This is a genomic window from Streptomyces sp. NPDC005878 (assembly GCF_040629815.1).
Lineage (GTDB): Bacteria > Actinomycetota > Actinomycetes > Streptomycetales > Streptomycetaceae > Streptomyces.
In genome coordinates, this window is the sequence record NZ_JBEXWK010000003.1 from 284,443 (window position 1) to 399,785 (window position 115,343).

General features: G+C 71.5%; 88 protein-coding genes and 1 riboswitch (1 of these 89 running past the window's edge). Of the genes, 54 read left to right on the top strand and 34 right to left on the bottom strand.

The window, feature by feature from the left end; all coding sequences use genetic code 11:
• Positions 1–302: 302 nt before the first annotated feature.
• The 3 genes from ABZ404_RS07600 (at position 303) to ABZ404_RS07610 (ending at position 2,939) form a co-directional block, all read left to right on the top strand.
• Positions 303–956 carry a DUF6230 family protein gene (locus ABZ404_RS07600; protein WP_358835423.1) on the top strand — a complete coding sequence of 218 codons (654 nt, stop codon included), beginning with the start codon at positions 303–305 and terminating at the stop codon, positions 954–956.
• Between the two features lie 95 nt (positions 957–1,051).
• Positions 1,052–1,594, top strand: a complete 543-nt coding sequence (locus tag ABZ404_RS07605; RefSeq protein ID WP_358835424.1) for a DUF6114 domain-containing protein — start codon at positions 1,052–1,054, stop codon at positions 1,592–1,594.
• Positions 1,584–2,939 (top strand): hypothetical protein, encoded by a 1,356-nt coding sequence (locus ABZ404_RS07610; RefSeq protein ID WP_358835430.1) that lies wholly within the window; start codon positions 1,584–1,586, stop codon positions 2,937–2,939. The genes ABZ404_RS07605 and ABZ404_RS07610 overlap by 11 nt, the downstream gene beginning before the upstream one ends.
• A gap of 115 nt (positions 2,940–3,054) precedes the next feature.
• On the opposite strand, the gene ABZ404_RS07615 is transcribed toward ABZ404_RS07610, so the two are convergent.
• The 4 genes from ABZ404_RS07615 to pta form a co-directional block, all read right to left on the bottom strand.
• Positions 3,055–4,281, bottom strand: coding sequence for a D-alanyl-D-alanine carboxypeptidase (locus ABZ404_RS07615; RefSeq protein ID WP_358835425.1), 1,227 nt, complete (start codon positions 4,279–4,281; stop codon positions 3,055–3,057).
• A gap of 214 nt (positions 4,282–4,495) precedes the next feature.
• Positions 4,496–5,926: a pyruvate kinase gene (gene pyk / locus ABZ404_RS07620; protein WP_358835426.1), complete on the bottom strand. Its 1,431-nt coding sequence runs from the start codon at positions 5,924–5,926 to the stop codon at positions 4,496–4,498.
• Positions 5,927–6,026: 100 nt separating this feature from the next.
• Positions 6,027–7,271 (bottom strand): acetate kinase, encoded by a 1,245-nt coding sequence (locus ABZ404_RS07625; RefSeq protein ID WP_358835427.1) that lies wholly within the window; start codon positions 7,269–7,271, stop codon positions 6,027–6,029.
• Positions 7,268–9,361 carry a phosphate acetyltransferase gene (pta, locus tag ABZ404_RS07630; RefSeq protein ID WP_358835428.1) on the bottom strand — a complete coding sequence of 698 codons (2,094 nt, stop codon included), beginning with the start codon at positions 9,359–9,361 and terminating at the stop codon, positions 7,268–7,270. The genes ABZ404_RS07625 and pta overlap by 4 nt, the downstream gene beginning before the upstream one ends.
• Positions 9,362–9,805: 444 nt before the next feature.
• On the opposite strand from pta, the gene ABZ404_RS07635 reads away from it, so the two are divergent.
• Positions 9,806–10,831, top strand: coding sequence for an ATP-dependent 6-phosphofructokinase (locus ABZ404_RS07635; protein ID WP_358835429.1), 1,026 nt, complete (start codon positions 9,806–9,808; stop codon positions 10,829–10,831).
• 686 nt (positions 10,832–11,517) lie between these two features.
• On the opposite strand, the gene ABZ404_RS07640 is transcribed toward ABZ404_RS07635, so the two are convergent.
• The 6 genes from ABZ404_RS07640 to ABZ404_RS07665 all read right to left on the bottom strand — a co-directional run bounded on the left by ABZ404_RS07640 (position 11,518) and on the right by ABZ404_RS07665 (position 18,040).
• Complete coding sequence (locus ABZ404_RS07640) at positions 11,518–12,168, bottom strand: helix-turn-helix transcriptional regulator (protein WP_358837640.1); 651 nt, start codon at positions 12,166–12,168, stop codon at positions 11,518–11,520.
• Between the two features lie 177 nt (positions 12,169–12,345).
• Positions 12,346–13,215, bottom strand: coding sequence for a carbohydrate ABC transporter permease (locus ABZ404_RS07645; RefSeq protein WP_358837638.1), 870 nt, complete (start codon positions 13,213–13,215; stop codon positions 12,346–12,348).
• Positions 13,212–14,054 carry a sugar ABC transporter permease gene (locus tag ABZ404_RS07650; RefSeq protein ID WP_358837639.1) on the bottom strand — a complete coding sequence of 281 codons (843 nt, stop codon included), beginning with the start codon at positions 14,052–14,054 and terminating at the stop codon, positions 13,212–13,214. The genes ABZ404_RS07645 and ABZ404_RS07650 overlap by 4 nt, the downstream gene beginning before the upstream one ends.
• 221 nt (positions 14,055–14,275) lie before the next feature.
• Positions 14,276–15,631, bottom strand: a complete 1,356-nt coding sequence (locus tag ABZ404_RS07655) for an ABC transporter substrate-binding protein (RefSeq protein ID WP_358836049.1) — start codon at positions 15,629–15,631, stop codon at positions 14,276–14,278.
• 115 nt (positions 15,632–15,746) lie between these two features.
• Positions 15,747–16,451, bottom strand: a complete 705-nt coding sequence (locus tag ABZ404_RS07660; protein ID WP_358836048.1) for a response regulator — start codon at positions 16,449–16,451, stop codon at positions 15,747–15,749.
• Complete coding sequence (locus ABZ404_RS07665; protein WP_358836047.1) at positions 16,448–18,040, bottom strand: sensor histidine kinase; 1,593 nt, start codon at positions 18,038–18,040, stop codon at positions 16,448–16,450. Before ABZ404_RS07665 ends, ABZ404_RS07660 begins: the two co-directional genes overlap by 4 nt.
• 171 nt (positions 18,041–18,211) lie before the next feature.
• Between ABZ404_RS07665 and ABZ404_RS07670 the strand changes: the two genes are divergently transcribed.
• The 3 genes from ABZ404_RS07670 to ABZ404_RS07680 all read left to right on the top strand — a co-directional run bounded on the left by ABZ404_RS07670 (position 18,212) and on the right by ABZ404_RS07680 (position 20,864).
• Positions 18,212–19,642 (top strand): cation:dicarboxylase symporter family transporter, encoded by a 1,431-nt coding sequence (locus ABZ404_RS07670; protein WP_358836046.1) that lies wholly within the window; start codon positions 18,212–18,214, stop codon positions 19,640–19,642.
• Positions 19,643–19,713: 71 nt separating this feature from the next.
• Positions 19,714–20,487 carry a DUF2127 domain-containing protein gene (locus tag ABZ404_RS07675; RefSeq protein ID WP_358836045.1) on the top strand — a complete coding sequence of 258 codons (774 nt, stop codon included), beginning with the start codon at positions 19,714–19,716 and terminating at the stop codon, positions 20,485–20,487.
• Positions 20,488–20,498: 11 nt separating this feature from the next.
• The gene (locus ABZ404_RS07680) at positions 20,499–20,864 is read left to right on the top strand and encodes a hypothetical protein (RefSeq protein WP_358836044.1); all 366 of its coding nucleotides are present in this window, start codon (positions 20,499–20,501) and stop codon (positions 20,862–20,864) included.
• Between the two features lie 43 nt (positions 20,865–20,907).
• Here the strand turns inward: ABZ404_RS07680 and ABZ404_RS07685 are convergent, their stop codons facing one another.
• Complete coding sequence (locus tag ABZ404_RS07685; RefSeq protein WP_358836043.1) at positions 20,908–21,783, bottom strand: aldo/keto reductase; 876 nt, start codon at positions 21,781–21,783, stop codon at positions 20,908–20,910.
• Between the two features lies 1 nt (position 21,784).
• Positions 21,785–22,705, bottom strand: a complete 921-nt coding sequence (locus ABZ404_RS07690) for an NAD-dependent epimerase/dehydratase family protein (protein WP_358836042.1) — start codon at positions 22,703–22,705, stop codon at positions 21,785–21,787.
• Positions 22,706–22,749: 44 nt separating this feature from the next.
• Between ABZ404_RS07690 and ABZ404_RS07695 the strand changes: the two genes are divergently transcribed.
• From ABZ404_RS07695 to ABZ404_RS07710, 4 genes are all read left to right on the top strand, one after another.
• The gene (locus ABZ404_RS07695; RefSeq protein ID WP_358836041.1) at positions 22,750–23,265 is read left to right on the top strand and encodes an Lrp/AsnC family transcriptional regulator; all 516 of its coding nucleotides are present in this window, start codon (positions 22,750–22,752) and stop codon (positions 23,263–23,265) included.
• Positions 23,266–23,432: 167 nt separating this feature from the next.
• Positions 23,433–23,864 carry a MerR family transcriptional regulator gene (locus ABZ404_RS07700; protein ID WP_358836040.1) on the top strand — a complete coding sequence of 144 codons (432 nt, stop codon included), beginning with the start codon at positions 23,433–23,435 and terminating at the stop codon, positions 23,862–23,864.
• Positions 23,861–24,196 (top strand): thioredoxin, encoded by a 336-nt coding sequence (gene trxA, locus ABZ404_RS07705; protein ID WP_358836039.1) that lies wholly within the window; start codon positions 23,861–23,863, stop codon positions 24,194–24,196. Before ABZ404_RS07700 ends, trxA begins: the two co-directional genes overlap by 4 nt.
• Positions 24,197–24,360: 164 nt before the next feature.
• Positions 24,361–26,625 (top strand): helicase, encoded by a 2,265-nt coding sequence (locus tag ABZ404_RS07710; protein WP_358990236.1) that lies wholly within the window; start codon positions 24,361–24,363, stop codon positions 26,623–26,625.
• Here the strand turns inward: ABZ404_RS07710 and glgB are convergent.
• The 4 genes from glgB to ABZ404_RS07730 form a co-directional block, all read right to left on the bottom strand.
• Positions 26,582–29,011 carry a 1,4-alpha-glucan branching enzyme gene (gene glgB / locus ABZ404_RS07715; RefSeq protein ID WP_358990239.1) on the bottom strand — a complete coding sequence of 810 codons (2,430 nt, stop codon included), beginning with the start codon at positions 29,009–29,011 and terminating at the stop codon, positions 26,582–26,584. The genes ABZ404_RS07710 and glgB overlap by 44 nt on opposite strands.
• Before the next feature lie 35 nt (positions 29,012–29,046).
• On the bottom strand, positions 29,047–30,384 hold the full coding sequence (locus ABZ404_RS07720) for a maltokinase (protein WP_358833796.1): 1,338 nt from the start codon (positions 30,382–30,384) through the stop codon (positions 29,047–29,049).
• Positions 30,385–30,585: 201 nt separating this feature from the next.
• Positions 30,586–32,295, bottom strand: coding sequence for a maltose alpha-D-glucosyltransferase (gene treS / locus ABZ404_RS07725; RefSeq protein WP_358833795.1), 1,710 nt, complete (start codon positions 32,293–32,295; stop codon positions 30,586–30,588).
• Positions 32,292–34,289 (bottom strand): alpha-1,4-glucan--maltose-1-phosphate maltosyltransferase, encoded by a 1,998-nt coding sequence (locus ABZ404_RS07730; RefSeq protein ID WP_358833794.1) that lies wholly within the window; start codon positions 34,287–34,289, stop codon positions 32,292–32,294. The genes treS and ABZ404_RS07730 overlap by 4 nt, the downstream gene beginning before the upstream one ends.
• A 649-nt stretch (positions 34,290–34,938) precedes the next feature.
• Here ABZ404_RS07730 and glgP point away from each other — a divergent pair.
• The 5 genes from glgP to ABZ404_RS07755 all read left to right on the top strand — a co-directional run bounded on the left by glgP (position 34,939) and on the right by ABZ404_RS07755 (position 50,084).
• Positions 34,939–37,566, top strand: coding sequence for an alpha-glucan family phosphorylase (gene glgP, locus ABZ404_RS07735; RefSeq protein ID WP_358833793.1), 2,628 nt, complete (start codon positions 34,939–34,941; stop codon positions 37,564–37,566).
• A gap of 67 nt (positions 37,567–37,633) precedes the next feature.
• Entirely contained in the window at positions 37,634–37,990 is a 357-nt protein-coding gene (locus ABZ404_RS07740; protein ID WP_358833792.1) for a hypothetical protein, read from the top strand.
• Positions 37,987–38,619 carry a BMP family ABC transporter substrate-binding protein gene (locus ABZ404_RS07745; protein ID WP_358833791.1) on the top strand — a complete coding sequence of 211 codons (633 nt, stop codon included), beginning with the start codon at positions 37,987–37,989 and terminating at the stop codon, positions 38,617–38,619. Before ABZ404_RS07740 ends, ABZ404_RS07745 begins: the two co-directional genes overlap by 4 nt.
• A gap of 251 nt (positions 38,620–38,870) precedes the next feature.
• A complete protein-coding gene (locus tag ABZ404_RS07750) occupies positions 38,871–49,499 on the top strand; it encodes a LamG-like jellyroll fold domain-containing protein (protein WP_358833790.1) in 10,629 nt (3,542 codons plus the stop codon).
• A gap of 9 nt (positions 49,500–49,508) precedes the next feature.
• Positions 49,509–50,084 (top strand): suppressor of fused domain protein, encoded by a 576-nt coding sequence (locus ABZ404_RS07755; protein ID WP_358833789.1) that lies wholly within the window; start codon positions 49,509–49,511, stop codon positions 50,082–50,084.
• Between the two features lie 116 nt (positions 50,085–50,200).
• Here the strand turns inward: ABZ404_RS07755 and ABZ404_RS07760 are convergent, their stop codons facing one another.
• The 4 genes from ABZ404_RS07760 to glgX all read right to left on the bottom strand — a co-directional run bounded on the left by ABZ404_RS07760 (position 50,201) and on the right by glgX (position 59,010).
• The gene (locus ABZ404_RS07760) at positions 50,201–52,240 is read right to left on the bottom strand and encodes a M4 family metallopeptidase (RefSeq protein WP_358833788.1); all 2,040 of its coding nucleotides are present in this window, start codon (positions 52,238–52,240) and stop codon (positions 50,201–50,203) included.
• Positions 52,241–52,685: 445 nt separating this feature from the next.
• Positions 52,686–54,599: an ABC transporter ATP-binding protein gene (locus ABZ404_RS07765; RefSeq protein ID WP_358833787.1), complete on the bottom strand. Its 1,914-nt coding sequence runs from the start codon at positions 54,597–54,599 to the stop codon at positions 52,686–52,688.
• A complete protein-coding gene (locus ABZ404_RS07770) occupies positions 54,596–56,740 on the bottom strand; it encodes an ABC transporter transmembrane domain-containing protein (protein ID WP_358990242.1) in 2,145 nt (714 codons plus the stop codon). Before ABZ404_RS07770 ends, ABZ404_RS07765 begins: the two co-directional genes overlap by 4 nt.
• 83 nt (positions 56,741–56,823) lie before the next feature.
• Positions 56,824–59,010: a glycogen debranching protein GlgX gene (glgX, locus tag ABZ404_RS07775; RefSeq protein ID WP_358836702.1), complete on the bottom strand. Its 2,187-nt coding sequence runs from the start codon at positions 59,008–59,010 to the stop codon at positions 56,824–56,826.
• 215 nt (positions 59,011–59,225) lie between these two features.
• Between glgX and ABZ404_RS07780 the strand changes: the two genes are divergently transcribed.
• The 6 genes from ABZ404_RS07780 (at position 59,226) to ABZ404_RS07805 (ending at position 66,010) form a co-directional block, all read left to right on the top strand.
• The gene (locus ABZ404_RS07780; RefSeq protein WP_358836699.1) at positions 59,226–60,491 is read left to right on the top strand and encodes an Ig-like domain-containing protein; all 1,266 of its coding nucleotides are present in this window, start codon (positions 59,226–59,228) and stop codon (positions 60,489–60,491) included.
• 260 nt (positions 60,492–60,751) lie between these two features.
• Entirely contained in the window at positions 60,752–62,002 is a 1,251-nt protein-coding gene (locus ABZ404_RS07785) for an Ig-like domain-containing protein (RefSeq protein WP_358836698.1), read from the top strand.
• Positions 62,003–62,087: 85 nt separating this feature from the next.
• Positions 62,088–62,855, top strand: coding sequence for an enoyl-CoA hydratase-related protein (locus ABZ404_RS07790; protein ID WP_358836697.1), 768 nt, complete (start codon positions 62,088–62,090; stop codon positions 62,853–62,855).
• Between the two features lie 116 nt (positions 62,856–62,971).
• The gene (locus tag ABZ404_RS07795) at positions 62,972–63,613 is read left to right on the top strand and encodes an ATP-binding protein (RefSeq protein ID WP_358836701.1); all 642 of its coding nucleotides are present in this window, start codon (positions 62,972–62,974) and stop codon (positions 63,611–63,613) included.
• 409 nt (positions 63,614–64,022) lie between these two features.
• Positions 64,023–64,829 (top strand): polysaccharide deacetylase family protein, encoded by an 807-nt coding sequence (locus tag ABZ404_RS07800; RefSeq protein ID WP_358990245.1) that lies wholly within the window; start codon positions 64,023–64,025, stop codon positions 64,827–64,829.
• Positions 64,829–66,010 carry a YncE family protein gene (locus ABZ404_RS07805; RefSeq protein ID WP_358833252.1) on the top strand — a complete coding sequence of 394 codons (1,182 nt, stop codon included), beginning with the start codon at positions 64,829–64,831 and terminating at the stop codon, positions 66,008–66,010. Before ABZ404_RS07800 ends, ABZ404_RS07805 begins: the two co-directional genes overlap by 1 nt.
• Before the next feature lie 63 nt (positions 66,011–66,073).
• Here ABZ404_RS07805 and ABZ404_RS07810 read toward each other — a convergent pair whose 3' ends face one another.
• From ABZ404_RS07810 to ABZ404_RS07820, 3 genes are all read right to left on the bottom strand, one after another.
• Positions 66,074–67,285, bottom strand: a complete 1,212-nt coding sequence (locus ABZ404_RS07810) for a cytochrome P450 (RefSeq protein ID WP_358833251.1) — start codon at positions 67,283–67,285, stop codon at positions 66,074–66,076.
• Entirely contained in the window at positions 67,282–67,998 is a 717-nt protein-coding gene (locus tag ABZ404_RS07815; RefSeq protein ID WP_358833250.1) for a tRNA-dependent cyclodipeptide synthase, read from the bottom strand. The genes ABZ404_RS07810 and ABZ404_RS07815 overlap by 4 nt, the downstream gene beginning before the upstream one ends.
• A gap of 189 nt (positions 67,999–68,187) precedes the next feature.
• A complete protein-coding gene (locus ABZ404_RS07820; RefSeq protein ID WP_358833249.1) occupies positions 68,188–68,826 on the bottom strand; it encodes a GNAT family N-acetyltransferase in 639 nt (212 codons plus the stop codon).
• Positions 68,827–68,959: 133 nt separating this feature from the next.
• On the opposite strand from ABZ404_RS07820, the gene ABZ404_RS07825 reads away from it, so the two are divergent.
• Positions 68,960–69,172, top strand: coding sequence for an EF-hand domain-containing protein (locus tag ABZ404_RS07825; RefSeq protein WP_067164534.1), 213 nt, complete (start codon positions 68,960–68,962; stop codon positions 69,170–69,172).
• Between the two features lie 458 nt (positions 69,173–69,630).
• Positions 69,631–70,158 carry an HIT family protein gene (locus tag ABZ404_RS07830; RefSeq protein ID WP_358833248.1) on the top strand — a complete coding sequence of 176 codons (528 nt, stop codon included), beginning with the start codon at positions 69,631–69,633 and terminating at the stop codon, positions 70,156–70,158.
• Positions 70,159–70,184: 26 nt separating this feature from the next.
• Here ABZ404_RS07830 and ABZ404_RS07835 read toward each other — a convergent pair whose 3' ends face one another.
• The 8 genes from ABZ404_RS07835 to gcvT form a co-directional block, all read right to left on the bottom strand.
• Positions 70,185–70,952 (bottom strand): hypothetical protein, encoded by a 768-nt coding sequence (locus ABZ404_RS07835; RefSeq protein ID WP_358833247.1) that lies wholly within the window; start codon positions 70,950–70,952, stop codon positions 70,185–70,187.
• Between the two features lie 68 nt (positions 70,953–71,020).
• The gene (gene thiL, locus ABZ404_RS07840) at positions 71,021–72,130 is read right to left on the bottom strand and encodes a thiamine-phosphate kinase (RefSeq protein ID WP_358833246.1); all 1,110 of its coding nucleotides are present in this window, start codon (positions 72,128–72,130) and stop codon (positions 71,021–71,023) included.
• Entirely contained in the window at positions 72,127–72,792 is a 666-nt protein-coding gene (locus ABZ404_RS07845) for a (d)CMP kinase (RefSeq protein ID WP_358833245.1), read from the bottom strand. Before ABZ404_RS07845 ends, thiL begins: the two co-directional genes overlap by 4 nt.
• 21 nt (positions 72,793–72,813) lie before the next feature.
• Positions 72,814–73,491 carry an HIT domain-containing protein gene (locus ABZ404_RS07850; RefSeq protein WP_358833244.1) on the bottom strand — a complete coding sequence of 226 codons (678 nt, stop codon included), beginning with the start codon at positions 73,489–73,491 and terminating at the stop codon, positions 72,814–72,816.
• Positions 73,492–73,801: 310 nt separating this feature from the next.
• Positions 73,802–75,172 (bottom strand): L-serine ammonia-lyase, encoded by a 1,371-nt coding sequence (locus ABZ404_RS07855; RefSeq protein WP_358833243.1) that lies wholly within the window; start codon positions 75,170–75,172, stop codon positions 73,802–73,804.
• Positions 75,173–75,333: 161 nt separating this feature from the next.
• The gene (gene glyA, locus ABZ404_RS07860; protein WP_358833242.1) at positions 75,334–76,596 is read right to left on the bottom strand and encodes a serine hydroxymethyltransferase; all 1,263 of its coding nucleotides are present in this window, start codon (positions 76,594–76,596) and stop codon (positions 75,334–75,336) included.
• Between the two features lie 25 nt (positions 76,597–76,621).
• Positions 76,622–76,999, bottom strand: coding sequence for a glycine cleavage system protein GcvH (gene gcvH / locus ABZ404_RS07865; protein WP_358833241.1), 378 nt, complete (start codon positions 76,997–76,999; stop codon positions 76,622–76,624).
• Positions 77,000–77,068: 69 nt separating this feature from the next.
• Positions 77,069–78,181, bottom strand: coding sequence for a glycine cleavage system aminomethyltransferase GcvT (gene gcvT / locus ABZ404_RS07870; RefSeq protein WP_358833240.1), 1,113 nt, complete (start codon positions 78,179–78,181; stop codon positions 77,069–77,071).
• A 143-nt stretch (positions 78,182–78,324) separates the two neighbouring features.
• Positions 78,325–78,447, bottom strand: a riboswitch (glycine riboswitch).
• Between the two features lie 127 nt (positions 78,448–78,574).
• On the opposite strand from gcvT, the gene ABZ404_RS07875 reads away from it, so the two are divergent.
• The 11 genes from ABZ404_RS07875 to ABZ404_RS07925 all read left to right on the top strand — a co-directional run bounded on the left by ABZ404_RS07875 (position 78,575) and on the right by ABZ404_RS07925 (position 91,150).
• Positions 78,575–79,237, top strand: a complete 663-nt coding sequence (locus ABZ404_RS07875) for an AAA family ATPase (RefSeq protein ID WP_358833239.1) — start codon at positions 78,575–78,577, stop codon at positions 79,235–79,237.
• A 76-nt stretch (positions 79,238–79,313) separates the two neighbouring features.
• Positions 79,314–80,081 carry an enhanced serine sensitivity protein SseB gene (locus tag ABZ404_RS07880; protein WP_358833238.1) on the top strand — a complete coding sequence of 256 codons (768 nt, stop codon included), beginning with the start codon at positions 79,314–79,316 and terminating at the stop codon, positions 80,079–80,081.
• A 124-nt stretch (positions 80,082–80,205) separates the two neighbouring features.
• Positions 80,206–81,003, top strand: coding sequence for an enhanced serine sensitivity protein SseB C-terminal domain-containing protein (locus tag ABZ404_RS07885; protein WP_358833237.1), 798 nt, complete (start codon positions 80,206–80,208; stop codon positions 81,001–81,003).
• A gap of 377 nt (positions 81,004–81,380) precedes the next feature.
• Positions 81,381–82,379, top strand: coding sequence for an ABC transporter permease (locus tag ABZ404_RS07890; RefSeq protein WP_358833236.1), 999 nt, complete (start codon positions 81,381–81,383; stop codon positions 82,377–82,379).
• A gap of 65 nt (positions 82,380–82,444) precedes the next feature.
• Positions 82,445–84,202: an ABC transporter substrate-binding protein gene (locus ABZ404_RS07895; protein WP_358833235.1), complete on the top strand. Its 1,758-nt coding sequence runs from the start codon at positions 82,445–82,447 to the stop codon at positions 84,200–84,202.
• Positions 84,203–84,305: 103 nt separating this feature from the next.
• Positions 84,306–85,316, top strand: a complete 1,011-nt coding sequence (locus ABZ404_RS07900) for an ABC transporter permease (RefSeq protein ID WP_358833234.1) — start codon at positions 84,306–84,308, stop codon at positions 85,314–85,316.
• Entirely contained in the window at positions 85,313–86,407 is a 1,095-nt protein-coding gene (locus ABZ404_RS07905; protein WP_358833233.1) for an ABC transporter ATP-binding protein, read from the top strand. The genes ABZ404_RS07900 and ABZ404_RS07905 overlap by 4 nt, the downstream gene beginning before the upstream one ends.
• 50 nt (positions 86,408–86,457) lie before the next feature.
• A complete protein-coding gene (locus tag ABZ404_RS07910) occupies positions 86,458–87,828 on the top strand; it encodes a dipeptide ABC transporter ATP-binding protein (protein ID WP_358833254.1) in 1,371 nt (456 codons plus the stop codon).
• Between the two features lie 96 nt (positions 87,829–87,924).
• On the top strand, positions 87,925–89,331 hold the full coding sequence (locus ABZ404_RS07915; RefSeq protein ID WP_358833232.1) for a M1 family metallopeptidase: 1,407 nt from the start codon (positions 87,925–87,927) through the stop codon (positions 89,329–89,331).
• A gap of 173 nt (positions 89,332–89,504) precedes the next feature.
• Positions 89,505–90,161: a trimeric intracellular cation channel family protein gene (locus ABZ404_RS07920; protein ID WP_358833231.1), complete on the top strand. Its 657-nt coding sequence runs from the start codon at positions 89,505–89,507 to the stop codon at positions 90,159–90,161.
• A 143-nt stretch (positions 90,162–90,304) separates the two neighbouring features.
• Complete coding sequence (locus ABZ404_RS07925; protein WP_358833230.1) at positions 90,305–91,150, top strand: thioesterase family protein; 846 nt, start codon at positions 90,305–90,307, stop codon at positions 91,148–91,150.
• Positions 91,151–91,572: 422 nt separating this feature from the next.
• Here ABZ404_RS07925 and ABZ404_RS07930 read toward each other — a convergent pair whose 3' ends face one another.
• The gene (locus tag ABZ404_RS07930; RefSeq protein WP_358833229.1) at positions 91,573–92,223 is read right to left on the bottom strand and encodes a TetR family transcriptional regulator; all 651 of its coding nucleotides are present in this window, start codon (positions 92,221–92,223) and stop codon (positions 91,573–91,575) included.
• Positions 92,224–92,316: 93 nt separating this feature from the next.
• On the opposite strand from ABZ404_RS07930, the gene ABZ404_RS07935 reads away from it, so the two are divergent.
• The 4 genes from ABZ404_RS07935 (at position 92,317) to mnmA (ending at position 95,177) form a co-directional block, all read left to right on the top strand.
• Entirely contained in the window at positions 92,317–92,475 is a 159-nt protein-coding gene (locus tag ABZ404_RS07935) for a hypothetical protein (protein WP_358833228.1), read from the top strand.
• A 2-nt stretch (positions 92,476–92,477) separates the two neighbouring features.
• Positions 92,478–92,747 carry a DUF4190 domain-containing protein gene (locus ABZ404_RS07940; protein WP_358833227.1) on the top strand — a complete coding sequence of 90 codons (270 nt, stop codon included), beginning with the start codon at positions 92,478–92,480 and terminating at the stop codon, positions 92,745–92,747.
• A 35-nt stretch (positions 92,748–92,782) separates the two neighbouring features.
• A complete protein-coding gene (locus ABZ404_RS07945) occupies positions 92,783–93,952 on the top strand; it encodes a cysteine desulfurase family protein (protein WP_358833226.1) in 1,170 nt (389 codons plus the stop codon).
• Positions 93,953–94,052: 100 nt separating this feature from the next.
• Positions 94,053–95,177 (top strand): tRNA 2-thiouridine(34) synthase MnmA, encoded by a 1,125-nt coding sequence (gene mnmA / locus ABZ404_RS07950; protein ID WP_358833225.1) that lies wholly within the window; start codon positions 94,053–94,055, stop codon positions 95,175–95,177.
• Between the two features lie 66 nt (positions 95,178–95,243).
• On the opposite strand, the gene ABZ404_RS07955 is transcribed toward mnmA, so the two are convergent.
• On the bottom strand, positions 95,244–95,669 hold the full coding sequence (locus ABZ404_RS07955; RefSeq protein WP_358833224.1) for a DUF427 domain-containing protein: 426 nt from the start codon (positions 95,667–95,669) through the stop codon (positions 95,244–95,246).
• A gap of 104 nt (positions 95,670–95,773) precedes the next feature.
• Here ABZ404_RS07955 and ABZ404_RS07960 point away from each other — a divergent pair, with 104 nt between their 5' ends.
• The 13 genes from ABZ404_RS07960 to ABZ404_RS08020 all read left to right on the top strand — a co-directional run bounded on the left by ABZ404_RS07960 (position 95,774) and on the right by ABZ404_RS08020 (position 111,239).
• On the top strand, positions 95,774–96,313 hold the full coding sequence (locus ABZ404_RS07960) for a TIGR00730 family Rossman fold protein (RefSeq protein WP_358833223.1): 540 nt from the start codon (positions 95,774–95,776) through the stop codon (positions 96,311–96,313).
• Positions 96,314–96,329: 16 nt separating this feature from the next.
• Positions 96,330–97,019: an SDR family oxidoreductase gene (locus tag ABZ404_RS07965; protein WP_358833222.1), complete on the top strand. Its 690-nt coding sequence runs from the start codon at positions 96,330–96,332 to the stop codon at positions 97,017–97,019.
• The gene (locus tag ABZ404_RS07970; RefSeq protein ID WP_358990248.1) at positions 97,016–98,044 is read left to right on the top strand and encodes a methionine synthase; all 1,029 of its coding nucleotides are present in this window, start codon (positions 97,016–97,018) and stop codon (positions 98,042–98,044) included. The genes ABZ404_RS07965 and ABZ404_RS07970 overlap by 4 nt, the downstream gene beginning before the upstream one ends.
• A 31-nt stretch (positions 98,045–98,075) precedes the next feature.
• Positions 98,076–100,268 carry an NAD-dependent DNA ligase LigA gene (gene ligA / locus ABZ404_RS07975; protein WP_358837335.1) on the top strand — a complete coding sequence of 731 codons (2,193 nt, stop codon included), beginning with the start codon at positions 98,076–98,078 and terminating at the stop codon, positions 100,266–100,268.
• Between the two features lie 253 nt (positions 100,269–100,521).
• Entirely contained in the window at positions 100,522–102,645 is a 2,124-nt protein-coding gene (locus ABZ404_RS07980; protein WP_358990250.1) for a bifunctional diguanylate cyclase/phosphodiesterase, read from the top strand.
• Positions 102,646–103,303: 658 nt separating this feature from the next.
• Positions 103,304–103,600 carry an Asp-tRNA(Asn)/Glu-tRNA(Gln) amidotransferase subunit GatC gene (gene gatC, locus ABZ404_RS07985; RefSeq protein WP_003966094.1) on the top strand — a complete coding sequence of 99 codons (297 nt, stop codon included), beginning with the start codon at positions 103,304–103,306 and terminating at the stop codon, positions 103,598–103,600.
• Positions 103,601–103,604: 4 nt separating this feature from the next.
• Positions 103,605–105,098 carry an Asp-tRNA(Asn)/Glu-tRNA(Gln) amidotransferase subunit GatA gene (gene gatA, locus ABZ404_RS07990; protein WP_358835177.1) on the top strand — a complete coding sequence of 498 codons (1,494 nt, stop codon included), beginning with the start codon at positions 103,605–103,607 and terminating at the stop codon, positions 105,096–105,098.
• Positions 105,095–105,334, top strand: a complete 240-nt coding sequence (locus tag ABZ404_RS07995) for a hypothetical protein (RefSeq protein WP_344070060.1) — start codon at positions 105,095–105,097, stop codon at positions 105,332–105,334. The genes gatA and ABZ404_RS07995 overlap by 4 nt, the downstream gene beginning before the upstream one ends.
• Positions 105,335–105,350: 16 nt before the next feature.
• Complete coding sequence (gene gatB / locus ABZ404_RS08000) at positions 105,351–106,859, top strand: Asp-tRNA(Asn)/Glu-tRNA(Gln) amidotransferase subunit GatB (RefSeq protein WP_358835178.1); 1,509 nt, start codon at positions 105,351–105,353, stop codon at positions 106,857–106,859.
• Between the two features lie 177 nt (positions 106,860–107,036).
• Entirely contained in the window at positions 107,037–107,549 is a 513-nt protein-coding gene (locus tag ABZ404_RS08005) for a hypothetical protein (RefSeq protein WP_358835179.1), read from the top strand.
• A 195-nt stretch (positions 107,550–107,744) separates the two neighbouring features.
• The gene (locus ABZ404_RS08010; protein ID WP_358835180.1) at positions 107,745–109,958 is read left to right on the top strand and encodes an MMPL family transporter; all 2,214 of its coding nucleotides are present in this window, start codon (positions 107,745–107,747) and stop codon (positions 109,956–109,958) included.
• A gap of 36 nt (positions 109,959–109,994) precedes the next feature.
• A complete protein-coding gene (locus ABZ404_RS08015) occupies positions 109,995–110,552 on the top strand; it encodes a GNAT family protein (RefSeq protein ID WP_358835181.1) in 558 nt (185 codons plus the stop codon).
• 69 nt (positions 110,553–110,621) lie between these two features.
• Positions 110,622–111,239: a hypothetical protein gene (locus tag ABZ404_RS08020; RefSeq protein WP_358835182.1), complete on the top strand. Its 618-nt coding sequence runs from the start codon at positions 110,622–110,624 to the stop codon at positions 111,237–111,239.
• 4 nt (positions 111,240–111,243) lie between these two features.
• Here the strand turns inward: ABZ404_RS08020 and ABZ404_RS08025 are convergent, their stop codons facing one another.
• On the bottom strand, positions 111,244–111,945 hold the full coding sequence (locus tag ABZ404_RS08025; protein ID WP_358835183.1) for an SIMPL domain-containing protein: 702 nt from the start codon (positions 111,943–111,945) through the stop codon (positions 111,244–111,246).
• Between the two features lie 267 nt (positions 111,946–112,212).
• On the opposite strand from ABZ404_RS08025, the gene ABZ404_RS08030 reads away from it, so the two are divergent.
• A complete protein-coding gene (locus ABZ404_RS08030; protein WP_358835184.1) occupies positions 112,213–112,392 on the top strand; it encodes a hypothetical protein in 180 nt (59 codons plus the stop codon).
• 19 nt (positions 112,393–112,411) lie between these two features.
• Positions 112,412–115,343: the 5' portion of an AAA family ATPase gene (locus tag ABZ404_RS08035; protein ID WP_358835185.1), read on the top strand. 176 nt of this gene lie beyond the right edge of the window; only the first 2,932 of its 3,108 coding nucleotides appear in the window; it begins with the start codon at positions 112,412–112,414; its stop codon lies beyond the right edge, outside the window.

Here is a 115,343-nt window from a genome sequence, read left to right on the forward strand (position 1 = left end):
GCACCAGCCCGACAGCCCTGTGGGGCGGGGCGTTTCCTGGGTCCCCACCGAGCCGGCCGGCGGCAGTGGTGCCGGACGTGGACAGGGGGGTCTCCGCTCTACCGGCGGGGCCTGTCCAGCAGGTTGTGCGTGATGCGTCAGGCGCGACCAGTGGTTGTCGCTCGGGGGTGATCGCCGGTGATTCGGACGCGGTACGCGCCTGAGGCTCGGGCGCTCCTTCCCGAGGACGTAGCACTTCTCCCATCCCTGGACAGCCTGCGAGGGTCCGTCCCGGAGATGTACGTCCGAGAAGGAGGAAAGTCATGGAGTCCCAAGTTCGTGGCGGGACCAGATGGAAGCGGTTCGCGCTGGTCATGGTGCCCAGCGTGGCTGCCACGGCGGCGATAGGCATCGGGCTCGCCCAGGGTGCGCTGGCGGCGTCGTTCAGTGTTTCCGGTGTCGACTTCAAGGTCACGGCGGACCGGTTGGAAGGTGACGACCTCCTCCAGTACGGGTCGATCGCCACCGGTACCGACCTCGAAGGCAACAAGGCCGCGCACCCCGTTGTCGTCTCGGGCTTCAGCCACGCCGAGATCTACAACATGTGCCAGTCCGTGGTCACGCCGAAGGTTCCGATCTTCGGCAACATCACGATGACGATCAACGCGGGCGGCGGCAGCGAGCCGGTCAAGGCGGACAACATCTACCTCGATGTGTCCCAGCTCGACACCGACGCCGAGTTCACCAACATCGACATCGGCGTCGCGGCGGGCCAGGGCTCGGCCAACGGCAAGACGAAGATGCAGGAGAACGCGTCGCCGAAGTCGAACGGCTACGGGTTCGCGCAGCGCGCCGAGCACGCGACGCTGAAGAAGGTCGAGCAGCGCGCGTGGGCGACCACGGCGGGCAGCTTCAAGCTGAACGGCCTCAAGCTGCGGCTGTCCACGGGCGCCAACGAGTGCCAGCTCAAGCACTAGGCACCTTCCCCGGTGGCCGCTGAGAAAGCACGGCCTCACGGCCACCGGGACCTCTTCACTTTCACAGCAACAGCGGTACCAGGGAGCTGTTTTCCATGAGCGCCGAGACCACGGGTTCCCGCGACTTCTCCTACTGGCGGCTGCGTTTCCGGGCCTGGCGGGGCAGCCGTCCGTTCTGGGCGGGCCTGTTCACCATGGCCGGTGGCGTGCCCATCGCGTACTTCCCGTACGCCAATCTCCACCTCGGGAACATCACGCTGGCCATGTCCACGACGGCCGGCGCCGGTTCGTTGATCATCGGCGTACTGCTGATCACGCTCGGCCTGACCATCTGGTACCACCAGCAGGTCCGGGTATTCGCGGGCGTCGCGGCCATTCTGCTCGCGCTGATCTCCCTGCCCGTGGCGAACATCGGCGGCTTCCTGATGGGCTTCCTGCTCGCCCTCTTCGGCGGTGCGCTCGCGCTGTCGTGGGTGCCGACGAAGCCGCGCCGGCGTGACCTGCGTGCTCAGGCCGGCAACCCCTCGGGCGACGAGCCGGACGGCAGCACCGTCCCCGGCCCGTACGAGGGAGAGCCCGGAACCGCCGTCACCGAAACGACAGTCGACGCCAATGGCGGGAGGAACAGTGCGGGGTGACGAGACGCAGCTGGACTCGACCGGAGGCGGCGACAAATCCCGTGAGAGAGGCGGGCCGCGTCACGCGGCTCCGAGGAAGTCGCTGCTGACGAAGCTGCACATGCCCGCCGGCAAGGCGATGGCGCTGGCCGCCATGCCGACGGCCATGTTCGTCGGGATGAGCCTCACGCCCAAGCTCGCGATGGCGGACGACAACCCGGACATCCCGTTCGCGCCGGGCCCCTGTGTGACGCGCTCCGACGAGCCGGGCGAGTCGCCGAGCCCGTCGTCGAGCAAGTCGACGAAGCCGGCCCCGGACCCGTCGTCCTCCGCCTCGTCCTCGTCCTCGTCGCCGGACAAGGCGGACACCAAGGACACGGAGAAGGACAAGGCCAAGGAGCCGGCCCCGACGGCCACCCCGTCGGCGGAGAAGGTCCAGCAGAAGACGTCCGCCCCGACGAAGGCACCGGCCACCGAGCCTTCGAAGACGCCCGCGCCCACCAAGTCCACCAACCCGCTGGACCCGCTGGGTCTGGGGGACGTCCTGGGCGGCATCCTGGGCGTACACCCGAGCAAGTCGTCCGCGCCGGTGACCCCGAAGCCGTCGACGACCGCGACCTCCACACCGACGGCGAAGCCGACGACCAAGGCTCCGGCGCCGACGACGACGCCGAGTAAGCCGGCGACGAAGCCCGCCACCAAGCCGGCGACGAAGACCGCGAGCAAGACGGACAGGACGGCCGACGCGATCCGCGAGGCCGCCAAGCAGGCGGGCCAGAAGGTCGAGGACCTGGCGGACGGCGCCAAGGGCCTGGACGCCAAGAAGGACACCAACGTCCCCGACGGCGCCAAGCAGCCCTTCCCGTGCCCGACGGCGGACCCGGAGGCCCTGGCCAACGCCAAGCTGGACGCGGGCGTCCCGCTGCTGCCGGACAAGCCGTGGATCCTCAAGACCACCAAGCTGACCCTGACCGGCCTGAACTACGAGGGCATCGTCGAGGTCAAGACGGGCAGCGGCAAGATCAAGAAGGTTCTGAAGTTCACGGCGACGTACGTCGGCATCGACAACCTGCACCAGCTGGTGTACGGCCCGGAGCTGAACGGCAAGCCGACCACCGCCCACGTCAAGGCGCGCGCGGGCTCCACGTCGGAGATCCGCAACGGCAAGGTGACGATGTACACGGAGGAGCTGAAGGGGAACCTCTTCGGCCTCATCCCGGTCACCTTCAGTCCCGAGACGCCGCCGCCCCTGAACGTCCCGCTCGCCATCTTCACCAACGCGACGGTCCGCCAGGCGGGCCAGTTCGGCGGCACGCTGACGGTCCCGGGCCTGCAGAACTACATCACGGACGGCAGCCCCGAGTAACCCGGGCAGCACGCAGCCGCCAAAGACCCATCCGGGAGCCGCATGTGACCGTGGCCCGCACCGAATCCGGTGCGGGCCGCAGTCGTTTCCCGCCAGGGGCCGAACGCGCCCGCCCCTACCCCCGCCGCCGCGCCCGCACCGGCCGCCGCTTCAGCACCACGTACGCCACCCCGGCCGCCACCGCCGCGCCCGCACCCAGTCCCGTCCAGCCCAGCACGCCCAGGCCGGAGGAGTCCGTGGTCGTCGTGGCCGCCGTGTTCGGCTCGGCGGCGGGCGTGGGCTTCGCCGGGTCCAGGGTGCCGATCGGGGCCGCCTTGCCAACCGCGGTGAAACCCCAGTCCAGCAGCGCCCGCGTCTCCGTGTAGACCTTGTCGCGCTTGTTCTCCTGGGGGTTCATCACCGTCACCAGGATCGTGTGGCCGTCGCGGGTCGCGGCCTCGGCGAGGGTGTTGCCGGCGTGGGACGTGTAGCCGTTCTTGCCGCCGATCAGGCCCGGGTACTTCGGTACGCCGCCGGTGCCGGAGAGCATGCGGTTGGTGTTGGAGATCCCGAACGGCTTGCCCTTGGTGTTCGGGCCGCCCGGGAACTTCGCGTCCGCCGTCGCGCAGTACTCCTTGAAGTCCTTGTTGCGCAGGCCCGAGCGGAGGAACAGCGTCAGGTCGTACGCCGAGGACACCTGGCCCTCCGCGTCGTAGCCGTCGGGGCTGCGGACGTGGGTGTCCTTGGCGCCCAGGGAGTCCGCCTTCGCCTGCATGTCCGACACCGTCTTGGGGACGCCGCCGTTCATCGACGCCAGGACGTGCACGGCGTCGTTGCCCGAGCGCAGGAACACCCCGCGCCACAGGTCGGCGCCCTGGTACGTCTGGCCCGGGACGATGCCGACCGCGCTGCTGCCGCCGCCCATCCCGTTCAGCTCGGCCGGCTCGACCTTGTGGCTCACCGTGCCCGGGACCGCGGGCAGCACCGTGTCCGCGAAGAGCATCTTCAGCGTGGAGGCGGGCGGCAGCGGCCAGTGGGCGTTGCTGGCGGCCAGCACCTGGCCGGTGTCCGCGTCCGAGACCATCCAGGACAGGGCCGAGAGGCCGGCGGGCAGCGCGGGGGCGCCCTCGCCCGTCTGGGGGCCCGGGAGGCCCAACTGCGCGCCGCCGACCGTGGACATGGCCGCGGGGGGCTGCTTGGGGGCTCCCGCGCGCGGCGCTCCGGGGCTCGGCTTCACGGGCGGGGTCGTGCCCGGCTTCACCGGGTGGGCCGCCACGGGGGCGGCGCCGCAGACCACCGCCGCCGCGGTGAGGGCCGCGATGGCCAGCGGGCGGCTGAACTGCACAGTTATCGGGGCACGCATGAACGCGAACGTACCCCACGGAATATGTAGATCCTGTTGCGGGCACTCCGCGACTGGGCAACGGAGCGCGAAGACGCCGCAGTCGGTGTATGCGCGCCGCGGTCGGTGTGTGCGCGAAGGGCGGCGACCCGGACAACTCCGGGGCGCCGCCCTTCGCCACGTACCGGAACCTCGGCGAAGCGCCGTCGGAACCTCGCCGTGCCGTGGCCGGAAATCAGCCCTGGCGGCCGTCGCCCAAGTGGTGGACGCGGACCATGTTGGTGGTGCCGGGGACCCCGGGGGGCGAGCCGGCCGTGATGACCATGGTGTCGCCCTCGTTGTGCCGCTTCAGCTTCAGCAGCTCCGCGTCGACGAGGTCCACCATCGCGTCCGTGTTGTCCACGTGCGGGACGACGAACGACTCGACGCCCCAGCTCAGCGCGAGCTGGTTGCGGGTGCCGGCGTCCGTGGTGAAGGCCAGGATCGGCTGGGCCGCGCGGTAGCGCGAGAGGCGGCGGGCCGTGTCACCCGACTTGGTGAAGGCCACCAGCGCCTTGCCGTCGAGGAAGTCCGCGATCTCGCAGGCCGCGCGGGCGACCGAACCGCCCTGGGTGCGCGGCTTCTTGCCCGGGACCAGGGGCTGGAGGCCCTTGGAGAGCAGCTCCTCCTCGGCGGCCTCGACGATGCGCGACATCGTCTTGACCGTCTCGATCGGGTAGGCGCCGACCGAGGACTCGGCGGAGAGCATGACCGCGTCCGCGCCGTCCAGGATGGCGTTGGCCACGTCGGAGGCCTCGGCGCGGGTCGGGCGCGAGTTGGTGATCATGGATTCCATCATCTGGGTCGCCACGATCACCGGCTTGGCGTTGCGGCGGCACAGCTCGATGAGGCGCTTCTGCACCATCGGGACCCGCTCCAGCGGGTACTCGACGGCGAGGTCGCCACGGGCCACCATCACACCGTCGAACGCCATGACGACGCCCTCCATGTGCTCGACGGCCTGCGGCTTCTCCACCTTGGCGATGACCGGCACGCGGCGGCCGACCTCGTCCATGACCTTGTGGACGTCCTTGACGTCGTCGGCGTCCCGGACGAAGGAGAGGGCGACCAGGTCGCAGCCCATCCTCAGGGCGAAGCGCAGGTCCTCGATGTCCTTCTCGGACAGGGCCGGGACGTTCACCGCCGCGCCGGGCAGGTTGATGCCCTTGTGGTCGGAGATGACACCGCCCTCGATGACGATGGTCTTGACCCGGGGGCCCTCGACCTCGGTCACCTTGAGCTCGACGTTGCCGTCGTTGATCAGGATCGGGTCGCCCTTGGAGACGTCGCCCGGCAGGCCCTTGTAGGTGGTCCCGCAGATCGACTTGTCGCCCGGGACGTCCTCGGTGGTGATGACGAACTCGTCACCGCGCACCAGCTCGACGGGGCCCTCGGCGAAGGTCTCCAGGCGGATCTTCGGGCCCTGGAGGTCGGCGAGCACGCCCACCGCGCGGCCGGTGTCCTCGGCGGCCCTGCGGACACGGTCGTACCGTTCCTGGTGCTCTGCCTGGGACCCGTGGCTGAAGTTGAAGCGGGCCACGTTCATACCGGCCTCGATCAGAGCAGTGAGCTGCTCGTAGGAGTCGACGGCGGGGCCCAGTGTGCAGACGATTTTGGAACGGCGCATGAGGCGATCCTATCGGTTTGTTTCGCTCCGGAATATTCCGTCTGGTGGAATGTACAAATGGGCGGAGGCGCGCTCAGGCGTGGCCTGAAACGGTCCCCGCTCAGACGCCCCTGCCCTCGGCGCCGTCGCCGGACCGGACCAGCGCGTACGTCTGCGTCGCGATCTCCAGCTCCTCGTCCGTGGGTACCACTGCCACGGCCACGCGCGCGTATTCCGGTGAGATGAGCCTCGGCGCGTCGGACCGTACGGCGTTGAGCTCGCCGTCGACCGCGAGCCCCAGCTCCTCCAGACCCAGCACGGCGGCCTCGCGCACCGGCGCCGCGTTCTCGCCCACCCCGGCGGTGAAGGCGACCGCGTCGACCTTGCCGAGCACCGCGTAGTAGGCGCCGATGTACTTCTTCAGCCGGTGGATGTAGATGTCGAAGGCGAGCGCGGCGCGCTGGTCGCCCGCCTCGATCCGGCGGCGGATCTCGCGCATGTCGTTGTCGCCGCAGAGGCCGACCAGACCACTCTTCTTGTTGAGCAGGACGTCGATCTCGTCCGTCGACATTCCGGCGACCCGCTCCAGGTGGAAGGTCACCGCCGGGTCGATGTCGCCCGAGCGGGTGCCCATGACCAGGCCCTCCAGCGGGGTGAGCCCCATCGAGGTGTCCACGCACACCCCGCCGCGCACGGCCGAGGCGGAGGCCCCATTGCCCAGGTGCAGCACGATCACGTTGACCTCGGAGGGGTCCTTGCCGAGCAGCTTCGCGGTCTCGCGCGAGACGTACGCGTGCGAGGTGCCGTGGAAGCCGTAGCGACGGATGCGGTGCGCGTCGGCGGTCTCCACGTCGATGGCGTACCGGGCCGCGTGCTCGGGCATCGTGGTGTGGAAGGCGGTGTCGAAGACGGCCACCTGCGGCAGGTCCGGGCGCAGGTCCTGGGCGGTGCGGATGCCGGTGATGTTCGCCGGGTTGTGCAGCGGCGCGACCGGGACCAGGCGCTCGATCTCGGCCATGACCTCCTCGGTGATCACGGTCGGGGCGCTGAACTTCAGCCCGCCGTGCACCACCCGGTGGCCGATCGCGGCGAGTTCGGGCGAGTCGAGGCCGAGGCCGTCCTTGGCGAGCTCCTCGGAGACCGCCTTCAGGGCGGCCCCGTGATCGGCGATCGGGCCGTTGACCTCGCGCCGGTCGCCGCCGGTCAGCGGGGTGTGCACCAGGCGGGAGGTCTCCTCGCCGATCCGCTCGACCAGGCCCGCCGCGAGTCGCGTGGAGCCGGCCATGTCGAGCAGCTGGTACTTCACCGACGACGAGCCGGAGTTGAGTACGAGGACGCGCGACGGGGTCGGGTCGGTGCTGGTCATGCGGAGGTCTCCTGCCCCTGTTCCTGCGCCTGGGCCTGGATGGCCGTGATGGCGACGGTGTTGACGATGTCCTGGACGAGGGCGCCGCGCGAGAGGTCGTTGACCGGCTTGCGCAGCCCCTGGAGCACCGGGCCGACGGCCACGGCGCCGGCCGAGCGCTGGACGGCCTTGTAGGTGTTGTTGCCGGTGTTGAGGTCCGGGAAGATCAGCACGGTGGCCTGCCCGGCCACCTCCGAGCCCGGCAGCTTGGTCGCGGCCACCGAGGGCTCCACGGCCGCGTCGTACTGGATCGGGCCCTCGATCCGCAGGTCCGGACGGGCCTCGCGGACGAGCTTGGTGGCCTCGCGGACCTTGTCGACGTCGGCGCCCGAACCGGAGGTGCCGGTCGAGTACGAGAGCATCGCGATCCGCGGGTCCACGCCGAAGCGGGCCGCGGTGGCGGCCGCCTGGACCGCGATGTCGGCCAGCTGCTCGGCGTCCGGGTCCGGGTTGACCGCGCAGTCGCCGTACACCAGCACCTTGTCGGCCAGGCACATGAAGAAGACGGACGACACGATGGACGCCTCCGGCTTCGTCTTGATGATCTCGAAGGCCGGGCGGATGGTGGCGGCGGTGGAGTGCACCGAGCCGGAGACCATGCCGTCGGCCAGGCCCTCCTGGACCATCAGGGTGCCGAAGTAGTTGACGTCCGCGACCACGTCGTACGCGAGCTCCACCGTCACGCCCTTGTGCGCGCGCAGCTCGGCGTACCGCTCGGCGAAGCGCCGGCGCAGCTCGGAGGTGTGCGGGTCGACGATCTCGCACCGGGAGACGTCGATGCCGAGGTCGGCGGCCTTCTTGCGGATGGCCTCAACGTCGCCGAGCAGGGTGAGGTCGCAGACGTCGCGGCGCAGCAGGACGTCGGCGGCGCGCAGCACCCGCTCCTCGGTGCCCTCCGGGAGCACCACCCGGCGGCGCTCCGCGCGGGCCTGTTCCAGCAGCTCGTGCTCGAACATCATCGGGGTGACGCGACCGCTGCGGGCCACCGACATCCGGGCCAGCAGGTCGGCGGTGTCGGTGTGCCGCTCGAAGAGGCCGAGCGCGGTCTCCGCCTTGCGCGGGGTGGAGGCGTTCAACTTGCCTTCGAGGGCGAAGAGTTCACCGGCCGTCGGGAAGGACCCGCCGGTGACGGCGACCACCGGGGTGCCGGGCGCGAGGCGGTCGGCGAGCTTGAGGATGGCCTCGCCGGGCCGCTCGTCCAGGGTCAGCAGGACGCCGGCTATCGGCGGCGTCCCGGCGCTGTGCGCGGCCAGCGAGCCCACCACCAGGTCGGCGCGGTCGCCCGGGGTCACGACCAGGCAGCCCGGGGTCAGGGCGTTGAGGAAGTTCGGCAGCATCGCCCCGCCGAAGACGAAGTCCAGCGCGTCCCGGGCGAGCCCGGCGTCGTCGCCGAGCAGGACCGTACCGCCGAGTGCCGAGGTGATCTGGGCGACGGTCGGCGCGGCCAGCGCGGGCTCGTCGGGCAGGACATAGCACGGCACCGGCAGCTGGGCCTTCAGCCCGTCCGCGATGGCCTCGCGGTCGCGCGGGGCCACCCGGTTGACGACCATCGCCAGGACGTCGCAGCCCAGCGCCTCGTACGCGCGGTGGGCGTTGCGCGCCTCGGCCCGCACCGACTCGGCGGGCTGGTCCTTGCCGCCGACCACCGGGATCACGGACGCGCCGAACTCGTTGGCCAGGCGCGCGTTCAGCGACAGTTCGTCCGGGAGCTGGGTGGCGGCGAAGTCGGTGCCGAGGACGAGGACCACCTCGTAGGCGCGGGCGACCTTGTGGAAGCGCTCGACGAGCTGGGAGACCAGCTCGTCGGTGCCGCGCTCGGCCTGGAGCGCGGACGCCTCGTGGTAGTCCATCCCGTACACCGTCGCCTCGTCCTGGGACAGCCGGTAGCGGGCGCGGAGCAGGTCGAAGAGCCGGTCGGGGCCGTCGTGCACGAGGGGACGGAAGACGCCCACCCGGTCCACTTGGCGCGTCAGGAGCTCCATGACTCCCAGCTCGACGACCTGGCGGCCGTCTCCCCGGTCGATCCCGGTCACGTACACGCTGCGCGTCACGCGTGCTCTCCCGTTCTGTCTGCGTCGTCGTACTGGTGGGGCGTCGTACTGGCGGGGCGGGGGCGGTGGGCGGTGCGGTGGGGCCGGGGCTCGTGCCGGGGGCGTCCCCCCAATCCTTGCCCGGCTTTTCCCTGGTACTTCCCCGGTCCTTCCCTGCGTCCTTCCCCCCGTTCCCGGGGGCGAAAAAAATCGGGGCGGTCAGCCTCGCCCTCTTGACAATACCTCTGCGCGTGGTTAAAGCGCCCGCCGGGCGAAGGTGGGGACGAAGGTCCCGCGCGGGCGGGGGAGGAAGGTCCCGGGCCCGGAGGACGGAAGGCCCGCGGGGGCGGGCGTACGGCCGCGCCGGGCGGGCGGGGCCCGTGAGGTGCGTGTGACAATCGGTTCGTCGGCCCGGTTCCTCGCGGCCGGCGGGCACGGCACCACAGAGCAGGAGACTGAGTCACGATGCGCATCGGAGTCCTCACCGCGGGCGGCGACTGCCCCGGCCTGAACGCAGTGATCCGGTCGGTCGTGCACCGGGCCCTGACCGGCCACGGCGACGAGGTCATCGGCTTCGAGGACGGGTTCAAGGGCCTGCTCGACGGCCACTTCCGCCCCCTCGACCTGGACTCCGTCAGCGGCATCCTCGCGCGCGGCGGCACCATCCTCGGCTCGGCCCGCCTGGAGCGCGCCCGGCTGCGCGAGGCCGCCGAGAACTGCGCGGAGCTGGCCCGCCGTTACGGCATCGACGCGCTCATCCCGATCGGCGGCGAGGGCACGCTGACGGCGGCCCGGATGCTCTCCGACGCCGGGATGCCGGTCGTCGGTGTGCCGAAGACCATCGACAACGACATCTCCTCGACCGACCGCACCTTCGGCTTCGACACGGCCGTCATGGTCGCGACCGAGGCGATCGACCGGCTGAAGACCACGGCCGAGTCGCACCAGCGCGTGATGGTCGTCGAGGTCATGGGGCGCCACGCGGGGTGGATCGCCTTGGAGTCCGGTATGGCGGGCGGCGCCCACGGCATCTGTCTGCCGGAGCGGCCCTTCGAGGTGGACGACCTGGTCAAGATGGTCGAGGAGCGGTTCGCGCGCGGCAAGAAGTTCGCGGTGATCTGCGTCGCGGAGGGGGCGCATCCCGCGGAGGGGGCCATGCCGTACGAGAAGGGCGCGATCGACCAGTACGGGCACGAGCGGTTCGCCGGGATCGGGAACCGGCTGGCCATCGAGCTGGAGCGGCGTCTGGGGAAGGAGGCGCGGCCGGTGATCCTCGGGCACGTCCAGCGGGGCGGGGTGCCGACCGCGTACGACCGGGTGCTCGCGACGCGGTTCGGGTGGCATGCGGTGGAGGCGGTGCACCGGGGGGACTTCGGGAACATGACGGCGTTGCGGGGGACGGATGTGGTGATGGCGCCGTTGGCGTCCGCGGTGACGGAGTTGAAGACGGTGCCGGTGGATCGGGTGTTCGAGGCGGAGTCGGTGTTCTGAGCTTGCCCCACCCCGCCCCGTTCCCTTAACCCTCCGGGGGTGGGTGGGGGTGCGCTTCCGGGTCAACCCCCCGGCCCCAGCGTGCGGGGCTGCGCCCCGCCCCCCCGGCGGGGCCTGCGGCCCCTGCACCCCGCTACGGGGCTGCGCCCCGGACCTCTTTTTCGTCTGCGGACCGTGCTGGGTTGCTCGCGCAGTTCCCCGCGCCCCTGAGGGGGACGCCCGCAATCGGAATGCTCACCTCGGCCACATGCTGTAAGGGACGCGGGGAACCGCCGAGCAACCACGACACACCCGCACCCGAAGTCCGACCCCTTCAGGGGCGCGAGGAACGGCGCGAGCAGCCACGACGCACCCGCAGTCGAGGTCCGGCCCCGAAAGGGGCGCGGGGAACGGCGCGAGCAAGCCCCACTCACCCGCAGCCGAAGCCCGGCCCCGAAAGGGGCGCGGGGAACGGCGCGAGCAACCACGACGCACCTGCAGTCGAGGTCCGGCCCCTTCAGGGGCGCGGGGAACTGCGCGACCAGCCACGACGCACCCGCAGTCGAAGTCCGGGCCCTGAAGGGGCGCGGGGAACTGCGCGAGCAAGCCCCACTCACCCGCAGACGAACCCCGGGCCAAAAAGGGGCGCGGGGAACTGCGCGAGTAAGCCCCACTCACCCGCAGACGAACCCCGGGCACAGAACCCCCTACCCCTGGGCCAGCACCCAGAAGTGGTCCACGATGCGGTCCAGGAATTCCCGCCCCGCATCCCCCGCCGTCGACTCCGTCCCCGCCCCGCTCGTTCCCCAGCTCATCGTGGACATCATGCGGCCCTGGTAGTCGGTGTGCAGTTGTTCCAGGACGTCCTGGAGGTGGTGGCGGGGGAGGGGGAGGAGTTTGGAGGCGGGGCGGACGTACGCCTGCCAGCGGGTGGTGACCGCGCTGCGCAGGAGCTCCGCGAGGTCCTCGTGCTGGCCCGTCGCCGTGACGTACTCCCGCAGCGACAGGTTCAGCGCCTGCGTCAGCGCCTCCGACTGGCGCTCGTTGCCGCGCCAGCGGCCCGACTCCTCCATCCGGAGGTACGCCCCGACGTCGAGTCCCACCCGCCTCGCCAGGTCCTCGGGGCTGAGCCCGCGGGCCATGCGGTGTTCGCGGAGCGTGGCGGCCGCGGCCATCAGATCGCCCGGGGAGCACCACAGCACCCCCGCCAGCGCGGTCAGCTCACGCGAGTCGGGGGTGGCGAACCCGCGCTCCCAGGAGGAGACGGTCTCGGGGGAGACCCGCAGCCCGTACTGGGCGTACAGACCGTAGGAGACATGGCCGGGCGCCATGCCCAGCGCCTCGCGCAGACGGCGCATGGCGGGGGCGTTGAACGGCGGGGTGGGGTGCACGCGCACACCGTAGGTGCACAGGGTGACGGCTGACCACGGTGTGTTCACCCAAATCTGTCAGTCCGTAGGAAGGTACGGCTCCACTTATCGGATGCGTCACGACCCGCCCCTCACCCCTTGACCCCCTCGCCCCCTGACCCGCCCTCACCCCTTCACCGCACCGCCCAGCGCGAAACCACCCCCCAGGCGCTGCGCGATCACCACATAGAGGAGGAGCACCGGGGTCGAGTAGAGGATCGAGAAGGCGGCCAGTTCGCCGTAGACCACCGAGCCGTAGTTGCCGAAGAAGGTGAAGAGCGAGACGGAGGCGGGGAGGCGGTCCGGGGAGAGCAGGAGCATGAAGGGGACGAAGAAGTTCCCCCACAGCATGATGAAGGTGTAGATCGTCACCACCGTCACGCCCGGCCCCATCAGCGGCAGCACCACCCGCCACAGCGTCTGCGGCATCGACGCCCCGTCCGTCCAGGCCGCCTCCTCCAGGACCCGGGGCACCCCGTCCATGAAGTTCTTCATCAGCCAGATGGCGAACGGGAGTTGCGCGGTGGCCAGGAACAGGGCCGTGCCGTACACCGTGTCGATCAGGTCGACCTGCACGAACAGCCCGTACACCGGGACCATCACCGCCGTGATCGGCAGACAGGTGGTGAACAGGACCGTCAGGAGGTACGGGCGGGTCAGGCGCGAGCGGTAGCGCGAGAGCGGATAGGCGGCCAGCACGGCGCACACCACGGTCAGGACGGTCGCGCCGCCGCACAGCACGAGGCTGTTGAGCATCGGTGTGAAGGTGATCTCGTCCGTCCACACGGCGGAGAAGTTCTCCAGTGTGGGGGAGCCCGGCACCCGCACCCGCAGGTCCGCGTCCGCGTCCAGCGAGGAGAGCAGCAGCCACAGCAGCGGCAGCGCGAACGCCGCCGCGACCGCCAGCAGCGCCGCGTCGGCGGCCAGCCGCTCCCGGGTCCGGCGGCGCGGGACGCGTCGGGGCGCGGGCCGGCTCGCGCGTCGGGGCACGCTCATACCTCCACCCTCATCAGCCGCAGGTACACCACCGAGAACAGGGCCCCCACCAGGAGCAGCAGCAGCGCCACGGCCGTCCCGTAGCCGATCAGGCTCTTCACGAAGGCCTGGTCGTACATGAACACCGGGAGCGTCTGGCTGCGCCGGCCCGGACCGCCCCGGGTCATCGCCCAGATCAGCCCGAAGACGGACAAGGTCTGGAGGGTGTTGAGCATCAGGTTGGTGCCGATCGAGCGGCGGATCATCGGCAGGGTGATGTGCCAGAGCCGGCGCAGCCCGCTCGCGCCGTCGACCTCGGCCGCCTCGGTGATCTCCTGCGGGATCTCGGAGAGCGCGGCCGAGTAGATCAGCATGGAGAAGGCGGTGCCGCGCCAGACGTTGGCGAAGGAGACGGCCAGGATGGGCAGGCCGTACAGCCAGTTCTGGGTGGGCAGATGGAGCTGGTCGAGGAGGGCGTTGAGGGTGCCCTCGTGGCGGAAGAAGGCGTACAGCAGGAACGCGGCGACGATCTCCGGCAGCACCCAGGCCGCGATCACCAGCGTCCCCGTCAGGGTGCGCACCGGCCGCGAGGCGCGCCGCATCAGGGCGGCGAGCGCGAGGCCGAGGGTGTTCTGCCCGGCGATCGAGGAGATCACGGTGAAGACCAGCGTCAGCCAGACGGCGTTGCGGAAGCCCGGGTCGGCGAACGCCCGCCGGAAGTTGGCGAACCCGACGAAGGCGGTGCCGGAGGCGCCGGTCAGCCGCATGTCGGTGAAGGCGATGTAGACGCAGTAGCCGATGGGTCCGGCGAGGAAGAGCAGCAGGAGGAGGGTGGCGGGGGCGAGGGGAAGCCAGCGCAGCGCCGCCGCACGCCCCGTGCCCTTTCCCCGGCCCCGGCCGCCCGCCCCGGCGCCCCGCGCCCGGTCCGTGCCGTCCGCCCCGGCACCCTGCGCACGGTCCGTGCCGCGCGTCCCGGCGCCCCGTGTCCGACCTCCGCCGCCCGCGCCGGACGTACGCGCTCGCCCCCCACCGCCCGCCCCGGCCCCCCGAGCCCGCCCCCCGCCCGTACGCGCGGCGCCCCTCACCGCTTCGTCACCGCGCCGCCGGTGATCGTGGCCAGTTGTTCGTCGTACGCCCTGGCCGCCTCCGCGGGCGTCGCGTCGCCGGTGGTCACCGCCTCCATCGCCTCGCCGATCGCCGTCGACACCTGGGGATAGACGGGGAGCGCCGGGCGGTAGTGGGTGTACTTGACCAGGCCGGTGAAGAAGGAGATGCCGGGGGTCGAGCGCAGGTACGCCGGGTCGGCCGCCACGTCGTCGCGCACCGCGATCTGGGCGTCCGCCACGGCCCACTTCACGGCGTTCGCGGGCGTCTGCATCGACCGCACGAACTCCCAGGCGAGCGAGGGGTTCTTGGACTTCTTCGGGATCGCCCAGGTCCAGCCGCCGGACAGGGAGACCCGGCCGGGCGCCTGCCCGTCCTTGGTGGGCATCGCCGCCTGCCCCAGCACGCTCGACCACTGCGGCCAGTCCCGGGTGCCCCGGCCGCTCCAGAACTGGCCCAGCCACGAGCCGTCTAGCGCGATCGCGAGCTTGCCCTCGGGCAGCCACTCGGTGGCGACGCGGGTGTTCACATTGGGGTCGAGCGCGTCGGCGACGTTCGGGCCGAGCTTCTCCCCGTACACCGTCCGGACGAAGCCCAGCGCGTCCTGGAAGCCCTGTGAGCCGGTGACCCACTTCTTGGCGGCGGGGTCGTACAGGGGGTTGTCGCCGGTCCCGTACAGCAGCATCTCGAAGCCCTGCATCACCGCCGCCTCGCCGACCGCCTTGCCGGTGAGGACGTTGAGCGGGATGACGCCGGGGACCTTCCTCTTGAGGGTGCGGGCGGCGTCGAGGATGTCCGCCCAGTTCCTCGGCTGCCAGTCCTCGGGCAGCCCCGCCTTCGCGAACAGCCGCTTGTTGAACCACAGGCCCCGGGTGTCGGTGCCGTCCGGGACGCCGTAGGTCCTGCCGTCCTCCGCCCTGGCCGCCGTCTTCGCCGTGGGCACGAAGCGGCTCCAGCCGTCCCAGGAGGCCAGCCGGTCGTCGAGCGGGCTCAGATAGCCGGCCTTGATGTCGGAGTTGATGCGGAAGGTGTCCTCGTAGACCAGGTCCGGCGCGGTCTTGCCCGAGCGCATCATCTGCTGGGCCTTGGTGGCGTAGTCGTTGTCCGGGGCCTGGATGGGGACGAGCTTGACCTTCTTGCCGGGGTGGTCCCGCTCGAACTGCCGCTTCACCGACGCCAGGAAGTCGTCCTTGAAGCGGACGGTGTGGTCGGTGGAGCGGTTGTAGGCGACCTTGACGGTGTCCGAACCGCCGCCGGAGCCACCGCAGGCGGTGAGCGAACCGGCGGCGAGCGCGGTGGCGAGGACCAGCGGGACTACGGCGGTGGGACGCACGGCACGACCTCCTCGGGACACGAGTGGCTGCCCGGTGAACGTAAAGCCGCCCCGGTCCATGGTCAATGGGGCCCGTCGGCCGCCGCCTACGGCTGACGTTCCGTCAAGTACCCTGTCAGCGGCGGGAGTCGAGCCAGCGGTACTGGAGCTCCGGGCGTCCGATCTGCCCGTACTGCGGGGTCCGCTCGGCGCGGCCCGAGGTGACCAGGTGCTCCAGATAGCGCCGCGCGGTGATGCGCGAGATGCCGACCGCCTCGGCGGCCTCGGAGGCGGTGACACCGCTCGCCGAGGACCGCAGGGTGCGGGTCACCGCCTGGAGCGTGGGCGCGCTCAGCCCCTTGGGCAGGGCCGTGGGCTGCGGGACGCGCAGGGTGGACAGGGCCCGGTCGACCTCCTCCTGCCCGGACGCCTCCCCGGCGGTCGCGCGGAACTCGGCGTACCGCACAAGCCGGTCGCGCAGGGTGGCGAAGGTGAAGGGCTTCAGGACGTACTGCACCACCCCCAGCGAGACGCCCTCGCGCACCATCGTCAGATCGCGCGCCGAGGTCACCGCGATGACGTCCGCGCCGTGCCCGGCCGCCCGCAGCGAACGCACCAGCTGGAGGCCGTGCCCGTCCGGCAGATAGAGGTCGAGCAGCAGCAGATCGACCTCGACGCGGTCGAGCACCCGCAGCGCCTCGGCCCGCGAGTGCGCGGTCCCGGCCACCGTGAAGCCGGGCACCCGGCCGACGTAGAGCCGGTGCGCGTCGGCGGCGACGGGGTCGTCCTCGACCACCAGCACTCTGATGGGCTCGCCGGTGGGCCCCTGGGTGGCCGTCACGCCGGCACCGCCTCCCCGCTCAGCGGCAGCCGTACGGTGAACTCGGCGCCCCCGTAGGGCCCCTGGGCCAGCGCCACGCTTCCGCCGTGCCGGGCCACCGTCATCCGCACCAGCGCCAGACCGATGCCGCGCCCCGGGCTCTTGGTGGACCAGCCGCGCTCGAAGACCGCGTCCGCGGCGGCCGGATCGACGCCCCGGCCGCTGTCCGCGACCCGGACCACCAGCTCCTCGTTCTCGGTGGTGAGGGTGACCGCGACCCGGGCGCCCGCGCTGCCCTGGGCCGCGTCGACCGCGTTGTCCACCAGGTTGCCCAGGACCGTGACCAGGTCGCGCGGGGGCAGGGTGGACGGCAGCAGCCCGTCCTCGATGGCGCTGCCCTCGGTGAGCGCCAGCGCCACCCCGTGCTCATGGGCCTGGGCCGCCTTGCCGAGCAGCAGCGCGGCGAGCACCGGTTCGCCCACCGCCGTGACCACCTGGTCGGTGAGGGCCTGGGCGAGCTCCAGCTCGGCCGTGGCGAACTCCACCGCCTCCTGGACGCGGCCCAGCTCGATGAGGGAGACCACCGCGTGCAGCCGGTTCGCGGCCTCGTGCGCCTGCGCCCGCAGCGCCTGGGTGAACCCGCGCTCGGAGTCCAGCTCGCCGGAGAGCGCCTGGAGTTCGGTGTGGTCGCGCAGGGTCACCACGGTGCCCCGCCGGCCGCCGCTGGAGACCGGCCGGGTGTTGACCACGACGATCCGGTCGGCCGTCATGTGGACCTCGTCCGCCCTCGGCTCGCTCGCGAGCAGCGCCCCGGCGAGCCGCGCGGGCAGCCCGAGGTCGGCCACCGACCGGCCCACCGCGTCCTCGCCGAGTCCGAGCAGCTCCCGGCCGCCGTCGTTGATGAGCGCGATCCTGCGCTGCCCGTCCAGCATCAGCAGCCCCTCGCGCACCGCGTGCAGCGCGGCCTGGTGGTAGTCGTGCATCCGGCTCAGCTCGGCCGCGTTCATGCCGTGGGTGTGCCGCCGCAGCCGCGCGTTGATCACATAGGTGCCGAGCCCGCCGAAGGCCAGCACCCCGGAGGCGACCGCGAGCAGCGCCGCCATCTGCTCGCGGACCTGCGCGCTGATCGTGTCGATGGTGATGCCCGCGCTGACCAGGGCGGTGATCCGGCCGTGGTCGCGCACCGGAGCTACGACCCGCACGGACGGCCCGAGCACGCCCATGTGCGTCTCGCTGAACGTCTCGCCGCGCAGCGCGGGCCGGATGTCGCCGAGGTACTTGCGGCCGATCTCCCCCGGCACCGGATGCGTCCAGCGGGTCCCGTCGGGGGCGAGGACCACCACGAAGTCGACCCCGGCGGTGTGCCGCAGGGTCTCGGCGTACGGCTGGAGGGCCGCCGTCGGGTCCTTGGAGCGGACCGCCTCGGCCACCGCGGGCGAGGTGGCCACGGCGGTCGCGATCGCGGTGGTCTGGCGCCGGGCGGTCTCCTCGGCCTGGGTCCGGTCATGGACGTACGAGTAGAGCGCGCAGCCCGCCACGATCGCCGCGACCAGCACCACCTGCATGGCGAAGAGCTGGCCCGCGAGGCTGCGGGGTCGGGGTATGCGCATGCCGGACAGTGTGCACCCGCGCACATCACGGTGAGGACAAGCCGTGTGAACGAAATGCACGCAAGGGTGACCGGCGTCACAGCCTGGGCGATAGTCGCGGAGATCCATCGAGCCACCGGGACACAGACGCCCGTACGCGGGACGCGTACGGAAGCAGGAGGAGGCACCCCCGTGACCCCAGCAGCCGCCCGCCGGGACCGCCCCCAAGGCCGTAAGGGCCGGGGAGGCACCCGTACGCACTATCTGTATCCCGCGGTGATCGCCGCGGTGCTCATCGGCATCACCGTCGGCTTCGCCGCCCCCGGGGTGGCCGTCGAGCTCAAGCCGATCGGCACCGGCTTCGTGAACCTGATCAAGATGATGATCTCGCCGATCATCTTCTGCTCGATCGTGCTCGGGGTGGGATCCGTGCGCAAGGCCGCCAAGGTCGGCGCGGTCGGCGGGCTCGCGCTCGGCTACTTCCTGGTGATGTCGACCGTGGCGCTCGCCATCGGCCTGGTCGTCGGCAACATCCTGGAGCCCGGCTCCGGCCTGCACATCACCGAGGCGACCAGGCACGCGGGCGCCAAGCAGGCGGCCGGCGCCGGCGAGTCGACCGCCGACTTCCTGCTCGGGATCATCCCCAGGACGATGGTCTCCGCCTTCACCGAGGGCCAGGTCCTCCAGACCCTGCTGATCGCCCTGCTCGTGGGCTTCGCGCTCCAGGCGATGGGCTCGGCGGGCGAGCCGGTGCTGCGCGGCGTCGGCCACATCCAGAAGCTGGTCTTCCGCGTCCTGTCGATGGTGATGTGGGTGGCGCCGCTCGGCGCGTTCGGCGCCATCGCGGCGGTGGTCGGCGAGACCGGCACGGACGCGCTGAAGTCGCTGGCCGTCATCATGGTCGGCTTCTACATCACGTGCGCGCTGTTCGTCTTCGTCGTCCTCGGTACGCTGCTGCGCCTGCTGGCCGGGGTGAACATCTTCCGGCTGCTGAAGTACCTGGGACGGGAGTTCCTGCTGATCCTGTCCACCTCCTCCTCCGAGACGGCGCTGCCCCGGCTGATCGCCAAGATGGAGCACCTGGGGGTGAGCCGGGCCGTGGCGGGCATCACCGTGCCCACCGGCTACTCGTTCAACCTGGACGGAACCGCGATCTACCTCACGATGTCCTCGCTCTTCATCGCCAACGCGATGGGCGAGCCGCTGAGCGCCGGACAGCAGATCTCGCTGCTCCTGTTCATGATCGTCGCCTCCAAGGGCGCCGCCGGGGTCACCGGCGCGGGCCTCGCCACCCTGGCCGGCGGCCTTCAGTCGCACCGCCCCGAACTGGTCGACGGCGTCGGCCTGATCGTCGGCATCGACCGCTTCATGAGCGAGGCGCGGGCGCTGACCAACTTCGCGGGCAACGCGGTCGCCACGGTCCTGGTGGGCACCTGGACCAAGGAGATCGACACCGCACGGGTCGAGGAGGTCCTCGCCGGGCGCGCCCCGTTCGACGAGACGACCTTCGAGGCGGGCGACGCCCACGGTCCGGCGGAGCCGCCGAGGGAGCGGGAGGTGGTCCTCACCAAGGAAACCCCTGCTCAGACTCGATCCGAACCGAAGGAACCCGCCACCCCCTGAACGCGTCCGGACGAGTGTCCACTACCGTGCGGGGCGTCCGTCCGGAAGCGGTGACGGGGAGAGCGAGCGGAATGAAGATCGACTGGGACCGGCGCACCTGCGCGCGCAAGGGCCATGTGACGTACGAGCCGAGCGAGGCCGAGCTGCGCGAGCGGCTGCGCGCCGAGACCCGGCTGGGCGAGGCCTGGCGCTGTCTGCGCTGCGGCGACTTCGCCCTCGGCGTCCCGCACGGCGCGGGGCCCGCCGACGACGCGCCGCTCGTGCCGCGCGGGAAGGTGCTGCGGGACCTGTTCATCCTGCGGTTCCTCGCGGTGGAGCGGCTGGTGCGCGGGGTCTTCATCGTCCTGGTGGCGGCCGCGGTGTGGAAGTTCAGCAACAGCCAGGACGCGGTGCGCAGGCTCTTCGACGAGAACCTGGACGTCTTCCGCCCGGTGTTCCAGCACTTCCACTACGACCTCGACCACTCGCCCGTCGTCGGCACCATCCAGAAGTCCTTCGGCTACAAGCACTCCACGCTGGTCGCGGTGGCCGTGGCGCTGCTGGTCTACGCGCTGATCGAGATCGTCGAGGCCGTCGGGCTCTGGCGGGCCGAGCGCTGGGCGGAGTACCTCACCGTGGTCGCCACGGCGATGTTCCTGCCACTGGAGGTCTACGAGCTGACCGAGAAGATCAGCTACCTCAAGATGGCCACGCTGGGGCTCAATGTCCTCGCCGTGCTCTACATCCTCCTCTCGAAGCGCCTGTTCGGGCTGCGGGGAGGGCGGGCAGCCTTTGAGGCGGAGAGGCACAGCGCGTCGCTGATGGAGGTCGAGGCGACGGCGGGCCTCGCCGTGGGGACGACGTGAAGGGAACCCGAATGATCAAGAAGTTCACAACGGTACTGGCCCTGCTCCTGGGCACCGCCCTGGTGGCCCCGGCGGCGGCCGAGGCCGCGCCGAGCGCGGTGGTGCGGACGGTGTCGGCGCAGTCCGCGCAGTCGGCGCAGTCTGCGTTCGACGCGCTCGCGCCCGCCGCCGCGCCGGCGGCATCGACGGCCCACCAGGCGGTGAGCGACGCCTCGCATGTGACGCTCGCCAAGCCGAAGAAGAAGAAAAAGAAGAAGGGCTTCTTCAAGAAGCTGGGCATCTTCCTCCTGGTGATCTTCCTGATCTTCGTGGCGCTGATCGTCCTGGTGATCTGGCTGATCGTCCGCAAGATCCGCAACCGGCGCACGCGCCACTGACGCGGCGACGGACCCGCGACGGAAGAGGGGAGGCGGAAGCGGCTCAGGGCAGCAGCGCCCGCTCCTCCTCGCCGAGGACCAGATCGGCGGCAGCCGCCGAGTCCCGTACGGACTCGGGCCGGCTGCCGCCCGGTATCGGCAGGACGTGCGGCCCCAGCGACAGCAGCCAGGCGAGCGTGACCCGCTGCGGGCTGACCCCGCGCTCGCGGGCCACCCGGTGGAAGCCGCCGAACGCGTAGTCCGCGGACACGGCCGACGTCCCGTCGAGCGAGCTGCGCGAGATGCCGCCGAGCGGACTCCACGGCAGGAACGCCAGCCCCAGCTCGGCGGTGAGCCGCAGCTCGGGCTCGGCGTCGCGGACGGCGGGGGAGTAGCGGTTCTGCACGGACACCAGCCGGTCACCGAGGATGCTGTGGGCCTCCCGGATCTGGTGGACGTCGGCGTTGGAGATCCCGACGAGCCGGACCGTACCGTCGTCGGCCAGCTCGCGCAGCGCGCCGAGCGAGTCCGCGTACGGGACGGCCGGATCGGGCTTGTGCAGCTGGTAGAGGCCGATCGCACCGGTGCCGAGCCGCCGCAGCGACTCCTTCGCGGCGCGCTTGAGGTGCTCGGGCCGCCCGTCGACGCTCCAGTCCCCGTCGTCGGTGCGCCCGCGCCCGCCCTTGGTGGCGACGAGGACGTGGTCGGTGGGGCCGCGGTACGAGGCGAGGGCGCGGGCGAGGAGCAGCTCGTTGTGGCCGGGCTCGCCGCCGGGGGCGTAGTAGGAGTCGGCGGTGTCGAGCAGGGTGATGCCCGCGTCGAGCGCGGCGTGCACGGTGGCGAGGGCGCGTGCCTCGTCCGGCCGCCCCTCGATGGACAGGGGCATGGCGCCGTACCCGATGGCGCCGACCTTCAGGGGGCCGAGTGTGCGCCGGCGCATGTCAGTTGCCCCCCTCGGTGCCCGTGAGTGTCTGCGCGAGGGCGTCCGTGAGCCATTCCCCGGTGTGCGAGAAGGTGAAGCCGAGCTGCTGGGCGCGGGTGGTGTCCATGCCGTACGAGCGCCGGAAGGCGAACGGCGAGACCTCCCCGACGTCGACGGTCCGGTAGCGGGCGGGCCCGCCGCCGATCGCGGCCACGATGTCGTCGGTGGTGAGCGGCCCGTGCGAGGCGGCGTTGACGGGTCCGGTGAAGTCCTGCCCGGCGGTCCAGAGGAGGAAGTCGGCGATCTCGTCGACGTTGATGTACGTGGCCGGGTGGTTGGGCGCGGGCACGGCGATGGGCTCGCCGGCGCGGAGCCGGTCGGCGTAGTGGGTGACGCGCCCGGTGAAGTCGTCGGCGCCGCCGAGGACGTGGGCGACGCGGACGCCGACGTACGGGAAGCCCGGCGCGGCGAGGACGGCCTCGGCCTGGCGCTTGCCCTCGCCGTAGTGCGATCCGCTGAACTCCGGGTCGCTCCACGGGAGTTCGAGGTCGACGGCGACGAGACGGGGATCGACGGCGCCCTCCGCGACCGGCGCGGCCGAGTCCTCGTACTCGTACACCTCCACGGTCGAGGTCATCACGTACCGGCGGGTGCGGTGGGCGAAGACGCGGCGGGCGACGGCGGCCTGGCGCGGGGTGTAGCAGACCTGGTCGAAGACGACGTCGAACGTCCGGTCCCCCAGGGCGGCTTCGAGGGCGGCCTCGTCGTCGCGGTCGGCGAGGAGGTGCTCGACGCCGGGCGGGGGTGGGGCGGACCCCCGGTTCAGTACGGTGACGTGGTCACCGGCGGTGACGAGGCGGTCGATGAGGCGCTTGCCGAAGTAGCGGTTGCCGCCGATGACCAGCACGTTTCGGGTCCCGTGAGGCATGTCGAATGTCATGCACACAGTGTTACGTTGACGGCCGGCGTCCTGAAGGGGGAAACATGGGAGAACTGTCGGCTGTACCGAAGGAACCACGGAGTTCACGGGCGTCGACCCACGATTCCTCACCGGCCTTCGACCAGGTGGACCGTCAGCTCCTCGCGCTGGTCCAGGAGGAGGGGCGGATCAAGCTGAGCGAGCTGGGCCGGAGGGTACGGCTGAGCCCCGCGGCGGTCACCGAGCGCCTGCGTCGGCTGGAGGCGGGCGGGGTGATCACGGGGTACGGGGCGCGGGTCGATCCGGCCCGGCTGGGCTACGGCATCCAGGCGTTCATCCGGGTCAACCCGCACGGCGGCTACACCCTGAAGCACCCCAGGACGCTGGAGCTGATGGAGCGCGAGGAGATCCGCGAGGTGCACCACGTGGTGGGCGAGGACTGCTGGATCATCAAGGTCGCGGTCGCGGACACGGGGCATCTGGAGGAGGTGCTGGGGGAGGTGTCGGCGCTGGGCCGGACGACGACGTCGATCGTGTTGTCGTCCCCGGTGGGGGGGAAGGGGTTGTTGCCTCGGGGGTGAGGGGGGTGGGGTGCCCGGGGTTTGTCTGCGGGCCGGTGGTGGGTTGCTCGCGCAGTTCCCCGCGCCCCTTCGGGCTCGCGGACGAGAGAAGGGGTTCGGGGCGCAGCCCCGGGGCGGGGTGGGGCTTTGGTTGCCTTGACCTCGGCGTCAAGGATTACCGTCGTCCCATGCGAATCGGCGAACTGGCCGCACGTGCCGGCACCACCACCCGCGCGCTGCGCTACTACGAGTCGCGCGGTCTCCTCACCGCGCGCCGGTCGGAGAACGGGTACCGGTCGTACGACGAGGGCGACCTGCGGCTGCTGCGGCAGATAAGGACCCTGCAGGACTTCGGGTTCGAGCTGGAGGAGACCCGGCCGTTCGTGGAGTGCCTGCGGGCGGGCCACGAGGCCGGCGACACCTGTCCCGCCTCGCTCGCCGTGTACCGGCGCAAGCTGGCCGAGCTCGACGGGCTCATCGGGCAGCTCCAGTCCGTACGCGACCAGGTCGGCGCTCAGCTGGTACGGGCCGAGGCGGCCCGCGCCGAGTTGGAGGCCGGTTCGCCGGCGCCCGGGGTCCCCGGGTGCGAACTGACGGGTGTGACGGAGGGGTTGGTATGACGGTTCAGGCAGCGGGCGTGGACGTGGTGACGGACGCGACCTTCGAACGCGAGGTGCTGGAGGCGGATCTTCCGGTGCTCGTGGAGTTCACCGCCGAGTGGTGCGGCCCGTGCCGTCAGCTCGCGCCGGTGCTGAGCCAGATCGCCTTCGAGGAGGGCGACCGGCTCAAGGTGGTGCAGCTGGACGTGGACAAGGACCCGGAGACGACGGTGCGGTACGGCGTGCTGTCGATGCCGACGCTCATGGTCTTCCGCGCGGGCGAGCCCGTGAAGGCGATGGTGGGAGCCCGCCCCAAGCGCCGTCTGATGCAGGAGCTCGAAGACGTCCTGTAGGGGCCCGGCCCCCGGGCCGGAGAAAGTGCCCCGAGAAACAAAAAGCCCCGGTCCGATAGTGCGGCCGGGGTTTTTCTCTGCGTATAGTGGGTTCTTCGTGTATCTCTCCAAGGAAATACACGTAAAGCCCTCACTAAAAGCACTGTATCGCGTCAGGAGCGGAATTGTCAACCGAGGAAATTCGGAAAGAACAGCAATTCGTCGACGGCCTCTACACCCGCCTCGAAGCCCTGCGCGCCCAGGCCGAGGAGTCGGTGCGGGGCGCCCTGGCGCAGGTGGGGACCGGTCTCCAGGCGCGGCTGGAGCGCGATGTGCTGGTGGCCGAGCAGTCCGGGCTGCTCAGCGCGCTCGACGGCGGTGAGAACGGACTCTGCTTCGGGCGGCTCGACTTCTCCGACGGCCGCTCCCACCACATCGGCCGCATCGGAATCCGCCGCGACGACACCGAACGCACGCCCCTGGTGATCGACTGGCGGGCCGATGTGGCGCGCCCGTTCTACCTCGCCACCGGATACACCCCGATGGGGCTGCGCCGGCGCCGGCATCTGACCACCCGGGGGCGTACGGTCACCGCGCTCCATGACGAGATCCTCGACCTCACCGACGCGGCCCGCACCGGGCACGAGGGCGCGGACGCCGACGCCGTGCTGCTCGCGGCGCTGGACGCGGCCCGCACCGGCCGGATGCACGACATCGTGCAGACCATCCAGGCCGAGCAGGACCGGATCATCCGGGCCCCGCAGCACGGCGTGCTCGTCGTCGAGGGCGGCCCCGGCACCGGCAAGACGGCGGTCGCCCTGCACCGGGCGGCGTATCTGCTCTACGCGTACCGCGAGCAGCTGGCCCGGCGCGCCGTGCTGATCGTCGGGCCCAACCCCGCCTTCCTCGGCTACATCGGCGAGGTGCTGCCCGCGCTCGGCGAGACCGGAGTGCTGCTCGCGACGATGGGCGAGCTCTTCCCCGGCGTACGGGCCGAGGGGACCGACACCCCGGCCGCCGCCGAGGTCAAGGGCCGCGCCACGATGGCGGAGGTCCTCGCCCGGGCCGTGCGCGACCGCCAGACCGTGCCACACACCGCCGTCGAGATCGACCACGAGGGGTACGGGACGCTCAGCCTGGACCGGGCGATGGCCGAGGACGCCCGCTGGAAGGCACGCGAGTCCGGGCTGCCGCACAACCTGGCCCGCCCGTACTTCGCCTTCCACGTCATCGACGCGCTCACCGCTCAGCTGGCCGAGCGGATCGGCGCCGACCCCTTCGGCGGCGAGAACCTCCTCGGCCCCGACGACCTCGCCCAGCTCGGCAAGGAGATCGCCACCAGCCACGAGGTCCACGCCGCCATCGACATGTTCTGGCCCGCGCTCACCCCCGAGCGGTTCGTCGCGGACTTCCTGGCCGACCCCGTCCACCTGGACGAGGGCGACGCCGAGCTGATCCGCCGCGAGGGCGGCCCCTGGACGGCGGCCGACGTGCCGCTGCTCGACGAGGCCGCCGAACTCCTCGGCGAGGACGACTCCGCGGCCCGCGCCGCCGCCGAGGCCGAGCGCCAGGACCGGATCGCGTACGCGCAGGGCGTCCTCGACCTCTCCGCGGGTTCGGAGAGCTTCGAGTTCGAGGACGAGGAGTCCGAGGTGCTCGCCGCGCACGACATCATCGACGCCGAGCGGTTCGCCGAGCGCCACGAGGAGGCCGACCACCGCAGCGCCGCCGAACGCGCCGCCGCCGACCGCACCTGGGCCTTCGGGCACATCATCGTGGACGAGGCGCAGGAGCTGTCCGCGATGGCCTGGCGGCTGCTGATGCGCCGCTGCCCGACCCGCTCCCTCACCCTGGTCGGGGACCCCGCCCAGACCGCCGAGGCGGCGGGCGTCGGCTCGTGGCGGCGGATCCTGGAGCCGTACGTGGAGGACCGCTGGGAGCATGTGCGCCTGGGGGTCAACTACCGGACGCCCGCCGAGATCATGGAGGTGGCGGCGCGGGTCTGCCGCGCGGTGGACCCCTCCTTCGAGCCGCCGAGCTCGGTGCGGGCCACGGGCGTGCGGCCCTGGGCGCGCGCGGCGGCGCCGGACGCGCTCGCGCACGCCGTCGCCGACGCGGTGAAGGCGGAGACGCCCGAGGCCGGGCGCCTCGCGGTGATCGCGCCGCGCGCGCTGCACGCCGCGCTGCACGCCGTGCTCCCGGACGTTCCCCCGGGCGAGCCCGATCTGACCCGCCCGGTGGTCCTGCTCGACCCGCGTCAGGCCAAGGGCCTGGAGTTCGACACGGTCCTGGTGGTGGAGCCCGCCCGGTACGGGGTCAGCGACCTGTACGTGGCGCTGACCCGGGCCACCCAGCGGCTCGGCGTGCTGCACTCCGAGCCGCTGCCCCCGGCGCTCGCGGACGCGCTCAGGCCGGCCGCAGCCACACCGTCGCCAGCGGCGGCAGGGTGAGCTGGATGCTGACCGGCCGGCCGTGGCTGGGCACGGAGTCCGGCTTGAGGGGGTCCTCGTTGCGCAGGTCGCCGCCGCCGTAGCGTCCGGCGTCCGTGTTGAGGACCTCCGTCCAGGCCGAGACGGTGTCGGGCACGCCCAGGCGGTAGTCGTGGCGGACCACCGGCGAGAAGTGCGAGACGGCCAGCAGCGGGGCGCCGGAGGCGTCGTGGCGCAGGAAGGCGAAGACGTTGTCCTCGGCGGCGTCGCCCGCGACCCACGCGAAGCCGGCCGGGTCGGTGTCGCACTGCCACAGCGGGGGCGTGTCGCGGTAGACCGTGTTCAGGTCGCGGACCAGGTCCCGTACGCCCCGGTGGTCGGGTTCGGCCGAGTACGAGGGGTCGAGCAGCCACCAGTCGGGTCCCGTGGTCTCCGACCACTCCGCGCCCTGGGCGAACTCCTGCCCCATGAAGAGGAGTTGCTTGCCCGGGTGCGCCCACATGAAGCCGAGATAGGCGCGGTGGGTGGCGCGCCGCTGCCACCAGTCGCCGGGCATCTTGGAGACCAGGGAGCGCTTGCCGTGGACGACCTCGTCGTGGGAGATCGGCAGGACGTAGTTCTCGCTGTAGGCGTAGACCATCGAGAAGGTCATCTCGTGGTGGTGGTACTTGCGGTGGACCGGCTCGTGGGCGGCGTAGTCCAGCGAGTCGTGCATCCAGCCCATGTTCCACTTCAGCCCGAAGCCGAGCCCGCCGAAACCGCCGGGTCCCACGTGGTGGGTGGCGCGGGTGACGCCGTCCCACGCCGTGGACTCCTCGGCGATGGTGATCACGCCCGGGCAGCGGCGGTAGACGGTGGCGTTCATCTCCTGGAGGAACGCCACCGCGTCCAGGTTCTCCCGGCCGCCGTGCTCGTTGGGCGACCACTCGCCCGCCTCGCGCGAGTAGTCCAGATAGAGCATCGAGGCGACCGCGTCCACCCGCAGCCCGTCGATGTGGAACTCCTCGCACCAGTACGTGGCGTTGGCCACCAGGAAGTTGCGGACCTCCTTGCGGCCGTAGTCGAACTCCAGGGTGCCCCAGTCGGGATGCTCGGAGCGGGAGGGGTCCTCGTGCTCGTAGAGCGTGCGCCCGTCGAAGCGGGCCAGCGCCCAGTCGTCCTTCGGGAAGTGCGCGGGCACCCAGTCGACGATCACCCCGATCCCGGCCCGGTGCAGCGCGTCCACCAGATGGCGGAAGTCGTCCGGGGTGCCCATCCGGGCGGTGGGGGCGTAGAAGCCGGTCACCTGGTAGCCCCAGGAGCCGCCGAAGGGGTGCTCGGCCACGGGCAGGAACTCCACGTGCGTGAAGCCCAGGTCGCGTACGTACGCCGGGAGCTGCTCGGCGAGCTGGCGGTAGGTCAGCCGGGGGCGCCAGGACGGCAGGTGCACCTCGTAGACGGAGAACGGCGACTCGTGGACCGGCCGGTCGCCCCGGGCCGCCATCCACAGGTCGTCCTGCCACACGTGGTGCGACTCGGTGACGATCGAGGCGGTCGCGGGCGGCACCTCGGTGCGCCGGGCCATCGGGTCGGCCCGCAGGGTGTGCGAACCGTCGGGGCGGGTGATGTCGAACTTGTAGAGCGCGCCTTCGCCGACGCCCGGCAGGAACAGCTCCCACACACCGGTGGAGCCGAGCGAGCGCATCGGGTACGCGGTGCCGTCCCAGTAGCAGAAGTCGCCGGTGACCCGGACCCCGAGGGCGTTGGGGGCCCAGACGGTGAACCGGGTGCCGGCCACGCCCTGGTGGACCATCGGACGGGCGCCGAGCGCCGTCCACAGCTCCTCGTGGCGGCCCTCGCCGATCAGGTGCAGATCGAGTTCGCCGAGCGCGGGCAGGAAGCGGTACGGGTCCTCGGCCTCCAGCTCGTTGTCGTCGTAGGCGACGAGCAGCGAGTACGCGGGGACCTCCCGCAGCGGCACCACCCCGGCGAAGAGGCCGTCGCCCTCGTCGCGCAGCTCGGCGCGGACTCCCTCGGCCAGGACGGTCACGGCCCGCGCGTACGGGCGCAGCACCCGGAACGCGACCCCGCCGCGCACCCGGTGGGCGCCGAGCAGCGCGTGCGGGTCGTGGTGCGCCCCGGCGAGCAGCCGGGCGCGGTCCTCGGCGGCGAGCGGCCGTGCGGCCCGGACGCCTCGGCTCCCGCCGCGCTTCGGCTTCGGCGGCGCGTCCGGCGTCGAGGCCTCCGCGACCTTCGGCGCCTTCGAGGACTCCGAGGACTCCGGGGACTCCGGGGCCTGCGGTGACGTGGAGGTCTTCGGGGACTTGGAGGTCTTGGAGGCCTTCGGTGCCTTCGGCGGCTTCGCCGCCGTCGACGCGGGCGGGCGGCCGGACCGGGCGGGGTCGGTCTTCTTCGGGCGGGCGGTCACGGGTACGGCCTCCTCGGGATGGGGCGCGGTCGGGGTCAGTCCTGGGCCAGTCGTCGGACCGCCGCCATCGGGACGGCGAGCCAGTCGGGGCGGTGGCGGGCCTCGTACAGCACCTCGTACACCGCCTTGTCGGTCTCGTACGCGCGCAGCAGCTCGGGCTCGTCGCGCGGGTCGGTGCCGGCCGCCGCCGCGTAGCCCGAGCAGTAGGCGTCCCGGCAGGCCTCGGCCCACTCGGGGCGCCAGGGCTGCTGGGTGCGGGCGGCGTAGTCGAAGGAGCGCAGCATCCCGGCGACGTCCCGGACCGGCGGCTGCGGGCGGCGGCGCTCGGCCAGCGGGCGGGCCGGCTCGCCCTCGAAGTCGATCACCGCCCACTCCCCGTCACCGGTCCGCAGGGTCTGGCCCAGGTGCAGATCGCCGTGGACGCGCTGGGCCGGGCGGGGCCCGCGGACCCGTGTCACCGCGTCGAACGCGGCGCGCAGCCCGGCCACGTGCGGCAGCAGCATCGGCACCGCCTGCGCCGCCGCCTCCAGCCGGTCGTGCATCGCGGCGGCGAGCAGCTCGGTCTGGGCGCGGCCGAGGGTGACCACCGGCAGCGCGTCGGCGAGCGCGGTGTGGACCTCGGCGGTGGCCCGGCCGAGCGCGTGGGCCTCCCGGGTGAATTCGCGCCCGTCGGCGAGCGCGCGCAGCGCCAGCTGCCAGCCGTCCCGCGAGTCGCGCAGATAGGGCTGGAGCACGGCGAGGGTGGCGTTCTCGGGCCGGTCGGTCTGGATCCAGGCGGCCGGCGCGGGCACCCGGGCGCACCCGTGCCGGGCCAGGACCAGCGGAAGCTCCAGGTCGGGGTTGACCCCGAAGTGGATACGACGGAATACCTTGAGGATGAACGTATCTCCGTACACCAGCGAGGAGTTGGACTGCTCGGCGGCGAGGAGGCGGGGGGTGAGACCGGCCGGGACGGGGAGGTCCGCGTCGCAGCCGAAGCGCAGCGGGCCGAGCCGGCCCGGGGTGCGCAGCCGTTCCAGGAGCAGCGCGGCGACCTGCGGGTCCTGGAGGGCGTCGTAGACGGTCTGGCCGGTCAGCGGTCCGTCGGTGGCGTGGCCGACGAGCGCGGGGGCGAGCGGCGGCGGCAGCACCTTCCGTACGCCGAGCAGCAGCTGGTAGACGTCCGGTGGCTCGGGGGCGGTGCCGGGCTGCTCGGCCCGGACGAGCAGATGCAGGCAGCCGGGCAGCAGCTCGGTCACCGAGACCAGCTGGAAGCCGGTGACCGGGCGGCCCTTGCCGGCGAACCAGCGCTGTCTGGGGAGCCATTCGTGCAGCAGGGGCGCCAGTGAGGGCAGTAGCGCGACGGGAGTCAGGGTGGGTGCGGCCTTGGGCATGGCAGCGCGTCCTTTCCCCGGGCTCACAGCAGGATGTGCGCAGAGTGTCCCGGATTGCGGCATTGGCTGTCCGGCGGCGCGCGGAGCCTCCGGTGTGCCACTGAAAGCGGTCCGGAGCGTTGCTGAGGAGAGTGCCCCGGGCGGGCCGGAGGAAACCGGCCCGTCCGGGCCCGCCCGAAAGCACTCCTCAGCCGGGCGGGTTCAGGCGATCACGACGCTGTCCTTGCGCAGCCGGAACCAGTAGAAGCCGTGCCCCGCGAGGGTGAGCAGATAGGGCCACTGGCCGATGGCCGGGAAGCGCACCCCGCCGATCAGCTCCACCGGATGGCAGCCGGCGAAGACCCGCAGGTCGAGCTCGGTGGGCTGGGCGAACCGCGAGAAGTTGTTCACGCACAGCACCAGGTCGTCGTTGTGCTCCCGCAGGAACGCCAGGACCGCCGGGTTGGAGGAGGGGAGTTCGGTGTACGAACCGAGGCCGAAAGCGGGGTTCTGCTTGCGGATCTCGATCATCCGGCGGGTCCAGTGCAGCAGGGAGGACGGCGAGGCCATCGCCGCCTCGACGTTGGTGACCTGGTAGCCGTAGACGGGGTCCATGATCGTCGGGAGGAAGAGGCGGCCCGGGTCGCAGGAGGAGAAGCCCGCGTTGCGGTCGGGCGTCCACTGCATCGGGGTGCGCACCGCGTCCCGGTCGCCGAGCCAGATGTTGTCGCCCATGCCGATCTCGTCCCCGTAGTAGAGGATCGGCGAGCCGGGCAGCGAGAGCAGCAGGGCCGTGAACAGCTCGATCTGGTTGCGGTCGTTGTCCAGCAGGGACGCGAGCCGGCGCCGGATGCCGATGTTGGCGCGCATCCGGGGGTCCTTGGCGTACTCCGCGTACATGTAGTCGCGCTCTTCGTCCGTCACCATTTCGAGGGTCAGCTCGTCGTGGTTGCGCAGGAAGATGCCCCACTGGCAGGTCTTGGGGATGGCCGGGGTCTTGGCGAGCACCTCGGAGACCGGGTAGCGGCTCTCGCGGCGCACGGCCATGAAGATGCGCGGCATCACGGGGAAGTGGAACGCCATGTGGCACTCGTCGCCGCCCGCCGCGTAGTCACCGAAGTAGTCGACGACGTCCTCGGGCCACTGGTTGGCCTCGGCCAGCAGCACGGTGTCCGGGTAGCTCGCGTCGATCTCCGCGCGCACCCGCTTGAGGAACTGGTGGGTGGCGGGCAGGTTCTCGCAGTTGGTGCCCTCCTCCTGGTAGAGGTACGGGACGGCGTCGAGGCGGAAGCCGTCGATGCCCAGGTCCAGCCAGAACCGCAGCGCCGCCAGGATCTCGTCCTGGACGGCCGGGTTCTCGTAGTTGAGGTCCGGCTGGTGGGAGAAGAAGCGGTGCCAGTAGTACTGCTTGCGGACGGGGTCGAAGGTCCAGTTCGAGGTCTCGGTGTCGACGAAGATGATCCGGGCGTCCTGGTACTGCTTGTCGTTGTCGGCCCAGACGTAGTAGTCGCCGTACGGGCCCGCGGGGTCTTTCCGCGACTCCTGGAACCACGGGTGCTGGTCGCTGGTGTGGTTCATCACGAAGTCGATGATCACGCGCATGCCGCGCTGGTGGGCGGCGTCCACGAACTCCACGAAGTCGGCGAGGTCGCCGAACTCCGGGAGCACCGCGGTGTAGTCCGAGACGTCGTAACCGCCGTCCCGCAGCGGGGACTTGAAGAAGGGCGGCAGCCAGAGGCAGTCGACCCCCAGCCACTGGAGGTAGTCGAGTTTGGCGGTGATGCCCTTCAGATCCCCTACGCCGTCGCCGTTGCTGTCCTGGAAGGACCGCACGAGCACCTCGTAGAAGACGGCCCGCTTGAACCATTCGGGATCGCGGTCCTTGGCGGGAGTGTCCTCGAAGGTGTCGTGGACGGGCTCGTTGACGATCATGGTGTGGGTGACCCTCCGATCGGCGGGGACGGTCGCAGGACCAGGATGTGCGCGGGCGCACGGCCCGGCTCCAGACGCACGTAGTTGGCCCTGCCCCAGTGGTAGGTCTCACCGGTGAGCTCGTCGCGCACCGGGACGGGCTCGTGCCACGCGAGGCCGAGCTCCGGCATGTCCAACGAGACCGTGGCCTCCTGGGTGTGGTGGGGGTCGAGGTTGGCGACCACCAGAACGGTGTTCGACCCCGAGCGCTTGCTGTACGCGAGCACCGCGTCGTTGTCGGTGTGGTGGAAGCGCAGCGAGCGCAGCTGCCGCAGCGCGGGATGGCGCCTGCGGATCCGGTTGAGCGTGGTCAGCAGCGGGGCCAGCGAACGGCCCTCGCGTTCGGCCGCCTCCCAGTCGCGCGGCCGCAGCTCGTACTTCTCCGAGTTCAGGTACTCCTCGCTGCCGGCGTGCAGCGCGGTGTTCTCGCACAGCTCGTACCCCGCGTACACCCCCCAGCTGGGCGAGAGCGTCGCCGCGAGCACCGCGCGCACCTCGAAGGCGGGGCGCCCGCCGTGCTGGAGGTAGGCGTGCAGGATGTCGGGGGTGTTCACGAAGAAGTTGGGCCGCATGTACGCGGCGGCCTCACCGGTCAGCTCGGTCAGGTACTCGGTCAGCTCCTGCTTGGTGTTGCGCCAGGTGAAGTACGTGTACGACTGCTGGAAGCCGATCCGGGCCAGGGTGTGCATCATCGCGGGCCGGGTGAACGCCTCGGCGAGGAAGACCACGTCCGGGTCGCTGCCGTTGACCTCGGCGAGCACCTGTTCCCAGAAGACCACCGGCTTGGTGTGCGGGTTGTCCACGCGGAAGATCCGCACCCCGTGGTCCATCCAGAACCGCAGGATCCGCACGGTCTCGGCGACCAGGCCCGGCATGTCCCGGTCGAAGGCGAGGGGATAGATGTCCTGGTACTTCTTGGGCGGGTTCTCGGCGTACGCGATGGTGCCGTCGGCCCGGTGGTGGAACCACTCGGGGTGCTTGTCCACCCAGGGGTGGTCCGGCGAGCACTGGAGCGCGAAGTCGAGGGCGACCTCCATCCGCAGGTCGCGCGCGGTGCGCACGAAGTGGTCGAAGTCGTCGAGGGTGCCGAGGTCGGGGTGGATCGCGTCGTGCCCGCCGTCCGGCGAGCCGATCGCCCAGGGCACGCCCACGTCGCCGGGCGCGGCCGCGAGGCTGTTGTTGGGGCCCTTGCGGAAGGTGGTGCCGATGGGGTGCACGGGCGGCAGATAGACCACGTCGAAGCCCATCGCGGCGACCGCGGGCAGCCGCTCGGCGGCGGTCCGGAAGGTGCCGCTCACCGGGGGCTTCCCGGCCTCGACGACCGCTCCCTCGGAGCGCGGGAACAGCTCGTACCACGACCCGTACAGCGCCCGCTCGCGCTCCACCAGGAGCGGCAACGGCTCGCCGGCGCTGACCAGTTCGCGCAGTGGGTAGCGGGCCAGGGCGGCGTCCGCCTCGGGGGTCAGGGCCGCGGCGAGCCGCTCGGGGGCCGGGCGGCCGCCGTCGCGCAGCGCGTCCAGGGCGGCCAGCACCGCCTCGCGCCCCTTGGTCTTCGGCACCCCGCGCGCCGCCCGCTCGTACAGCGCCGCGCCCTCGGCCAGGACCAGCTCGGTGTCCAGCTCCGCCGGGATCTTGATCGAGGCGTGCCGGCGCCAGGTGGCGACCGGGTCGCTCCATGCCTCGACCGTATACGACCAGCGCCCTTCGGCCGTCGGAGTGACCTCGGCCCCCCAGCGGTCGGTGCCGGGTTCCAGTTCGCGCATCGGTGTCCAGGGGCCGGGGCGCCCGCGGGGGTCGCGCAGGACCACGTTGGCGGCGACCGCGTCATGGCCTTCTCGGAAGACGGTGGCGGTGACCATGAAGGTCTCGCCCGCCACCGCCTTCGCCGGCCTTCTGCCGCAGTCGACGGCGGGGCGGACGTCCAGGACGGGGATACGGCCGATGGGCAGATTCACGGGCTCACCTGGTGGCTGGTGGGTACGGGGCGTGGCGGGGTCTGCTCTTTGTAACTGCTCCGTCGGCGTTTGACGGGCTGCGGGCATGGCCGCTCCTGTCCGCGTTCACTCGGGTGGCGGTCAGCGGTTGCACGGACGGCGTCCTACCGGTGGAGCCTTCCACGCGGGACGAGTGCGCATTCCGGTGGTTCGTAACTACCTGGGCGTAACGGTCCGGGCAAGGAAACGGCCCCGTCTTTCGGCGGGACCGGGCCAGAATTTGCCTACCCACAAGTTCAGTTGGCGCCCTCGTCGCCGTCCGCCCGCCGCGGACGGCCGGGCGGACCCGGCCCGGCGCGGGGGAACCCCGCGGTGGCGGCCCGTGCGGGGCGGCCATCGACGTGCCCGAACCGGTCCGGTACGCCATGGGTTCCGTGTTCCACGCCGAGGGGGTGTCCACACCCGGCGCGCGGGGACCGGCCCGCGTGCCCCCTGGGACGGCCGCCCCTTGGAGAGCCCCCGGAGCCCTGTGGGAGCGCGCGCGGGGGGCGGTCGCCTCCGTGCGCCGTGGTAGTGCGGGGCGCCCTCCCACTACCGTCGGGGGTGAAGGAGAGTCGAACAGAGCTGTACGTCCCTCCTGTTACGTACATCCCCTGCGAAGGTGGAACACGTGAAGGCAATCCGTCGGTTCACCGTCCGCCCCGTCCTCCCCGAGCCCCTGCGGCCCCTGAGCGAGCTGGCCCGCAATCTGCGCTGGTCCTGGCATCCCGAGACCAGAGAACTGTTCCGGTCCGTCGACCCCGAGGGATGGCGGGCGGCCGGAGAGGACCCCGTCCGCCTGCTGGGGTCGGTCTCCGCCGCCCGGCTCGCCGCGCTGGCCGAGGACCGCCGCTTCGTCCGTTCCCTGACCGCCTGCGCCGACGACCTCGCCGACTACCTCGGCGGGCGGCGGTGGTACCAGGAGCAGCCCGAGGGGCTGCCGCACGCGGTCGCCTACTTCTCGCCGGAGTTCGGGATCACCGCCGCCCTGCCGCAGTACTCGGGCGGGCTCGGCATCCTGGCCGGCGACCATCTGAAGAGCGCCAGCGACCTCGGCGTACCGCTGATCGGGGTCGGCCTCCTCTACCGGCACGGCTACTTCCGCCAGTCCCTCTCGCGCGACGGCTGGCAGCAGGAGCACTATCCCGTCCTCGACCCCAACGAACTGCCGCTGGCGCTGCTGCGCGAACCCGGCGGCGAGCCCGCGAAGATCGTGCTGCGGCTGCCCGGCGGGCGCGCCCTGCACGCGGTGGTCTGGATCGCCCAGGTCGGCCGCGTCCCGCTGCTGATGCTCGACTCCGACGTGGAGGAGAACGGCCCCGGCGAACGCGACGTCACCGACCGGCTCTACGGCGGCGGCAGCGAGCACCGGCTGCTCCAGGAGATGCTGCTCGGCATCGGCGGGGTGCGGGCGGTGCGCGCGTACTGCCGGATCACCGGGCACCCGGCGCCCGAGGTCTTCCACACCAACGAGGGCCACGCGGGCTTCCTCGGCCTGGAGCGGATCCGCGAACTCGCCGGTGAGGGGCTTCAGTTCGACGCGGCCCTGGAGTCGGTGCGCGCCGGGACCGTCTTCACCACCCACACCCCGGTCCCGGCCGGCATCGACCGCTTCGACCGCGAGCTGGTCGCCCACCACCTCGGCGACGACGGCGAACTGCCGGGCGTCGACGTGTCCAGGATCCTCCAGCTCGGCCTGGAGACCTACCCGGGCGGCGAGCCCAACCTCTTCAACATGGCCGTGATGGGGCTGCGCCTGGCCCAGCGCGCCAACGGCGTCTCCACCCTGCACGGGGAGGTCAGCCGGGAGATGTTCGCGGGCCTGTGGCCCGGCTTCGACCCCTCGGAGGTGCCGATCACCTCCGTCACCAACGGGGTGCACGCCCCGACCTGGGTGGCGCCCGAGGTGTTCCGGCTCGGCGCCCGGCAGATCGGTGCCGGGCGCGCCGAGGACGCGCTGACCGTCGGCGGCTCCCCGCGCTGGGACGCGGTCGCCGACATCCCGGCGGCGGAGATCTGGGAGCTCCGGCGCGAGCTGCGCGAGCAGCTGGTCGTGGAGGTCCGCGAGCGGCTGTACGCGTCCTGGCGCACCCGCGGGGCCGGGACGGCGGAGCTCGGCTGGGTGGACGGGGTCCTCGATCCCGACGTCCTGACCATCGGTTTCGCCCGCCGCGTCCCCTCCTACAAGCGGCTCACCCTGATGCTGCGCGACCGGGACCGGCTGATGGAGCTGCTGCTCCACCCGACGCGCCCGGTGCAGATCGTGGTGGCGGGCAAGGCGCACCCGGCCGACGACAGCGGCAAGCGGCTGGTCCAGGAGCTGGTGCGGTTCGCCGACGACCCCCGGGTGCGCCACCGCATCGTCTTCCTGCCCGACTACGGGATGGCGATGGCCAAGAAGCTCTACCCGGGCTGCGACGTGTGGCTCAACAACCCGCTGCGGCCCCTGGAGGCGTGCGGCACCAGCGGGATGAAGGCGGCGCTCAACGGGTGCCTGAACCTCTCGGTCCTGGACGGCTGGTGGGACGAGTGGTTCGCGCCGGACTTCGGCTGGGCCATCCCCACCGCCGACGGCTCGGCCATGGACGAGGACCGCAGGGACGAGCTGGAGGCGACCGCGCTGTACGACCTGATCGAGGACCGGGTGGCGCCGCGCTTCTACGACCGGGGCGCGGACGGGCTGCCCGGCCGCTGGATCGAGATGGTCCGCGAGACCCTCTCCTCGCTCGGGCCCAAGGTGCTGGCGGGCCGGATGGTGCGCGAGTACGTGGACCGGCTGTACGCGCCCGCCGCCCGCGCCCACCGCGAGCTGGAGCCGGGCACCGCCCGGGAGCTGGCCGACTGGAAGGCCCGGGTCCGGGCGGCCTGGCCGCAGGTGGCCGTCGACCATGTGGAGGCGGTGTCCGCGACGGCCGTGAACGGCCACGCCGAGCTCGGCTCCACGCTCGCCCTGCGGGTGCGCGTCGGCCTCGGCGGACTCCAGCCGGACGACGTGGAGGTGCAGGCGGTCGCGGGGCGGGTGGACGCCGCGGACACGCTGGCGGAGGCCCGCACGGTCGCCCTGAAGCCCGCGGGTGGCCCGGACCTGGAGGGCCGCTGGGTGTACGAGGGCCCGCTCGCCCTGGACCGCACCGGCCCGTACGGCTACACGGTCCGCGTCCTGCCGGCCCACCGCCTCCTCGCGGACGGCGCGGATCTCGGACTGGTCGCGCTGCCGACCGAGGCGACGGGGGAGGGGGCGGGGGTGCTGATGCGCTGAGGGCGGCGGGGTTGTACCGTACGTCGGCCGCTGCCCTGCGCCCCGTACGGAACTGCGAGGTCCGATTGTGAACCCTGCCGAGAACGCCGCCCCGCGACCCCTGCGCCCGTATGGGACCTGGGCGGCGCGCGCGGGCCTCGCGCTGCTCCCCTTCGCCACACTGGGGCTGCTCTGCCCGGTGCCGTCGCTGGTGATCGCCCTGCGGCGGCGCCGGAGCGCGGACTGGGCGGCCTTCGCGGTCTTCGGCGCGGTGTGGGTGTCCTGGGTGATCCAGCTGGCGACCACCCCGGACACCACGCACGGCACGCGGTTCGCGGCCGACGTGCTGCTCATCGGGCTGTCCACGGCCGGGGCGGCCGTACACGCCTGGCGAGCGTGGCCGGCGGCCCGGAAGTCCCCGAACGAGAACGGCGAGAGCGCGTGAAGCACGTCAAGCAGGTACGTCAGGCGCAGGCGGCGAAGGCCGCCCGCCAGGAGCAGGAGAAGCAGGGCAGATACGCGCGCTACCGGCTGCGGTTCGCGCGTCTGACCGCCCTGGCCCGGGCGCACCGGCGCCGGGTGTGGATCGCCGCGGGTGTGGTGGCGGCCGTGGTGCTCGGCGCGGTCCTGTTCTCGGTGCTGGACAAGGACGACAAGCCGGGGCCGCCGGATCCGCGGGCGCGGCAGTACAGAAACGTCGACGCGTGTCTGCTGACCGGGGAGAAGGGCGTCACCGAGGGCACCGAGGGCGCGCCGGTCTGGGCCGGGATGCAGGACGCCTCGAAGAGCACGCACGCCCGGGTCAACTTCGTCCCGGTGACGGGCGAGCAGACACAGGCCAACGCCACCCCGTTCGTCAACAGCCTCGTCCAGCGCTCCTGCGACGTGATCGTGGCGGTCGGCAGGGCTCCGGTGGCGGCGGCCGAGGCGGCGGCGAAGACGCAGCCCAAGGTGCGGTTCGTGGTGGTCGGCGGGCAGGCCGCGGCGTCCAATGTGACGGCGGTGAAGCAGGGTGACTCGGTGCGGGCCGATGTGGACCGTGCCGTCCGGCAGGGCGTCAATACACCCCGATAGCCCGGATTTCCCCTATCCGACCCGCATGGACATGGCAAAGAAATGCTAAAGGATCAAGGGGTGGAAGCAACCCTTCCAAAATCGTGAGGCACGATCACGAGGCTTTGTCTTCTGTAAGCCGCGTGTAAGTAAAGGCTGCCTCGATGCGTGCTCGATGGGCTCGAACGTCCCGTCTGTTGTTCCCACCCGGTAGTACCGGGCGCCGCAGGACCAGAAGGATCGCCCTTCTGGTCCTGCTGGCTTTCTCCTTCATGCTCACCACGGAGACGGCGGAGGCGACCGGGGCCACCCTGCCCCGGCTTTCGATGCCGAAGTGGTCCCTGTCGGGTCTGTGGGAGTGGGCGAACAAGTCCCCGCTCGACACCCCGGACCAGCAGAGCGGTACGGCCAGGGGCAAGAGCCACAGCGCCACGGCCAAGCAGACCCGCGCCAAGGGCGGCAGCGGCCACAAGCCCGGCAAGGGCAAGGGCGAACTCGCCGAGTACCGGCGGCCCGAGGACAAGCCCGAGCTGACGAAGACCGGCAAGGCGGCCGGAGGTGCCAAGAGCTTCGACGCGCGCACCAGCAAGCGCGACGCCAGGAAGTCGACGGCGACCTCGGACTTCTTCACCAACGCCGACGGCTCCACGACGGTCCGCCACTACACCGGCCGCTCCAACTTCAAGGGCGCCGACGGCGCCTGGAAGCCGATCGACACCACACTGCGCGAGGAGAAGAACGGGCGGCTGGCCGAGAACGCCAACTCGCTCGCCGTCACCTTCGCGCCCGACGCCGCCACCCCCGACCTCGCCTCGGTCGACTTCGGCTCCGGGCGCGCGCTGGCGTACGGACTGCACGGCGCCGCCAGGAGCGAGCCGGTGGTCGACGGCGAGTCCACCGCCACCTACAAGGACGTCCTCAAGGACACCGATCTGAAGCTGTCGCCGCTGACCGAGGGCTTCAAGGAGCGGATCGTCCTGCGCTCCAAGGCGGCGCCCAACACGTGGCTCTTCCCGCTCAAGGCCAAGGGGCTCACCCCCAAGGTCGCCGAGAACGGCGACGTGGTGTTCACCGACGCCGACGGCAAGGTGACGGCGACCGTGCCGCACGCCTTCATGGAGGACTCCAAGATCGACCCGCGCTCGGGCGACGCCGCCCAGTCGCGCGCGGTCAGCTACGAGCTCACCACCCTGGACGGCGCCCCCGCGCTGCGGATGACCGCCGACCGTGCCTGGCTCGACGACCCCCGGCGGGTCTTCCCGGTCACCGTCGACCCGACGGTGGCGGCCAGCAACTCGACCTACACCCAGAACACGATCTCCGGGGACCACTCCACCGAGAACATGATCAAGGTGGGGTCCTACGACTCGGGCACCAACAAGGCGAACTCGTTCCTCCAGTTCTCCTCGCTCGGCACCACGCTGGCGGGCCAGAAGGTCACCGCGGCGACCCTGAACGTGTACGCGATCTGGTCGGCGACCTGCACCGCCGAGCCGTTCAACGTCCACCCGGTCACCAAGGCCTGGACGCCCTCCACGGTCACCAGCTACCCCGGCCCGACCTACGGCTCGGCCATCGGCTCGGCGACACCGGCGCCCGGCGCGTCCTGCTCCAACTCCTCCGGCTCCACGAGCGTCGGCGTGAAGATGCCCGTCCCGCTCAACACGAGCTGGTTCAACACGGTCGCGGGCGGCGGCGCCAACTACGGCCTCGCGATGACCGCGATCACCAGTGACGGGCTGCACTGGAAGAAGTTCCACTCCGACAACTCCACCACCGCGGGCTTCCGTCCGGCCCTGGACCTGACCTACACCGCCAATGTGGCCCCGCAGGTCAACTCCCAGTACCCGCCGGCCAACTACCAGGCCAACACGCTCCGCCCGGAGCTCACGGTCTACGCGACCGACGCCGACAAGGGCCCGAACCCGCTGTCGTACTCCTTCGACGTCTTCGACGCCGACTCCACCAGCCAGACCGCGGTGGCCAGCTCCGGCACCCTGACCAAGGGCGCCTGGGCGATCCCGGCGGGCAAGCTGAAGTGGAGCAAGAACTACCTCTGGTTCGCCACGGTCAGCGACGGCACCAACACGGTCACCTACGACAGCCGGTTCACCACCGCGGTGCCGCAGCCGCCGGTGACCTCGGGGCTCACCCAGAACACCGACGGCCACGAGTTCGACCCGAGCGACGGCAACTACACCACCGACGACACCGACGCGGACGTGGAGGTCACCGGGCCCTCCCTCTCCATCGAGCGCTCGTACAACAGCCTCGACCCGCGCCAGGACAGCGCGTTCGGCGCGGGCTGGTCGACCATCGCGGACATGAAGGCCGCCGAGGTCAAGGACGGCTCCGGCACGGTCACGAGCGTGGTCATCACCTACCCGGGCGGTGAGCAGGTCGCCTTCGGCCGCAACAGCGACGGCACCTTCGTCCCGCCGCTGGGCCGCTACGCCCGCTTCCAGGCGGTCACCGGCGGCTACACGCTGGTCGACAAGGACTTCACCACCTACAGCTTCACCCAGACCACCGCCCGGGCGGGGGTGTACGCGATCAAGTCCATCACGGACTTCGCGAACCGTGGTGAAACGTTTTTCTACACCGGCAACCAGCTGACCAAGATCACCAACACCACGTCCAACCGCTCCCTGGGCCTCACCTGGCAGACCCCGGCCGGGGCGAGTGCGGCACACGTCGCGACGGTCGCCACCGACCCCTCGACGCCGAGTGACGCCACCACCGCGCAGACGTGGAAGTACGGCTACACCGGTGACAAGCTCACCTCGGTGTGCCCGCCCGCCGACTGGTCGAAGTGCATCACGTACTCCTACGCCACCGGCAACCACTACCGCACCACGGTCCTGGACGAGGACCCGTTCGCGTACTGGCGGCTCGGCGAGGCGGCCGGTGACCCGGTCGCCAAGGACGCCGTCGACCTCAACCAGGGCAAGTACAACGGCATCTACCACGACGTGACCACCGGCGGCACGGCCGTGCTCGCCGGGTCCACCCAGCCCACGGCGTCGTTCAACGGCACCAGCAGCTACGTGGAGATACCCAGCGCCCCGGGCGCGACCCCCTCGTACGCGAGCGTCTCGCTCTGGTTCAAGACCTCCCAGGCGGGCGGTGTCCTCTTCTACTACGGCGACAAGCCGCTGAGCGACCCCGACCCGGTGGGCTCCACGACCCACAACACCCCGGCGGTCTACGTGGGCACCGACGGCAAGCTGCACGGCTGCTTCGCCTCGTCGCCCGGCTGCAACACCACGATCGTCTCGGCCGCCGCCGTCAACGACAACAAGTGGCACCAGGCCGTCCTCACCGGCGCCGCCACCACCATGTCGCTCTACCTCGACGGCGTCGCCCAGGGCACCAAGTCCGGCACCATCAACGACTGGGCCCAGCCCTACCTCACCCTCGGCGCCGGTGTGAACACCGACGGCTGGCCGAACATGAACGCGGCCGACCCGCTCGGCCACTTCAGCGGCCAGCTCGCCGAGGCGGCGATCTACTCCGAGCCGCTGAGCCAGGACGTCATCACCGCCCAGTACCAGGCGGCGACCCGGCCGGCCGGACTCCTCAACAAGATCACCACGCCGAACGGCAAGGTCCAGAGCGCCGTCACCTACTCCACCGCCGACGACACGGTCACCCAGGCCGTCGACGGCGACGGCGGCACCTGGAAGCTCAACCCCGCCACCGTCACCGGCTCCTCGCAGGTCTACCGCTCCTCGGTGATGGGCGCCGCCCCGTCCGGGTACTGGCGCCTCGGCGACGTCCAGGGCGCGGCCCAGGCCGCCAACGAGGTCCACACCGGCCTCGGCACGTACAACACGGTCACCCAGGGCGCGGAGGGTCCCTTCGGTCCCGACGACGCCACCGCGGTGGACTTCGACGGCTCCACCTCCTTCGCCGAGCTGCCGTACGCCCCGCTGCACCGCTCCGGCAACCGGGCCATCGAGCTGTGGTTCCGCACCGCCAAGCCCGGAGTCATCGCGGCCGACCAGGCCCGGGTCCCCAACGACCCGGCGGGCGTGAGCGGTTCCTACTCGCCGCTGATGTACGTGGGCGCGGACGGCAAGCTGCGCGGCCACTGGTGGAGCGCCTCCGGCAGCGGCACGACCGACTTCGGCTCCAAGGCGACGGTCACCGACAACGCCTGGCACCACGCGGTCCTCTCCGCCTCCGGCACCACCCAGACGCTGTACCTGGACGGCGTGAAGCAGGCCGACTACACCGGCGCCGCCGCCGATCAGACGACCACCCGCACCTTCATCGGCGCGGGCTTCACCAAGGGCTGGATCAGCTCGGCCTCGGACGTGGGCTACTTCGACGGCTCGATCGCCGAGGTCGCCTTCTACGACGCCGCGCTGAGCGAGGACGAGGCGGCCCGCCACTACGCGGCGGCCAAGTCCTCCTCGGGCACCGCTCCGGTCCGTACGGTCAAGCTGACCGACCCGACCGACAAGACGCTGACCTACGTGTACGACGCGGAGCTCGGCAACCGCCTGCTCGCGGCGGTCGACACCAACGGCAACCGGACCACCTACGGCTACGACACCTCGGGCTTCCTGCACACGGTGACGGACGCCAACGGCAACCGCTCGGTGACCGGCCACGACGTGCGCGGCAACACGGTCTCCACGACCACCTGCCAGAACGCGGCCGCCAACCAGTGCGCCACCGAGTACTACACGTACTACCCGGACGCGACCACGCTCTTCCCGGCGATGGATCCGCGCAACGACCTGATGCTCACCGAGCGCGACGGCCGTTCCTCCGGGCCCACCGACAACACCTACCTCACCAGCTACACCTATGACACGGCCGGAAACGTCACCGCGGTGACCACTCCGCCGGTGCCGGGCTCGCCCGCGGGCCGCACCGCGTCCACGGTGTACACCACCGCGACCACGGTCGCGGCCGAGGGCGGCACCAATTACGCCCCGGCGGGTCTGGTCGCCTCGGTGCGCACGCCGGGCGGGCGTACCACCTCGTACACGTACTTCAAGAACGGCGATCTGGCGCAGGTCACCGACGCCAACGGCGCCTCGGTGAAGTACACGTACGACAACCTGGGCCGTCAGATCACCAAGACCGAGGTCTCCGACTCCTACCCGGCGGGTCTGACGACGACGCTGGCGTACGACAAGGACGACCAGGTCGTCTCGGAGATCAGCCCCAAGGTCACCAACCGGGTCACCGGCGCGGTGCACCAGGCGAAGTCGGTTACGGTCTACGACCCGGACGGCAACGTCCAGTCGCAGACGGTCGCGGACGCGAGCGGCGGTGACACCGCGCGCGTCACGTCGCTGACGTACGACGCCTACAACCGGGTCGCGACCCGGACGGACCCGGGCGGCGACACCACGGCGTTCGAGTACGACGTCTACGGCAACAAGGTCAAGGAGACGGACCCGGCCGGGAACGTCAACGAGTACACCTTCGACGCCGAGGGCCGTCCCCTCACCACCAGCCTGCTCAACTACACCGGTGACCCCAACAGCCCGTCGTCCCCGACGAAGCTGGTGCAGGAGTCGCGGGCGTACGACCCGGCGGGCCGGCTCGCGTCGATCACCGACGCGATGGGCTGGGTGACCGAGTACACCTACACCGACGACGGCCTGTCCGCGACGGTGGTGCGCAAGGACCCGCAGAACAACAAGGCGTTCACCGAGCAGGCGAACACCTATGACGCGGCCGGGAACCTGGTCAAGCAGGTGACCAACGACGGCACCACGACCACCTCCTTCACGGTGGACGCGGCCGACCGCACGACGTCGACCACGATGGACCCGGGCGGGCTCGCCCGGAGCACCAAGGTCTCGTACGACCCGGACGACAACGTCGTGTCCGAGACGGACTACGACCCCACCGGTGACACCAGCACCACCGACACGCGCTACGACGCGCTCGGCAACGTCACCGGCAACACCGTCCACGACGGCACCACCGCGCCGGTCGGCCGCTGGAAGCTGAACGAGACCAGCGGCACACTCGCCGCCGACTCCTCGGGCGGCAACAACAAGGTCACCCTCGGCAGCGGGGTCACCCGCTCCACCGAGCAGGGCGGCAGCGCGGTCTTCGACGGCACCGCGAACGCCTACGGCCAGGCCACCGGCCCGGCCGTCAACACCAACGGCGGCTTCACCGTCTCCACCTGGGTGAAGCTGGCCGACACCACCGCCAACCACACCTTCGTCTCCCAGGACGGCACCGCGGACCACGGCTTCCAGCTGTACTACTCCACGGCGTACGGCTGGTCGTTCAACCGCACCTCCGGTGACGTGGCGGCCCCGACCCTGGCCCGTGCCACCTCCGGCACGGCGGCGGTGACGGCCAACACCTGGACCCATCTGACGGGTGTCTACGACGCGGCGGCGGGCGAGATCCGCCTCTACGTCAACGGCGCGCTGAAGGCGACGACCCCGTACAGCGGGTCGTGGGAGGCCACGGGACCGCTCCAGATCGGCCGCCGCATGTCGGCCGGTACACAGGGCGAGTACCACAAGGGTTCCCTCGCGGACGTCCAGGTCTACGGCGAGGCGCTGACCGCGACGCAGGTCTCCGCCGTCTACGGCAAGACGCTCCCGGCGGCCGGCAGCTCGGTGCGCACCACGAGCTGGAACCTGGACCAGCGCGGTATGCCGGTGTCGATGACGGACGCCAACGGCGCGGTCACCGACTACGGCTACGACGAGTCGGGCCAGCAGACCAGCGTCACCGAGCCGGCCGTGAACGCCGAGCAGAACGGCGGCGCCCCGTCGTCGGTCCGCCCGGTCTCGCTCACCGGCTACAACACGTTCGGCGAGCAGACCGAGTCCTCGGACCCGCTCGGCAACGTCACGGTGACGGCCTACGACGGCGAGGGCCAGGAGTCCTCGACCACCCTGCCCGACTACACCCCGCCGGGTGCCACGGCCCCGATCAAGTCGGTGTCCTGGAACGAGTACAACCACCTCGGCCAGGTCTCCGCGGAGATCGACCCGCTGGGCAACCGCACCGAGTACACCTACACCCAGCTCGGCGACCTGGCCTCGGTGAAGGAGCCGGGCGGCGACACCACGAAGTACACGTACGACACGAACGGCGACCAGCTCTCGGCGACGCGCCCGAACGGGGCGCGCCAGGAGTCGACGTATGACTACCTGGGCCGCGAGGTCACCAGCACGGACATCGTGCGCCAGCCGACGCAGCGGGCGTTCACGGCGATCAACTATTACGACGCGCCGGGGCAGCAGCTGTCGCGGGTTCTCAGCCCGGCCGGGGTGAGCCAGTCCTACGGGTACAACGCGTTGGGAGAGATCACTTCCAGCACGGACGGGGCCGGTAACACCACGCGGTACACGTACGACATGGACGGGCAGATGCTCACGTCCACGGATCCGGACGGGACGAGCACCAAGAACACGTATGACGGGTTCGGCCAGCTGGTCTCGATGAGTGACCTGGACGCGACCGGCAACGTACTGCGGACCACGCGCTCGACGTACGACCGGATGGGGCGGCAGTCCTCTGTGACCGACTTCCGCGGGCACACCACCGACTTCACGGTGGACGCGACCGGAATGATCACCAAGGCTGTGCAGCCTGTCTCCGCGACCGAGACGATCATCGCGACCTTCGGGTACGACGCGGCGGGCAACAGGACGCGGTTCACCGACGGCCGCAACAACGCCTTCCTTACGACGTACAACTCGTGGGGCAGCCCGGAGTCGACGATCGAGCCTGCCACGCCCGCTTATCCCAACGCGGCCGACCGCACCTTCACCACGATCTACGACGCCAATGGGCGGGTGAAGGAGGAGCGTTCGCCCGGTGGCGTGAAGGTCGTCGACGACTACGACGCGAAGGGACGACTGACCAGGCAGACCGGTACGGGTGCCGAGGCGGCCACGGCCGACCACACCTACGGCTATGACGCCGACGACCGGATCGTCTCGGTCACCGGTACCGACGCCGACACCGGCAAGGACACGTTCAGCTACGACGACCGGGGCCAGCTCCTGTCGGCCAGCGGCGCGTCGGGTTCCTCCTCCTTCGCCTACAACGGCGACGGCAGGATGACCACGCGCACGGACGCGTCCGGTACCTCCACCTACGGCTATGACACCGCGGGACGGCTGTCCACGGTCAACGACGGCGCCACCGGCTCCACGCTGACCTACGGCTACGACGTCAACAGCAACGTCAAGTCGATCGACTACGGCGCCGGCAAGGCCAAGCGCGCCTTCGGTTACGACGCCCTGGAACGGCTCAAGTCGGACACCCTGACCTCCCCGACCGGCAAGACGCTGGCCTCGGTGAGCTACGGGTACGACGAGAACGGCAACGAGACGTCCAAGACGACGACCGGAGTCGCGGGCGCGTCCGCCAACACCTACACCTATGACTGGGCCAACCGCCTGACGTCCTGGAACAACGGGAGCACTACCGAAAGCTACGGCTACGACGCCTCCGGCAACCGGACGCGCGTGGGCGGCGACACCTACACCTACGACGCCCGCAACCAGCTCACCTCGGACGGGCACAACGCGTACGCGTACACCGCCCGCGGCACGATGAGTTCGATGACCGACGACGGCAACAAGGTCAATGTCATCAAGGCGGACGCGTTCAATCGGGTGATCAACGAGGGCGACCGTACGTACGCGTACGACGGTCTGGACCGGGTGCTCACCGCCAGCGACCCCGGCACCGGCCCGATGTTCACCTTCCAGTACAGCGGCTTGGGCAACGACGTGGCCTCCGACGGCTCGTCGGTCTACAGCCGCAACGCCGACGGCGGGTTGCTCGGCATCAAGTCGGGCACCAGTTCGGTGCTCGCGATGACCGATGTCCACAGCGATGTGATCGCGCAGTTCACGGCGGGCGGCGAGGCGCTGTCGGGGTCGACCACCTACTCGCCGTTCGGCAAGGTCAACCAGACCGCCTCCATGCTGGGTCAGCTCGGCTACCAGTCGGGTTGGACCGACCCCGAGACGGCCAAGGTCAACATGGCGGCTCGCTGGTACTCGCCGCAGACCGGCCAGTTCAACAGCCGGGACACGGCGGACGTGGACGGCCTGCCGGCCTCGATCGGCGCCAACAAGTTCGCCTACGCCGACGCCAACCCGATGACGATGACCGACCCCACTGGTCACTGGAGCATCGGTGGTGCCTGGAAGAAGTTCAAGAAGAAGGTCAAGCACACCGCCAAGTCCGCCTGGCACAAGACCAAGAAGGCCGTCAAGCACGTCGCCAAGGTGGTCAAGAAGGCCGCGAAGAAGATCAAGCACGCGGTCAAGAAGGCGGTCAAGCGGGTCAAGCACGCGGTCCGCAAGGCCGTGCACTACGTGCATGATGCCGTCAAGAGGGTCAAGAGATACGTCAAGCGGACGTACAAGCGCGTCAAGCACTACGTCCACAAGGTGGTCAGGACCGTCAAGCGCGCGGTGAAGCACGCGGCCAAGGTGGTCAAGAGCGTCGCGCACAAGGTCGTCAAGGCGGCCAAGAAGGTCGGCAGAGCGGTCAAGAAGGCAGCGAAAGCCACGGCCAACTATGTGAAGCAGCACGCAGCGACCATCGTCCCCATCGTGGCGGGCATCGCGGCCGCCGTCGTCTGTACGGCGGCGACGGCGGGTGTCGGTGCGGTGGCCTGTGCGGTCGGTGCGGGTGCGCTGATCAACTCACTCGGCTACGCGATGAGTGACGGGCCGCACACGCTGAGCGGTTTCCTCGGCGCCGCCGCGGTCGGCGCGGCCACCGGCCTGATCGGTATGGGCGCGGGTGCGGTCGCCGGTCGGGCCCTGAGCACGGCGGTCAGCGCCGTGACCCGGGGTGCGGTGACAGGCGCGGCCAGTGGTGCCGCGGAGAGCGCCGCCACGTACGGCGTCTCCTGCTCCAGCAGCCGGGAGGGCTGTAGCGCCAGTGGCGCTGCCAAGGCGACGGTGGCCGGTGCCGCGCTCGGCGGTATCTTCGGCGCCGCGCTCAGCAAGTACGGTCGCAAGGGGTGCACCCCGCACAGTTTCACCCGCAACACGCCGGTGCTGGTGTCGACCACCGCCACCAAGGCCATCTCGCAGATCCGGGTCGGTGACTACGTACTGACCGCCGAGCCGGGCAAGGACAAGAAGGAGAGACACCGGGTCAAGGCGGTCATCGTCACCAAGACCGACCGCGACTACGTCGACGTCGTCGTGGGCTCGAAGTCCGGTCCCAAGACGATTCAGACCACCGCTCACCACCAGTTCTACGACGCCACGGCGAACGCCTGGACCCAGGCGGCCGACCTGAAGAAGCAGCATGTCCTTCAGGGCGCGGACGGCGGACGGACCCCGATCCTCGACGTACGGTCCTACAAGGCCGTGCGGATCACCTACGACCTGAGCGTTGACGGCCTGCACACGTACTTCGTGGCGGCTGGCGACTCGCAGGTCCTGGTCCACAACGCCGACGACGTCTGCCCGACCGGCGGACCGGCGCCCGACGGGAACGGCCAGTGGCGCCACGGAGGCCGGTTCGCGGCCAACCCGGACCGCATCAAGCCCGGTCAGGTGCACCCCGACGGCATGCTGCGGGGGACCAACGAGTCCGGGCACGTCACCAGCCGGCCCTCGTTCCGTACCCCCACGGTGCGGCAGATGTGGGACGACGCCGAGGTCGCACCGGGGCCGCACGGGTCGCAGGGTAGAGTCTGCTCCCGCGGTGGCCCGAGCTGCGAGGGTGTGGTCTACGACGATCCGTACGACCCGAACGGTGGACCCCGCATGTGGGACGGCGGGCACTTCCCGGAGTCGTGGAGCAACCGCAAGTTCCCTCCGAACGTCACGCGTGAAGAAGTCCTGGACAACTACAACACCGATGTCCAGCTCGAATGCAGGCCGTGCAATCGCGCAGCCGGAAACAGACAGGACGGTTAGCTGATCGCCATGGCTGCTCTCGTCAACCACTTGGAAGCACGCCTCGGCCGGATGGTCGGGTCGTGGTCGGCGGCCGAGCAGTCCCCTCCGGGCACCCCCCAGGTCGGATATTTCACCGGGGGTGCCCTGGAGGGCGTCCAGTCCTTCGCCACCGTCGGGCTCTTCAGCACGCCGCTGGTCTCCCGCACCTCGGGCCGTCATCAGCACCTGGAGCTGCTGGGGTGCAACCGGCCGCTCGCGGGTGACGAGTACGGCCCGTTCGCGGGCGTCCTGGAGTACGTGTCGGAGCGCTTGGTCACCAGCGGCGACGCGGTGCTGCGCGGGGACGTGGTCCCCCTGCCGATGCCACTGGCGCCGGGCAGTGTCCTGAGCTCCCTCTACGCGTCCTCTCCGGTCTACTTTGACGACGACTTCGCCGAGGTCGTCGTGGAGAACGGCACCACGGTCTCCGTGGTGTGGCTGGTGCCGATCGGCCCCTCGGAGGCGGCCTTCGTCAAGGAGAAGGGCTGGCAGGAGTTCGAGCAGGAGCTGGTCCGCCAGGATCCCGACCTGCTCGATCTGCGCCGTCGGGAAATCATCCTGTGATGGCGGACTGAACGGCTCGCGCAAAAACGAATGGTGCCCGGACCCCCCACAGGGGCCCGGGCACCTTTGCCTTCACGTCCCGGTCAGCCGCCTGACCGTGAGCAGAGCCCGAAGGCTCAGAACGTGAGCTTGAAGTTGTCGATGTAGCCCGTGTCGTACGCCGCCTTGTCCTGGACCCGCAGCTTCCAGGTGCCGTTGGCGACCTCCGAGGAGGCGTTGACCGTGTACGTGGTGTCGATGTTGTCCGTCGAGCCGCCCGTGCCCGTGGCCTTCAGCGCGTACACCGAACCGTCGGGCGCCACCAGGTCGATCTGGAGGTCGCCGATGTAGGTGTGGACGATCTTGACGCCGACCTTGAGGGTGCTGGGCGCGTTGCCCGTGACGCCCGAGACGGTGACCGACGAGGTGACCGCCGCTCCGGGGGAGTCGGGGATGTTGACGTTGGTGCCGTTCTCGAAGACCTTGCCGCCCGGGTCGGTGCCGCCGTGCCGGGCGCCGACCGCGATGGCCGCCCAGGCGTCGGTGATGTTGTTGACCTCGGCGCTGCCCGCCCCGTACAGCTCGGTCGCCGCCGCGATGGTGCCCGTACGGGCGCCCGCGTAGTTGGTGGTGGAGCTGAACTTCGTGGTGAGCGCCTTGTACCAGATCAGCTGGGCCTTGTCGCGGCCGATGCCGGTGACCGGCAGGCCGTCGGAGGTCGGCGAGTTGTAGGTCACGCCGTTGATGACCTTGGTGCCGCTGCCCTCGGAGGCCAGGTAGAACCAGTGGTTCGCCGGGCCCGAGGAGTAGTGGACGTCCAGGTTGCCGATGCCGGAGTACCAGCTGTCCTTGGAGCCGCCGTCCTTGCTCGGCTTGTCCATGTAGCGCAGCGGGGTGCCGTCGCCGTTGATGTTGATCTTCTCGCCGATGAGGTAGTCGCCGACGTCGGAGGAGTTGTTGGAGTAGAACTCCACCGCGGTGCCGAAGATGTCCGAGGTCGCCTCGTTGAGGCCGCCGGACTCACCGCTGTAGTTCAGGCCCGCCGTGTTGGAGGTGACGCCGTGCGTCATCTCGTGGCCCGCCACGTCCAGCGAGGTCAGCGGGTCGTTGTTGCCCGAGCCGTCGCCGTACGTCATGCAGAAGCAGCTGTCGTCCCAGAACGCGTTGACGTACGCGTTGCCGTAGTGGACGCGGGAGTACGCGCCGACGCCGTCGCCGCGGATGCCGCTGCGGCCGAAGACGTTCTTGTAGAAGTCCCAGGTCTGGCCCGCGCCGTAGGCGGCGTCGGCGCCCGCGGTGGCGGGGTTGGAGTTGGTGCCGTCGCCCCAGGTGTCGCTGGACTGCGAGAACAGCGTGCCGGTGCCGGAGGAGCCGTGGTTCAGGTTGTACGTCTTGTGACCGCCGCGCCCGGCGTCGGTCAGCGTGTACGTCGAACCCGACTGCGTGGTGCCGAGGGTGACCTGGCCGCTGTAGTGGGTGTTGCCGACACCGGTCTCGATGCCCTGCCACTGGTACAGCTTGGCGCCGGTCGACGCGTCGGTGATGACGTGCAGCTGGTTCGGCGTGCCGTCCTCCTGCAGACCGCCGACGACCGTCTCGTACGCGAGGGTCGGCGTGCCCTTGGCCATCCAGACGACCTTGCGCGGGGCGCGGTCGGCGGTGGCCTTCTTGGCGCCCTTGTCGGCGGCGGCCGCGAGGGCCTGCTTCTGCGCGCCGGCCGGGCCCTGCTTGGCGGTGGTGGCGACGTTCTTCAGCTCGGCGCCGGAGGCCTTGGTGACACCCCGCGTCAGGCCGCTCGCGGTCGTGTCGACGACGAGGTCGCCGCCGAGGACCGGCAGTCCGGCGTAGGTGCGCTCGTACCGCGTGTGCGTCGTGCCGTCCTGGTCCTTGGTCACGTCGCGGACGACGAGCTTCTCCTGGGTGCCGAGGCCGAGCTTCTTGGCGGTGTCCGCCGTGCTGTCGCCGGCCTGGCGTATGAGCTCGGCCCGTTGTGAGGGCGAGAGCTTGGCGGGCAGAGCGCCCGGGTTGCGTACGGCCTGCGCCTTGAGGGCGCTTGCGGACGCGGAGTCGTCGGGGCGTGCGCTGGCACTGGTGGCCTGGACTCCGACGGTGAGCATGGCGGCTGCGGAGAGCAGGGCGGCGGTGGCGGTGGCACGACGACGGTGCGTGGATCTCACGCGAACTCCTTCTGCGAGGGGGGTACCGGCGGCTGGGTAGGGCCGGCCGGGCGGAGCATGCGGAGCGGTGAATCGTGGATCGGGGAGAGAGTGCCAGGAGTGGCCTGCCGCTGTCAGGAGCGCGTCAAGAAGATGGCCGGAAATCGTTCGTTGTACGAAAGATGGCGTTCGTTAAGCGGACGTTTCCTTTGTCAACACCGTGTGTCCAGAGTGCAGTCGGGTGCGCCGCGATCGACGGGAGTGTCCGGATACGCGCCCCGCCCCACCAGCGCGAAGGGTGCCCGCGACGGTTGCCCGGGTCCCTTCGCACAATGGCCGCAATGCGCCTTCGCGGTGGCCCGCGCCGGCCCCGCCCGGTGTCCGTCAGGCGGACGGTGCGCCGCACACGGCGATGAGGTGGGACGGGCGCGGCGGCGAACCGGTTCCCCCGCCGCGCCCCTTTCGGCTACGCCAGGCTCTCGCGCCAGGCCCGGTGCAGATGGGCGAACCGGCCGGTGCCCGCGATGAGTTCGGCGGGGGAGCCGTCCTCGACGATCCGGCCGCGGTCCATCACCAGCACCCGGTCCGCGATCTCCACGGTCGACAGCCGGTGGGCGATGACGACGGCGGTACGGCCGTGCAGCACGGTGTGCATCGCGCGCTGCACCGCCCGCTCGCCCGGGATGTCCAGGGACGAGGTCGCCTCGTCCAGGATCAGCACCGCCGGGTCCGCGAGCAGCGCCCGGGCGAAGGCCACCAGCTGGCGCTGGCCCGCCGAGATGCGCCCGCCGCGCTTGCGTACGTCCGTGTCGTAGCCGTCGGGCAGCCGGACGATGAAGTCGTGCGCGCCGATCGCCTTCGCGGCCCGCTCGATCTCCTCGCGGGTCGCCTCGGGGCGGCCGATGGCGATGTTGTCGGCGACCGTCCCGGAGAAGAGGAACGCCTCCTGGGTGACCATCACGACCCCGCGCCGCAGGTCGGGCGTGGCGAGCTCGCGCAGGTCGACGCCGTCGAGGAGCACCCGGCCGGGCCGGGGCACCCCCTGCTCGGAGCTTGTCGTGGGGGTGGGGGAAGGGTCGTAGAAGCGGGCCAGCAGCTTGGCGAGGGTGGACTTGCCGGCGCCGGTCGAGCCGACCACGGCCACGGTCTGCCCGGCGGGGATCGTCAGGTCGAAACGGGGCAGCACCTCGCCGCCCGTCCGGTACGAGAAGCTCACGTCCTCGAACACGACCTCGCGGCCCGGCAGTTCACCGCCGCGCTCCGGCAGCGGCACCGGCCGCTCGGGCTCGGGCACCGTCGGCCGCTGCGCGAGGAGACCGGCGATCTTCCCCAGCGAAGAGACGGCGGCCTCGCACGAGTTGAGGAACATCCCCAGCCGGTCGATCGGGTCGTACAGCCGCCGCAGATACAGCACGGCGGCCGCCAGCACCCCGAGCGCCATGGTGCCGTCGGCGACCCGGTAGGCGCCCCACAGCACCATCGCGGCGACGGCGGTGTTGGCCACCAGGCGCGAGCCCACCACGTACTGCGCCATCTCCAGGATCGCGTCGCCGTTGGTGCGCTCGTGGTGGTGGTTGAGCCGCTGGAACTCCTCGTCGTTGGCGCGCTCCCGGCGGAACGCCTGGACCGGGCGGATGCCGTTGAGGGTCTCCGCGAACTTGACGATCACGGCCGCGATGGCGGTGGAGCGGGCGTCGAAGGCCACCGACGCGCGGCGCCGGTAGCGGCGGATCAGCAGGTGCAGCGGCGCGTACGAGGCCACCGCGAGGGCGCCGGTGCCCCAGTCCAGCCAGAGCAGCATCACGCAGATGTACACCGCGGACAGCACCACGCCGATGAGCTCCTGGAGCCCCTCGTTGAAGAGCTCGCGCAGCGACTCCACGTCCGAGGTGGAGCGGGAGATGAGCCGGCCCGAGGTGTAGCGCTCGTGGAAGTCCACGCTCAGCGCCTGCGCGTGCCGGAAGATCCGTCCGCGCAGGTCGAGCAGGATGTCCTGGCCGACACGGGTGGAGGCGCCGATGAACGCGTACTGGAGCAGTCCGGCGCCCAGGGCGCAGACGAGGTAGCCGGAGCCGACGGCGATCAGCGGTCCGTAGTCGTGCGCCCGGAAGGCGGGCACGCCGCGGTCGATGGCGTACGCGACCAGCAGCGGACCCGCCTGCACGGCGGCCTGCTGCAACAGGATGAGCAGCGCGGTGACGACGACGCGCCGGCGCATCGGCCGCAGCAGGTCGAGCAGGAGGGCGCGGGTGGCGCCGGGCGGGGAGGGGAGGGCGTCGCGGTCGAAGGGATCCGCCGCGGGCCGCCGCCGGTCCGGCTCCGCCGGCTCCTCCGGCTCCTCCGGTTGGGCCTGCCACTGCGCCCCGATGGTGGTGGTCATCGCTTCTCCCCCTCGTCCCCGGTACCGGACATCAGCCAGGCGTACTCCGCGTTGGTCCGCAGCAGCTCCTGATGGGTGCCGACCGCGGCGACGCGCCCGTCGGACAGCAGCGCGACCCGGTCGGCGAGCATCACCGTCGACGGCCGGTGGGCGACCACCAGCGCGGTGGTCTCGCGCAGCACGTCGCGCAGGGCCGCCTCGACGCGGGCCTCGGTGTGCACGTCGAGCGCGGAGAGCGGGTCGTCCAGGACCAGGAACCTGGGCCGCCCGACGACCGCCCGCGCCAGCGCCAGCCGCTGGCGCTGCCCGCCGGAGAGGCTGAGCCCCTGCTCGCCGACCTGGGTGTCGACGCCGTGCGGCAGCTCCCGTACGAAGCCGGCCTGCGCGACGTCCAGCGCGCGGTCGAGGTCCTCGGGGCCGCCGCCGCCCATCAGGACGTTCTCGCCCACGGAGGCGGAGAAGAGGGTCGGCTCCTCGAAGGCCACGGCGACGAGCGCGCGCAGTTCGTCGCGCGGCATGCCGGCGATGTCGACCCCGTCGAGGGTGATCCGCCCTCCCGTGGCCTCGTACAGCCGCGGCACGAGGGCGGTGAGGGTGGTCTTCCCGGACCCGGTCCCTCCGACGACGGCCATGGTCTCGCCACTGCGGATGTGCAGGTCGACGCGGGTGAGCAGGGGCGGGCTGTCCGGGGGCGCGTCGGGGTAGCGGAAGGAGACCTGGTGGAAGCGGATGCCGAGGTCTTGGCCCGGGCCCTGTCCGCGGGTGCTGGGTGGCTGGTCGCGCGGTTCCCCGCGCCCCTGCCCGGCCGGGAGTTCGTCCGCGGGTGCTCGGTGGCCGGTCGCGCCGTTCCCCGCGCCCCTTTCCGGCCGGGGATTCGTCCGCGGGCCGTGCTCGGTTGCTCGCGCAGTTCCCCGCGCCCCTGAAGGCGCCTGCGGCGCCTCGGCCGGGACAGGGGCCGCAGGCCCCGTCCCCTCAGGGGCGCGGGGAACTGCGCGACCGGCCCCCACCGACCCGCAGTCAGGACGCGCACCGGGATCCGGGGCAGCGGCCCCCGGGACGCCGGGTTCGCACGCATGAGGGGCCGGCCGCTCGGGGGCCGGGGGCGTGGTCCCCGGGGTGGCGGGCTTTCCCGCCGGAGGGACTGGCTCGTCCAGGACCTCGAAGAACCGCTCCGTCGCCGTCCCCGCCTCCTGGCTCATCGCCAGCAGGAACCCGATCGAGTCCACCGGCCACCGCAGCGCCAGCGCCGTGGACAGGAACGCCACCAGCGTCCCCGCCGACAGGCCGCCGTCGGCCACCCGGACCGTCCCCAGCACCAGCGCCGCCCCGATCGCCAGCTCCGGGACCGCCGTGATCACGCCCCACAGCGCCGCGAGCAGCCGCGCCTTGTGCAGCTCGGTGCCGCGCAGCCCCCGCGCCAGCTCCCCGAACGCCCGCGCCTGGGCGCGATGGCGGCCGAACCCCTTGATGATCCGGATGCCGAGCACGCTCTCCTCGACCACCGTCGTCAGATCACCCACCTGGTCCTGCGCCCGCCGCGCCGCCAGCGAGTACCGCGTCTCGAAGAGCGAGCACAGCGCCACCAGCGGCACCACCGGGATGATCAGCACCAGCCCCAGCGTCCACTCCTGCGACAGCAGGATCACGAACCCCACCACGATGGTCACCCCGTTGACCAGCAGGAAGGTCAACGGGAAAGCCAGGAACATCCGTACCAGGCTCAGATCCGTGGTGCCCCGCGACAGCAACTGGCCCGAGGGCCACCGGTCGTGGAAGGACACCGGCAGCCGCTGGACATGCCGGTACAGGTCCGCCCGCATCGCCGCCTCCACCCCGGCCAGCGGCCGCGCCACCAGCCACCGGCGCAGACCGAAGAGGAGCGCCTCGGCCACGCCGAGCAGCAGCAGGACGAGCGCGCCGAGCCAGACCCCGCCGGGGTCGCCGTCGCTCACCGGGCCGTCGACGATCCACTTCAGGACGAGCGGGATCACCAGACCGAGGCAGGACGCGACGACCGCGACGGTCGCGGCGGTGAAGAGCCGGACCCGTACGGGACGTACGTACGGCCAGAGCCGCAGCAGTGTACGGACCGTCGACCGGTTCCCGGTGGGGGCATCGTGGAGTTCATATGTGTCGGGCATCAACCATCGAGCCTAAACTTCGCCGCCGACAACGCCCACCGGCTTTTTGGCTGGAGAGCGGTGGCGCGGGCGGCGCGGGAAGGTCAGCCCGCCACGCGCAGCACCTGCACCGACCGCGCCCCCACCTCCACCTCCGCCCCGCCCCGGTGCGCCCGCCCCGGCGCCCGCGACTGGTCCTCCGACGCCGTGTCCACCAGGACCTCGTAGGCCTCGCCCCAGGGCGGGCCCGGCACCACGAACCGCGTCGGGCGGCTTCCCGCGTGCAGGACGATCAGGAAGCTGTCGTCCACCACCGGAGCGCCCCGGGCGTCGCGGCCGGGGATGTCGCGGCCCGAGAGGTACAGCCCGAGCGTGGCCGTCGGCGCGTACCAGTCCCGCTCGGTCATCTCCTCCCCGCGCGCGGTGAACCACGCCAGGTCCCGCAGCCCGTCCGCCCCCTGCGCCCGGCCGGAGAAGAACGCGCGCCGGCGCAGCACGGGATGGCGGTGGCGCAGCGCCAGCAGGCGGCGGGCCAGTTCGAGCAGGCCGCGCGGCCCCGGCTCCTCCAGAAGGGACCAGTCGACCCACCCCACCTCCCCGTCCTGGCAGTACGCGTTGTTGTTGCCCCCCTGCGTGCGCCCCATCTCGTCCCCGGCCACCAGCATCGGCACCCCGGTGGAGACCAGGAGGGTCGTGAGCAGGTTGCGGAGCTGGCGGCGGCGCAGGGCGTTGACCGCCGGGTCGTCCGTCTCGCCCTCCACCCCGCAGTTCCAGGACCGGTTGTCGTCGGTGCCGTCCCGGTTGCCCTCCCCGTTCGCCTCGTTGTGCTTGCGCTCGTACGACACCAGGTCGCGCAGGGTGAAGCCGTCGTGCGCGGTGATGAAGTTGATCGAGGCGTACGGGCGGCGCCCGCCCCAGGCGTACAGGTCGCTCGACCCCGACAGGCGGTAGCCCAGATCGCGTACGTCCGGCAGCGCGCCCCGCCAGAAGTCCCGCACCGCGTCCCGGTAGCGGTCGTTCCACTCGGTCCACAGCGGCGGGAAGGCCCCGACCTGGTATCCGCCGCGCCCCACGTCCCAGGGTTCCGCGATCAGCTTCACCCGGCGCAGCACCGGGTCCTGGGCGATGACGGCCAGGAACGGGGAGAGCATGTCGACGTCGTGCATCGAGCGGGCGAGGGCCGCCGCGAGGTCGAAGCGGAAGCCGTCCACCCCCATCTCCGTCACCCAGTACCGCAGCGAGTCCGTGATCAGCCGCAGTACCTGGGGCTGCACCACGTGCAGGGTGTTGCCGCAGCCGGTGTAGTCCGCGTACCGGCGGGCGTCCGGCTGGAGCCGGTAGTAGCCCTTGTTGTCGATCCCGCGCAGCGACAGCGTCGGCCCGCGCTCGCCCGCCTCGGCCGTGTGGTTGTAGACGACGTCGAGGATGACCTCGATGCCCGCCGCGTGCAGCGCCCGCACCATCCGCTTGAACTCGCCGACCTGCTGCCCGGCCGTGCCGGACGCCGAGTAGGCCGCGTGCGGCGCGAAGTAGCCGACCGAGTTGTAGCCCCAGTAGTTGCGCAGGCCCCGGCGCAGCAGATGGTCCTCGTGGGCGAACTGGTGCACCGGCAGCAGCTCGACCGCCGTCACCCCGAGGCCGGTGAGGTGGTCGAGCGCCGCCGGGTGCGCCAGGCCGGCGTACGTACCGCGCAGTTCCTCGGGAATCCCCGGGTGCCGCTTGGTGAAGCCGCGCACGTGCAGTTCGTAGATGACCGAGTCCGCCCACGGCGTCTTGGGGCGGCGGTCGTCGGCCCAGTCGTCGTCATCGTGGACGACGACTCCCTTGGGGACGTACGGCGCCGAGTCCCGGCCGTCGCGGACCGTGTCGGCCACGTGCTGCTGCGGCCAGTCCCGGACGTGCCCGTACACCTGCGGCGGCAGCGTGAAGTCGCCGTCGACCGCGCGCGCGTACGGGTCGAGGAGCAGCTTCGACGGGTTCCAGCGGGCCCCGGTCCACGGGTCCCAGCGGCCGTGCACCCGGTAGCCGTACCGCCGGCCCGGCCGTACGCCGGGGACGAAACCGTGCCAGATCTCATGGGTGAGCTCGACCAGCGGGAGTCGGGTCTCGGTGCCCGCCGCGTCGAACAGGCACAGCTCCACCGCCTCCGCCCCGCCCGCCCAGAGCGCGAAGTTGGTGCCCGCCACCCCGTCAGGACCCACCCGGAACCGGGCCCCCAGCGGGGTCGGCGTGCCCGGCCAGACAGGCGGCGGCCCGGTGGAGCCGAGCCGGCGGTCGCGGTGCCCGTTCAGTTCCCGGTGCCCTTCCTCGTGCGGAGCCGGTCGCCCCACCCCCCGCTCCGCCTCCTGCTCGGCTGCGCTCGACACCCCTCGGCCTCCCGCGGCTCGGCGCCTGGACGAGCGCGGCGTCCCGGCCGCGGCTCTCCACGCGTGTCCTCGCAGGGGTTCTTCCCGTTACCCGGCTCGTACTCACGTTTCCCCGGGCCGGGCGGAGTCGTTGACCGGTCGTGAGATTCGTACTGAAGCGGGCAGGGGCGAGCACCGCGGCCGCCCTGGCATGGGTCGGACTGACGGCGGCGCTGGTCGCCGGGGCGGCCGGGTGCAGCGGCAGCCACGGCGGCGTCGGCGGCCTCGGCGGCGTCGCCGGAGTCAAGGACGTGGTGGCGGGCAAGGCGCCCGCGCCCCGGGACGTGATCCGGGTGACGCCGGACGACGGGGCCAAGGGCGTCAAGGCGGACGGGAGGATCGTGGTGCGGGTGCCCGACGGGCGCCTGGAACGGGTCAAGGTCATGAAGGCCGAGGACGCCCAGCCCGAGGAGGTGCCGGGCCGGATCAGCGAGGACGGCCTCTCCTGGGAGCCGGCCGGCCAGGCGGCGGGACGGCTGGAACTGGCCGCCAAGTACACGGTGGACGCGGTGGCGCTGGACGGCCACGGCCACCGCCAGGCGCGGCACACCAGCTTCACCACGCTGGTGCCCGAGCACCGGTTCATCGGCTACTTCACACCGGAGAACCGCTCCACGGTCGGCGTCGGCATGATCGTCTCGTTCACCTTCAACCAGCCGATCGGGAACAGGGCGGCCGTGGAGCGCGCCATCAAGGTCACGGCGAGCCCGCCGGTGCCGGTGGTGGGCCACTGGTTCGGCAAGGAGCGGCTCGACTTCCGGCCCCGGGAGTACTGGAGGCCGGGCACCAGGGTCACCGTCGACATGCGGCTGCGCGACGTCCCCGGCGCCCCGGGGGTCTACGGCATCCAGGAGAAGCGGGTCGGCTTCACCATCGGGCGCGCCCAGGAGTCCCTGGTGGACGCCGAGGCGCACACGATGGAGGTGCGCCGCGGCGGCGAGCTGGTCAGTACGGTCCCGATCTCGGCGGGGTCGCCCAAGAACACCACGTACAACGGCAAGATGGTGGTCACCGAGATGTTCGACGTGACGCGGATGAACAGCCGTACGGTCGGCTTCGGCGGGGAGTACGACATCCCGGACGTGCCGCACGCCATCCGGCTGACCGCCTCCGGCACCTTCCTGCACGGCAACTACTGGGCCCCCCCGACCACCTTCGGCTCCAGCAACACCAGCCACGGCTGTGTGGGCCTGCGCGATGTGAAGGGCGGCAGCCCCGACACCCCGGCGGGCTGGTTCTTCGACCGCACGCTCGTCGGGGACGTGGTGGAGGTGGTCAACTCCCGGGACAAGACGGTCGCGCCCGACAACGGCCTCGGTGGCTGGAACCTGTCCTGGGCGAAGTGGAGGGCGGGCTCGGCGCTCTGACGCCTCCCTCGACGTACGGCCCCGCCCGCCGGCCCTCTCCCGCCGGCCGGGTCCGGGCCCGTACACACCCCCGGTGACGTCGCGAGGGAGCCCCGGCGAACGCACGGGACCATTGGGACTGAACGGTGACATTCGTGTGGCGTCGTGTGCGCTTCCGGTGTGATTACCTAAGCAATCGTGTGCGCGCGAGGACGCGCACGGGGGTGTTTTTCAGTGCGGGCCGTGGCGTGTTCCCGGCCGTGCGAGGGGAGAGAACTGTCGTGAACGGGCAGCACATATCGGGGGCTCCGACCAGAGCGGCGGGACGGCGGCGCGGTACGCCCGGTCTGCTGGCTCTGCTGCTGGGGGCGCTGCTCCTGCTGGTCTCGGCGTGCGGTGGCGACGACTCCGGGGGCGGGGACGGCAAGGGCAAGGCGGGCGCCGGCAAGGCGGCCGAGGACACCAAGGCCTCCGCCGCGGTCGTGACCGTGGCGCCCAAGGACGGCTCCGCCGACGTGGCGACCAGCGGCGCGCTGAAGATCTCCGCCTCCCAGGGCAGGCTCACCGCCGTCGCGGTCGCCGACACCAAGGGCAACGCGGTGGCCGGGAAGATCTCCGCCGACGGCAGCACCTGGGCCCCGGACCAGCACCTCGCCTCCGCCACCAAGTACAAGGTGCACGCGGTCGCCAAGGACGAGGACGGCCGCGAGTCCGCCAAGGACACCACCTTCACCACGCTCGTCCCGAAGAACACCTTCATCGGCACCTACGCCCCCGAGGACGGCGACACCGTCGGCGTCGGCATGCCGGTGTCCATCAACTTCAGCCGCGGCATCACCAACCCGCAGGCCGTCGAGAAGGCCATCAAGGTGACGGCCGAGCCGTCGGTGCCGGTCGAGGGCCACTGGTTCGGCAACGACCGCCTGGACTTCCGCCCCGAGAAGTACTGGGCCGCCGGCACCAAGGTGACCGTCAAGTTCAACCTCGACGGCGTCGAGGGCCGCCCCGGTGTCTACGGCAAGCAGACCCGTACGGTGAAGTTCACCGTGGGCCGCTCGCAGGTCTCCACCGTGGACGCCGCCGCCCACACCATGACCGTCGTGCGCGACGGCAAGGTCCTGCGCACCATCCCGATCAGCGCGGGCTCCCCGGCGAACACCACGTACAACGGCCAGATGGTGATCAGCGAGAAGTACCAGGTGACCCGGATGAACGGCGCCACCGTGGGCTTCGGCGGCGAGTACGACATCAAGGACGTGCCGCACGCGATGCGCCTGTCGAGCTCGGGCACCTTCATCCACGGCAACTACTGGGGCGACCCGTCGGTGTTCGGCAACACCAACACCAGCCACGGCTGCGTGGGTCTGCGCGACGCGCGCGGCGCGGGCGACTCCTCCACCCCGGCGGCCTGGTTCTACGACCGCTCGCTCATCGGTGACGTGGTCGTCGTGAAGAACTCCAAGGACAAGCAGATCCAGCCGGACAACGGCCTCAACGGCTGGAACCTGTCCTGGGCGGAGTGGACGAAGTAATACCCCCTCCCTCCTTCGCGACGGACCCGGTGCTGTGACCAACGGCACCGGGTCCGCCGTCGTTAACGGCCACTAACCTGCTGGCATGACTGTGACCCTCGAAGTCTCCGAAGGCGTCGGCACCCTCCGCCTGGACCGCCCCCCGATGAACGCCCTGGACATCGCGATCCAGGACCGGCTGCGCGAGCTCGCCGAGGAGGCGGGCCGCCGTGACGACGTACGCGCCGTGGTGATCTACGGCGGTGAGAAGGTGTTCGCGGCGGGCGCGGACATCAAGGAGATGCAGGCGATGGACCACGCCGCCATGGTGGTGCGCTCCCGCGCGCTCCAGGAGTCCTTCACCGCCGTCGCGCGCATCCCCAAGCCCGTCGTCGCCGCCGTCACCGGGTACGCGCTCGGCGGCGGCTGCGAGCTGGCGCTCTGCGCCGACTTCCGTATCGCCGCCGACAACGCCAAGCTGGGCCAGCCCGAGATCCTGCTCGGCCTGATCCCGGGCGCGGGCGGCACCCAGCGGCTGTCCCGGCTGATCGGCCCGTCCCGGGCCAAGGACCTCATCTTCACCGGCCGGATGGTCAAGGCCGAAGAGGCCCTGGCGCTGGGCCTGGTGGACCGGGTGGTCGCCGCGGACCAGGTGTACGCCGAGGCGCACGCCTGGGCGGCGAAGCTCGCCCAGGGACCGGCGCTCGCGCTGCGCGCCGCCAAGGAGTGCGTCGACGCGGGACTGGAGACGGACATCGAGACCGGCCTCGCCGTCGAACGCAACTGGTTCGCCGGGCTGTTCGCGACCGAGGACCGCGAGCGCGGGATGCGGAGCTTCGTCGAGGAGGGCCCGGGCAAGGCCAAGTTCCTCTGACCGTCCCCCGGCCGGCAAGAGCGCCGTACACCCTGCGGGTGGATTAGCCTGGCCTTAAGACAGCCTTAAGTACGGCCGTCCCCGAACGCTTGGTGATCAGCCGGTCGCGGCCCGTCATCGCAGTTCGCGGCCGGTACGGGCATGATCCACGGCCGTCGGCGCATGCTGAACGAGCTCCCCGGAACCTCTGGTTCCGGGGGCCGTTTTCCCCAGGAACGCCCCCGGAGACGGCTCCGGGCGGCCATGATGGGGGCATGGCGGGGCTGGAGGGTGTGGAACAACCGCGGCAGCGCGGCGGCGCGACCGCGGCTCGGTGGTCGCCTGCCGTCGAGGACGAACGGGCGCTCAAGGCACTGGAGTTGTTCGGCAACCCGACGGACGAGGAAGTGCGGCTGCCGTCCCGGCCCGAGTCCGCGGCGACCGCGCGCCGGCTCACCCAGTGCGTGATACTGCGCCAGTGGGCGCTCTCCCCGGCCCTCGCCGAACAGGCGATCCTGCTCGTCTCCGAACTGGTCGGCAACGCGGTCCGTCACACCGGCGCCCGCGCCTTCGGGCTGCGGATGCTGCGGCGGCGCGGCTGGATCAGGATCGAGGTGCGCGACCCCTCGCGCGGGCTGCCCTGTCTGATGCCGGTCCACGAGATGGACACCAGCGGGCGCGGCCTCTTCCTCGTCGACAAGCTCTCCGACCGCTGGGGCGTGGATCTGCTGCCGCGCGGCAAGACCACCTGGTTCGAGATGCGGGTCGCCGACCGCTGACAGCCGCTCGTCCATGGCCCCGAACGCGCCGAAGCCCCCGTGCCTGCCGGGTACGGCCTGCCTGCGGGGGCTTCTGCGGAGCGCCGCCGTGGAACCGGAGGGGGTGTGATCCACGGCGACTGAGGACGACCGAACTCGGGTCAATGAGGGGTCGTGTCTCCGACTATGGCAGACGGGGGGCCTTCACGCCAAAAGTCCTTACTCGGACAAACTTCCCCATACCGCTACAGTTTAGCTCTGAATCGTAGGTGAGTTAGAGCACGCACCTTCCAAATGCTGAATAAGTATGGGTACCGCTGAGTGATTCAACGAACCAGCTCTCTGAGTGAGTGGCGTGTTCGGCGACCCGTAAAGGTCCTGAAATGGGTCAATCATTACCTTCCGCCCTTCGGCGCACTTAAATGTCCATGTGCTCAATCCATCTCCCCGTGACGTCGACCGCCGCAGCGCCCTGCGAGCCGGGGCGGGGGCCGCCGCCGCGGGCGCCTTCGCGGCCGGCTGCACACACGACGAGGGCGGCGCCGGGCCACCCGCCGCCGCGACGCCCGCCACGTCCCCCGCGTCCGCACGCCCCGGCACCGTCCGCGCCGCCCCCGCCCCCCGCGCCTTCCCGGGCCGGCCCCCCGAGGTCACCCACGGCCCCCGCGACCGGCCGAAGGTGGCGCTCACCTTCCACGGCCAGGGCGACCCCCGGGAGGCCACCGCCGTGCTCGCCGAGGCCGAACGAGCCGGCGCCAGGGTCACCGTCCTGGCCGTCGGCAGCTGGCTCGACGAGCACCCCGCGATGGCCCGCCGCGTCCTCGACGGCGGCCACGACCTCGGCAACCACACCCAGCGCCACATCGACATCTCCACGCTCCCGGAACAGGAGGCGTACGCCGAGATCACCGGCTGCGCGGACCGGCTGCGCCGGCTCACCGGCTCCATCGGGACCTGGTTCCGGCCCTCCCGTACCCAGTACGCGACCCCGCTCGTCCAGCGACTGGCCCGGCGCGCCGGATACCCGCACGTGCTCAGTTACGACGTCGACTCACTCGACTTCACCTCGCCCGGCGCCCCGGCCGTGACGCGCAACGTCACCGGGCGGATCCGCAACGGATCCGTGGTGAGCCTGCACTTCGGCTACGCGGACACGGTCACCGCGCTGCCGGCCCTCCTCGCCGACCTCGACCGCCGCGGACTGCGCGCGGTGACCACCACGGAGTTGCTGACCTGATGCCGACCCCCACCAAGAGGACCGCCGCGCTGCTGTGCGGCCTGCTGCTCGCCGCGCTCGCCGGCTGTTCCTCGTCCGCGGACAAGGGCGGGAACGAGGCCCTGGGCACCAAGGGCGCCGCCCAGCCGGTGCCGAAGCAGGCCGTCCCCCGGGGCCTGCCCGGGATGCCGCCGGTCCTGGACCCCAAGGACGCCTACGCCGCGGACCGCCCGAACGCCCTCCAGCCGGCCGTGAAGAACTTCCTCGAACGCGTCTACGTGCCCAACACCAACTCCAACACGGTCTCGGTGATCGACCCCAAGACGTACAAGGTCATCGAGACCATCCCCGTAGGGAACCAGCCCCAGCACGTGGTGCCCTCCTGGGACATGAAGACCCTGTGGGTCAACAACGACCTCGGCGACAGCCTCACCGCCATCGACCCGGCGACCGGCAAGGCGGGCCGCACGGTCCAGGTCTCCGACCCGTACAACCTCTACTTCACGCCCAACGGCAAGTACGCCGTCGTGATGGCGTCGATGGACCGCGAGCTGGTCTTCCGCGAGCCGGTCAACATGAACCGGGTCAAGACCGTCCCGGTCCACTGCGCGGGCGTCAACCACGCCGACTTCTCCATGGACGGGCGCTACTTCATCGTCTCCTGCGAGTTCTCCGGCGAACTGCTCAAGGTCGACACGGAGAAGATGCAGGTCATCGCGCACCAGAAGCTGCCGTTCGAGGGGGCGATGCCGCAGGACGTGAAGATGTCCCCCGACGGGAAGACCTTCTACGTCGCGGACATGATGGCGCACGGCATGTGGGTCATGGACGGCGACCGGTTCAGCACGCCGACGCTGCTGCCCACCGGCAAGGGCTGCCACGGCCTCTACGTCAGCCGCGACTCCAAGGAGATGTACATCTCCAACCGCGGCGAGGGCACGATCTCCATCTTCGACTTCGCCCGGAACAAACTGACGAAGAAGTGGCGCCTGCCCCAGGGCGGCAGCCCCGACATGGGCGGGGTGTCGGCGGACGGCAAGGTCCTGTGGCTGTCGGGCCGTTACGACGCCGAGGTGTACGCCATCGACACCACCACCGGGCAGGAGATCGCCCGCATCCCGGTCGGCTCGGGCCCGCACGGCCTCGCGGTCTACCCCCAGCCCGGCCGGTACTCGCTGGGCCACACCGGCATCTTCCGCTGAGCCGGCCGGTCGCGTACGGACCGACGGCCGCCCCCGGGAGGTGATCCCGGGGGCGGCCGCGTCTCACCAGAGGACCGGGAGCCGTTCGGGCAGGCGCTTGATGAAGCCCGTACGCCACACCAGCTGCTCCGGCGGGACCGCGAGGCGCAGCCCGGGCAGCCGCTCCACCAGCACCCCGAGCGCGATCTCCGCGTGGGCCCGGCCCAGGCCCGTGGCCGGGCAGAAGTGGCGGCCCGCGCCGAAGGAGAGGTGCGGGTTGACCTCGCGGTCCAGGTCGAGCCGTTCGGGGTCGGTGAAGACCGCCGGGTCGAAGTTGGCGCCCTCGACCAGGACGAGCACCAGCTCGCCCTTCCTGACCAGGACGTCACCGACCTGGACGTCCTCGGTGGCCAGCCTCGGCAGCCCGTCGCCGATGGACAGGTTCCAGCGCAGCAGCTCCTCCACCGCCCGGCCCATCCGCTCCGGGTGCGCCCGCAGATACGCGATCAGCTCCGGGTGCTGGAGCAGCGCGAGCACCGCGAGGACCAGGAACGCCGAGGTGGAGACGGCGCCCGCGCCGAAGAGCGAGACCGCGACCGTCGCCAGCATCTCGTCGGTGAGGTGCGCCGACTCCTCCTCCGTCCGCAGCTCCGCGAGCCGGCCCAGCAGACCGGCGCGCTCGTCCTCGGGCGCGTTGAGCCGGTCGACCATGTAGCCGAGGTCCTTGTACCAGTTGAGGCGGGAGCCCTCGAAGGGGTGCGCGCTGGTCATGAACGCGATGTCCAGACCGCTCATGAGCCGCCGCCGGTCCGCGAACGGCACCCCGATCACCTTGCAGTGCAGGGCCGCCGAGAAGGGGTCGGCGAACCCCGCCCGGAAGTCCGCCGGCGGCCCCTCGGCGAGCAGGTCGTCGACGAACTCGTCCGCCCGCTCGCGCAGCCACTGGCGCAGACCGTCGGTGCGCGGGTTGAGCGCCCTCATCACCGCGCCGCGCAGCCCCGCGCTGTTGATGTTCCCCATGTTGTTGACGACCTCCGGGGGGATCGTCAGCGCGTACTGGCGGGGGACCCCGGGGGACGCGGTGTCCTTCAGGCTGAACCGGTCGTCCTCCAGCACCTGTTTGGCCAGCGCGTAGCTGCTCACCAGCCAGGCGGTGTCGCCGGTCAGGGTGCGCACCCGGGCCACCGGCGCCTCGGCGCGCAGCACCGCGCACTCCTCGGGCAGCACGTCCCCGCGCCGGCCGAACGGGAAGGCGGGCAGTGTGCGGGTGGTGGTGTCCGTGCCGGTGGCGCTCACGCGGCGACTCCTTCCGGGCCGGACAGCCGCGGCCGCACGACGGCGTACGCCTGGTTGCGGGAGGCGCGCAGCCCGCCGCCCCTGGCGTAGAGGAGCTCGGTGAGCGGGATCTGCGCGTGGTAGCAGGACACCGAGGAGGGGACCTGGAGGATGCCCGGGGTGTCGAGGAAGAACGGAAGCTCGGCGGCGATGTAGTCGAGGCAGGTGGCGGTCTGCGCCTGGCTCACCCGCCCGCCGGCCTTTCCGGCCAGGAACGCGGCGGCCATCTCCTCGCAGCCGGTGCGGAACTCGCGGTCGGTGGCGAGGAAGTGCCGCACCCGGCGGTGCAGCAGGTCGTACACCCCGTTCCCCTCGAACTCCGAGAGGGCGTGGACGCCGACCGGGAGCCCGGCGCCGGCCTCCTCCACGCCCCGGACGATCCTTCTGCGGACCGCCTTCAGCTCCTTGGCGGCCCGTCGGCGCGCGTGCTCGTCGTCGTACCCGAGCGTGGTGAACATCCGGTCCACATGGCGGTCGGCGTAGACGAGGTCGACCCGGTCGAAGCGGGCGCGGGCCCAGCGGACGAGACCGGCGATGCGGTCGGCGCTGAAGTAGCTGTTTCCCGGACTCACCCCGATGAGGACGTGGTCGCCCTCGTCCCAGATGAGCCGGCAGCTCCGGGTGAACGGCTGGAAGGTAAAGGTGGTGGTGGTTGCTTCAGTGGTGGCAGTCACTCCTGAATCGCCCCAGCGCCGCGAGTCCCTGGGAGCCCTGTGCTCCCGGTGTGGCGGCGACAGCAAGAAGTTATCGCCCGGTGGCGGAGCGTAGGGAAGAGGGTCCCGGACTTTTGGCCGGAACTCGCTCCCTCGACATGCCGGGAGCGAGGTTTGGCGCTCTTCCCCGGCCGGAAGTGTTGCCCGTGGTCAGTGCGCCACGAGCAGCGCCTCCGAGCCCACGGGTCGGTATCCCGCCGCCTGGAACGTCCGTACGCTGCGGGCGTTGCCCGGGGACTGCTGCGCCCAGACGACCGGCTCGGGTGCCAGATGCCGCGCCGCCAGCGCGAGCCCCACGCCCAGCCCCCGCCCCCGGGCGCGCTCGTCCACCTCGACCGCCGCCTCCCAGCGCCCGGCCACGCCCCGCCCGAGCACCAGCACCCCGCCGTCCGCCGCCCACACCCGTACCTCGTCGCGGAACTTGTGGGCCCGCGCCACCCGGGGGTGGTCCGGGTCGTGCAGCTCGGTCAGCGCGAGCGGCGGCTCACCGGGCAGGGCGGACGCGCAGGTGAGGAGGTCGACGCAGTTCATCCGGCGGCCGGTCCTGGCCATCAGGGCGGTGAGGAACCCCGGGTTCATCGAGGCGCCGAGCGGATCGGCGTCGGTGGCGGCGAGGGTGTCCCGCACCCAGGCGGGGTCCTCGTCCAGGAAGACCACCGAGTGCGCGGTGAACGCCAGCACCCCCGCGTCGCGCGGGTTCGGCTGGGGAACGACGGTGGTCGTCCCGTCGGCGGGCGGGAAGTGCCCGCGCGCGGCGGCGGCCAGGATGCCGCCCAGTTCCTGTTCCATGTCCCTGCTTTCTCTCCTGCCCCATCATCCGCCCCGCCGCCGCCCGCTGCCGGGGCCCTCGCCGTACGGCGAGGGGCGGCGGGCCGGTTAGTCTGACCCCCGTCAAAAACGCACCAAGATAGGGGTGGACCCAGTGGCGGACATAGAAGAGGCCCGCAAGGCGTTCGCGCGGCTCGACGTCGACGGCAACGGCGAGGTCACGGCGACCGAGTACAAGCAGGTCATGGCCCAGCTGGGCGACTTCCACGTCACCGAGACCGTGGCCCAGGCCATCATCCGGGCCAAGGACGCCAACGGCGACGGCAAGCTCTCCTTCGAGGAGTTCTGGGCGTCCCTCGACAAGTGACCCCGACCTCTCCGGCCGGCCCGCCCCGAAGCGAGCCGGCCGGCGACGTCACCGGCCGGGCCGAGCGGCCCTTTTGCCCCTGATCGCCGCCCCTCCTCGCGCCCGCCGACGTGCCGTCTCCCGTCGCGGTGAACCGCCGGGCGGATCAGGTGATTCCGCGATTTCATCATGATCGATCGCGCGATCGGACCAACAAGAGTCCCGCACGCGACATTATAGGAAACGACTCAAAAATGAACGGGACAGAACTGTCCCAACATGAGTCGCGTCCCTCGATTTCAGCGGCTCGTGATCGCCTCACCGGCTAGCGTTTCACCGAGGACTTCGCTACCGTTCTGACACGTTACTCGCCGGTCGGCTTTCGCGCTCGCACGGTGGGATGAAGTGAAAAAGATGCAAAGGAGTCGGCGGTGCCTTTCTCATTATCACGGGGACCGGCAGCGGGATGGGGTCGTTTCGTGCCCCATATTTTCTGCTGGGCCGGGCAGAACGGTAGTAAGGGCCGGCGGTCGGCCGATCGCGTAAATGCGGAAGTGGGTGCGTGCATCTTCTGCCGGCGGGATCAGCCCGAACTCAACCGCATCATGCGGGAGAACAAGACGTTCTTCGTCCGGTACGACAATTTCCCGGCCGCCGAGGGGCATGTCGAAATCGTACCCAAGCGGCATGTCGAATCATTCTTCGACCTGACGGCGAGGGAACTCAAGGACGCCTATTCCCTGATCCGGTCCGCGCAGGAGAACATCGACGACCGGCACCATCCGGACGGCTACACCATCGGGGTCAACGAGGGCCGGGCCGCCGGCCGGACCGTCGACCACCTCCATATCCATCTGATTCCCCGGCACCACGGAGACGTGGACGATCCGCGCGGCGGGATCCGCCAGGCGGTGCCGAACTGCGATCCGGACTCCTGGGCGGGTGAGCGGCGCTCCGAGGACGAGGCGGCCGAGGGCCTCGCGGGCGCGCACCGGGGCCGCGGGTAGTTCACGGACGCGCCCCCTTCGCGGCCCTAGATGTCGTCGAGGCCGCCGTGCCCGAGGCGTGAGCACAGGGAGTTGACCTCGTGCCACAGGTCCGGGACGTTCAGGGAGTCGTGCCCGCGGCCGGCGTCCACGCTGACGCAGCCGCGAAAGGTGCCGGTCGCGCCCCGGATGGGGCTGGCGAAGACCGCCCCGCGGTGCCGGACGCGCTGGAACTCCTCCCAGCTGAGCCTCATGACGGACTCCGGTCCGTGCGCAGCCTTGTGAGCCTCGAACCTCTCCCGGTCGGTGAGGGCGGCGGCCAGTTTCTCCACGTCGACGGACACCTCCGTATTGCGCTCCCAGCAGAGACCGACCACGCCCACACCGCGGGGCGGCGCGAAAGTCCGGGTCGCCGGGGTGCTGCCGAGCCGATAGGTGGCGACGCGCTGGAGATATCCGTGGAGGGGGTGGCGCAGTGATCTGCGGATACGCCAGACGTGCAGTCCCAGATCCTGGAGTTCGACCGGCGGCCGTGCGCTGATGGCGATCCCCGCCATTTTCCCGTAATGGGTGAGCACTTCCTGGCGAATGGCCGATCTCCGCTCGACCCTTTTCCGTTCGGACAACGCCTGGAACGGGGTGAACGCTCCGAATATCCCGATCGTGCAGATCAGGACCACGATGAGGTAGGGGCGACCGCTCGATAATTCGGTCCAGAATTTCCGCTCGGGGAAGTCGTACTGGCGGGCCACCATGCAGACGCTGGCCGTGAGCAGGATCAGACGATCCAGGAGCTTGGCCGACAAGGACCTCATTTCTCGATTGTAGGGTCGGTTCCCGGCCGCGGCGCCGACCGGTACCGTACTTCTTCGCCGCTCCTGCGCTAATCCTCCACGGGCCCGGTGGCGAGGAGACTGATATCCGTCTTCTGGTGCTTCCAGGCGACTCCCGGAAGCGGACGTACCGCATGCAGATGGTTGACGGACTCGGCCCTTCCGCTGTCCGTCGCCTCACCGATGACATGGAAGTCCAGTCCGGCCACGTCGAACGCGGACCGGCAGCTGTCGAGGGCACCGGCGTCCAGGGTGAAGGCGAGCTGGAAGTCGGAGGACGCGCTCATCGCCAGCGCCAGCGGCTCGACGCCCATCAGGTCGGCGACCATGGCCACGGCGGGGTCGACGGGGACGTCCTCCTCGACGACGCGGAACCCCACACCGCTCGCCCGCATGATCTGTTCGACGGTCGCCTTGAGGCCGTCCGAGGTGTCCTGGCAGGCCGTCGCGTATGACCGCGCGCCGAGGAGCCTTCCCTCGGCAACGCGTGCCCGCGGACGCTTCCAGGCGTCCAGGAGCAGACGCTCGACCTCCTCGGGGAGGCGTTTGCCGAACGTGTCCCGGCGGGGGAAGTAGGCGACGGCCGCGCCCAGGAGCCCGCAGGGCCCCGTGACGCAGAGCAGGTCGCCCGGCCGGGCGCCGCCGCGCATCAGCGCGGTCCCCGGCCGGCACACGCCGAAGGCGGTGGCCGAGAGGATGAGCCGTTCGGCGTTGCCGATGTCGCCGCCGACGTTCAGCGTTCCGCAGTCCGTGCACCCCTGGTGGATGCCGGCCATCACGTCCCGGAACTCCGCGTCGTCCATCTCGTGGGGGTAGCGGACCACGCTCAGCAGGCCGATCGGGGTCGCTCCCATGGCGGCCACGTCACTGACGTTGGCGACGGCCAGGTAGTAGCCGATGTCGAAGCCCGAGAGCAGGCCGAGTTCGTAGAGGACGAACTTGGGGCCGCGGATGTAGTCGGAGCCGACGACCAGGCTCATCGGGGAGTCCAGGTCGTAGACGGCGCAGTCGTCCCGCGCGTCCGCCCCCGCGGTCAGCCGGACGGCGAGCCCGTCCGCGTCGAGGACCGTTCCCGACTGCCCGGTGAGGAACGCGCCGACGAGCTGCGCCACCCTGGTCGGTTCGTCGGAGTACGCCGGCCGTTCCTCCCGGGGGCTCACGAGGAGTACCGCCGCAGCCCGTGCAGAGCGGCCCTGAAGACGGCCGCGGCCGGGGTGTACGTCGAGTCGATCTCCAGGGCGTTCGGCATGGCCCGGATGGCGTCGCGGTTCTCCAGGTCGCGCGCCGTCGCGGGGCCGACCGCCGTGGAACGGTCCGTGAAGTCCCGGTACTGGGCTCGGCGCCGCTCTCTGCGCACGGCGTGCTCGGCCGTGAGATAGATATGGAGCGAGGCTCCGGGAAGCAGGGTGGTGGCCACGTCGCGGCCGACCGCGACGATGTTCTCGTACTTCTCCACGATCTCCCGGTGCATGAGCAGGATTTCCCGCCGGCAGGCCTGGTCCTGCGAAATCGCTTTCAGATGTCCGTCGAGTTGCGCGTTCCAGATCCTGTGCGTGATGTCCTCTCCCCTGAAGAGCACGCGATGGTGCTGGCAGATTCCGCCGCCGCGCCCGGGATGATGAACCTCCGGCTGGTGGACGAGCAGAGATCCCAGTTCCGCCCTGAGCTTTTCCACGGGTACGTGGTCGAGGGCGTAGGCCAGGCTGCGATAGGTGACGCCGGTATCCAGGAATGCCAGACCGAGTTCCTCCGCGAGGCCGGTGGCCAGGGTGGTCTTGCCACTGGCGGTCGGGCCGTCGATGGAAATGGATACACCGGACATGCGGGTTCCTCCGGGCTGCGTTCAGGTCGAGTGGGAATCCGGTCCGACGCGCCAGGAAGAGGTGAGCGCGACGGTTTCACGGAAGAGGTCCTTGCGGACGACGAGGGCGTAGTCCCACAGGGGATCCGCGATGCCGACGGTCCTCGCGACCCGCGAGCGGAGGTACTGGCGGGGCATGCCGCGCCGCGGCCGGTAGACCCGCGCCCCTTCCTCGTGCAGGCACAGGAAGTAGGGGGCGTCGTCGAAGCCGGCCAGGTCGTCCAGGCCGGTGAGGGCGGTGGACGCCAGCCCGTCGGCCGCGATGAGCTCGTTCATCCGCCGTCCGTCGACCGGCAGGATGTGCCAGTGGGCGTGGGATATGCAGGCGCTCGACTCCATACCGGGGCACGATCCGTGTTCCAGTACGGTGAACGCGCCGAAGGTTTCCCGGTAAGCCGGTTCGAGCGTGCCCATGAATGCGCGGAGCTCGTCGCCGAAATCCTTTACCAGCTGAGCGAAGCTGACATAGTGATCCACCGGCAGGAGAAGGAGATGGCCGAGCGTCATGGGTGAAAGATCGGCCAGCAGCCGGAAATTCTCCGTCGCCGTGATAACCCGGCTCGGCGGCTCGCCCTCGTACACCATCGAGAACGTCGTGTCCTGGGCTCCCGCGAGTTCCTCGCAGAGATCGGATCCGGCGCACTCGATCCCGCGCGGCATGTTCCACTCCTCGGCTTGTGGAGCAGGTGAGTCCTCGGATGAAGGCCGGAAAGACGGCGATAACGTACTGTAGTCGCCCGTAACGTGCAAGCGGAGTACGGTAATTGGCCAAACTGCACCGGCGGTTCCGATCATGGGGGTGATCGGCCATTCCGGACAGCCGGCCGGGGCTCGCCCTTTCGTTCGGCAAGCGGAATCCGTGTTCCTTCTTTATGGCGAAAGGCGGCGACGAGGAGACCACGAAGGTCCTCGCCACCGCCTTGCCGGACAGCCCGGCGCCGTCAGGAGGCGTCCGGGGTGCTCGCCTCCGTCAGCACTCGATGATGTTGACGGCCAGACCGCCGCGCGCGGTCTCCTTGTACTTCACCGACATGTCCGCGCCCGTCTCCTTCATGGTCTTGATGACCTTGTCCAGGGAGACCTTGTGGCTGCCGTCGCCGCGCATCGCCATCTTCGCCGCCGTCACGGCCTTCACGGCCGCCATGCCGTTCCGCTCGATGCACGGGATCTGGACCAGACCGCCCACCGGGTCGCAGGTCAGGCCCAGGTTGTGCTCCATGCCGATCTCCGCCGCGTTCTCCACCTGCTCGGGGGTGCCGCCGAGGACCTCGGCCAGGGCGCCCGCGGCCATCGAGCAGGCCGAGCCGACCTCGCCCTGGCAGCCGACCTCGGCGCCGGAGATCGAGGCGTTCTCCTTGAAGAGCATGCCGATCGCGCCGGCGGCCAGCAGGAAGCGGACCACGCCCTCGTCGTCCGCGCCGGGCACGAAGTTCATGTAGTAGTGCAGCACGGCCGGGATGATGCCCGCGGCGCCGTTGGTGGGGGCGGTGACCACCCGGCCGCCCGCCGCGTTCTCCTCGTTGACCGCCATCGCGTACAGCGTCGCCCACTCCATCGCGTGCGCGTCCGGGTTGCCCTCGGCGCGCAGCTGGCGGGCGGTGGTGGCGGCGCGGCGGCGGACCTTGAGGCCGCCCGGCAGGATGCCCTCGCGGGACATGCCGCGCGAGACGCACGCCTGCATCACGCGCCAGATCTCCAGGAGCCCGGCGCGGATCTCGTCCTCGGTGCGCCAGGCCTTCTCGTTCTCCAGCATCATGGCGGAGATCGACAGACCCGTCTCGCCCGCGAGGCGCAGCAGCTCGTCGCCGGTGCGGAAGGGGTACTTCAGGACGGTGTCGTCGGGGACGATCGGGTTCTCGCCGGCGACGGCATCCTCGTCGACGACGAACCCGCCGCCGACCGAGTAGTACGTCTTCTCCAGGAGCAGGGCGCCCTCGCCGTCGTAGGCGAAGACCGTCATGCCGTTGGCGTGGTACGGCAGCGCCTTGCGGCGGTGCAGGATCAGGTCCTCGTCGAAGGCGAAGGGGATCTCGTGGGCGCCGAGCAGGTTGATCCGCCCGCTGGACTTGATCCGCTCCACCTCGTCGTCGGCGCGCTCCACGTCGACCGTGCGCGGCGAGTTGCCCTCCAGGCCCAGCAGGACCGCCTTGGGGGTGCCGTGGCCGTGGCCGGTGGCGCCCAGCGAGCCGTACAGCTCGGCCCGTATCGAGGCGGTGTGGGCCAGCAGGCCCTCGTTCTTCAGACGGCGCGCGAACATGCGGGCCGCGCGCATCGGGCCGACCGTGTGGGAGCTGGACGGGCCGATGCCGATCGAGAACAGGTCGAAGACCGAGATGGCCACGGAAAAACTCCTTGGTGAGGTAGACGCCGTTGTCTGCCGGGTGGTGCAGAGCGAGCAGGTGGAACGGGCGGTGCAAGGGTTCGGGGCACCGCACTCACTGTCCAGTGTGCGTCCAGTGTGCGCGATGCCCCGAAGATTCGTACGAACAAAAGGGTACGAAACTACTTCAGGCCGGGGTACAGGGGGTGCTTCGCGGCCAGGGCGGAGACCCGGGCTGCCAGCGCGTCCTTGTCGAAGTCCGGCTTGAGGGTCTCGGCGATGATGTCGGCCACCTCACGGAAGTCGTCCGCGCCGAAGCCGCGGGTGGCCAGCGCCGGGGTGCCGATCCGCAGGCCCGAGGTGACCATCGGGGGGCGCGGGTCGTTCGGGATGGCGTTGCGGTTGACCGTGATGCCGACCTCGTGGAGGCGGTCCTCGGCCTGCTGGCCGTCGAGCTCGGAGTTGCGCAGGTCCACCAGGACCAGGTGCACGTCCGTGCCGCCGGACAGGATCGAGACGCCGTGCGCGGTGACGTCGTCCTGGACCAGGCGCTCGGCCAGGATGCGGGCGCCGTCCAGGGTGCGCTGCTGGCGCTCCTTGAACTCCTCCGAGGCCGCGACCTTGAACGAGACCGCCTTGGCGGCGATCACGTGCTCCAGCGGACCGCCCTGGAAGCCGGGGAAGACCGCGGAGTTCAGCTTCTTCGCGAAGTCCTTGTTCCGGGCCAGGATGATGCCGCCGCGCGGGCCGCCGAGCGTCTTGTGCGTGGTGGAGGTGACCACGTCCGCGAACGGCACCGGGTTCGGGTGCAGCCCGGCCGCGACCAGACCGGCGAAGTGCGCCATGTCGACCCACAGCAGGGCCTCGACCTCGTCCGCGATACGGCGGAACTCGGCGAAGTCCAGCCGGCGCGGGTACGCCGACCAGCCCGCGATGATCACCTTGGGGCGGTGCTCCTTGGCCAGGCGCTCGACCTCGGCCATGTCGACCAGACCGGCCTCGTCGACGTGGTACGGGACCACGTTGAACTGCTTGCCGGAGAAGTTCAGGCGCATGCCGTGGGTGAGGTGGCCGCCGTGCGCCAGGTCCAGGCCGAGGATCGTGTCGCCGGGCTGGGCGATCGCGAAGAGGGCGGCCTGGTTGGCGGAGGCGCCGGAGTGCGGCTGGACGTTGGCGTACTCCGCGCCGAACAGGTCCTTGACCCGGTCGATCGCGATCTGCTCGGTCACGTCCACGTGCTCGCAGCCGCCGTAGTAGCGGCGTCCGGGGTAGCCCTCGGCGTACTTGTTGGTGAGGACCGTGCCCTGGGCCTCCATGACCGCGACCGGAGCGAAGTTCTCCGAGGCGATCATCTCCAGGGTGGACTGCTGGCGGTTCAGCTCGGCGTCGACGGCCGCGGCGACGTCCGGGTCGAGCTCGTGAAGGGGGGTGTTCAGAAGCGACATCGGAAGATCAGTCCTTACGCCGTGGTCAGCTGCCTGCGAACGCGGTGTACTCGTCGGCGGAGAGCAGGTCGCCCGGCTCCTCGGCGACGCGCACCTTGAACAGCCAGCCGCCCTCGAAGGGGGCGGAGTTCACCAGGGACGGGTCGTCCACCACGTCCTGGTTGGCCTCGACGACCTCGCCCGAGACCGGCGAGTACAGGTCGCTGACCGACTTGGTCGACTCCAGCTCGCCGCAGGTCTCGCCCGCGGTCACCGTGTCACCGACCGCCGGGAGCTGGACGAACACCACGTCACCGAGCGCGTTGGCCGCGTGCTCCGTGATGCCGACCGTCGAGACGCCGCCCTCGGCGTCCGACAGCCACTCGTGCTCCTTGCTGTAGCGCAGCTGCTGGGGGTTGCTCATGACCAGAATTCTCCTGTACGAGGGGGAGTGGTGGTGAACGGAAAAGTCATGCGGTGCGTGTGCGAGGGGTCACTTCTGGCGCTTGTAGAACGGCAGCGCCACGACCTCGTACGGCTCATGCGTACCGCGAATGTCCACGCCGACGCCGGAGGTGCCCGGTGCGGCGTGCTCGGCGTCCACGTACGCCATGGCGATCGGCTTGCCCAGGGTCGGGGACGGGGCGCCCGAGGTCACCTCGCCGACGGCCTGGCCGCCGGCCACCACGGAGAAGCCGGCGCGCGGCACCCGGCGGCCCTCGGCCACCAGACCCACCAGCTTGCGCGGCGCCTTGGCGGCGGCGCGCTCGGCGGCGGCCTCCAGGGCCGCGCGCCCCACGAAGTCGCCCTCCTTCTCGAACTTCACGACCCGGCCGAGCCCCGCGTCGAACGGGGTCAGCGCGGTGGTCAGCTCGTGCCCGTACAGCGGCATGCCCGCCTCAAGGCGCAGCGTGTCGCGGCAGGACAGACCACACGGCACCAGGCCCGCGTCCTTGCCCGCCTCGGTGAGCGCCTGCCACAGCTTCTCGGCGTCGGCCGGGGCCACGAAGAGCTCGAAGCCGTCCTCGCCGGTGTAGCCCGTACGGGCGATCAGCGCCGGGACGCCGGCCACGGTCCCGGGCAGGCCCGCGTAGTACTTGAGGCCGTCCAGGTCGGCGTCGGTGAGCGACTGCACGATGCCGGGGGACTCGGGGCCCTGGACCGCGAGCAGCGCGTAGGCGTCGCGGTCGTCGCGGACCTCGGCGTCGAAGCCGGCCGCGCGCTCGGTGACCGCGTCCAGGACGACCTGGGCGTTGCCGGCGTTGGCGACGACCATGTACTCGCTCTCGCCGAGGCGGTAGACGATCAGGTCGTCGACGATGCCGCCGTCCTCCTGGCAGATCATCGTGTAGCGGGCGCGGCCCACGCCGATGGTGGCGATGTTGCCGACGAGCGCGTAGTCCAGGGCCTTGACGGCCTCCGGGCCGGTGACGGTGATCTCACCCATGTGGGAGAGGTCGAAGAGACCGGCCCTGGTGCGGACGGCGTTGTGCTCGTCGCGCTCGCTGCCGTAGCGCAGCGGCATGTCCCAGCCGGCGAAGTCGGTCATGGTCGCGCCCAGCGAACGGTGCGTCGCGTCGAGGGCGGTGAGACGGGGGTTGCTCATGAGGGTGTGGCTCCCAGGGCATGACGGCGAGGACGATCCTCCCCATCTGTCATCGGAACCTGAGAGGTTCGCCGGGAGACCCGGCTTGCACCTTGGGTGGAGCCACGCCGTCCGGGAACGCGCGACCCGCTTTTCAGATCTGCCTCATCCACGCGGTACGGGGCCTGAGAGATTCAAGGGAGGGACTTGCTCCTTCGGCGCCCCGCGATCCACCCGGCCTTCTGGGGCCTTGGGGGAACTGCCGGGGACTCTCCCGCGTGGATTCAAGCGGCCGGTATGCAGTTGGCGGGCACATCATTGCACGGCTGCGCGGAACGGCACATCACTCAGCTCTTATTACCATCTCTTTACGCACATTGGGGAAGGGTCGCACGACCCGGCAGGGGAGGACCGATGACGGTGCACAGGCACACGGCGGCGAAGGCCGGTCCGGCGGTGCCCGCGCAGCGCGCCACGGCGCCCGGTGCGGCGCGAGCGGTGCGGGACCTGCGCGGAAGCGCCGGAGGGACCCCGCGCACGCTGCGGTTCGCGGCGGGCGACGTGGTGGTGGTCTCCGGACTGCCCGGCAGCGGCAAGACGACCCTGCTGCGGCAGGCGGCGCCCGGCCTCGGCATCGACTCCCAGGACACCCGCAAGGCCTGGGAGGCCCGGCTGCCCGGGGTGCCGTACGCGCTGTACCGCCCGGTGGCCCGCGTCGCCCACTTCCTGCGGATGCACCGGGCGCTGCGGGCGGGCGGGGGCCTGGTCGTGCACGACTGCGGCACCCACGCCTGGGTGCGCTGGTCGCTGGCGCGGCGGGCGGCCCGGCGCGGGCGATCCCTGCATCTGGTGCTGCTCGACGTCCCGCCCGAGGTGGCGCTCGCGGGCCAGACGGCACGCGGCCGCAAGGTCTCCGCGTACGCCTTCGCCCGCCACTCCCGGGCGGTGCCGCGCCTGATAGCGGCGGTCGCGGCGGGCAGCCTCCCCCGGGGGGTCGCCTCGGCGGTCCTGCTGGACCGGGAGGCGGCGCGGACGGTGGAGCGGATCGCCTTCGGGGAGCCGTCCGGCCGGGGCTAGAGTTTCCGCGGGACCGCGCGAGCGGCCCCGTACGGCCCGCGGTGACCCGCACCGACCCGCAGACGAAGGACGGCGTATGAACTTCCCGCACCCGCTCCCGCAGGGCGGCGGCGGCTGGCCGGGCAACGAGCTGGAGGAGGCGCTGGCCGCGGCCCTGGGCAACCCCACGGCCGGCCCCCGCCTGATAGAGGTCATGGGACGCAACCCCGTCTGGGTGCCGCTGCCCAACGGCGGCAGCCAGGACAGCCGGGACCTCGATCTGCCCACCATGGAGATCGACGGCGCGCCGTACGTCCCGGTCTACAGCTCCGAGCAGCAGTTCCTCCAGTGCGTCGGCCCGCACATGTCGTTCGCGATCGCGCCGGCCGTCGAGTTCGCCCGCGGGCTGCCGCCCCAGCTGGGCATCGCGCTCAACCCGGAGGGCGCGGTGGGCGTACCGCTGCCGCCGCCCGCCGTGGCCGAGCTGTGCCGGACCGGGCGCACCGCCCTGGACGGGCCCGCCTCCGGCGCCCGGGTGCGGCTCTTCGAGCCCGACTGGCAGGAGGACCCGGTGGACTTCCTGGCCGCCGCCTCCGCCGAGTTCGAGGCCATCGGCGTGGTGCTCACCGCCCGCCGCGCGCTCGCCTCCATCGAGGGGGACGAGCCGGCGCTCTTCATCGGCGTGGAGTTCTCCACCTGGGACGGGGCCGGGCGCAACGCCCCCATGGAGGCGCTCGGCCGGGCGCTGGGCCGTGTCCCGGTCGGCTGGCCGGTGAACCTGGTGCTGCTGGACGTCGCCCAGGACCCGGTGGGGGACTGGATGCGGGAGCGGGTGCGCCCCTTCTACACGCGGTCCGCCGTCTAGTCCGCCCACGCGCGGGCCGCTCCGCGGCCCTCCCGCATAAGCTGGTTCCATAATCCGTAGACCCCCCACGGCCGCCCGCCTGTGCACCGGCGCCGCGGGGGACCGAAGAGGGGCGGGACCCAGGGTGAGTGCGTCAGGCACCGCGGCGGCCGGGCAGGTCGAGCACATGCTGCGCCAGGTGGCCCCCGGACGCTACGACGCGTACGAGGCGCTGCTGCACGCCCTCGCCGACCCCTCCTCCGGCCGGCTGTGGATGCTGCTGTGGCACGGCGGCCCCGGCGCCCCCGACGCGCAGTACGGGAACATGGAGGTCGACGGGGTGGCGTACGCACCCTGTGTGACCTCCGCCCAGGAGCTCTCCGCCAGTGGTTGGAACCGGGCCCACGAGGTGGTCACCGGCCGTGACATCGCCCGCGCCCTCTACCCCGACCGGTACGGGATCTGGCTCAACCCGCACGCCCCGGGCGGCGGGGTCGGCATCCCGTGGCCGGATCTGCGCCGGATCGCCACGGGCCTGGACCGGATGCCCGCGGGCCCGCTGAGGATCACCGAACCGGCCGTGGAGATCCCGCAGTTCTACGCCCTGCTCACCCAGCACGCGCACCGCACCCCGGCTGTGCGGGCGCTGCGCCGCGCCTGGGTGCAGCCCGCGCTCGGCACCCCGTACCTCGCGATCGGCCTCGACCTCTACGACACCGGGCCGCGGTCGGTCGACGCGGTGCGCGCGATGATGCAGCAGTCCGTCGCCGCCGTCCCCGACGGGCTGCCGGTCTCCACGGTCGCCCTCTCCGACGAGTACGACCCGGTCGGGATGTGGCTGCGCGCCAAGGGCCGGCCCTTCTACGACCGCGAGGCGCACGCCGCCCCGGCGGCCCCGGCGGGCGGGTACGGCTATCCGCCGGCCGCCCCGCGCGCCTACTGACGGCCCCCGCACGTCGTACAAACCGCCTACGCCCCACACGTACCCAACAGTCGCCCCTGCCCCGGTTGCGCCCGGCTGGTCCACCCAATTGGCCACCTCATCAGGGCAGTTGGGCGACATGACCGATCTGGTCGGTTAGTGCCTGACTGGTCCGCTCAGACGATCACGACGTCCGCATAACGGAAGTCATCTGACCGCATCACGTTTAGGCAACCATTCACCGTCAGGTCTGGCGGGTGATCGCGAACGCGTTGAAGACTCCCGGCTAACAAGGGCCCGTTGGCCCGTCGCAGATCACCGCACCACCTGATGGAACAAGCCGCCACAGCGGCTGGTACGGGCCGGCCATCCGCCGGCCGGGAGGGGTCAGAGGCACTGTGACCGCACCGCTCGAGACCACCGGATCGGCTGCCGAGGTGCCGCCGGAGGCAGTACTCACGGGGGCCAAGCAGAGCCAGATCGAAGGCCGTTCGCTCGGACAGATCGCCTGGACGCGCTTCAAGCGCGACAAACTCGCGGTCGCCGGTGGCGTCGTCGTCGTCCTGCTCGTCCTGCTCGCCGTTCTCTCCAAGCCCATCCAGTGGGCGTTCGGGCTCGACCCGAACGAGTTCCACCAGGACCTGATCGACCCGGCCCTGCTGGCGCCCAAGGGTGCCTGGGGCGGCATGAGCTGGGAGCACCCGCTGGGTGTCGACCCGCAGTACGGGCGCGACATCCTGTCCCGCATCATCGAGGGCTCCTGGGTGTCGCTGCTCGTCGCGGGCGGCGCCACGCTGCTCTCGGTGGTCATCGGCGTGATCATGGGCGTCACGGCAGGGTTCTACGGCGGCTGGGCGGACACGCTGATCAGCCGCGCGATGGACGTGTTCCTGGCGTTCCCGCTGCTGCTCTTCGCCATCTCGATCTCCGCGTCGCTCCAGGACGGGGCGTTCGGACTGACCGGGCTGCCTCTGAGGATCTGTGTGCTGATCTTCGTGATCGGCTTCTTCAGCTGGCCGTACATGGGCCGTATCGTCCGGGCCCAGACGCTCAGCCTGCGCGAGCGCGAGTTCGTCGAGGCCGCCAAGAGCCTCGGCGCGCGCGGCCCGTTCATCCTGGTCCGGGAGCTGCTGCCGAACCTGGTGGCGCCGATCCTGGTCTACGCGACGCTCCTGATCCCCACGAACATCCTGTTCGAGGCCGGCCTCAGCTTCCTCGGCGTCGGCATCGCGCCGCCGCAGGCATCGTGGGGCGGAATGCTCACCACCGCGACCGACCTCTACGAGGCGGACCCGCAGTACATGATCGTGCCGGGCCTGGCCATCTTCATCACGGTCCTGGCGTTCAACCTGCTGGGCGACGGGCTGCGAGACGCCCTCGACCCGCGAGGCAAGTAAGCACGCGGCACCTTCCACACAACGACACATCTGCCGCAACCATCCCAAAAGGGGGCATTCCTCAGGTGAAGACGAGAAAAGCGACCGTTCTGATCGCTACCGCCGTGGCGCTGACGCTGGGGGCCACCGCGTGCAACGACTCCAAGGACGACGACTCCAAGGGCAAGAGCGGTAAGAGCGCCGCCGACGCGGCCCTCACCCAGATCGTGAACAAGTCCGACAAGAAGGGGGGCACCGCCACGTACGCCATGACGGACGTGCCGGACTCCCTGGACCCGGGCAACACGTACTACGGCTGGGTGCAGAACTTCTCCCGCCTGTACGGCCGTACGCTCACCACGTTCAAGCCGGCCCCCGGCAAGGACGGCCTGACCGTGGTCCCGGACCTCGCGGAGTCGCTCGGCAAGCCCAGCGCCGACGCCAAGACGTGGACGTACACCCTGAAGAAGGGCCTCAAGTTCGAGGACGGCACGCCGATCACCTCGAAGGACGTCAAGTACGCCGTCGAGCGCTCGAACTTCGCCCCCGAGGCCCTGTCCAACGGTCCGACGTACTTCAAGTCCCACCTGGAGGGTGGCGACAAGTACGAGGGTCCGTACAAGAACAAGGACCCCAAGGGCATCGCGTCCATCGAGACCCCGGACGACTCCACCATCGTCTTCAAGCTGAAGGACGCCTTCGCGGACTTCGACTACCTGGCGACGTTCTCGCAGACGGCGCCGGTGCCGAGGGACAAGGACAAGGGCGCGACCTACGTCCAGCACATCGTCTCCTCCGGCCCGTACAAGTTCGAGTCGTACGAGGAGGGCAAGAGCGCCACCCTCGTCCGCAACCCGCAGTGGGACCCGAAGACCGACCCGAACCGCCCGGCGCTGCCCGACAAGATCAGCATCCGGTTCCAGGTCAACGCGGTCACGGTCGACAACGAGCTGCTCGCGGACAACCTGACGGTCGACGCGGCCGGCACCGGTGTCGCCCCGCAGACGCAGCCGAAGGTCATCACCAGCGCGAAGCTGAAGGCGCAGACGGACGGTTCGTACGCCGGCGCGACCTCGTACATCGGTCTGAACGTGAACGTCGCCCCGTTCGACAACATCCACTGCCGCAAGGCCGTCCAGTGGGGCATCGACAAGGCGTCGATCCAGGCCGCCGCGGGTGGCGCGCCCAAGGGCGACGTCGCCACGACGCTGCTGCCGCCGTCGGTCAACGGCTACGCCAAGTTCAACCTGTACGAGACCCCTGGTGACAAGGGTGACGAGGCCAAGGCCAAGGACGAGCTCAAGCAGTGCGGTCAGCCGAACGGCTTCTCGACCAACCTGACGGCCCGCTCCGACCGCCCGTCCGAGATGGCCATGGCCACCGCGGTCCAGGCGTCGCTGAAGAAGCTCAACATCAACGCCGAGATCAAGTCCTTCCCCGCGGGCAAGTACTTCCAGAACTTCGCCGGCAACCCGCAGTACGTGCACGACCACAAGCTCGGCATGCTCATGACCGCGTGGGGTGCCGACTGGCCGACCGGCTTCGGCTTCCTGGACCAGATCATCAACGGCGCGGCCATCAAGCCGTCCGGTGGCAACAACGTCCAGGAGCTGAACGACCCGGCGATCAACAAGGCGCTGAACGACGCGATCTCCAACACGGACAAGACCGCCCGTGAGAAGGCCTGGGGCGACATCGACAAGATGGTCGCCGAGAACGCCTCCGCCGTTCCGCTGATCTACCGCAAGAACCTGCTGTTCCGCCCGACGTCGGCCACCAACGTCACCGTCACCCAGGCGTACCTCGGTATGTACGACTACCTGCTGATGGGTTCCTCCAAGTAAGTAGCGGTCGAACCCCCGAGTTTCTTTGAAAGGCAGGTGAAGGCACCGGTGCCCGCCGGGTCGGGAGACCCCCGGCCTGGCGGGCACCGGCTGCCGGACAGCTGTGGCTGCGTACATCATCCGACGCGTTTTCGGCGCGGTGGTCCTGCTGCTGATCGTCAGCGCGGTCACCTTCGCGATTTACTTCCTGGTGCCCCGGCTCGCCGGCCAGACGATGGACCAGCTGGCCGCCCAGTACGTGGGCAAGGACGCCAATGCCGGTGCGATCGCCGCGGTGAAGAAGAACCTCGGGTTCGATCAACCGCTCTACGAGCAGTACTGGCACTTCATCAAGCAGATCTTCGTCGGCGCGACCTACCAGTTCGGTCCCGACGCGTCGGTCTGCCACGCTCCCTGCTTCGGCTACTCGTTCAGGAACCACGTCGAGGTCTGGCCAGAGCTGACCAAGCGCATCCCGATCACCTTCTCGCTGGCCATCGGCGCGGCCGTGATCTGGCTGATCTCCGGTGTGGCGGTCGGTGTCGTCTCCGCCCTCAAGCGGGGCTCCTTCCTGGACCGCTTCTTCATGGGCGTCGCCCTCGCCGGCGTCTCCCTCCCGATCTTCTTCACCGGAATGCTGTTCCTGGGGCTGTTCACCGTCCAATGGCCCATCTGGGACGGTGTGAACTACGTACCGTTCACGGAGAACCCGGCCGACTGGGCCTGGAACCTGCTGATCCCCTGGTGCAGCCTCGCCTTCCTCTACTCCGCGCTCTACGCCCGGCTCACCCGGGCCGGGATGCTGGAGACCATGGGCGAGGACTACATCCGCACCGCCCGCGCCAAGGGCCTGCGGGAGCGGACCGTCGTCGGCAAGCACGGCCTGCGCGCCGCGCTCACCCCGATCGTCACCATCTTCGGCATGGACTTCGGTCTTCTCGTCGGTGGCGCGGTCATCACCGAACAGGTCTTCTCCTTCCAGGGCCTCGGCTTCTACGCGGTCAAGGGCGTCCAGAACAACGATCTCCCGATCGTCATGGGTGTGACCCTGGTCGCCGCCTTCTTCATCGTTCTCTGCAATCTGCTGGTGGACCTGGTGTACGCCGCGATCGACCCCAGGGTGAGGCTCTCGTGAGCGACCTGAACAAGACCGGCGCGGCCGTCGGCGAGCCGGTGGCCGAGCGCCCCGCCGACGCCGGGGAGGCCTTCCTCTCCGTACGGGACCTGCGCATCCACTTCAACACCGACGACGGCCTGGTCAAGTCCGTCGACGGGGTCAGCTTCGACATCAAGCCCGGCCAGACCCTCGGCATCGTGGGCGAGTCCGGCTCCGGCAAGTCGGTGACCTCGCTCGGCGTGATGGGGCTGCACCGCAGCGCCAACGCGCAGATCTCCGGCGAGGTGTGGCTGGACGGCGAGGAGCTGATCGGCGCCGACCCCGACCACGTGCGGCGGCTGCGCGGCCGGAAGATGGCGATGATCTTCCAGGACCCGCTCTCGGCGATGCACCCGTACTACACGGTCGGCGCCCAGATCGTGGAGGCCTACCGGGTCCACAACGAGGTCTCCAAGAAGGTCGCCAAAACCCGGGCCATCGAGATGCTCGACCGGGTCGGCATCCCCGAGCCGCGCAAGCGCGTGGACTCCTACCCGCACGAGTTCTCCGGCGGTATGCGCCAGCGCGCGATGATCGCGATGGCGCTGGTCAACAACCCGGAGCTGCTGATCGCGGACGAGCCGACCACCGCCCTGGACGTCACCGTCCAGGCGCAGATCCTGGACCTGATCCGCGATCTGCAGAAGGAGTTCGGCTCCGCGGTCATCATGATCACGCACGACCTCGGCGTGGTCGCCGAGATGGCGGACGACCTCCTGGTGATGTACGGCGGCCGGTGCATCGAGCGCGGACCCGCCGAGAAAGTCTTCTACGAGCCCCAGCACCCCTACACCTGGGGCCTGCTGGGATCGATGCCGCGCATCGACCGCGAGGAGACCGACCGGCTGATCCCCGTCAAGGGCTCGCCGCCGTCGCTGATCAACGTGCCGTCCGGCTGCGCCTTCAACCCGCGCTGCCCGTACGCGGACCTCCCCAAGGACAACGTCACGCGCACCGTGCGTCCCGAGCTCAAGCAGTGGGACGACGCCGAAGGGCACTTCTCGGCCTGCCACATGTCGCAGGAGGAGCGGACCCGTATCTGGACCGAAGAGATTGCGCCGAAGCTGTGAGCGAGAGCGAGAAGAAGCCCGTCCCGGGCACCGAGGGCACCGAGAAGGCGATCCCGGAGCAGTCGGCCGCCTCGCCCGAGCCGCTTCTGCGGGTGGAGGGGCTCACCAAGCACTTCCCCATCAAGAAGGGGCTGCTCGGGCGGCAGACCGGCGCGGTCAAGGCGGTCGACGGCGTCTCCTTCGACGTCATGCCGGGTGAGACCCTCGGCGTGGTGGGCGAGTCGGGCTGCGGCAAGTCGACGATGGGCCGGCTGGTGACCCGGCTGCTCGAACCGACCGGCGGCAAGGTCGAGTTCGAGGGCCACGACATCACGCACATGTCGGCCGGGAAGATGCGTCCGCTCCGGCGTGACATGCAGATGATCTTCCAGGACCCGTACGGCTCGCTGAACCCGCGCCACACCATCGGCGGGATCGTCTCCACCCCGTTCCGGCTCCAGGGCGTCACGCCCGAGGGCGGGGTGAAGAAGGAGGTCCAGCGGCTGATGGCGCTGGTGGGCCTCAACCCCGAGCACTACAACCGCTATCCGCACGAGTTCTCCGGCGGCCAGCGCCAGCGCATCGGCATCGCCCGCGCGCTCGCGCTCAACCCGAAGCTGGTCGTGGCGGACGAGCCGGTCTCGGCGCTCGACGTGTCGATCCAGGCGCAGGTGGTCAACCTCCTGGACGACCTCCAGACCGAGCTGGGCCTCACGTACGTGATCATCGCCCACGACCTGTCGGTCATCCGGCACGTCTCGGACCGGATCGCGGTGATGTACCTCGGCAAGATCGTGGAGATCGCCGACCGCAAGTCGCTGTACGCCGCCCCCATGCACCCGTACACCAAGGCGCTGCTCTCCGCGGTGCCGGTGCCGGACCCCAAGCGCAAGGGCGTCAAGAGCGAGCGCATCCTGCTCAAGGGCGACGTTCCCTCGCCCATCTCGCCGCCGAGCGGCTGCCGCTTCCACACCCGCTGCTGGAAGGCGACGGAGGTCTGCAAGACGCAGGAGCCGCCGCTGATCGCCCTGAAGACCGGCCACCAGGTGGCCTGCCACCACCCGGAGAACGCCCCGGACCAGGTCCCGGGCGAGGCGGTGCTGCCGCAGGCGCGGGAGGCGGTCGAGCTGTCGGCGCCCAAGGGCGGGACGGCGGAGACCGGCCCGGCGGAGCCGGAGACCGGGGCGGAGGCGGCGGCCGGGGCGGAGGCGGCGGCCGAGGCGACGGCGCGGGCGGAGGTCGCGGCCGAGGCCGTGGCGACCGCCGAGGCGGTAGCGAGTGCCGAGGAGACGGCGGCCCCCGGGGCCACGGCGGCAGGCCAGGCCGCCGCGACCGCAGCGACCGCCGGGGCCGCGCCCGTGGAGGCCGCCGGGACGCCGGACGCGGACGGACCGGGCGCGGACGGACCGGACGCTCCCGCTCAGGAGTCAACCGACAAGTAACGCATGACGGTTCGGCAAAGTCATGTTCACGCCGAAACGGGAGAGTGCAGAGTCTGCCTGTCCGTACGCACGGAAACGCGTTCGAAGGGCAGACTCATGGCACTCTCCCGTTCGGCACGTCGCACCTCACGGCTGCTCGCCCTCGCCACCGCGGCGGCCTCGGCCTTCACCATCGCCGCCGCACCCGGCGGCGGCTCGCCCGGCGCCGCCGGGATCGGCGACCCCTACTTCCCCGACCTCGGCAACGGCGGCTTCGACGCCCTCCACTACGACCTCGGCGTCAGCTACAACCCGGACACCGGCCGGCTCGACGGGCGTACCACCCTCACCGCCCGCGCCACCCAGACCCTCACCCGCTTCGACCTCGACCTCCAGAAGCTCTCCGTCGACGCGATACGGGTGAACGGCAGACCGGCCGACTTCACCCGCGACGGCGACGAGATCGTGGTGACACCGCGTCACAAGTTGCGCAGGGGCAGCGAGTTCGTGGTGACCGTCGTCTACGGCGGAGTCCCCGTCGCCCTGAACGGGCCCATCGTCTTCGGCTCCGACTACGGCTGGATGAAGACCAAGGACGGCGTCTTCGTGGCCTGCGAGCCGAACGCCGCCTCCACCTGGTTCCCCTCCAGCGACCACCCCGCCGACAAGGCCACCTACGACATCCGCATCGACGCGCCCAAGGGCCTGACCGGCGTCTCCAACGGCCGTCTGCTCTCCTCGTACGACCGGGGCGGCCGCTCCTACTTCCACTGGCGCGAGAACCGGCCGATGGCGACCTACCTGGCCACCGCGACCATCGGCGTCTTCGACGTGAAGCGGGGGAAGACCCCGGCCGGGACGCCGATCTACGTGGCCGTCGACCCCGTCCTGAAGAACCAGAACCAGGTCGACGTGTACGCGGTCACCGCCGAGGCCACCGACTACTGGTCCCAGGTCTTCGGCCCGTACCCGTTCGAGGAGACGGGCGCGATCGTCGACGACATGCCGCAGGCGGGCTTCTCGCTCGAAGTGCAGTCCAAGCCCGCGTACTCGGCGGTGCGCAACGAGACCACGATCGTCCACGAGCTCGCCCACCAGTGGTTCGGGGACTCGGTCTCGGTGGCGCAGTGGAAGGACATCTGGCTCAACGAGGGCTTCGCGAGCTACGCGCAGTGGCTGTGGGAGGAGCACAAGGGCCGGGGCACCGCGCACGACCTGGCCCGCGCCTACTACAACCGGGTGCCCGCCGACGACCCGTTCTGGCAGCGGGAGGTGGCGGACCCGCAGCGCGACACGATGTTCGCCGGGGCCGTCTACCGGCGCGGCGCGCTGACACTCCAGGTGCTGCGCGAGCGCATCGGGGACAAGGCGTTCTTCAGACTGCTGCCGACGTGGACCAGGCTGCACCGGTACGGCAACGCCGACACGGCCCAGTTCATCGCGCTGGCCGAGAAGATCTCGGGACAGCAACTGGACGACCTCTTCCAGACCTGGATCCACACGACCGGCAAGCCGGCCTGGTAGGAGAGCGGGTCCGGTAGCCGGCGGGCCTGGTGGCCGGGCGGTCCTGGTAGCGGGCGGGTCCGGTTGACGGGCGGTCCGGTTGCCGGGCGGGTCCGGTTGCCGGGCGGGGTACCGGCCGGGCGGGAGCACCCGGCGTGTTCGAGCGCCGAACAGGCGCGGGGTAAAAATGTCGGGTGCTCCACGAACTGTTCACCCCTTCCGTCCAGCATTCGCTGGACCTCGCCGGGATCTTCGTCTTCGCGATCTCCGGCGCGCTGCTCGCCGTACGCAAGAACTTCGACGTGTTCGGCATCGCGGTCCTGGCCGAGGTCACCGCGCTGGGCGGAGGGCTGTTCCGGGATCTGATCATCGGCGCGGTGCCGCCCGCCGCGTTCAGCGATCTCGGCTACTTCCTCACCCCGCTGCTCGCCGCCGTCCTGGTCTTCTTCCTCCATCCCCAGGTCGAGCGCACCCAGCGCGCGGTGAACGTCTTCGACGCGGCGGGCCTCGGCCTGTTCTGCGTCACGGGCACGACGAAGGCGTACGACTACGGGCTCGGCCTCACCTCCTCCGCCACCCTGGGCCTGGCCACGGCGGTCGGCGGCGGTGTACTGCGCGACGTCCTGGCCAACGAGGTCCCGTCCCTGCTCCGCTGGGACCGCGACCTCTACGCGGTGCCGGCGATCGTGGGCGCCACGATCGTGGCGCTGTGCATCCGCTTCGACACTCTCAACGCGCTGACCAGCGGATTCGCCGTGGTCGCCGCGTTCCTGCTGCGCCTGGCGGCGATGCACTACCACTGGCGGGCGCCGAGGGCGTGGAACAGGCGGAGCGCGGCGGCGGAGGAGTAGGGAGGAGCGGGGGCCAGGCCGCTCGGGGTGCCCCGGCCGCTCGGGGTGCCCCGGCCGACTCGGCGCGGCTCGGCTGCCCGGTCGGCTCGGCTCGGACGAGAAAAAAGCTACCGCTCAGTAACGTCCCCGTGTACGGTGTCCGCATGGCACAGGCAACGATCGGGGACAGCGAGTTCGACCGCGACACCGCCGTCACCCCGCGCGCAGACGAAGACGGCGTCTACGACGCCCACCTCTCGGCCGGATGGACGATCATCCACGCCGTGAACGGCGGCTACCTCCTCGCCCTCCTCGGCCGCACACTCGGTCAGGCGCTCCCGCACGCGGACCCGTTCAGCGTGACGGCCCACTACCTCACGCCCTCGTCCCCGGGCCCGGCCGTCGTCCGCACCCAGCGCGTGCGCACCGGCCGTACGCTCTCCACCGGCCAGGCCTCGCTCTTCCAGTACGACGAGAACGGCGCCGAGGTCGAGCGCATCCGCGTCCTCGCCTCCTACGGCGACCTGGACGCGCTCCCGGACGACGTACGCACCACCGCCAAGCCGCCCGTGATCCCGCCGATCGAGCACTGCCTCGGCCCGGACGACGGCCCCGCCCCGATCCCGGGCAGCTCGGCCATCACCGACCGGCTGATGCTGAAGCTGGACCCGACCACGCTCGGCTGGGCGGTCGGCGCGCCCTCCGGCAAGGGCGAGATGCGCGGCTGGTTCGGTCTGGCCGACGGCCGGGACGCCGACCCGTACTCGCTGCTGCTCGCGGTCGACGCGCTGCCGCCCACGGCGTTCGAGATGGGCCTGACGGGCTGGACGCCCACGGTCGAGCTCACCGTCCACATCCGCTGCCGCCCGGCCCCGGGCCCCCTGCGCGTCTCCATCACCACGCGCAACCTGGCGGGGGGCTTCCTGGAGGAGGACGCGGAGGTCTGGGACAGCGCGGACCGCCTGGTGGCCCAGTCCCGCCAACTGGCCCGGGCGCAGCGGCAGCCCTGACGCCCGGTCTTTGTCCGCGGGCCGGTGGGGGTTGCCCGCGCAGTCCCCCGCGCCCCTTGGCGGGCCCTGGCAGGCCCATCTTGGGTGGGGCTTTCGTCTGCGGGTTGTCCTGGGCTGGTCGCGCAGTTCCCCGCGCCCCTTGGTGGGCCCTGGCGGGCCCTTCTCGGGTGGGGCTTTCGTCTGCGGGTTGTCTTGGGCTGGTCGCGCAGTTCCCCGCGCCCCTTCGTGGGCCCTGGCGGGCCCAACGTGGGTGAGGGCTTCGTCGGTGAGTTGTCCTGGTTCGGTCGCGCGGTCTCTTGGGCCGCTTGGTGGTCAGGGGCGCGGGGGTCTGCCGGTGCGCTTGCGGTACCGGGGCACTTTCAGGGGCGCGGGGAACTGCGCGACCAGCCCCCACGCACCCGCAGACGAACGCCCGGCCCCGATCAGTCCAACCAGTGCCGACGCCCCAGCGTCACCAGTCGCAACTGGCGCCGCGCGGTGGCGATGACCGCCTCCTCGGCGAGCGTGGCCGCCTCCTCCCCGTCGCACGCGGCCCCCGCCCCCGCCTCCAGGATCGCGGAGGCCGTCATCACCATGTGATCCACGTACACCCCCGCCAGCATCAGCAGATCCTCCGCGCTCCAGCCCCGCGACTCCGGATCCGCCCCCAGCGCCGCCGCCACCTCCTCCGCGAACCGGCGCAGCTGCACCTTGATGGCCTCCCGCACCGACGCCACCCCGCCGTGCCGCTCGCGCGCGATGAAGCGGACATGCGCCGGATGCGCCCGCACATGCGCGGCGATCAGCGACACCGCCCGGTCGATGCGCTCCTCGCTCTCCCCGGTGGTCACCATCACCGCCCGGATCGTCGCGTGCAGACTCCCGAGCGCCCCCTCCACCAGCGCGACCCCCAGGTCGGCCGTGTCCCTGAAGTGCCGGTAGAACGCGGCGGGGGAGACCCCCACGGCCCGGGTGACCTCGCGCAACCCCAGGCTGCTGAGGCTCTGGTGCTCCAGCAGGGCGAGGGCCGCGTCCATGAGCGCCTGACGCGTCTTCTGCTTCTGTGCCTGCCGGATCCCGAGAGTGTGGCTCATACCACTCAGTAAACAACCGTTCGCTGATTTTGAAAAGGCTAGACTGGGTAGTCAGTGAACAGTCGTACTCCGAAATCGACTTGAGAGGCACTCATGCTTTTCCTCGTCGCAGCCCTCCTCCTGCTGGGGGTCGTGCTGGGCTCAGCGGCGCACCTTCCGCTCCCGGTCACCCTGGCCGTCGCCGGCGCCATCGGGCTCTGGCTGATCGTCTTCGCCGTACGTGAACGCGTCTCGTCGCACCGAAGGGCCTGACCATGGATCTCGTCCTGAACCGCCGCCGTGCCCGTGACAAGGACGCCGACGGCATGGCCGTCGCCTCCTTCGTCCTCGGACTGCTCGGCCTGCTGGTCATGAACGTCGTACTCGGCCCGATGGCCATCGTGCTGGCGAGCCTCGCCCTGCGGTACGGCACCGTCCGCCGCGGCCGCGCCTGGCTGGGACTCGCCCTCGGTCTCGCCGACCTCGCGGTGCTCGCGGCCCTGGTCATGGCCGACGGAACCGTCTCCTGGGGGCTCGGCGCCTGAGGCCGGTCCCGGTGGCTCGTAGAATCGGGCCCACCATGGCTTACCTCGACCACGCCGCCACCACTCCGATGCTCCCGGAGGCGGTCCAGACGATGACCGCCCAGCTCACCGCCACCGGCAACGCGTCCTCGCTGCACGCCGCCGGGCGCCGGGCCCGCCGTACCGCCGAGGAGGCCCGCGAGGAGCTCGCCGAGGCGCTCGGCGCCCGGCCCAGCGAAGTCGTCTTCACGGCCGGCGGCACCGAGGCCGACAACCTCGCCGTCAAGGGCCTGTACTGGGCCCGCCGCGACGCCGACCCGCGCAGGGTCCGGGTCCTGGCCAGCCCCGTCGAGCACCACGCCGTGCTCGACGCGGTCCACTGGCTCGCCGAGCACGAGGGCGCGACCGTCGAATACCTTCCCGTCGACCGCTACGGGCGGGTGCACCCCGACTCCCTGCGCGACGCGATCGCGCGCGACCCCTCCGACGTGGCCCTGGCCACCGTCATGTGGGCCAACAACGAGATCGGCACGGTCCTGCCGGTGGCCGAACTCGCCGCCGTGGCACGCGAGTTCGACATCCCGCTGCACGCCGACGCGGTCCAGGCGGTGGGCCAGCTCGACGTCGACTTCGCCGCCTCCGGCCTCGCCGCGATGACCGTCTCGGGCCACAAGATCGGCGGCCCGTACGGCATCGGGGCGCTGCTGCTCGGCCGTGAGTACACCCCCGTCCCCGTGCTGCACGGCGGCGGCCAGGAGCGTCATGTGCGCTCCGGCACGCTGGACGTCCCCGCCATCGCCGCGTTCGCCGTGGCGGGCCGGCTGGCCGCCGAGCGCCGCGCCGACTTCGCGCGCGAGGTCGGCGGGCTGCGCGACCAGCTCGTCGAAGCCGTCCGCACGGCGGTCCCGGAGGCCATCCTGGGCGGCGACCCCGCCCCCGGCGGCCGCCTCCCCGCGAACGCGCACTTCACCTTCCCCGGCTGCGAGGGCGACTCCCTCCTGCTGCTCCTGGACGCCCAGGGCATCGAGTGCTCCACCGGCTCGGCCTGCACGGCGGGCGTGGCCCAGCCCAGCCATGTCCTGCTCGCCACCGGCACACCCCCCGACCTGGCCAGGGGCACCCTGCGCTTCTCCCTCGGCCACACCTCCACCGAAGCCGACGTCCAGGCCGTGGCGAAGGCGATCGGCCCGGCGGTGGAACGGGCGCGGACGGCGGGGCTGAGCTGACACCCGGCGGGGGAGGCGGGCCCGCGGACCCGCCCGGCTTCCCCGCGCCGGGATACTCGCGAGCCGACCGCCCCGCGCGGCACGTACCCTGGTGGGTGCTATGACGAAGACACCCCCGCGCCCCCTCCGTGTGCTCGCCGCCATGTCCGGTGGCGTCGACTCGGCCGTCGCCGCCGCCCGAGCCGCCGAGGCGGGCCACGACGTCACCGGCGTCCACCTCGCCCTCTCCGCGAACCCGCAGTCCTTCCGGACCGGCGCGCGGGGCTGCTGCACCATCGAGGACTCCCGCGACGCCCGTCGTGCCGCCGATGTTATCGGCATTCCCTTCTATGTCTGGGACCTCGCGGAGCGTTTCCGCGAGGACGTGGTCGAGGACTTCGTCGCCGAGTACGAAGCCGGCCGCACCCCCAATCCGTGTCTGCGCTGCAATGAGAAGATCAAGTTCGCCGCGCTGCTCGACAAGGCACTCGCCCTGGGCTTCGACGCCGTGTGCACCGGCCACTACGCCACGGTCGTCCTGAACGAGGACGGCAGCCGCGAACTGCACCGCGCCAGCGACATGGCCAAGGACCAGTCCTATGTCCTCGGCGTCCTGGACGAGAAGCAGCTCGCCCATGCGATGTTCCCGCTCGGTGACACCCTCACCACCAAGGACGAGATCCGCGCCGAGGCCGAGCGCCGCGGCCTGGCCGTCGCCAAGAAGCCGGACAGCCACGACATCTGCTTCATCGCCGACGGCGACACCCAGGGCTTCCTCGCCAAGCGGCTCGGCAAGGCCGAGGGCGACATCGTCGACGAGTCCGGCACCAAGGTCGGCTCGCATGAGGGCGCCTACGGCTTCACCATCGGCCAGCGCAAGGGTCTGCGCATCGGCCACCCGGCCGCCGACGGCAAGCCCCGCTATGTCCTGGACATCTCCCCGGTGAACAACACGGTCACCGTCGGTCCCGTAGAGGCCCTGGACGTCACCGGCCTCACCGCGATCAGGCCCCGCTGGTGCGGTCAGGCCCCGGCGGGCCCCGGCACGTACACCGCGCAGCTGCGCGCCCACGGCGGCGAGACGACGGTGACGGCGGAGCCGGTGGGTGACGAGCTGGTGGTGAGCTTCGCCGAGCCGGTGCGCGGCGTCGCACCCGGCCAGGCGATCGTGCTGTACGACGGCACGCGGGTGGTGGGCTCGGCGACGATCGCCACCACCACGCGCCGCGCCGAGGCACTGGCCTGAGCGGAGCCCGCACGGGCCGGGGCCGGGCCGGTCCCGGTCCAGGCCGCGCCCTCTACCGCGCCAAGGCTAGGCCGGGCCGTCCTGGGCCGCCTCCGTCACCGGGCCGACGAAGCACAGGTGGTCCTTGATCAGCGCCACCGCCGCCAGCGGCTCGTGGTACGCCCAGGCTATGTCCGGCGCGTCCGGCAGCGACCAGTACGCGGCAACTCCCTTGTACGGGCACGTGGTCCGGGTGTCCGACGGGCTCAGCAGATCCAGGCGGACGTCCTCGGGCGGCAGGTAGTAGCGGACGGGCAGGCCGTCCTCGCGCACCAGCAGGGGGCGGGTGCTGTCGGCGAGCACCTGCCCGTCCCACAGCACGCGGACGCGCAGCGCGTCCTCCCCGGCGGCCTCGGCCGTGACGAGGTGGTCCGGGTCGAAGGGCGGCGGCGGGCCCGGCGGGGGCGTCGCGGCGCCGGTGGGCTCGGCGAGAATCGTGTGCATCGTCGTCATGCCCGCTCAACGGCCCGTCGCCCGGCGCTTGTTCCCCCGATTCGCCGTTCGGGCCACTGTTCACCCGTTCGAGTGGCCGAGGCCTCCCGGCGTACGGTTGAGCCATGAACATCTGCGTCTTCCTCTCCGCCGCCGACCTCGACGAGCGCTACACCGGCCCCGCCCGTGACTTCGCCGAGCTGCTCGGCAAGGGCGGTCACACGCTGGTGTGGGGCGGCTCGGACCGGGGGCTGATGAAGGTCGTCGCGGACGGGGTGCAGGAGGCGGGCGGACGGCTCGTCGGGGTCTCTGTCGACTTCCTCGCCGTCTCGGCCCGCGAGAACGCCGACGAGATGGTCTTCGCCCGGGACCTCGCCGAGCGCAAGGCGCTGCTGCTGGAGAAGGCCGACGCCGTCGTGATCATGGTCGGTGGCACCGGGACCCTCGACGAGGCCACCGAGATCCTGGAGCTGAAGAAGCACGGCAAGCACACCAAGCCGGTGGTGCTGCTCAACACCGCCGGGTTCTACGACGGCCTCAAGGAGCAGTTCCGCCGCATGGAGGACGAGGGCTTCCTGCCGATGCCCCTCACTGACCTGGTCTTCTTCGCGGAGGACGGCGTCGCGGCCCTCGCCTACCTGGAGGAGTCGGCAGGGGTCCAGTAGTGCGAGCATGGCGGGTATGGCTACACACCTGATCACTGGGGCGGGCTCCGGCATCGGCGCGGCGGTGGCGCGCCGACTCCACGAACGGGGCGACGAACTCGTCCTGCTCGCCCGCGACGCCGGACGCGCCAAGGAACTCGCGGCCCTCTTCCCCGGCGCCCGCACGCTCGTCGCCGACCTCGCCGACCCGGACCGCATCTCCAAGTCGCTCGGCATGCAGCCGATGCCGGACCATCTCGACTCCCTCCTGCACATCGCGGGCGTTGTCGACCTCGGCCCCATCGGTGACCTGCGTCCCAAGACCTGGCACCAGCAGCTCAACGCCAACCTGATCTCGCCCGCCGAGCTCACCCGGCTCTTCCTGCCCCAGCTGCGCGCGGCGCGCGGACACGTCGTGTTCGTGAACTCCGGCGCCGGGCTCACCGCGCACGCCGAGTGGGGCGCGTACGCCGCCTCCAAGCACGGCCTCAAGGCGCTCGCCGACTCGCTGCGCCAGGAGGAGCACGCGGGCGGCGTCCGCGTCACCTCCGTCTACCCGGGGCGCACCGCCAGTCCCATGCAGGCCAAGGTGCACTCGCAGGAGGGCAGGGCGTACGACCCGGCGCAGTACATCGACCCCGAGTCGGTGGCGACCACGATCGTGATGGCGCTCGACCTGCCGCGCGACGCCGAGGTCAACGACCTGACGGTGCGGCCGGGCCGATGAGCGACACCGCCAGCGACTTCCCCTGGGGCTCCGCCACCGGCGTCGGCTCCCTGCCCGGCGGCGACGCGCGCGAGGCCGCCAAGACCGTCACCGGCTCCCTCATCGGCGCCGAGGGCTCGGCCGGCGACTTCCCCTTCCTGCCCGAACTGCCCGCGCGCGGCCCCGGCGCCGACATGATCGGGCGCACCGCCGGGCTGCTCGTCGAGATGTACGCGCGCGTGGAGCCCAGCGGTTGGCGGCTCGGCGACCGGCCGGGCCGCGACACCCGCCGGGCCCACTCCTGGCTGGGCGAGGACCTGGACGCCCTGGAGGAGTTCACCCAGGGGTACGAGGGTCCGCTCAAGGTCCAGGCGGTCGGGCCGTGGACGCTCGCCGCCGCCCTGGAGCTGCGCGGCGGCGAGGCCGCGCTCGGTGACCCGGGCGCCTGCCGCGACCTGGCCGGGTCGCTCGCCGAGGGGCTGCGCGGCCACCTGGCGGACGTGCGCCGCCGGGTGCCGGGCGCGCGGATCCTGCTCCAGCTCGATGAGCCCTCCCTCACCGCCGTCCTGCGCGGGCAGATCAGGACCGCCAGCGGCTACCGCACCCACCGGGCCGTCGACCGCCAGGTCGTCGAGTCGGCGCTGCGCGATGTCATGGCGGTGCACGACGGCCCCGTGGCGGTCCACTCCTGCGCCCCGGACGTGCCGTTCGCCCTGCTGCGCCGCGCCGGCGCCGCCGCCGTCTCGTTCGATTTCTCCCTGCTCACCGAGCGTGACGACGAGGTGATCGGTGAGGCGGTGGAGGGCGGCACCCGGCTCTTCGCCGGAGTGGTCGGCGGCACCGACGGCCCATTGTCAGACCCTGCCGGTAGCGTCATGGGTGTCAGGACGTTGTGGCGCAGGTTGGGGCTGCATCCGGGGACTCTCGCCGAGTCCGTCGTGATCACCCCGGCGTGCGGGCTCGCGGGCGCGTCGCCGGCGTATGCCCGGGCCGCGCTCGCCCACTGCGTCCGGGCGGCGAGATCGCTCGCGGACAACCCTGAGTGACGGGGAAGACGGGAAACGGGAGGACATGACAGTGGCTGGCGAACAGAACGACGTGGTGCCCGCGGACGCACGGGAGAAGCACGCGCTCCTCGCCGAGCAGGTCGAGGAGCACCGGTTCCGGTACTACGTGAAGGACCAGCCGGTCATCAGCGACGGCGAGTTCGACAAGCTGCTGCGCGGTCTCGAGGCCCTGGAGGAGGAGTACCCGGAGCTGCGCACCCCGGACTCCCCGACCCAGAAGGTGGCGGGGGCGTACGAGACGGACTTCACCGCGGTGGAGCACCGCGAGCGCATGCTGTCGCTGGACAACGCCTTCGACGACGAGGAGCTGGCCGCCTGGGCGGACCGCGTCACCAAGGACGTCGGCGCCGCCCGCTACCACTACCTGTGCGAGCTGAAGGTCGACGGCCTCGCGGTCAACCTGACGTACGAGCACGGGCGGCTGACCCGCGCCGCCACCCGCGGCGACGGCCGCACCGGCGAGGACATCACGCCCAACGTCCGCACCATCGAGGACATCCCCGACCGCCTCAAGGGCGACCGCGTCCCCGACCTGGTGGAGATCCGGGGCGAGGTCTACTTCCCGATGGAGGCGTTCGAGGGGCTGAACGCCCGACTGGTGGAGGCGGGCGACAAGCCGTTCGCCAACCCGCGCAACGCGGCGGCCGGTTCCCTGCGCCAGAAGGACCCCAAGGTCACCGCCACCCGCCCGCTCCACATGGTGGTGCACGGCATCGGCGCGCGCGAGGGCTTCACCATCGACCGCCTCTCGCAGGCGTACGAGCTGCTGCGCGAGTGGGGGCTGCCCACCGCCCAGCACAACAAGGTGGTCGCCTCCATGGACGAGGTGCGGGATTTCATCGCGTACTTCGGAGAGAACCGCCACTCGGTGGAGCACGAGATCGACGGCGTCGTCGTCAAGCTCGACGAGATCCCCCTCCAGGGCCGCCTCGGCTCCACCGCGCGCGCCCCGCGCTGGGCGATCGCCTGGAAGTACGCGCCGGAGGAGGTCAACACCAAGCTCGTCAACATCCGCGTCGGCGTCGGCCGCACCGGCCGCGTCACGCCGTACGCGCAGGTGGAGCCGGTGACCGTGGCGGGCTCCGAGGTCGAGTTCGCCACCCTGCACAACCAGGAGGTGGTCAAGGCCAAGGGCGTCCTCATCGGGGACACGGTGGTGCTGCGCAAGGCCGGTGACGTCATCCCGGAGATCCTGGGCCCCGTCACGGACCTGCGGGACGGCACCGAGCGGGAGTTCGTGATGCCCGCCGAGTGCCCCGAGTGCGGCACCGCGCTGCGCCCCATGAAGGAGGGCGACATCGATCTGCGCTGCCCCAACGCGCGGTCGTGCCCCGCCCAGTTGCGCGAGCGCCTCTTCTACCTGGCGGGCCGCAAGAGCCTGGACATCGAGAACTTCGGCTATGTGGCCGCCACGGCCCTCACCAAGCCGCTGGAGCCGGCCGAGCCGCCGCTGCTCGACGAGGGAGACCTCTTCGACCTGACGATGGAGCGGCTGCTCCCCATCCGGGCGTACGTCCTGGACCAGGACAGCGGACTGCCCAAGCGCGACCCCAAGACCGGTGAGGAGAAGACCGCCCTGGTCTTCGCCAACATGAACGGCGAGCCGCGCAAGAACGCGGTCTCCATGCTGGAGAACATCGCGGCCGCCAAGGAGCGCCCGCTGGCCCGGTTCCTCACCGGCCTGTCGATCCGTCACGTCGGCCCGGTCGCCGCCGAGGCGCTGGCGCGCGAGTTCCGCTCCATCGAGCGCATCGAACAGGCCACCCAGGAGGAACTGGCGGCGGTCGAGGGCGTCGGCGGGATCATCGCGGCCTCGCTCAAGCAGTGGTTCGAGGAGGACTGGCACCGCGAGATCCTGCGCAAGTGGAAGGCCGCGGGCGTCCGCATGGAGGACGAGCGCTCCGGCGAGGACGAGGGACCGCGTCCCCTGGAGGGGCTCACGGTGGTCGTGACCGGAACGCTGGCCCACCACACCAGAGATGGCGCGAAAGAAGCGCTCCAGAGCCGTGGAGCGAAGGTCACCGGTTCCGTTTCCAAGAAGACGTCCTTCGTCGTCGTCGGCGACAGCCCTGGTTCGAAGTACGACAAGGCGATGCAGCTGAAGGTTCCGGTTCTCGACGAGGACGGGTTCGCTGTGCTGCTGGAACAGGGTCCCGAGGCTGCTCGCGAAGCGGCTGTGCCGAGCGCACAGGAAGGGGAATAACAGGAGTGGAGGGCTCCTCCCGGGCGGCCCGCCATCACCCGTTCGGCTCATAGCAGACGGCTCTTGGTGGTCAGTTCGCATTCGGGCAAGACATGGAGACCGCTGCCCGTGGGAGCCCTCCGCGGCCTACTGTTGTGATGAGCGCCAGTCGTGCACGGCTGAAACGGGAGCTTGGGGGAGCTCTCCCGGCCGTGGGGCATGACAAAGGGGCCATCGCGTGGCATCGGCACCGCCGGCTGTGAGAGGGACGGGAATGAAACCGACCGAGAGCGCCGCCCCGGCCGTACGGCTGCGCGGGTTCGCGGGCTTCTCCTCCAGGCTGACCGCCGGCGTCCTCGGGACCGCCGCCCTCGCCCTGGCCCTGGGGGTCTACCGGGCCCTCGACACGGGCGACGCCCTCTTCCCCGGCTCCACCCGGGGCTGGGCGCTGGCCGTGCTCACCGGCATCATCGTGGGTCACCTGGTCGCGCTCGGGCGCGACCGCTGGTGGGGCGGCACCGGCTCCGGCGCCGCCCTCACCCTGGCCGTGCTGCTGCTGTACGGCTGGGTGCCCGCCGGGCTCGTCTCCATGGCGGTCGTGGTGCTGGTCGGCGCCGCCCGCCGGCACCGCTGGCGCCAGGGCGTGCTGCACGGCGCGGTCGACGTCCTCGGCATCGGCGCCGCGGCGCTCGTGCTCGCCCTCTTCGGCCACCACCCCAGCGTCCGTTCACCCTGGTGGCCCACCGAGTGGACGGTCTCCTCGGCCCCCGTGGTCGCCCTGGCCGCCGCGACATACCTGGCGGTCACCCGGATACTCCTCTGGTACGCGCTGGCGCCCCGCGGCGGCGGCCTGCCCACGGTCGCCCGGACCGCCCTGCTGCGCCAGGGCCTCGTCGCCGTCGCCCTGCTGGGCATCGCCCCGCTGATCTGCGTGGTCGCGATGGCCCTGCCGATCCTGCTGCCGCTGTTCGCGGTACCGCTGATCGCCCTCGACTCCACCCTGTGGATCGCCCGCGCCCGCGCCGAGGAGCAGCTGCGCGACCCGCTCACCGGCCTGCCCAACCGCCTCTGGCTCCTGGAGCGCACCTGGGCCGCCCTGGAGGAGGCCGAGGGCCCCGGCAACCGGGCCGCCCTCGTCCTGATCGACATGGACCGCTTCCGCTCGGTCAACGACACCCTCGGGCACCTCGCCGGCGACCGGCTGCTCCTGCAGATAGCCGAGCGGCTGCGGCTCGCCCTGCCGCGCGGCGCCGAGGCGGCCCGGCTCGGCGGCGACGAGTTCGCCGTGCTGCTGCCCGTGGCCGACTCCGCCACCAGCACCATGCGCATAGCCCGCGGCCTGGTCGCCGAGCTCTCCTCGCCGCTCGACCTCGACGGGCTCACCCTGGTCCTGGAGGCCAGCGCGGGCGTCGCGGTCTACCCCGACCACGCCCTGGACGCCGAGGGGCTGCTGCGCCGGGCCGACGTGGCGATGTACCAGGCCAAGCGGGACCGTACGGGCGTGGAGGTGTACGAGTCCAAGCGGGACTCCAACACCCCCGACCGGCTCGGTCTGCTGGGGGATCTGCGGCGGGCGCTCGACGCGGGCGACGTGGAGCTCCACTACCAGCCCAAGGTCCGCTTCGACGGCCAGGTGGCCGGACTGGAGGCCCTGGTGCGCTGGGTGCACCCGGAGCGCGGCCGGGTCCCTCCGGACGAGTTCATCGCCATCGCGGAGTCCTCGGGGCTGATGCCGCACCTCACCGAGTACGTCCTGGAGACGGCGCTCGCCCAGGTCGCGCGGTGGCGGGCCCAGGGGCTCACGGTCCCGGTCGCCGTGAACGTGTCGCCGCGCGACGTCCACACCCCGGGCTTCGCCGGAGCGGTCGCGGCCCGGCTGGCCCGGCACGGCGTCCCCGCGGGCGCCCTCCAGCTGGAGATAACCGAGCACGTCCTGCTGGAGGACCCGCAGCGCGCCGCCGACACCCTGGCGGGGCTCACCGGGCACGGCGTGAAGATGTCGCTCGACGACTTCGGCACGGGGTACTCGTCGCTGGTGCACCTGCGCCGGCTGCCGGTCAGCGAGCTCAAGATCGACCGTTCCTTCGTGGCCCGGCTCGCCATCGACAACGAGGACGCCGAGATCGTCCGCTGCACCCTCGACCTCGCCCACTCCCTCGGCCTGCTCGTCGTCGCCGAGGGCGTCGAGGACGACGAGACCTGGGAGCGGCTGCGCGACCTCGGGTGCGACGCCGTCCAGGGCTGGCTGGTCGCCGCCGCGATGCCACCCGCCGAGGCCACCGCCTGGCTGCTCGCCCGGGGCTCCAACGGCTGGCAGCGCCCCGCCGACCTGGAAGCGGCGGCGGCCGCCAGGATCGCCGCCGCGGCCGAGGAGCCGTCGGGTACCCCGGTCCAGTGACACTCCCCGGTGCCGGCCGCACGCTGGGGGCCGCCGTGCCCCCGCGGCGGTAACACCGGACACCACGGCTCCGGCCGCCCCGCCCCGGTGGGCCGGACCCTCCGGGAATCACCCGGCAAGGACCCCCGGCCCCGGCTGCCCCGCCCCCTGGGCGGCTGCCCCGGCCCCGGCCGGCCCGCCGCCTGGGCGCTGCCCCGGCCCCGGGCGACTGCCCCGGTGTGCCGGATGCCCGGGTGCCACCCGGCGAGGAGCGCCTCCCCGCCCCGCGCTGCCCCACCCCGGGCCAGGTCGGCCGCCCCGGCCGGGGCACCGGCCCCGGGCCGGCCACCCCCGCCAAACACCGGCCCCCCGGCCCCCACCCCACTGGAACCGCGCCGCCCCCGCCCCCGATCAGGGCCCCCGGTACAAACCGTTTAGTCGAGTGGCGACCCGGCCCCATAGGATTGGGGCCGGTGGTCCCGTGCCTGTCTGGCGCGCGGCGACCGGCACGCACGCTCGCCGCGTCGCCGAACCGTCCACGTGGCCCTGTCACGAGGACGCTCCGGCGCCCTGCGATCGCTCGTACCGGACGCCGCGCGACCCGCCCCCGGGCGGACGGCGGGCGCGGGACCACCGGCCCCGGCCGCACACCACCCGTACTCACCCTGAGGATCGCTGCATGCCTGGCATTACGCGCGAGGAGGTCGCCCACCTCGCCCGGCTGGCGCGTCTGGAGCTGAAGGGCGAAGAGCTCGACCACTTCGCCGGACAGCTCGACGACATCATCGGCGCGGTCGCCCGCGTCTCCGAGGTCGCCGACCAAGACGTGCCCCCGACCTCCCACCCGCTGCCGCTGACCAATGTCATGCGCGCGGACGAGGTCCGTCCGTCGCTCACCCCCGCGCAGGCGCTCTCCGGCGCCCCGGCCCAGGAGCAGCAGCGTTTCAAGGTGCCGCAGATCCTGGGGGAGGACTAATCACATGACGGACATCATCAAGCTCACCGCCGCCGAGATCGCCGCGCGCATCGCGTCCGGCGAACTCACGGCCGTCGAGGTCACCGAGGCCCACCTGGCCCGGATCGAGGCCGTCGACGAGAAGGTGCACGCCTTCCTGCACGTCGACCGCGAGGGCGCGCTCGCGCAGGCCCGCGCCGTCGACGACAAGCGCGCGCGGGGCGAGAAGCTCGGCCCGCTGGCCGGTGTGCCCCTCGCCCTGAAGGACATCTTCACCACCGAGGGCATCCCGACCACGGTCGGCTCCAAGATCCTCGAAGGCTGGATCCCGCCGTACGACGCGACGCTCACCAAGCGCCTCAAGGCCGCCGACGTCGTCATCCTCGGCAAGACCAACATGGACGAGTTCGCCATGGGGTCGTCGACGGAGAACAGCGCCTACGGGCCGACGGGCAACCCCTGGGACCTGACCCGGATCCCCGGCGGCTCCGGCGGCGGTTCCTCCGCGGCCCTCGCCGCCTACGAGGCCCCGCTCGCCATCGGCACGGACACCGGCGGTTCGATCCGCCAGCCCGCCGCCGTCACCGGCACCGTCGGCGTCAAGCCGACCTACGGCGCGGTCTCCCGCTATGGCATGGTCGCCTTCTCGTCCTCCCTCGACCAGGGCGGCCCCTGCGCCCGTACGGTCCTGGACGCGGCGCTGCTGCACGAGGTCATCGCCGGGCACGACCCGCTCGACTCGACCTCCATCGACGCGCCGGTCCCGCCGGTCGTCGAGGCCGCGCGCAACGGCTCGGTGGCCGGGATGCGCGTCGGCGTCGTCAAGCAGTTCTCCGGCGAGGGCTACCAGGCCGGCGTCGTCCAGCGCTTCAACGAGTCGGTCGAGCTGCTGAAGTCGCTCGGCGCCGAGATCGTCGAGCTGGACTGCCCCTCGTTCGACCTGGCGCTCTCCGCGTACTACCTGATCGCCCCGAGCGAGTGCTCCTCCAACCTGGCCCGCTTCGACGCCATGCGCTACGGCCTGCGGGTCGGCGACGACGGCACCCGATCGGCCGAGGACGTCACCGCGCTCACCCGCGAGGCGGGCTTCGGCGACGAGGTCAAGCGCCGCATCATCCTCGGTACGTACGCGCTGAGCTCCGGCTACTACGACGCGTACTACGGCAGCGCCCAGAAGGTCCGCACGCTCATCACGCGCGACTTCGAGAAGGCCTTCGAGCAGGTCGACGTGATCGTCTCGCCGACCACGCCCACCACCGCCTTCCCGATCGGCGAGCGCGCCGACGACCCGATGGCGATGTACCTCGCCGACCTGTGCACCATCCCGACCAACATGGCGGGCAACGCCGCCATGTCGCTGCCCTGCGGCCTCGCGCCGGAGGACGGCCTGCCGGTCGGGCTCCAGATCATCGCCCCCGCCCTGAAGGACGACCGCCTGTACAAGGTGGGTGCCGCCGTCGAGGCCGCCTTCGTGGAAAAGTGGGGCCACCCGCTGCTCGAGGAGGCTCCGTCGCTGTGAGTGCACTGACCAAGGCCAAGGGATTCAAGAAGTCCAAGGCCGGCACCTACCTGTCCATCGGCACCACCGCCTTCGGCGCGATCAGCGTGCTCAAGCAGGCCAGGAAGGCCCGCACCGAGCAGGACAAGCTCCAGCTGCTCGACGCCGTCGTCTCCGCCGCCGCCATCGCCACCGGCGTCGCCATCCTGCTGCGCGAGCTCAAGCGCATGGGTGACGACGACGTCCTGCTGGGCTGAGAGGGATTGTTTCACCGTGACCGTCACTGATCTGGTCTCGTACGAGGACGCCCTCGCGTCGTACGACCCCGTCATGGGCCTGGAGGTCCATGTCGAGCTCGGTACGAAGACCAAGATGTTCTGCGGCTGTTCTACCGAGCTGGGCGCCGAGCCCAACTCGCAGACCTGCCCCACCTGCCTCGGCCTGCCCGGCTCGCTCCCGGTCGTCAACGCGATCGGCGTCGAGTCGGCCGTCAAGATCGGCCTCGCGCTCCACTGCGAGATCGCCGAGTGGTGCCGTTTCGCCCGGAAGAACTACTTCTATCCGGACATGCCGAAGAACTTCCAGACCTCGCAGTACGACGAGCCGATCGCCTTCAACGGCTATCTGGACGTCCAGCTGGAGGACGGCGAGATCTTCCGCGTGGAGATCGAGCGCGCCCACATGGAGGAGGACACCGGCAAGTCGACCCACGTCGGCGGTGCCACCGGCCGCATCCACGGCGCCTCGCACTCGCTGCTCGACTACAACCGGGCCGGCATCCCGCTCATCGAGATCGTCACCAAGCCGATCGAGGGCGCGGGCGAGCGGGCCCCCGAGGTCGCCAAGGCGTACGTCGCCGAGCTGCGCGAGCTCATCAGGGCGCTCGGCGTCTCCGAGGCCCGGATGGACAAGGGCCAGATGCGCTGCGACGTGAACCTGTCGCTGCGCCCGCACGGCGTCGAGAAGTTCGGCACCCGCTCGGAGACCAAGAACGTCAACTCGCTGCGCTCCGTGGAGCGGGCGGCGCGCTTCGAGATCCAGCGCCACGCCGCGGTGCTGTCCTCCGGCGGCACCATCGTGCAGGAGACCCGTCACTTCCACGAGGACGACGGCTCCACCACCTCGGGCCGCATCAAGGACAACGCCGAGGACTACCGGTACTTCCCGGAGCCGGACCTCGTGCCCGTCGCCCCGGCCCGCGAGTGGGTCGAGGAGCTCCGCAGGGGGCTGCCCGAGCTGCCGCGCGTGCGCCGCAACCGGCTGCGCGAGGAGTGGGGCGTCACCGAGCACGACATGCAGTCCATCCTCAACGCGGGCGCGGTCGACCCGATCGTCGCCACGATCGAGGCGGGCGCGGACGCCGCGGCGGCCCGCAAGTGGTGGATGGGCGAGCTGGCCCGTAACGCCAACGAGCAGGGCGTCGCCCTGGACGAGCTGCCCGTGACCCCGGCCCAGGTGGCCCGGGTGGCGGCGCTCGTGGCCTCCGGCGACCTCAACGACAAGCTGGCGCGCCAGGTCATCGAGGGCGTCCTCGCGGGCGAGGGCGACCCGGACACGGTCGTCGAGAAGCGCGGCCTGAAGGTCGTCTCGGACGAGGGTGCGCTCGGCGCGGCCGTGGACGAGGCCATCGCGGGCAACGCGGCCATCGCGGACAAGATCCGCGGCGGCAAGGTGCAGGCCGTCGGCGCGCTCGTCGGCGCGGTCATGAAGACCACGCGCGGCCAGGCGGACGCGGCCCGCGTCAAGGAGCTCATCCTGGAGAAGCTGGGCGTCGAGGGCTGAGCACCGGGCGCTGAACTCCTGGTTTCGCCTCTCCCGCGTCCACCGGACGTGACCGGCCCGGCCCCCGTATCCACGTCGTCGACGTCGGTACGGGGGCCGAGGCATGTTCCGCGGCGGCACGGAACCAAACCTTCCCGCCGGGTGACCTCGCTCCGGATCGTCTATAGGGTGCCGAGCGTGGACGGGCGAGAAGCGGTAAGAGTGCTGGGCCGGCGTACGGCGCTGCGGTATCTGGCGCTGGGGACGGCGGCCAGCGCGGTGGCGGCCTGCACCGGCGCGGGAGCGGCGGAGGGGCCGCGCAAACAGGCGCTGAAGGCGTTCGTGAAGGGCGAGTGGGCCTACCGCTCGAACCGGAGCCACCAGGGCGTCCTCACGGTCAATCCCGAAGGACACTGGTCTGTCACTCAATGGGGTGGAATGTCCGGTCAGTGGATGCTCGACGGCGCCGTCCTCTCGGTGAGCACCGACGCGCCCGCCGGTGACGCGGAGTCCGAGGAGCAGGAGGCGTTCACCCTGACGAGCATGCCGGAGAAGGTCTCCAAGTCCTTCTCCGAGCTCTTCACGCTCTCCGGCGGCTGGTCGAGCATCGGCACCGCCGTCGAGGCCGGGTACAGCAAGGGCGTCCTGACCCTCGCCTTCCGGGGTGAGGGGGCGGACGACCTGCTCGTCACCTGCACCCGCCGCAAGTAGCGCGCGGAGAAGGCCCCGGGCGCCGCCGCCCGCGCCCCGTGCCCTGTGTCCCGTGCGCGTAATCCCTCCTATCCCTGTGAGTAAGCCCACGAAACGGGCAAACGATCACTATTCGCTGCCAGAGTGGCTCCGCGCACAGGCAGTCGGACCGGCTCCCCGGGCGAAGACCCACGAAGCATCCAGGGAGCACACGCGTTGGCAGCCATAGCCCGGTGGTGTGTCCGCCACCGCCTCCTCGCCGTCCTGCTCTGGCTCCTCGCCCTCGGCGGCGCCACCACCGCCACGGCCGTCGCCGGCACCGCGTACTCCAACGACTACGAAGTCCCCGGCACCGAGTCCGGCCGCGCCACCGCCCTGCTCGACGCCGGGTTCCACGGCGGCCGCGGCGGCGACACCGGCACCGTCGTCTGGCACACCGCCGCCGGCCCGGTGCGCGCCCCCGACGTCCAGCAGCGCATGTCCAGGGCCCTCGGCGCGCTCGCCGGACTCCCCGGCGTGGCCTCCGTGTCCGGCCCGTACGGACGCGACGGCGGCGCGCAGATCAGCGCTGACGGGCACACCGCGTACGCCCTGGTCACCTTCGGGCACACCGCCGACGCGCTCCCCAAGGCGCAGGCGCGGGCCGTCGTCGACATCGCCCGAGCCGCCTCCACCGACCACCTGCGGGTCGCGGTCGGCGGCAGCGCCGCCGCCCGCACCGAGTCCGGCTCCGCGCACCTGAGCGAGCTCGTCGGCGTGGCCGTCGCGGCCGTCGTCCTCTTCCTCGCCTTCGGCTCGCTCGCCGCCAGCGTGCTGCCCCTCGTCACCGCCGCGGTCTCCGTCGGCACCGCCTACGCGGGCATCGGGCTGCTCGGCCACGCCATGGCCGTGGCCGACTTCGCGCCCATGCTCGGCCTGCTCATCGGGCTCGGCGTCGGCATCGACTACGCCCTGTTCATCGTCACCCGCCACCGCCGGGGCCTGCGCCAGGGGCTCAGCGCCGACGAGGCCGCGACCCGGGCCGTGGCGACCACCGGGCGGGCCGTGGTCTTCGCCGGGGCGACCGTCTGCATCGCCCTGCTCGGCATGCTCGTACTGCGCCTCGGCTTCCTCAACGGGGTCGCCGTCGCCGCCTCGCTGACCGTCGTGCTCACCGTCGCCGCGTCCGTGACGCTGCTGCCCGCGCTGCTCTCCCTGATCGGGACGCGGGCCCTCAGCCGCCGCGAGCGCCGCGGGCTCGCCGAGCACGGGCCCCGGCCGGAGCTGCCCACCGGGTTCGCGGCCCGCTGGTCCGCGTTCGTCGAGCGCCGCCCCAAGCTGCTGGGCGCGGTCGCCGCCGCGGTGATGCTGCTGCTCGCCCTGCCCGCGCTCGCGCTCCATCTGGGCACCTCCGACCAGGGCAACAACCCCGCCGGGTCCACCACCCGTACCGCCTACGACCTGCTCGCCGACGGGTTCGGCCCCGGCGTCAACGGGCCGCTCACCCTCGCCGCGAAGCTCGACGGCGCCGACGACCGGCTCGCCATGGAACGGCTGCCCGGCGTGCTGCGGGGCGCCGAGGGCGTCGCCTCGGTGGGCCCGGTGACGTACAACGCCGGCGGGGACACGGCCGTGCTGACCGTGGTGCCCGCATCGGCGCCGCAGTCCCAGCGGACCAGCGCCCTCGTCGACCGGCTGCGCGAGAAGGTGCTGCCGGCCGCGGAGCGGGGCACCTCGCTCGACGTCCGCGTGGGCGGGGTGACCGCGAGCTACGACGACTTCGCCGAGGTGATCGTCGGGAAGCTGCCGCTCTTCGTCGGCGTGGTGATCACCCTGGGCTGCGTCCTGCTGCTCCTCGCCTTCCGCTCCCTTGGCATACCGCTCAAGGCCGCCGCGATGAACGTGATGGCGGTGGCCTCCGCGTTCGGGATCGTCGTCGCCGTCTTCCAGTGGGGGTGGGGGAGCGAACTCCTGGGCCTGGGGCGGCCCGGCCCGATCGAGCCGTTCCTGCCCGTGATCATGGTCTCGGTGCTCTTCGGGCTCTCCATGGACTACCAGGTGTTCCTGGTCAGCCGGATGTACGAGGAGTGGCGGGAGACCGGCGACAACCGGCGGGCGGTCCGGGTCGGTCTCGCCGAGACCGGCCGGGTGATCAACTCGGCCGCCGTGATCATGATTTCGGTCTTCCTGGCCTTCGTGCTCAGCGGCGACCGGGTGATCGCCATGTTCGGCATCGCCCTCGCCGCCGCCGTCGCCCTCGACGCGTTCGTCCTGCGCACCCTGCTGGTGCCCGCCCTGATGCATCTGCTCGGCGGCGCCAACTGGTGGTTGCCCGGCTGGCTGGACCGGCGGCTTCCCCGGATCAGCATCGAGCCGCCCGAGTGCCGTCGTGCGACGATTTCGACGCGGCACGCGCCCGAGCGGGCCGACGCACTCGCCGGCCGGCCGTAGCAGGCGCGGGCGGCGCCACACACGTGAAGGAGCGGGATGTTCGCGATATCGCTGGGGGACGACGGCGCCGAGCTGCGGCCTCTGGAGCCGTACCACGCCGAGGAGTACCTCGCGCACATCGACCGGGGGCGTGACTTCATCGGACGGTTCATCATGCTCGCCGAGGTGAGCCGGGACCTCGACGGGGCGCGGGCCTTCCTCCAGTCGTACGCGGACAAGGCGGCGGCCGACACCGGACGCCTCTACGGCATCTGGTCCGACGGGACGCTCGTCGGCGGAGTCCTCTTCCGTACGTTCGACGCCCGGCTCGGCACCGCCGAGGCCGGATGCTGGCTGGAGGAGGCGGCGGTCGGGCGCGGACTGGTCACCCGCGCGGTCCGGGTGCTGATCGACTGGGCCGTCCACGAGCGCGGGATCCACCGCGTGGAGTGGCTGGCCGCCTCCGGCAACACCGCTAGCGTCAACGTGGCCAAGCGGCTGGGGATGACACGGGACGGGGTGCTGCGGGAGAACTACCCCTACCGGGGCGAGCGCCAGGACACCGAGGTGTGGTCGCTCCTGGCCCCCGAGTGGCGGGCGCGCGCCACGGCCTGAGCCATCGGCGCCGGCGGCCGGGGCCCGGTGTTAAGACGCCTCTCAGAAAGGCCGCCTACCGTCGCCGCCATGACTGCCACCCCCTCCACCACCAGCACCGACGACCAGGCCGACGCCGGGACGACGGCTGCCGCGCAGCCCGGGACCACCACCGCCGGCACCCTCGTGAAGGCCCCCGAGGCCCCCGAGGCCCCGGACGCGCACGCCGAGGCCGAGGCCGAGAACGAAGACGAAACCGGCGGTGAGTCCGGCGACGGGACGGTGCCCACCGCGTCCGCCTCCGCCTCCACCGGCACCGGGGCGGGCGCCGCTGCCGTCGTCTCCGCGGCGCTCGGCCTCGTCTCGCTGACCGGCACCTGGACGGGCAAGGTCCTCTCCGAGCGCGAGACCCTGCTCGGGCAGATCAAGACCGCGCAGGGCGGCTCGGCCTCCGCGCAGATCCACGAGATCTACGGCGACTCCTGGCACACCACCGCCGCCGTCAACGGCGGCTTCGCGCTGCTCGCCCTGCTGGTCGGCGCCTTCGTCCTGGCCCGCCCGGCGTTCGGCGCCCCCGAGGCCCGCCCGCGCCCGGTGCGGGTACGGGCGGTCGCGCTCGGCGGCCTCGTCCTCGGCGCGATCGGCCTGCTGCTCTCCGTCGGCATGTATTTCGACCTGTTCGCCACGCTCCCCTCGACCGGCTCCTGAAGGCTCAGAGCGCCGGAGGCGCCATCGTGAAGCGGGCCAGCACGGTGGCGGTCACGGTCTGGCGCTGAGGCGCCAGATCCAGCTCGGGGGCGGCCTCCGGGTCGCCGCCGCCGTACCCCGCCGCCCGCATCATCCCGGGCGCCCCCCTGCCGTACGGCCGCGCCTCCTCGGCGTCCTCGTCGGCGAGTTCGAGCAGTGCCACCAGTTCGCTGCCGAGCGCCGCCGCGTACTCGCGGGCGCGTTCCACCGCCTGCTCGACGGCCCGGCGGCGGGCCCTGCCGTACGCCGGGGAGGCCGGGCGCAGGGACCACCAGGGGCCGGAGACCTGCGTCAGCTCCAACGCGGCCAGCCGGGCGGCCAGTTCACCGAGCGCCGTGAAGTCACCGAGCTCCACCGTCACCCGCACCTGCCCGCGGTACGCGCGCACCCGCTCGCCCCGGCCGTGCCTGCCCAGTTCGGGGCCGACCGAGAACGAGCCGGTCTCCAGCTGCTCCACCGCCTCCCCGTACGACTTCACCAGGTCGAGGACGGCCGCGTTGCGGCGGGTGAGGTCCTCCAGGGCGGTGCGCCGGTCGGTGCCGCGCGCGGTGACCGTCACCGAGAGCCCGGCGATCTCCGGGTCGACATCGAGCACGGCCTCGCCGCGCACCGCGATCCGGGGCGTGTCGGGGGTGCCGTAGGGAAGGTGCGGGGGCGGCTGGGTCATCTCTGCTCCTGGGGTCGCCGGGTGCGGCCCACTCTTCCACCGGTGCGCCCCTCAGGTCAGCCACCGTACATCCACCGCCCTCCTGGGACCGCTGCCTTAGACGCGGATTCCGGGCCCCGCCGCCCGCCGCGCGTCTAAGGCCCCGCACTCCTGGGGATGGGTCACTCTCCCGATGTCCCGGGGCCCCCTGGGAGACGAGAGTAGGGGCATCGCAAGAAGCGATGGACCACCAACTCAAGCCCCTCCGGGGGCACCAGGGAGCCGAAGATGTTCGAGTACCGGATGCACAAGGTGAACGAGGCCGAGCTGCTCCGCGAGGCCGCCGCCCAGCGGCTGGTCCGCCAGGCCCGCCTCGCCCTCCGCGGCCGGCGGCACACGGAGCACGAAGCCGAGGGGCCGGTGAGCCACCTGCGCGACCTGCGCGACCGTTTCGCGCACGCCGCCTGAACGCCGCGCGGGAAACGCGATGACCTTGATCGTCCCCACGGGTGCCGCGACACCGTACGGCTGTGCGATGCTCGGCCCTGTGGAGACCAGGTCCTTCAGCCCCGTGTTCGTCGGCCGTGCCGGTGAACTGACCGCCTTGACCGAAGCGCTCGCCCGCGCCACCGCGGGCGAGCCGCAGGCGTTGCTGGTGGGCGGTGAGGCCGGAGTCGGCAAGACCCGGCTCATCGAGGAGTTCACCAACGCCGCCTGCGACGCCGGCGCGGTGGTCGCCGTCGGCGGCTGCGTCGAGATCGGCGCCGACGGACTGCCGTTCGCCCCCTTCTCCACCGCCCTGCGCACCCTGCGCCGCCGGCTGCCCGACGAGCTCGCCGCGGCCGCCGAGGGTCAGGAGGAGGAGCTGGCCCGGCTGCTGCCCGAGCTCGGCGAGGCCAGCCGGGAGAGCGGCGAGGACGGCACCGCCCGCCTCTTCGAGCTCACCGTACGGCTGCTGGAGCGGACCGCCGCCGACCGCACGGTCGTCCTGGTCCTGGAGGACCTGCACTGGGCCGACGCCTCCACCCGCCATCTGCTCGCTTACCTGCTGCGCACCCTGCGGCGCGGCCGGCTCGTCGTCGTCGCCACCTACCGCGCCGACGACATCCACCGCCGCCACCCGCTGCGCCCCCTGCTCGCCGAACTCGACCGGCTGCGCACGGTCCGCCGCGTCGAGCTGTCCCGCTTCAGCCGCGGCGAGGTACGCCGCCAGCTCGCCGGGATCCTCGCCGCCGAGCCCGACCAGGCGCTGGTCGACGACATCTTCGCCCGCTCCGACGGCAACGCCTTCTTCGTGGAGGAGCTGAGCGTCTGCCACGAGTCGGGCTGCGCCACCGGCGGCCTCAGCGACTCCCTGCGCGACCTGCTGCTCGTACGGGTGGAGACGCTGTCCGAGAACGCCCAGCTGGTCGTCCGCATCCTCGCCGAGGGCGGCTCCACCGTGGAGCACCCGCTGCTCGCCGCCGTCTGCCGGCTCCCCGATGACGACCTCGACGCGGCGCTGCGGGCGGCCGTCGGCGCCAACATCGTGCTGCCGACCGAGGACGGCGACGGCTACCGGTTCCGGCACTCGCTGGTCCGCGAGGCCGTCAGCGACGACCTGCTGCCCGGCGAGCGCTCCCGCCTCAACCGTCGGTACGCCGAGGCCCTGGAGGCCGCTCCGGCGCTGGTCCGCGCCGACGAGTACGCCACCCGCCTCGCCACCTACTGGTACTCCGCGCACGACGCCGCCAAGGCCCTGCCCATGGTGCTGCGCGCCGCCGTCGAGGCCCGCAAGCGGCACGCCTACTCCGAGCAACTGCGCCTCCTGGAGCGGGGGATGGAGCTGTGGGACTCCGTCCCCGCCGACGTCCGCGCCGAGCTGCGCCCGCTGGACTACGCCGGCGCCTACCCCTCGTGCCGTACCTGCGACCCCGCCACCACCCCGCTCGGCTACCTCGACCTGCTCGCCGAGGCGGCCGTCGCGGCCCGCTTCAGCGGGGACCGCGAACGCGCGATGAAGATCGCCAAGCGCGCGCTGCGGATCATCGAGGCCCAGGAGGCGGACGCCCCGCCCGGGACCCCCCACGGCGACCCGCTGCGGGCCGCCTGGTTCTGGACCGAGCTGTCCAAGCTGGTGCAGAGCCTCGGGCGCGGCGACGGCTGGGACGAGATCGCCACCGCGCAGGAGCTGGTGCGCGGGCTGCCGCCGTCCGCCGTGCACGCGGCGGTCCTGGCCACCGCCGCGGGCTGGGGCATGCTGCACCGCCCCGGCCCCGAGTCGCTCGCCGCCGCCGAACGGGCCGTGGAGTACGCCCAGTTGGTCGACGCGGAGGAGACCGAGCTCAACGCCCGGCTCACCCTCGGCGGCCTGATGGTCGACGCGGGCGACGTCGAGGGCGGCCTCGCCCTGATGCGCCAGGTGATCGAGCGCTCGCTGGAGCTCGGCCTGGTCGGCGAGGCGGGCCGCGGCTATGTCAACCTCTCCTCCAGCCTCGAATCGGTCGGCCGCTCCCAGGAGGCCGCGCGGACCGCGGCCGAGGGCGTACGCGCCGCGCGCCGGTTCGGCCTGCTCGACAGCGAGTGCTGGGCCGCGACCAACCAGGCCGAGGCCCTGCTCGGCCTCGGCCGCTGGGACGAGGCCGCCGAGCGCGCCGAGTGGGTGCGGCGCGCCGGTGTGAGCGGCAAGCCCCGCGGCTCCGCCGCCCTGCGCCTGTCCCAACTGGCCGTCGCCCGCGGCGAGCTGGACCGCGCCGCCGAGCGCCTCGCCGAGGCCGTCGGCTTCTTCGGCGTCCGCGACTCCATCCCGCAGAACGCGCTGCCCGTGGCCCAGATCGAGCTCGCCGTCGCCGCCGGGCAGGGCCGGTTCGCCGACGCGCGCGCCGGCCTCGCCCGCGCCGTCGAGGGCGGCTTCCCGCCCGGCACCCAGCGCTACGGCTGGCCGCTGCTGATCACCGCCACCGCCGTCGAGGCCGATCTGCGCGGGCTGCCCGCCGCCGGGGACGGCCGGGCCGAGGCGCTCGCCCTGATCCGCTCGGCGGCCCGGACGATGCCCACCCCGAGCCCGCTGGCCCAGGCGTACGCCCTGTGCGTCGAGGCGGATCTGGCCCGCGCCGAGGGCCGGGACGACGCGGCGCGCTGGGAGGCGGCGGCCGCCGCCCTCCAGCCACTGGAGCGCCCGTACGACCTCGCCCGGATCTGCCACCGCTGGGCCGCCGCGCTGCTCGCCGAGGGCAACCGGCGCGACACCGCCGCCACGCTGCTGCGCCAGGCGCACACCGCCGCGCTGCGGCTGCGGGCCCGGCCCCTGGTGGAGGAGCTGGAGCTGCTGGCCCGCCGGGCCCGGCTGCCGCTCACCGGACCGGAGCGGCCGGCCGTCCCCGAGGAGGCCGACGACCCGGCCGGGGCCCTCGGCCTGACCAGCCGGGAACAGGACGTCC

Excerpts from the sequence above, each read along its gene's own strand:
- ABZ404_RS07600 (WP_358835423.1), top strand. The coding sequence starts at position 303 with ATGGAGTCCCAAGTTCGTGGCGGGACCAGATGGAAGCGGTTCGCGCTG.
- ABZ404_RS07605 (WP_358835424.1), top strand. The coding sequence starts at position 1,052 with ATGAGCGCCGAGACCACGGGTTCCCGCGACTTCTCCTACTGGCGGCTG.
- ABZ404_RS07615 (WP_358835425.1), bottom strand. The coding sequence starts at position 4,281 with ATGCGTGCCCCGATAACTGTGCAGTTCAGCCGCCCGCTGGCCATCGCG.
- pyk (WP_358835426.1), bottom strand. The coding sequence starts at position 5,926 with ATGCGCCGTTCCAAAATCGTCTGCACACTGGGCCCCGCCGTCGACTCC.
- ABZ404_RS07625 (WP_358835427.1), bottom strand. The coding sequence starts at position 7,271 with ATGACCAGCACCGACCCGACCCCGTCGCGCGTCCTCGTACTCAACTCC.
- ABZ404_RS07635 (WP_358835429.1), top strand. The coding sequence starts at position 9,806 with ATGCGCATCGGAGTCCTCACCGCGGGCGGCGACTGCCCCGGCCTGAAC.
- ABZ404_RS07640 (WP_358837640.1), bottom strand. The coding sequence starts at position 12,168 with ATGCGCCGTCTGCGCGAGGCGCTGGGCATGGCGCCCGGCCATGTCTCC.
- ABZ404_RS07645 (WP_358837638.1), bottom strand. The coding sequence starts at position 13,215 with ATGAGCGTGCCCCGACGCGCGAGCCGGCCCGCGCCCCGACGCGTCCCG.
- ABZ404_RS07665 (WP_358836047.1), bottom strand. The coding sequence starts at position 18,040 with ATGCGCATACCCCGACCCCGCAGCCTCGCGGGCCAGCTCTTCGCCATG.
- ABZ404_RS07675 (WP_358836045.1), top strand. The coding sequence starts at position 19,714 with ATGAAGATCGACTGGGACCGGCGCACCTGCGCGCGCAAGGGCCATGTG.
- ABZ404_RS07680 (WP_358836044.1), top strand. The coding sequence starts at position 20,499 with ATGATCAAGAAGTTCACAACGGTACTGGCCCTGCTCCTGGGCACCGCC.
- ABZ404_RS07685 (WP_358836043.1), bottom strand. The coding sequence starts at position 21,783 with ATGCGCCGGCGCACACTCGGCCCCCTGAAGGTCGGCGCCATCGGGTAC.
- ABZ404_RS07690 (WP_358836042.1), bottom strand. The coding sequence starts at position 22,705 with ATGACATTCGACATGCCTCACGGGACCCGAAACGTGCTGGTCATCGGC.
- ABZ404_RS07695 (WP_358836041.1), top strand. The coding sequence starts at position 22,750 with ATGGGAGAACTGTCGGCTGTACCGAAGGAACCACGGAGTTCACGGGCG.
- ABZ404_RS07700 (WP_358836040.1), top strand. The coding sequence starts at position 23,433 with ATGCGAATCGGCGAACTGGCCGCACGTGCCGGCACCACCACCCGCGCG.
- trxA (WP_358836039.1), top strand. The coding sequence starts at position 23,861 with ATGACGGTTCAGGCAGCGGGCGTGGACGTGGTGACGGACGCGACCTTC.
- ABZ404_RS07720 (WP_358833796.1), bottom strand. The coding sequence starts at position 30,384 with ATGCCCAAGGCCGCACCCACCCTGACTCCCGTCGCGCTACTGCCCTCA.
- treS (WP_358833795.1), bottom strand. The coding sequence starts at position 32,295 with ATGATCGTCAACGAGCCCGTCCACGACACCTTCGAGGACACTCCCGCC.
- ABZ404_RS07750 (WP_358833790.1), top strand. The coding sequence starts at position 38,871 with ATGCTCACCACGGAGACGGCGGAGGCGACCGGGGCCACCCTGCCCCGG.
- ABZ404_RS07755 (WP_358833789.1), top strand. The coding sequence starts at position 49,509 with ATGGCTGCTCTCGTCAACCACTTGGAAGCACGCCTCGGCCGGATGGTC.
- ABZ404_RS07765 (WP_358833787.1), bottom strand. The coding sequence starts at position 54,599 with ATGACCACCACCATCGGGGCGCAGTGGCAGGCCCAACCGGAGGAGCCG.
- ABZ404_RS07770 (WP_358990242.1), bottom strand. The coding sequence starts at position 56,740 with ATGCCCGACACATATGAACTCCACGATGCCCCCACCGGGAACCGGTCG.
- ABZ404_RS07790 (WP_358836697.1), top strand. The coding sequence starts at position 62,088 with ATGACTGTGACCCTCGAAGTCTCCGAAGGCGTCGGCACCCTCCGCCTG.
- ABZ404_RS07805 (WP_358833252.1), top strand. The coding sequence starts at position 64,829 with ATGCCGACCCCCACCAAGAGGACCGCCGCGCTGCTGTGCGGCCTGCTG.
- ABZ404_RS07820 (WP_358833249.1), bottom strand. The coding sequence starts at position 68,826 with ATGGAACAGGAACTGGGCGGCATCCTGGCCGCCGCCGCGCGCGGGCAC.
- ABZ404_RS07835 (WP_358833247.1), bottom strand. The coding sequence starts at position 70,952 with ATGAGGTCCTTGTCGGCCAAGCTCCTGGATCGTCTGATCCTGCTCACG.
- ABZ404_RS07845 (WP_358833245.1), bottom strand. The coding sequence starts at position 72,792 with ATGTCCGGTGTATCCATTTCCATCGACGGCCCGACCGCCAGTGGCAAG.
- ABZ404_RS07850 (WP_358833244.1), bottom strand. The coding sequence starts at position 73,491 with ATGCCGCGCGGGATCGAGTGCGCCGGATCCGATCTCTGCGAGGAACTC.
- glyA (WP_358833242.1), bottom strand. The coding sequence starts at position 76,596 with ATGTCGCTTCTGAACACCCCCCTTCACGAGCTCGACCCGGACGTCGCC.
- gcvH (WP_358833241.1), bottom strand. The coding sequence starts at position 76,999 with ATGAGCAACCCCCAGCAGCTGCGCTACAGCAAGGAGCACGAGTGGCTG.
- gcvT (WP_358833240.1), bottom strand. The coding sequence starts at position 78,181 with ATGAGCAACCCCCGTCTCACCGCCCTCGACGCGACGCACCGTTCGCTG.
- ABZ404_RS07875 (WP_358833239.1), top strand. The coding sequence starts at position 78,575 with ATGACGGTGCACAGGCACACGGCGGCGAAGGCCGGTCCGGCGGTGCCC.
- ABZ404_RS07880 (WP_358833238.1), top strand. The coding sequence starts at position 79,314 with ATGAACTTCCCGCACCCGCTCCCGCAGGGCGGCGGCGGCTGGCCGGGC.
- ABZ404_RS07915 (WP_358833232.1), top strand. The coding sequence starts at position 87,925 with ATGGCACTCTCCCGTTCGGCACGTCGCACCTCACGGCTGCTCGCCCTC.
- ABZ404_RS07925 (WP_358833230.1), top strand. The coding sequence starts at position 90,305 with ATGGCACAGGCAACGATCGGGGACAGCGAGTTCGACCGCGACACCGCC.
- ABZ404_RS07930 (WP_358833229.1), bottom strand. The coding sequence starts at position 92,223 with ATGAGCCACACTCTCGGGATCCGGCAGGCACAGAAGCAGAAGACGCGT.
- ABZ404_RS07935 (WP_358833228.1), top strand. The coding sequence starts at position 92,317 with ATGCTTTTCCTCGTCGCAGCCCTCCTCCTGCTGGGGGTCGTGCTGGGC.
- ABZ404_RS07940 (WP_358833227.1), top strand. The coding sequence starts at position 92,478 with ATGGATCTCGTCCTGAACCGCCGCCGTGCCCGTGACAAGGACGCCGAC.
- ABZ404_RS07945 (WP_358833226.1), top strand. The coding sequence starts at position 92,783 with ATGGCTTACCTCGACCACGCCGCCACCACTCCGATGCTCCCGGAGGCG.
- mnmA (WP_358833225.1), top strand. The coding sequence starts at position 94,053 with ATGACGAAGACACCCCCGCGCCCCCTCCGTGTGCTCGCCGCCATGTCC.
- ABZ404_RS07955 (WP_358833224.1), bottom strand. The coding sequence starts at position 95,669 with ATGACGACGATGCACACGATTCTCGCCGAGCCCACCGGCGCCGCGACG.
- ABZ404_RS07960 (WP_358833223.1), top strand. The coding sequence starts at position 95,774 with ATGAACATCTGCGTCTTCCTCTCCGCCGCCGACCTCGACGAGCGCTAC.
- ABZ404_RS07965 (WP_358833222.1), top strand. The coding sequence starts at position 96,330 with ATGGCTACACACCTGATCACTGGGGCGGGCTCCGGCATCGGCGCGGCG.
- ABZ404_RS07970 (WP_358990248.1), top strand. The coding sequence starts at position 97,016 with ATGAGCGACACCGCCAGCGACTTCCCCTGGGGCTCCGCCACCGGCGTC.
- ABZ404_RS07980 (WP_358990250.1), top strand. The coding sequence starts at position 100,522 with ATGAAACCGACCGAGAGCGCCGCCCCGGCCGTACGGCTGCGCGGGTTC.
- gatC (WP_003966094.1), top strand. The coding sequence starts at position 103,304 with ATGCCTGGCATTACGCGCGAGGAGGTCGCCCACCTCGCCCGGCTGGCG.
- gatA (WP_358835177.1), top strand. The coding sequence starts at position 103,605 with ATGACGGACATCATCAAGCTCACCGCCGCCGAGATCGCCGCGCGCATC.
- ABZ404_RS08015 (WP_358835181.1), top strand. The coding sequence starts at position 109,995 with ATGTTCGCGATATCGCTGGGGGACGACGGCGCCGAGCTGCGGCCTCTG.
- ABZ404_RS08020 (WP_358835182.1), top strand. The coding sequence starts at position 110,622 with ATGACTGCCACCCCCTCCACCACCAGCACCGACGACCAGGCCGACGCC.
- ABZ404_RS08025 (WP_358835183.1), bottom strand. The coding sequence starts at position 111,945 with ATGACCCAGCCGCCCCCGCACCTTCCCTACGGCACCCCCGACACGCCC.
- ABZ404_RS08030 (WP_358835184.1), top strand. The coding sequence starts at position 112,213 with ATGTTCGAGTACCGGATGCACAAGGTGAACGAGGCCGAGCTGCTCCGC.